The sequence below is a fragment of the Caulobacter sp. GW821-FHT09A05 genome (assembly GCF_059418465.1).
The window spans coordinates 113450-226865 of sequence record NZ_JBWKPX010000006.1; the positions used below are offsets into that span (position 1 = coordinate 113450).

97 protein-coding genes, 1 tRNA gene and 3 pseudogenes (2 of these 101 cut by a window edge) are annotated in these 113416 nt (G+C 69.5%); 46 read left to right on the plus strand and 55 right to left on the minus strand.

Annotated features, from left to right (window positions below):
• The 5 genes from AC07NX_RS07975 to AC07NX_RS07995 form a co-directional block, all read right to left on the minus strand.
• Positions 1 to 361, minus strand: partial view of a heparin lyase I family protein gene (locus AC07NX_RS07975; RefSeq protein ID WP_494640646.1) — the 5' portion only. 1457 nt of this gene lie to the left of the window's left edge; only the first 361 of its 1818 coding nucleotides appear in the window; it begins with the start codon at positions 359 to 361; the stop codon falls past the left edge of the window.
• A gap of 520 nt (positions 362 to 881) precedes the next feature.
• Entirely contained in the window at positions 882 to 2609 is a 1728-nt protein-coding gene (locus AC07NX_RS07980) for a PAS domain S-box protein (RefSeq protein ID WP_494640648.1), read from the minus strand.
• A 111-nt stretch (positions 2610 to 2720) separates the two neighbouring features.
• Positions 2721 to 4484 (minus strand): heparinase II/III family protein, encoded by a 1764-nt coding sequence (locus AC07NX_RS07985; protein ID WP_494640650.1) that lies wholly within the window; start codon positions 4482 to 4484, stop codon positions 2721 to 2723.
• A 9-nt stretch (positions 4485 to 4493) separates the two neighbouring features.
• Positions 4494 to 5153 carry a ribulose-phosphate 3-epimerase gene (rpe, locus tag AC07NX_RS07990; RefSeq protein WP_494640652.1) on the minus strand — a complete coding sequence of 220 codons (660 nt, stop codon included), beginning with the start codon at positions 5151 to 5153 and terminating at the stop codon, positions 4494 to 4496.
• A gap of 100 nt (positions 5154 to 5253) precedes the next feature.
• Complete coding sequence (locus tag AC07NX_RS07995) at positions 5254 to 6534, minus strand: RsmB/NOP family class I SAM-dependent RNA methyltransferase (protein ID WP_494640654.1); 1281 nt, start codon at positions 6532 to 6534, stop codon at positions 5254 to 5256.
• A 69-nt stretch (positions 6535 to 6603) separates the two neighbouring features.
• Between AC07NX_RS07995 and AC07NX_RS08000 the strand changes: the two genes are divergently transcribed.
• The gene (locus AC07NX_RS08000) at positions 6604 to 6804 is read left to right on the plus strand and encodes a DUF1674 domain-containing protein (protein ID WP_035075639.1); all 201 of its coding nucleotides are present in this window, start codon (positions 6604 to 6606) and stop codon (positions 6802 to 6804) included.
• 6 nt (positions 6805 to 6810) lie between these two features.
• Here the strand turns inward: AC07NX_RS08000 and AC07NX_RS08005 are convergent, their stop codons facing one another.
• Together AC07NX_RS08005 and pyrF are read right to left on the minus strand one after the other, a co-directional pair.
• On the minus strand, positions 6811 to 9927 hold the full coding sequence (locus tag AC07NX_RS08005) for a GH12 family glycosyl hydrolase domain-containing protein (RefSeq protein WP_494640656.1): 3117 nt from the start codon (positions 9925 to 9927) through the stop codon (positions 6811 to 6813).
• Between the two features lie 406 nt (positions 9928 to 10333).
• Entirely contained in the window at positions 10334 to 11023 is a 690-nt protein-coding gene (gene pyrF / locus AC07NX_RS08010) for an orotidine-5'-phosphate decarboxylase (RefSeq protein ID WP_494640658.1), read from the minus strand.
• 84 nt (positions 11024 to 11107) lie between these two features.
• Between pyrF and AC07NX_RS08015 the strand changes: the two genes are divergently transcribed.
• Both AC07NX_RS08015 and AC07NX_RS08020 read left to right on the plus strand, forming a co-directional pair.
• Complete coding sequence (locus tag AC07NX_RS08015; RefSeq protein WP_035075648.1) at positions 11108 to 11803, plus strand: MarC family protein; 696 nt, start codon at positions 11108 to 11110, stop codon at positions 11801 to 11803.
• Positions 11804 to 11932, plus strand: a pseudogene (locus AC07NX_RS08020) (hypothetical protein); the annotation flags it as partial.
• Here AC07NX_RS08020 and AC07NX_RS08025 read toward each other — a convergent pair.
• From AC07NX_RS08025 to AC07NX_RS08035, 3 genes are all read right to left on the minus strand, one after another.
• Complete coding sequence (locus AC07NX_RS08025) at positions 11918 to 12718, minus strand: SDR family NAD(P)-dependent oxidoreductase (RefSeq protein ID WP_494640660.1); 801 nt, start codon at positions 12716 to 12718, stop codon at positions 11918 to 11920. The pseudogene AC07NX_RS08020 and the gene AC07NX_RS08025 overlap by 15 nt on opposite strands.
• Positions 12719 to 12922: 204 nt before the next feature.
• Positions 12923 to 13528 carry a flavodoxin family protein gene (locus AC07NX_RS08030; protein WP_494640662.1) on the minus strand — a complete coding sequence of 202 codons (606 nt, stop codon included), beginning with the start codon at positions 13526 to 13528 and terminating at the stop codon, positions 12923 to 12925.
• 140 nt (positions 13529 to 13668) lie between these two features.
• A complete protein-coding gene (locus AC07NX_RS08035) occupies positions 13669 to 14106 on the minus strand; it encodes an Rrf2 family transcriptional regulator (RefSeq protein ID WP_494640664.1) in 438 nt (145 codons plus the stop codon).
• Between the two features lie 171 nt (positions 14107 to 14277).
• Between AC07NX_RS08035 and AC07NX_RS08040 the strand changes: the two genes are divergently transcribed.
• The 4 genes from AC07NX_RS08040 (at position 14278) to AC07NX_RS08055 (ending at position 18509) form a co-directional block, all read left to right on the plus strand.
• Positions 14278 to 16254 carry a potassium transporter Kup gene (locus AC07NX_RS08040; protein WP_494640666.1) on the plus strand — a complete coding sequence of 659 codons (1977 nt, stop codon included), beginning with the start codon at positions 14278 to 14280 and terminating at the stop codon, positions 16252 to 16254.
• A gap of 3 nt (positions 16255 to 16257) precedes the next feature.
• On the plus strand, positions 16258 to 16620 hold the full coding sequence (locus AC07NX_RS08045; protein WP_494640668.1) for a DUF1648 domain-containing protein: 363 nt from the start codon (positions 16258 to 16260) through the stop codon (positions 16618 to 16620).
• A 148-nt stretch (positions 16621 to 16768) separates the two neighbouring features.
• Positions 16769 to 17998, plus strand: coding sequence for an argininosuccinate synthase (locus AC07NX_RS08050; RefSeq protein ID WP_494640670.1), 1230 nt, complete (start codon positions 16769 to 16771; stop codon positions 17996 to 17998).
• Positions 17999 to 18179: 181 nt separating this feature from the next.
• On the plus strand, positions 18180 to 18509 hold the full coding sequence (locus AC07NX_RS08055) for a hypothetical protein (protein ID WP_494640672.1): 330 nt from the start codon (positions 18180 to 18182) through the stop codon (positions 18507 to 18509).
• 83 nt (positions 18510 to 18592) lie between these two features.
• Here the strand turns inward: AC07NX_RS08055 and AC07NX_RS08060 are convergent, their stop codons facing one another.
• Both AC07NX_RS08060 and AC07NX_RS08065 read right to left on the minus strand, forming a co-directional pair.
• Positions 18593 to 20803, minus strand: a complete 2211-nt coding sequence (locus tag AC07NX_RS08060; protein WP_494640674.1) for a penicillin acylase family protein — start codon at positions 20801 to 20803, stop codon at positions 18593 to 18595.
• A 140-nt stretch (positions 20804 to 20943) separates the two neighbouring features.
• Positions 20944 to 21019, minus strand: a tRNA-Ala gene (locus AC07NX_RS08065).
• A gap of 123 nt (positions 21020 to 21142) precedes the next feature.
• Between AC07NX_RS08065 and AC07NX_RS08070 the strand changes: the two genes are divergently transcribed.
• The 3 genes from AC07NX_RS08070 (at position 21143) to AC07NX_RS08080 (ending at position 23702) form a co-directional block, all read left to right on the plus strand.
• Positions 21143 to 21463 carry a YggT family protein gene (locus AC07NX_RS08070; RefSeq protein WP_494640676.1) on the plus strand — a complete coding sequence of 107 codons (321 nt, stop codon included), beginning with the start codon at positions 21143 to 21145 and terminating at the stop codon, positions 21461 to 21463.
• Between the two features lie 4 nt (positions 21464 to 21467).
• Positions 21468 to 21779, plus strand: coding sequence for a DUF167 family protein (locus tag AC07NX_RS08075; RefSeq protein ID WP_494640678.1), 312 nt, complete (start codon positions 21468 to 21470; stop codon positions 21777 to 21779).
• A gap of 276 nt (positions 21780 to 22055) precedes the next feature.
• Positions 22056 to 23702: an ATP-binding protein gene (locus tag AC07NX_RS08080; RefSeq protein ID WP_494640877.1), complete on the plus strand. Its 1647-nt coding sequence runs from the start codon at positions 22056 to 22058 to the stop codon at positions 23700 to 23702.
• An 85-nt stretch (positions 23703 to 23787) separates the two neighbouring features.
• Here the strand turns inward: AC07NX_RS08080 and AC07NX_RS08085 are convergent, their stop codons facing one another.
• The 3 genes from AC07NX_RS08085 to AC07NX_RS08095 form a co-directional block, all read right to left on the minus strand.
• Complete coding sequence (locus tag AC07NX_RS08085; protein ID WP_494640680.1) at positions 23788 to 24246, minus strand: very short patch repair endonuclease; 459 nt, start codon at positions 24244 to 24246, stop codon at positions 23788 to 23790.
• A 47-nt stretch (positions 24247 to 24293) separates the two neighbouring features.
• Positions 24294 to 25280, minus strand: a complete 987-nt coding sequence (cysK, locus tag AC07NX_RS08090) for a cysteine synthase A (RefSeq protein ID WP_494640682.1) — start codon at positions 25278 to 25280, stop codon at positions 24294 to 24296.
• 78 nt (positions 25281 to 25358) lie between these two features.
• Entirely contained in the window at positions 25359 to 26507 is a 1149-nt protein-coding gene (locus tag AC07NX_RS08095) for a DNA cytosine methyltransferase (protein WP_494640684.1), read from the minus strand.
• A gap of 46 nt (positions 26508 to 26553) precedes the next feature.
• On the opposite strand from AC07NX_RS08095, the gene AC07NX_RS08100 reads away from it, so the two are divergent.
• Complete coding sequence (locus AC07NX_RS08100; protein ID WP_494640686.1) at positions 26554 to 26991, plus strand: hypothetical protein; 438 nt, start codon at positions 26554 to 26556, stop codon at positions 26989 to 26991.
• Positions 26992 to 26993: 2 nt separating this feature from the next.
• On the opposite strand, the gene AC07NX_RS08105 is transcribed toward AC07NX_RS08100, so the two are convergent.
• Complete coding sequence (locus tag AC07NX_RS08105; RefSeq protein ID WP_494640688.1) at positions 26994 to 27134, minus strand: hypothetical protein; 141 nt, start codon at positions 27132 to 27134, stop codon at positions 26994 to 26996.
• Between the two features lie 340 nt (positions 27135 to 27474).
• Positions 27475 to 28662: an acetyl-CoA C-acyltransferase gene (locus tag AC07NX_RS08110; protein ID WP_494640690.1), complete on the minus strand. Its 1188-nt coding sequence runs from the start codon at positions 28660 to 28662 to the stop codon at positions 27475 to 27477.
• A 331-nt stretch (positions 28663 to 28993) separates the two neighbouring features.
• On the opposite strand from AC07NX_RS08110, the gene AC07NX_RS08115 reads away from it, so the two are divergent.
• Positions 28994 to 31369 (plus strand): TonB-dependent receptor, encoded by a 2376-nt coding sequence (locus AC07NX_RS08115; RefSeq protein WP_494640692.1) that lies wholly within the window; start codon positions 28994 to 28996, stop codon positions 31367 to 31369.
• A 38-nt stretch (positions 31370 to 31407) separates the two neighbouring features.
• Here AC07NX_RS08115 and AC07NX_RS08120 read toward each other — a convergent pair whose 3' ends face one another.
• The 4 genes from AC07NX_RS08120 to AC07NX_RS08135 all read right to left on the minus strand — a co-directional run bounded on the left by AC07NX_RS08120 (position 31408) and on the right by AC07NX_RS08135 (position 34364).
• Positions 31408 to 31830 carry a YybH family protein gene (locus AC07NX_RS08120; protein ID WP_494640694.1) on the minus strand — a complete coding sequence of 141 codons (423 nt, stop codon included), beginning with the start codon at positions 31828 to 31830 and terminating at the stop codon, positions 31408 to 31410.
• A gap of 252 nt (positions 31831 to 32082) precedes the next feature.
• The gene (locus AC07NX_RS08125; protein WP_494640696.1) at positions 32083 to 32778 is read right to left on the minus strand and encodes a TPM domain-containing protein; all 696 of its coding nucleotides are present in this window, start codon (positions 32776 to 32778) and stop codon (positions 32083 to 32085) included.
• Positions 32778 to 33563, minus strand: a complete 786-nt coding sequence (locus AC07NX_RS08130; protein WP_494640698.1) for a TPM domain-containing protein — start codon at positions 33561 to 33563, stop codon at positions 32778 to 32780. Before AC07NX_RS08130 ends, AC07NX_RS08125 begins: the two co-directional genes overlap by 1 nt.
• A gap of 156 nt (positions 33564 to 33719) precedes the next feature.
• The gene (locus AC07NX_RS08135; protein WP_494640700.1) at positions 33720 to 34364 is read right to left on the minus strand and encodes a LemA family protein; all 645 of its coding nucleotides are present in this window, start codon (positions 34362 to 34364) and stop codon (positions 33720 to 33722) included.
• Positions 34365 to 34623: 259 nt separating this feature from the next.
• On the opposite strand from AC07NX_RS08135, the gene AC07NX_RS08140 reads away from it, so the two are divergent.
• The 14 genes from AC07NX_RS08140 to sugE all read left to right on the plus strand — a co-directional run bounded on the left by AC07NX_RS08140 (position 34624) and on the right by sugE (position 46950).
• On the plus strand, positions 34624 to 35049 hold the full coding sequence (locus AC07NX_RS08140; RefSeq protein WP_494640702.1) for a hypothetical protein: 426 nt from the start codon (positions 34624 to 34626) through the stop codon (positions 35047 to 35049).
• A 115-nt stretch (positions 35050 to 35164) separates the two neighbouring features.
• Entirely contained in the window at positions 35165 to 36385 is a 1221-nt protein-coding gene (locus AC07NX_RS08145) for an FAD-dependent oxidoreductase (protein ID WP_494640704.1), read from the plus strand.
• A gap of 222 nt (positions 36386 to 36607) precedes the next feature.
• A complete protein-coding gene (locus AC07NX_RS08150) occupies positions 36608 to 36943 on the plus strand; it encodes a DUF8200 family protein (RefSeq protein ID WP_494640706.1) in 336 nt (111 codons plus the stop codon).
• 163 nt (positions 36944 to 37106) lie between these two features.
• On the plus strand, positions 37107 to 37343 hold the full coding sequence (locus tag AC07NX_RS08155) for a PaaI family thioesterase (RefSeq protein ID WP_494640708.1): 237 nt from the start codon (positions 37107 to 37109) through the stop codon (positions 37341 to 37343).
• A gap of 210 nt (positions 37344 to 37553) precedes the next feature.
• A complete protein-coding gene (locus AC07NX_RS08160) occupies positions 37554 to 38108 on the plus strand; it encodes a F0F1 ATP synthase subunit delta (RefSeq protein WP_494640710.1) in 555 nt (184 codons plus the stop codon).
• A 47-nt stretch (positions 38109 to 38155) separates the two neighbouring features.
• Positions 38156 to 39688, plus strand: a complete 1533-nt coding sequence (gene atpA / locus AC07NX_RS08165) for a F0F1 ATP synthase subunit alpha (protein ID WP_494640712.1) — start codon at positions 38156 to 38158, stop codon at positions 39686 to 39688.
• A 34-nt stretch (positions 39689 to 39722) separates the two neighbouring features.
• Positions 39723 to 40598 (plus strand): F0F1 ATP synthase subunit gamma, encoded by an 876-nt coding sequence (locus tag AC07NX_RS08170; protein ID WP_035075699.1) that lies wholly within the window; start codon positions 39723 to 39725, stop codon positions 40596 to 40598.
• A gap of 53 nt (positions 40599 to 40651) precedes the next feature.
• Positions 40652 to 42286 (plus strand): F0F1 ATP synthase subunit beta, encoded by a 1635-nt coding sequence (atpD, locus tag AC07NX_RS08175; protein WP_035089940.1) that lies wholly within the window; start codon positions 40652 to 40654, stop codon positions 42284 to 42286.
• The gene (locus AC07NX_RS08180) at positions 42286 to 42534 is read left to right on the plus strand and encodes a hypothetical protein (RefSeq protein WP_028038865.1); all 249 of its coding nucleotides are present in this window, start codon (positions 42286 to 42288) and stop codon (positions 42532 to 42534) included. Before atpD ends, AC07NX_RS08180 begins: the two co-directional genes overlap by 1 nt.
• The gene (locus AC07NX_RS08185) at positions 42534 to 42794 is read left to right on the plus strand and encodes an ATP synthase F1 subunit epsilon (protein WP_028038864.1); all 261 of its coding nucleotides are present in this window, start codon (positions 42534 to 42536) and stop codon (positions 42792 to 42794) included. The genes AC07NX_RS08180 and AC07NX_RS08185 overlap by 1 nt, the downstream gene beginning before the upstream one ends.
• A 147-nt stretch (positions 42795 to 42941) precedes the next feature.
• Positions 42942 to 44963 (plus strand): S9 family peptidase, encoded by a 2022-nt coding sequence (locus tag AC07NX_RS08190; RefSeq protein WP_494640715.1) that lies wholly within the window; start codon positions 42942 to 42944, stop codon positions 44961 to 44963.
• Positions 44964 to 45080: 117 nt separating this feature from the next.
• Positions 45081 to 45608 carry an NMCC_0638 family (lipo)protein gene (locus AC07NX_RS08195; RefSeq protein WP_494640717.1) on the plus strand — a complete coding sequence of 176 codons (528 nt, stop codon included), beginning with the start codon at positions 45081 to 45083 and terminating at the stop codon, positions 45606 to 45608.
• A gap of 158 nt (positions 45609 to 45766) precedes the next feature.
• Complete coding sequence (locus tag AC07NX_RS08200) at positions 45767 to 46492, plus strand: hypothetical protein (protein ID WP_494640719.1); 726 nt, start codon at positions 45767 to 45769, stop codon at positions 46490 to 46492.
• A 134-nt stretch (positions 46493 to 46626) separates the two neighbouring features.
• Positions 46627 to 46950 carry a quaternary ammonium compound efflux SMR transporter SugE gene (sugE, locus tag AC07NX_RS08205; RefSeq protein WP_494640721.1) on the plus strand — a complete coding sequence of 108 codons (324 nt, stop codon included), beginning with the start codon at positions 46627 to 46629 and terminating at the stop codon, positions 46948 to 46950.
• Positions 46951 to 46967: 17 nt separating this feature from the next.
• On the opposite strand, the pseudogene mdoH reads toward sugE, so the two are convergent.
• The 15 genes and pseudogenes from mdoH to AC07NX_RS08280 all read right to left on the minus strand — a co-directional run.
• Positions 46968 to 48812 (minus strand): annotated as a pseudogene (mdoH, locus tag AC07NX_RS08210) (glucans biosynthesis glucosyltransferase MdoH); the annotation flags it as partial.
• A 200-nt stretch (positions 48813 to 49012) separates the two neighbouring features.
• Positions 49013 to 49762 (minus strand): alpha/beta fold hydrolase, encoded by a 750-nt coding sequence (locus tag AC07NX_RS08215; RefSeq protein WP_494640879.1) that lies wholly within the window; start codon positions 49760 to 49762, stop codon positions 49013 to 49015.
• Positions 49763 to 49806: 44 nt separating this feature from the next.
• On the minus strand, positions 49807 to 51447 hold the full coding sequence (locus AC07NX_RS08220; protein WP_494640723.1) for an alpha/beta hydrolase: 1641 nt from the start codon (positions 51445 to 51447) through the stop codon (positions 49807 to 49809).
• 26 nt (positions 51448 to 51473) lie between these two features.
• Positions 51474 to 51971: an RNA pyrophosphohydrolase gene (locus AC07NX_RS08225; RefSeq protein ID WP_494640725.1), complete on the minus strand. Its 498-nt coding sequence runs from the start codon at positions 51969 to 51971 to the stop codon at positions 51474 to 51476.
• Positions 51968 to 53164 (minus strand): divergent polysaccharide deacetylase family protein, encoded by a 1197-nt coding sequence (locus AC07NX_RS08230; RefSeq protein WP_494640727.1) that lies wholly within the window; start codon positions 53162 to 53164, stop codon positions 51968 to 51970. Before AC07NX_RS08230 ends, AC07NX_RS08225 begins: the two co-directional genes overlap by 4 nt.
• Positions 53165 to 53402: 238 nt before the next feature.
• Complete coding sequence (locus AC07NX_RS08235; protein ID WP_494640729.1) at positions 53403 to 54794, minus strand: S41 family peptidase; 1392 nt, start codon at positions 54792 to 54794, stop codon at positions 53403 to 53405.
• 113 nt (positions 54795 to 54907) lie between these two features.
• Positions 54908 to 55957: a murein hydrolase activator EnvC family protein gene (locus AC07NX_RS08240; protein WP_494640731.1), complete on the minus strand. Its 1050-nt coding sequence runs from the start codon at positions 55955 to 55957 to the stop codon at positions 54908 to 54910.
• A gap of 100 nt (positions 55958 to 56057) precedes the next feature.
• Positions 56058 to 56522, minus strand: a complete 465-nt coding sequence (rlmH, locus tag AC07NX_RS08245; protein ID WP_494640733.1) for a 23S rRNA (pseudouridine(1915)-N(3))-methyltransferase RlmH — start codon at positions 56520 to 56522, stop codon at positions 56058 to 56060.
• 150 nt (positions 56523 to 56672) lie between these two features.
• Positions 56673 to 57101, minus strand: coding sequence for a ribosome silencing factor (gene rsfS / locus AC07NX_RS08250; protein ID WP_494640881.1), 429 nt, complete (start codon positions 57099 to 57101; stop codon positions 56673 to 56675).
• Positions 57102 to 57176: 75 nt separating this feature from the next.
• Positions 57177 to 57626: a hypothetical protein gene (locus AC07NX_RS08255; protein ID WP_494640735.1), complete on the minus strand. Its 450-nt coding sequence runs from the start codon at positions 57624 to 57626 to the stop codon at positions 57177 to 57179.
• Complete coding sequence (locus tag AC07NX_RS08260; RefSeq protein WP_494640737.1) at positions 57616 to 58116, minus strand: Panacea domain-containing protein; 501 nt, start codon at positions 58114 to 58116, stop codon at positions 57616 to 57618. The genes AC07NX_RS08255 and AC07NX_RS08260 overlap by 11 nt, the downstream gene beginning before the upstream one ends.
• A gap of 72 nt (positions 58117 to 58188) precedes the next feature.
• Positions 58189 to 58842, minus strand: a complete 654-nt coding sequence (locus AC07NX_RS08265) for a nicotinate-nucleotide adenylyltransferase (protein ID WP_145685488.1) — start codon at positions 58840 to 58842, stop codon at positions 58189 to 58191.
• Positions 58808 to 60082, minus strand: coding sequence for a glutamate-5-semialdehyde dehydrogenase (locus AC07NX_RS08270; protein ID WP_494640883.1), 1275 nt, complete (start codon positions 60080 to 60082; stop codon positions 58808 to 58810). Before AC07NX_RS08270 ends, AC07NX_RS08265 begins: the two co-directional genes overlap by 35 nt.
• Positions 60083 to 60246: 164 nt before the next feature.
• Entirely contained in the window at positions 60247 to 60786 is a 540-nt protein-coding gene (locus tag AC07NX_RS08275; RefSeq protein WP_494640739.1) for a hypothetical protein, read from the minus strand.
• Between the two features lie 432 nt (positions 60787 to 61218).
• Positions 61219 to 61455, minus strand: a pseudogene (locus AC07NX_RS08280) (hypothetical protein); the annotation flags it as partial.
• A gap of 666 nt (positions 61456 to 62121) precedes the next feature.
• On the opposite strand from AC07NX_RS08280, the gene AC07NX_RS08285 reads away from it, so the two are divergent.
• Complete coding sequence (locus tag AC07NX_RS08285) at positions 62122 to 64464, plus strand: GH92 family glycosyl hydrolase (protein ID WP_494640741.1); 2343 nt, start codon at positions 62122 to 62124, stop codon at positions 64462 to 64464.
• A 6-nt stretch (positions 64465 to 64470) separates the two neighbouring features.
• Here AC07NX_RS08285 and AC07NX_RS08290 read toward each other — a convergent pair whose 3' ends face one another.
• The 4 genes from AC07NX_RS08290 to AC07NX_RS08305 all read right to left on the minus strand — a co-directional run bounded on the left by AC07NX_RS08290 (position 64471) and on the right by AC07NX_RS08305 (position 70946).
• Positions 64471 to 65448 carry a DUF6624 domain-containing protein gene (locus AC07NX_RS08290; RefSeq protein WP_494640743.1) on the minus strand — a complete coding sequence of 326 codons (978 nt, stop codon included), beginning with the start codon at positions 65446 to 65448 and terminating at the stop codon, positions 64471 to 64473.
• Positions 65449 to 65541: 93 nt separating this feature from the next.
• On the minus strand, positions 65542 to 66933 hold the full coding sequence (locus tag AC07NX_RS08295) for a tyrosinase family protein (protein WP_494640745.1): 1392 nt from the start codon (positions 66931 to 66933) through the stop codon (positions 65542 to 65544).
• Positions 66934 to 67008: 75 nt separating this feature from the next.
• On the minus strand, positions 67009 to 69492 hold the full coding sequence (locus AC07NX_RS08300) for a glycosyl hydrolase 115 family protein (RefSeq protein WP_494640885.1): 2484 nt from the start codon (positions 69490 to 69492) through the stop codon (positions 67009 to 67011).
• A gap of 779 nt (positions 69493 to 70271) precedes the next feature.
• Positions 70272 to 70946: a YiaD family glycine zipper/OmpA-like lipoprotein gene (locus AC07NX_RS08305; protein ID WP_494640747.1), complete on the minus strand. Its 675-nt coding sequence runs from the start codon at positions 70944 to 70946 to the stop codon at positions 70272 to 70274.
• A gap of 245 nt (positions 70947 to 71191) precedes the next feature.
• Between AC07NX_RS08305 and AC07NX_RS08310 the strand changes: the two genes are divergently transcribed.
• Positions 71192 to 72127: an isopenicillin N synthase family dioxygenase gene (locus tag AC07NX_RS08310; RefSeq protein WP_494640749.1), complete on the plus strand. Its 936-nt coding sequence runs from the start codon at positions 71192 to 71194 to the stop codon at positions 72125 to 72127.
• Positions 72128 to 72403: 276 nt separating this feature from the next.
• Here the strand turns inward: AC07NX_RS08310 and AC07NX_RS08315 are convergent, their stop codons facing one another.
• Together AC07NX_RS08315 and AC07NX_RS08320 are read right to left on the minus strand one after the other, a co-directional pair.
• On the minus strand, positions 72404 to 74074 hold the full coding sequence (locus tag AC07NX_RS08315; protein ID WP_494640751.1) for a TadE/TadG family type IV pilus assembly protein: 1671 nt from the start codon (positions 74072 to 74074) through the stop codon (positions 72404 to 72406).
• A 106-nt stretch (positions 74075 to 74180) separates the two neighbouring features.
• Positions 74181 to 76016 carry a M2 family metallopeptidase gene (locus AC07NX_RS08320; protein ID WP_494640753.1) on the minus strand — a complete coding sequence of 612 codons (1836 nt, stop codon included), beginning with the start codon at positions 76014 to 76016 and terminating at the stop codon, positions 74181 to 74183.
• 173 nt (positions 76017 to 76189) lie between these two features.
• Here AC07NX_RS08320 and rlmN point away from each other — a divergent pair, with 173 nt between their 5' ends.
• The 3 genes from rlmN to AC07NX_RS08335 all read left to right on the plus strand — a co-directional run bounded on the left by rlmN (position 76190) and on the right by AC07NX_RS08335 (position 78772).
• Positions 76190 to 77392 (plus strand): dual-specificity RNA methyltransferase RlmN, encoded by a 1203-nt coding sequence (gene rlmN, locus AC07NX_RS08325; protein ID WP_494640755.1) that lies wholly within the window; start codon positions 76190 to 76192, stop codon positions 77390 to 77392.
• Between the two features lie 89 nt (positions 77393 to 77481).
• Positions 77482 to 77910, plus strand: a complete 429-nt coding sequence (locus AC07NX_RS08330; protein WP_494640757.1) for a DUF350 domain-containing protein — start codon at positions 77482 to 77484, stop codon at positions 77908 to 77910.
• A 22-nt stretch (positions 77911 to 77932) separates the two neighbouring features.
• On the plus strand, positions 77933 to 78772 hold the full coding sequence (locus AC07NX_RS08335; protein ID WP_494640759.1) for a S1 family peptidase: 840 nt from the start codon (positions 77933 to 77935) through the stop codon (positions 78770 to 78772).
• Between the two features lie 22 nt (positions 78773 to 78794).
• On the opposite strand, the gene AC07NX_RS08340 is transcribed toward AC07NX_RS08335, so the two are convergent.
• Together AC07NX_RS08340 and AC07NX_RS08345 are read right to left on the minus strand one after the other, a co-directional pair.
• Positions 78795 to 80504, minus strand: a complete 1710-nt coding sequence (locus tag AC07NX_RS08340; protein WP_494640761.1) for an AmpG family muropeptide MFS transporter — start codon at positions 80502 to 80504, stop codon at positions 78795 to 78797.
• A 37-nt stretch (positions 80505 to 80541) separates the two neighbouring features.
• A complete protein-coding gene (locus AC07NX_RS08345; protein WP_494640763.1) occupies positions 80542 to 82077 on the minus strand; it encodes a response regulator in 1536 nt (511 codons plus the stop codon).
• A gap of 518 nt (positions 82078 to 82595) precedes the next feature.
• Between AC07NX_RS08345 and AC07NX_RS08350 the strand changes: the two genes are divergently transcribed.
• A complete protein-coding gene (locus AC07NX_RS08350; protein ID WP_494640765.1) occupies positions 82596 to 86930 on the plus strand; it encodes a cadherin-like domain-containing protein in 4335 nt (1444 codons plus the stop codon).
• Between the two features lie 36 nt (positions 86931 to 86966).
• Here AC07NX_RS08350 and AC07NX_RS08355 read toward each other — a convergent pair whose 3' ends face one another.
• The 3 genes from AC07NX_RS08355 to kefF form a co-directional block, all read right to left on the minus strand.
• Positions 86967 to 87206: a DUF6894 family protein gene (locus tag AC07NX_RS08355; protein WP_494640767.1), complete on the minus strand. Its 240-nt coding sequence runs from the start codon at positions 87204 to 87206 to the stop codon at positions 86967 to 86969.
• 106 nt (positions 87207 to 87312) lie between these two features.
• Complete coding sequence (locus AC07NX_RS08360; protein WP_494640769.1) at positions 87313 to 89229, minus strand: monovalent cation:proton antiporter-2 (CPA2) family protein; 1917 nt, start codon at positions 89227 to 89229, stop codon at positions 87313 to 87315.
• Between the two features lie 3 nt (positions 89230 to 89232).
• On the minus strand, positions 89233 to 89844 hold the full coding sequence (gene kefF, locus AC07NX_RS08365; protein WP_494640771.1) for a glutathione-regulated potassium-efflux system oxidoreductase KefF: 612 nt from the start codon (positions 89842 to 89844) through the stop codon (positions 89233 to 89235).
• 96 nt (positions 89845 to 89940) lie between these two features.
• Here kefF and AC07NX_RS08370 point away from each other — a divergent pair, with 96 nt between their 5' ends.
• Together AC07NX_RS08370 and AC07NX_RS08375 are read left to right on the plus strand one after the other, a co-directional pair.
• Positions 89941 to 90663 carry a CoA transferase subunit A gene (locus AC07NX_RS08370; protein ID WP_494640773.1) on the plus strand — a complete coding sequence of 241 codons (723 nt, stop codon included), beginning with the start codon at positions 89941 to 89943 and terminating at the stop codon, positions 90661 to 90663.
• Positions 90663 to 91304: a 3-oxoacid CoA-transferase subunit B gene (locus AC07NX_RS08375; RefSeq protein WP_494640775.1), complete on the plus strand. Its 642-nt coding sequence runs from the start codon at positions 90663 to 90665 to the stop codon at positions 91302 to 91304. The genes AC07NX_RS08370 and AC07NX_RS08375 overlap by 1 nt, the downstream gene beginning before the upstream one ends.
• Before the next feature lie 141 nt (positions 91305 to 91445).
• Here AC07NX_RS08375 and AC07NX_RS08380 read toward each other — a convergent pair whose 3' ends face one another.
• Positions 91446 to 93029, minus strand: a complete 1584-nt coding sequence (locus AC07NX_RS08380; RefSeq protein WP_494640777.1) for an ArnT family glycosyltransferase — start codon at positions 93027 to 93029, stop codon at positions 91446 to 91448.
• Positions 93030 to 93225: 196 nt separating this feature from the next.
• Here AC07NX_RS08380 and AC07NX_RS08385 point away from each other — a divergent pair, with 196 nt between their 5' ends.
• The 4 genes from AC07NX_RS08385 (at position 93226) to AC07NX_RS08400 (ending at position 98275) form a co-directional block, all read left to right on the plus strand.
• The gene (locus AC07NX_RS08385; RefSeq protein WP_494640779.1) at positions 93226 to 95640 is read left to right on the plus strand and encodes a TonB-dependent receptor; all 2415 of its coding nucleotides are present in this window, start codon (positions 93226 to 93228) and stop codon (positions 95638 to 95640) included.
• A 207-nt stretch (positions 95641 to 95847) separates the two neighbouring features.
• Entirely contained in the window at positions 95848 to 96852 is a 1005-nt protein-coding gene (locus AC07NX_RS08390; protein ID WP_494640781.1) for an agmatine deiminase family protein, read from the plus strand.
• The gene (aguB, locus tag AC07NX_RS08395; protein WP_494640783.1) at positions 96849 to 97727 is read left to right on the plus strand and encodes an N-carbamoylputrescine amidase; all 879 of its coding nucleotides are present in this window, start codon (positions 96849 to 96851) and stop codon (positions 97725 to 97727) included. Before AC07NX_RS08390 ends, aguB begins: the two co-directional genes overlap by 4 nt.
• Entirely contained in the window at positions 97724 to 98275 is a 552-nt protein-coding gene (locus AC07NX_RS08400) for a GNAT family N-acetyltransferase (RefSeq protein WP_494640785.1), read from the plus strand. Before aguB ends, AC07NX_RS08400 begins: the two co-directional genes overlap by 4 nt.
• Before the next feature lie 105 nt (positions 98276 to 98380).
• Here AC07NX_RS08400 and AC07NX_RS08405 read toward each other — a convergent pair whose 3' ends face one another.
• The gene (locus AC07NX_RS08405; RefSeq protein WP_494640787.1) at positions 98381 to 99193 is read right to left on the minus strand and encodes an acid phosphatase; all 813 of its coding nucleotides are present in this window, start codon (positions 99191 to 99193) and stop codon (positions 98381 to 98383) included.
• A 201-nt stretch (positions 99194 to 99394) separates the two neighbouring features.
• On the opposite strand from AC07NX_RS08405, the gene AC07NX_RS08410 reads away from it, so the two are divergent.
• The gene (locus AC07NX_RS08410; protein WP_494640789.1) at positions 99395 to 100189 is read left to right on the plus strand and encodes a SapC family protein; all 795 of its coding nucleotides are present in this window, start codon (positions 99395 to 99397) and stop codon (positions 100187 to 100189) included.
• 61 nt (positions 100190 to 100250) lie between these two features.
• On the opposite strand, the gene AC07NX_RS08415 is transcribed toward AC07NX_RS08410, so the two are convergent.
• Complete coding sequence (locus tag AC07NX_RS08415) at positions 100251 to 100643, minus strand: acyl dehydratase (protein WP_494640791.1); 393 nt, start codon at positions 100641 to 100643, stop codon at positions 100251 to 100253.
• A gap of 126 nt (positions 100644 to 100769) precedes the next feature.
• Here AC07NX_RS08415 and AC07NX_RS08420 point away from each other — a divergent pair, with 126 nt between their 5' ends.
• The gene (locus AC07NX_RS08420) at positions 100770 to 102947 is read left to right on the plus strand and encodes a protein-disulfide reductase DsbD family protein (RefSeq protein WP_494640793.1); all 2178 of its coding nucleotides are present in this window, start codon (positions 100770 to 100772) and stop codon (positions 102945 to 102947) included.
• 118 nt (positions 102948 to 103065) lie between these two features.
• Here AC07NX_RS08420 and AC07NX_RS08425 read toward each other — a convergent pair whose 3' ends face one another.
• On the minus strand, positions 103066 to 103803 hold the full coding sequence (locus AC07NX_RS08425; RefSeq protein ID WP_494640795.1) for a DUF1353 domain-containing protein: 738 nt from the start codon (positions 103801 to 103803) through the stop codon (positions 103066 to 103068).
• A gap of 168 nt (positions 103804 to 103971) precedes the next feature.
• On the opposite strand from AC07NX_RS08425, the gene AC07NX_RS08430 reads away from it, so the two are divergent.
• Positions 103972 to 104580, plus strand: coding sequence for a thioredoxin family protein (locus AC07NX_RS08430; protein ID WP_494640797.1), 609 nt, complete (start codon positions 103972 to 103974; stop codon positions 104578 to 104580).
• Positions 104581 to 104774: 194 nt separating this feature from the next.
• Here AC07NX_RS08430 and AC07NX_RS08435 read toward each other — a convergent pair whose 3' ends face one another.
• A complete protein-coding gene (locus AC07NX_RS08435; protein ID WP_494640799.1) occupies positions 104775 to 105269 on the minus strand; it encodes a hypothetical protein in 495 nt (164 codons plus the stop codon).
• Positions 105270 to 105380: 111 nt separating this feature from the next.
• Here AC07NX_RS08435 and pgi point away from each other — a divergent pair, with 111 nt between their 5' ends.
• From pgi to AC07NX_RS08450, 3 genes are all read left to right on the plus strand, one after another.
• A complete protein-coding gene (gene pgi, locus AC07NX_RS08440) occupies positions 105381 to 107000 on the plus strand; it encodes a glucose-6-phosphate isomerase (protein ID WP_494640801.1) in 1620 nt (539 codons plus the stop codon).
• Between the two features lie 252 nt (positions 107001 to 107252).
• Positions 107253 to 108812, plus strand: a complete 1560-nt coding sequence (locus tag AC07NX_RS08445; protein WP_494640803.1) for a hypothetical protein — start codon at positions 107253 to 107255, stop codon at positions 108810 to 108812.
• A 59-nt stretch (positions 108813 to 108871) separates the two neighbouring features.
• A complete protein-coding gene (locus AC07NX_RS08450) occupies positions 108872 to 109297 on the plus strand; it encodes a VOC family protein (protein ID WP_494640805.1) in 426 nt (141 codons plus the stop codon).
• A 19-nt stretch (positions 109298 to 109316) separates the two neighbouring features.
• Here the strand turns inward: AC07NX_RS08450 and AC07NX_RS08455 are convergent, their stop codons facing one another.
• The gene (locus AC07NX_RS08455; RefSeq protein WP_494640807.1) at positions 109317 to 111386 is read right to left on the minus strand and encodes a TonB-dependent receptor plug domain-containing protein; all 2070 of its coding nucleotides are present in this window, start codon (positions 111384 to 111386) and stop codon (positions 109317 to 109319) included.
• A gap of 321 nt (positions 111387 to 111707) precedes the next feature.
• On the minus strand, positions 111708 to 111917 hold the full coding sequence (locus AC07NX_RS08460; protein WP_494640809.1) for a hypothetical protein: 210 nt from the start codon (positions 111915 to 111917) through the stop codon (positions 111708 to 111710).
• Between the two features lie 789 nt (positions 111918 to 112706).
• Between AC07NX_RS08460 and AC07NX_RS08465 the strand changes: the two genes are divergently transcribed.
• Positions 112707 to 112799 (plus strand): hypothetical protein, encoded by a 93-nt coding sequence (locus AC07NX_RS08465; RefSeq protein WP_494640887.1) that lies wholly within the window; start codon positions 112707 to 112709, stop codon positions 112797 to 112799.
• 221 nt (positions 112800 to 113020) lie between these two features.
• Here AC07NX_RS08465 and AC07NX_RS08470 read toward each other — a convergent pair whose 3' ends face one another.
• On the minus strand, positions 113021 to 113209 hold the full coding sequence (locus AC07NX_RS08470) for a hypothetical protein (RefSeq protein ID WP_494640811.1): 189 nt from the start codon (positions 113207 to 113209) through the stop codon (positions 113021 to 113023).
• A gap of 119 nt (positions 113210 to 113328) precedes the next feature.
• Here AC07NX_RS08470 and AC07NX_RS08475 point away from each other — a divergent pair, with 119 nt between their 5' ends.
• Positions 113329 to 113416 carry the start of a hypothetical protein gene (locus AC07NX_RS08475; protein ID WP_494640813.1) on the plus strand. Its footprint extends 383 nt past the window's final position, so 88 of the gene's 471 nt are visible here — the first part of the coding sequence; its start codon is at positions 113329 to 113331; its stop codon lies beyond the right edge, outside the window.

The following is a 113416-nucleotide window of genomic DNA, read 5'->3' on the forward strand; positions in this document are numbered from 1 at the left end:
TCGAGATGGCCGCGCTGGAATCGCGGGTCACGACGCGCATCTTCTCGCCGACCATCTCGAGGGCGAACGCCGGGCTGTGGCCGGCTTCGCCCTTGTCGAAGGTCGATTGCAGCTGCACCAGGGTCATCCAGTCGGCGGTGTTCTTCGCGCCTGGTTCGACCATGACGCTGAAGCTGATCTCGTACGTCTGCCCGATCTGCATCTTCGCGGCGCTCGCGATCTCCGACCGCTCCTTGGTCGGGCCATCGCCCGCCAGGTTGTCGCCGGCCCGCACTTCGAATCGCGAGACGCCGTTGGCCACCTGGTAGTTCCAGCCGTTGCCGACATTCTGCACGTAATAGACTTGGTTTTCCGAATTCATGGTCATGCTCCCCGACCCCGGGGAAAATGGCCAAGCGTCCTATATTCGCGTTTAAGAAATTCGGATAAAAGAGTCCTAATAAGATAATGGACGGATGGATTGCGGTCTTGGTTTGGTGATCAAGGTGTTTTGTTAAATTAATTTTCAGTAAATAAAAGCCAATTGGACCTGGATCGACAAGGTATAATTGTTACTGTTCTTGAAATTATGCTTTAACTTGTGAAAATCGCAGAGTATTAAAGGTCGCAGAGTGGCCGTGTTCGGCGTGGTTGAGCGCGTTAACGATCGGCGAGATCTGGAACAAGCTTTTGTCGATGCGTCGTGTCCGCGCGGCTTGGCGTCCCCCGACACTTGCTAAGCTTGGCCATTGCAGGAGCGCCGTTCCAGGGGCCATCGCGCCGGCGTGGCGAAACGACGCGCTGCGCCGCAGCAATAATTTTGCGCGGAGATCGGCGTCTGGCTTGGGCTTCAGGGCGATATGAGCCTTCCGAGGCGCGATCGGCGCCGATCGGGAGGCGCCTCAGGCCAGCTTGACCGGCAGCACGGCGCGCACGCCCTCGGCGGCGAACACCAGCTTGGGCTGGCCGCCGAGATCGGCCGACAGGCCGCGGTCCAGCAGCCGGGTCCCGAAGCCTTTGCGGTCGGGAGGGGTCACCGGCGGGCCGTCGCGCTCGGCCCAGGTCAGGATCGCCCCGTCGTCGCCCGCCTGCTCCCAGGCTATGGCCACCTTGCCGGCCGGTGTCGACAGCGCGCCGTACTTGGCCGCGTTGGTGGCCAGTTCGTGCACGGCCAGGGCCAGGGAGAGGGCCGTGCTGGCGCCCACCCGCAGGCTGGGGCCGCCGATGCTCACCCGCCCTGGGTCGCGGTCGTCGACGAACGGAGCCACCCCCTGGCGGACGATGTCGTCCAGCGCCGCCCCCTCCCAGCTCTCGCGGGTCAGCACGTCGTGGGCGGCCGACATGGCCAGCAGCCGCTCGATCAGCCGCTCGCGCACCCGCACCGGCGTCTCGTCGGCCCGCAGGGTCTGGCGGACGATCGACTGGATCGAGGCCAGGGTGTTCTTGACCCGGTGATTGAGCTCGTTGATCAGCAGGCGCTGGCGGGCCTCGGCCGCCTTGGTCTCGGTCATGTCCATGGCCATGCCGATATAGCCCTGGAACTGGCCCCGGGCGTCGATCTGCGGCCGGGCGTTGGCGACCATCCAGCGATAGCCGCCGTCGCCGCACCGGAACCGGCCCTCGAAGCCCCAGGGGCGGGGGCCTTCGGGCGCGCCCCGGGCCGCCGCGCGTCGGGCTCCGATCGCGGCGATATCCTCCGGATGGATCAGGCCGATCCAGGCGTCGCCCAGCAGGGCCTCGGCCTCCATCCCGGCGAACTCGGCGAAGGCCTCGTTGGCGAAGGTGATCCCGCCCTCGGCCGAGGTCATCCAGACCGGGGCGGGGGCCGAGTCGGCCATGGCCCGGAACCGGGCCTCGCCTTCGCGCAGGCGGTCCTCGGCCCGCTTGCGCTTGGTGATGTCGGTGTGCACGCCGATCCATTCGCGGATCGAGCCGTCGGCCTCCAGGACGGCGACGGCGCGGACCGCGAAGTCGCGCCAGGCGCCGTCGTGGCGACGCACGCGATGCTCGAAAGTATAGGGGCCGCCCTGGGCGACGGCGACCTTCCAGGCCTTGAGGGTCGGCTCGGCGTCGTCGGGGTGGACCGCGGCGGCCCAGCCGAAGCCCTGGTATTCCTCCGGGGTCTGGCCGGTCAGCGCGGACCAGCCGGGCTGGTCGCCGACCATCCGCCCCGAAGCGTCGTTGGTCCATAGGATGCCGTCCACCGCGCCGATGGCGGCGCGGAACCGCGCCTCGCTGGCGGCCAGCTGGTCGTGGACCTCGACGCGGTCGGTGACGTCGCGGATGAAGCCCAGGAACACCGTCGCGCCCGCTTCCCCGAACGCGGCCAGCGACACCTCGACGGGGATTTCGACGCCGTCCTTGCGCACGGCCATCAGCTGGGACTTCTGGCGCTCGACCGGCGGTTCGGGCGAGGCCAGGCGCCGGGCCAGGATCTGGCGGTAGGTCGCCTGGTGGCGCAGCGGCGCCAGCACCTCGATCAGGCCTCGGCCCAGGATCTCGTCGCGCGGCCAGCCGAAGGCGGCTTCGGCGCGGGCGCTCCAGTCGAGGATCACGCCCTTGGGATCCATGACCACCACGGGGTCGATCGCGGTTCGCAGGATGGGTTGCAGCGCGACGAGGTTCGACATCCGCCCTCCCTCCGCCGACGCGATCGAAAACAGCTACAGGACGAGCCCGGGGCTGTGAATTCCGCCGCGGGACGCAGGCGTGGGGCCTAATGTCGCAGGCCCGCGCCGATCCTAGTGGTCGGCTGCTCGGGCCAGCTTCCAGCGGATCTTGGCGCCCTTCTCGGGACGCACCTGGCTCTTGAGCACGATGGCGCCGGCCCGCCGCGGATGGCCGTGGTCGAAATGGGCCGAGGGGGCGATGCTGACGTCGACGGCGTCGTTGCGCAGCCACCAGCCGACATTGGACGGCCCCTTGATCAGCACGCTCTTGCCGTCGCGGGCCAGCGAGGCGCGGGCGTCGGGATGCAGGTGGAAGGTGACCGTGAACGGCAGGTAGCGGCGCGGACCGTCGGGATTGGCCGAGCCGATCGGAACCAGGCTGTCCTCGCCGCGCAGCTCGTCGGCCTTGATGTCGAGATAGAGGCGCCGGGCGTGGGTCAGGCCCAGGCGGCGCCAGCCGTCGTGGACGATGTCCAGCCAGACGCCAGCGTCGGCGTCGTGGCGCTTGATCTCCACGTCGGTGGCCCCGTCGATCAGCCAGGGGCCCAGGGCCTCGGCCCGCCAGCCGGACAGCGGCCGGCCGGCCGAGCCGTCGCCCACCGACACGGTCGAGGCGGCGTCGGAGAGCCGGAAGGCGTTGGCGCCGGTCGCCTCGGGGCTCCAGCCGCAACTGGTGATCAGTCGGTCCTTGCCGAAGACGATTTCGACCGCGGCCGGCTGGGCGCAGGCGGCGACGCTGAGCGCGCCGACGGCCGGCGGGCCGGCGTCGGCCATCACCTGGATGCTGGCGCCCTGCATCTTCTGGTAGCCGACGTGCGGGGCGGTCTGGGGCGGGCGCAGGCCAGGGTCGTCATGGGCCAGGGCGGCCGCGATCCGTCGGGCGTCGACCGCCTCGCCGCCCTGGAAGGCGGCCAGGCAGCCGTCGGCCAGGGTGAAGAACCGCACCGACGCGCTCAGGCGGTCTATGGCCTGGCCCAGGCCCTCGGGCGCGGGACGGCCCCGCTGGCCCAGGGCGTCGTCGAGGGTCAGCAGGTCGAACAGCAGCTCCAGCCCCGCCTGCGGCGAGCGGCTGGCGTGGCCGCCGTCGGGCAGGACCGTGGCGTCCAGCAGGGCGGCCACCCGCTTCAGGCCCTGGACCATCAGCCGGTCGCTGACCTTGCCGGTCAGGGCGCAGCCGGCGATGGCCGCGACGACGGCGCGTTCAAGCTTGCGGTCGGGGGCGTCGGAGGCCTTGAGCAACTGGCGCGCGCCGCGGGCGATGTCCAGCGCCATGGCCGAGATCTCGGCGTCGGAGGCCTCCGGCGACAGGGCGCGGGCCGCGCAGGCCAGGTGGAAGGTGCGCCGCTCCAGGCGCTCGCCGCTCCACGAGAACACGTTCCAGGTCCCGAACACCCGCCGCCAGTCCTGCAGCAGGCGCAGGGCCAGGCGGGCGGAGCCGGGGCCGGCGGCCAGCAGGTGCGGCAGCCAGTCGAAGCCATGCAGGGCGATGGCGAACTGGCGGGTCGGGCTGGGCTGGTCGAAGGGGTCGCCGGTCTCGCCCAGTCGCAGGGCGCCGCCGTCCAGCACCATCAGGCCTTCCAGCAGCTGGCGGCCGCGCTCGGGATCGACGGGGCGCGGGTCGTGCGGGTGGGCGGCCAGGCCAACGGGGCGCGGCCGGCTGATCGCGGCCCGATGCGGCGGCGAGCCGAACCACTCGCGCTCGACATTGCCCTTGATCGCCACGCCCAGCGCCTTCAGGAACACCCCCTTGGTGCGCTTGCCGCGGCCACGGCTTTTAGGCCCGCCGGCCAGGGCGGAGGACTTGCGGGCGGAACCTGTCTCGGGAGCCCCCTCCATGCCGCTGGATCAGCCCCCCTTCAGGGCGCGGATATTGTCGGCATAGGCGGCGGGTCCGCCCTTGAACACCGCCGAGCCGGCGACCAGGGCCGTGGCCCCCGCCGCCGCGCATTGCGGGGCGGTGACCGGGGTGACGCCGCCGTCGACCTCGATGATGATGTCCGCGCCGGCCTTGTCGACCATCCGCCGCAGCGCCTCGACCTTGCGCAGCTGGCCGGGAATGAAGCTCTGGCCGCCGAAGCCGGGGTTCACCGACATCACCAGCAGCAGGTCGACGTCCTCGAGGATCCATTCGACATGGTCGATCGAGGTCGAGGGATTGAACACCACCCCGGCCTTGGCCCCCAGTTCGCGGATGCGTTTGAGCGAGCGGTGGAGGTGCGGGCCGGCTTCCGGATGGATGCTGATCAGGTCGGCCCCGGCGGCGCGGAAGGCTTCCAGGTACGGATCGGCCGGGCTGATCATCAGGTGGACGTCGAACGGGATGCTGGCGTGCGGCCGGATGGCTTTGACGATGTCGGGGCCGAGCGTGATGTTGGGCACGAAATGACCGTCCATCACGTCGACATGCACCCAGTCGGCCCCCGCCGCCTCGATGGCGGCGACCTCTTCGCCCAGCTTGGCGAAGTCGGAGGCGAGGATGGACGGGGCGATCAGCGGCGCGGTCATGCCCATGGCTTAGCGGGCTAAGGCTCGCGCCACAAGCGAGCCCGTCGCCGGTCGGGGGATTGCATCAAAAACTTGCCTCCCGGACCAGCCCGCGGCGTCGTCAGCGCTTCACGAACCGCGCCGCGAAGAAGCCGTCCAGCCCGCCTTCACGGTGGTGGGGCAGGATCCGCAACGTGCCGCGCGGCGTCAGGCTGGCGGCGGGAGCGCCGCCTTCCTCCGGGACGATCGGGTCCAGGGCCATGTCCGGGCGGCGGGCCAGGAAGGCCTCGACCTGGGCCTCGCCCTCTTCCGGCTCGAGGGAGCACACGCAATACACAAGGCGGCCGCCAGGCTTGAGGCGACCGGCGGCGCTGTCCAGCAGGCGGCCCTGGACGGCGGCCAGGCTGGCCACGTCGCCCGGACGGGCCGCCCACAGCACGTCCGGGTGGCGGCGGAAGGTGCCGGTGGCCGAGCACGGGGCGTCCAGCAGTACGGCGTCGAAGGTCCGCGCGTCGTCCCAGGCCCCGGCGTCGGCGGCGACCACCTCGGCGGCCAGGTTCAGGCGGGCCAGGTTCTCGGTGACGCGCTGCAGGCGGGCGGGCGAGCGGTCTACGGCGACGGTGGCCGCGCCCGCGGCGGCCAGCTGCAGGGTCTTGCCGCCGGGCGCCGCGCACAGGTCCAGGGCGGTCTGGCCGGGCCGGACGTCCAGCAGGCGGGCGGGGATGGCCGCGGCCGCGTCCTGCACCCACCAGATCCCGTCGTCGAAGGCGGGCCAGGCCGAGACGTCGCCCCGGCGCGCCGTGCGCAGCGTGCCGCCGGGCAGGATCTCGCCCTCCAGCTCGGCGGCCAGGGCGGCCGCGTCGGCGCCGGGTTTCAGCGACAGATCGGTGGCCGGCTCGAAGCCGATCTGGGCCGCGATCGCGTCGGCGGTGTCCTTGCCCCAGGCGCCGGCCCAGCGGGCGTAGAGCCAGGGCGGCGCCAGCTGTTCCGGCTCGGCCGAGGGGGCGCCATCGCGCAGCAGGCCGCGCAGCACGGCGTTGACCAGGCCCTTGAACGGCCGGCTGGCCTTGTTGGCGCCGGCCAGCTCGACGCTGGTGGCCACCGCCGCGAAGGCCGGGACGTCCAGGAAGAAGGCCTGGGTCGCGCCCAGGCGCAGCAGGTTGCGCACGCGTGGCGGCGGCTCCTTGGCCAGCTTGCCGGCCAGGGCGCGGTCGATGGGGCCCAGATGGCGCAGGGCGGCCATGGCCAGGGCGCGCGCGAAGGCCCGCTCCCGCGGTTCGAGAAAGCGGAAGGCGTTGGCCGAGGCGGCTTCGTCGAGGCCGCCGCGCCGCGACAGGGCCGCGTCGATGAGGGCGAGGGCGCCTTCCCGTGCGGGGAGGCCGTCGTTGAGTTCCTGAGTCACCCGCCCGCCGTGCCCCGAGGCGACGACGAGCGCAAGCTTTTTGGCGTCGACGATGCTAGGAAGGCGGTCATGTCCGAGACCGACCTGCCGCCTGGCGCGGCGCCCGACAAGCCGCTCGCCCCCGCCGCCCGCCGCGCCCTGGAAGAGGCCGCCGCCCGCCGCGCGGCCGAACACGCCGCCGCCCTTCCGACCGAGGAAGGCGGCCGCGACGGCCCTGAGCCGACGCGGTTCGGCGACTGGGAGCGCAAGGGCGTGGCGGTCGATTTCTAGGGCTGGCTACAGAATGAAATCGCCGTGGACCAGCGACGTCGTGTTGGCCAGCAGGATCGAGAAGTCCGCGTAACCATCGCCGTTGACGTCGGCCTGGACCATCAGGCCTCCGGCGGTGGCGCCGTAGCGGACCTCGCCGGCCACATGGTGGAAGGCGCTCTGGCCGATGAAGGCGAACGGGTCGTCGACGCCGCCGGCCACCGCGTCGATGGCCGACAGGTCGATGCGATCGCCCTGGGCGTGCGAGAAGTCGATGATCTTGTCGATGTCGCCCGCATTGAAGGCGCCGAACACGAACAGGTCCCCGCCCGCGCCTCCCTTCAGGACGTCGAAGCCCGCTCCGCCGGCCAGGGTGTCGGCGCCGCTTCCGCCGGTCAGGGTGTTGTTGAACGCCGAACCGTTCAACCGGACCCCGGCCGTGGCGCCGGAGGCGTCGACGTCCTCGAAGCTCGCCACATAGGCCGAGCCGCCGCTGACCTGGTTGGTCGAGAAGTTGCCCAGGTTCACGGTGGCGGCGGTGTTGAGCACCAGGGTGTCGCGACCGGCCCCGCCGTCGACGACGGTGTCGGCGGCGTCATAGACGATGCGGTCGTCGCCCGCCTCGCCGCGCACCTGGTCGACGCCCGCGCCGCCGTCGAGGACGTCGTTGCCAAGCCCGCCCTTGAGGGCGTCGGAGCCGCCGCCGCCCATCAAGGTGTCGGCGCCGCTTCCGCCCGTCAGGCTGTTGTTGGCCAGGGAGCCGGTGACGGTGACCCCGGCCACGGCCCCCGTGGCGTCGACATCCTCGAAACCGGAGACGTAGGCCGAGCCGCCGCTGACCTGGCTGGTCGAGAAGTTACCTAGGTTCACGGTGGCGGCCGTCTTGAGGACCAGGGTGTCGCGACCGGCCCCGCCGTCGATGACGGTGTCGGCGGCGTCGTAGACGACGCGGTCGTCGCCGGCCTCGCCACGTTGCTGGTCGGCGTCCGCGCCGCCGTCGAGAACATCGGCGCCGGCCCCGCCATTGAGCACATCGAAGCCGGCCCCGCCCCTCAGGGTGTCGGCGAAGGCCCCGCCGGCCAGCTTGTTGTTGAACTGCGAGCCGTCCAGGATGACGGCGCCGCCGGCGCCGGAGGCGTCGATGTCCTCGAAGCCGGAGACATAGGCCGAGCCGCCGCTGATCTGGCTGGTCGAGAAGTTACCCAAGTTCACGGTGGCGGCGGTGTTCAGGACCAGGGTGTCGCGACCGGCCCCGCCGTCGATGACGGTGTCGGCGGCGTCGTAGACGATGCGATCGTCGCCCGCCTCGCCGCGAACCTGGTCGACGCCCGCGCCCCCGTCGAGGACGTCGGCGCCAAGCCCGCCCTTGAGGACGTCCGAGCCCGCTCCGCCCATCAGGGTGTCGGCGAAGGCTCCGCCGGTCAGCCTGTTGTCGGCGCCCGACCCGTTCAGGACGACAGCGCCACTGGCGGTCGAGGCGTCGACGTCCTCGAAACCGGTGACCACGGCGCCGCCGCCGGCGACCTGGTTGACCGCGTCGCCCAGATTGACCGTCGCGCCGGCCTTCAGGACCAGGGTGTCGTGGCCAGCTCCGCCCGTGACGGCGACGGCCGTTCTGTCGTAGGTGAAGGTGTCGTCGCCGGACAGGTCGGGCGCGGCCTTCTCCGGTATGGCGACCGAGCCGGTGCTGGCCAGGATCGTCGTGGTGGTCACGCCCGAGCCTTCGACGTGCATGACCTTGGTCGAGCCGTCGGGGTTCCGGGTCCGAACGTCGAGGTCCAGATTGTTAATGGTCAGCGAGCCGGCGCCGGACACGACTTCGGAGCCCAGTTCCACGGAGGCGACGTAGTCGTTCGGGGAGACGAGATTCAGGCCTTTGAGCGTCGTCAGGATCCCGGCGATGTCGATCTGGCCCTTCGGCATGTCCTGGTCGAGGACGACGGCGGTGTAGGTCCAGTCACCGGCCTTGCTGGCGTAGATCTTGCCGGTCACCGAGCCGTTGGAATAGGCGCCGACCACTTCGCCCACGGGATCGAAATCGCCCTTGTGCACCCAGACCATGACTTCGGTGGTGACGGTGTCGGCGCCGCCGTTGGGGGTGTCGGTCAGCCAGATGTCGAACGAGACGTTGAAGCCGCCGGTGTTGCCCTTGTAGCTGACGTCGTAGTCGGCGGTCAGGGCCGTCAGGCTGCTGACCTGGGCGGGCAGGACGGTGGTGATGTCGCTGGCCTTGTGGCCGCCGCTCATCGGAGCCGGACCGAAGATCACCTCGGGATAGGCGCGGATGGTCGGATAGGGTTCGGTGACCACCGGGAACGACCAGTTGAAGGTGGTCTTGGCCGTCATGTCCGAGGCGCTGTAGGCGCTGTCGATCACATAGTCCTGGTTATAGATGAGCGTCCCGGGGTTCCAGACGTTGTTGAGCACGTACCAGCCGTGGGCGGTCCAGGCCTTGCCGGGTCCGACCAGCTGGGAGTAGCCGGCCGGAATGGCGGCGGGGTCGGCCTTCAGGCCGAAGTCGTAGGCGGTCAGGTTGGAGAGCGCGGTGTCGCGGATCACCAGGCTCTCGCCGTTGGCGAAGCCGAGCTTGACGTCGGCGCCGCTCTGGGTGGCCAGGGTCTGGAGCTGGGCGAAGCTGGTGACGCCGTAGCCGTTCAGCTGGATGACGTCGCTGCCGGGCTTGAAGTTCAGGATGGCGTCGGAGCCGTTGCCGGCCGCGACCTTGAACAGGTCGCCCTTCGCGCCGCCGACCAGGACGTCGTCGCCGGCCAGGCCGTTCAGCGTCGCGCCGACGGTTCCCGCCACGATGATGTTGTTCAGGGCGTTGCCGGTCCCGGCGGTTGATCCCGCGGAGTTCAGCAACAGGTTCTCGACATTGGCCGCCAGCGTCACCGCCCCCCAGAACCGGGCGTCGACGGTGTCGATCCCTTCGCCGGCCTTCTCGACCACGACCGAGGTGTTGTCCCACAGATAGTAGGTGTCGTCGCCCTTCCCGCCGACCAGGGTGTCGCCGCCCGAGCCATGGAACACGTCGTTCTTGCTCGACCCGAGCTGGGTTTCCTTGGCCGTGCTGTTGGCCACCCAGTTGCTGGGCGAGCCCGAGAGCAACAGCTCGAGCCCCTTGGCGGTGATATATTTTGGCATCGTACCCCTCCGACAAGGGAGGGTCTAAGCGCTTCACGCTGAACGATAAGTAGAACTTCGTGCTTAATCTGCGGTTATGATAGTATAACAGAGCGTTAAGTCTGCAACCTTGCCGTAAGTTGGGCCAGATTTCGCCCATAGGCAAGGTGTAATTCGAGTATATGCGATGGTTCTTCAGATATACTGAGGAAATTGCAAATACTGGACGGCATAAGCAGTTGCTTCGCCGCGCTCGAGATGGGCGAAGACCAAAAGCACAGCCCAGCGATCAAAGAGGCGCTGCGTTCGGGCGTGATAAGTCGCCGCCGGTCGAGGCCGACGAGCTCTCTGACGACTTGCCCGGGCGACGGCGGCGCGCCGTTATGTCGCGCCGTTCGGGAGGGGCGATCGTGCGGCCAGCGCGGCCTCAGACCCCGGCCATCTCGGCCGCCACCTTCAGCGCCGCCTCGCGCGGGTCGTTCGCCGCCGTGATCGGACGGCCGCAGACCAGGTGGCTGGCGCCGGCCTTCAGGGCGTCGGCGGGGGTGGCGGCGCGGGCCTGGTCGTTCTTGGCCGCCCAGAAGGGGCGCACGCCTGGCGTCACCACCAGGAAGTCGGGCCCGGCGATCTCGCGGGCCAGGGCGGCCTCGTGGGGGGACGAGACGATGCCGTCCACGCCGCAGTCCACCGCCTGGCGGATGCGCCGGGCGACCAGGTCGCGGGCGCTGAACGCATAGCCCATCTCGATCAGGTCGGCGTCGTTCAGGCTGGTCAGCACGGTGACGGCCAGGATCTTCAGGTCCGAGCCGCCCTTGGCCTTGACGGCCGCCTGCATCACCTGCGGCTCGGCGTGGACGGTCAACAGGTCGCAGCCGGCCCCGGCCAGCACCCGGGCCGAGCGTTCGACGGTCGCGCCGATGTCGTGCAGCTTCCAGTCCAGGAAGATCGACTTGCCCTCGCCCTTCAGCTCACGCGCCAGGGCCATGCCGTCGGTGGCTAGCAGCTCCAGCCCGATCTTGTAGAACGACACCGCGTCGCCCAGCGTCTCGACCATGGCGCGGGCCTCGGCGACGCTGGGCAGGTCGAGCGGCAGGATCAGGCGCGGATCGGCGGTCATGGAGACGTCCCCGGGTTGGCGCGCGGGCTCGCATCACCCTAAGAAGGATGCGGATCCGCGCGAATTGAAGGCTAAGCACCCCGAATGAGCCAGGCTGAGCTCGCCGTCAACTTCTTCGTCGCCCTGTTCGCCCTGATCGACCCGATCGGCAACGTGCCGCTGTTCGCCGCCGCCACCCTGGGCGCGGCCGCCGCCGGCCGGCGGATGGTGGCGGTCTATATCGGCCTGTTCGTCGCCGCCTTCCTGATCTTCTTCTACTTCACCGGCGTGTCGCTGCTGGAATTCTTCGGCATCTCGATGCCGGCCTTCCGCATCGCCGGCGGCATCATCCTGTTCATCCTGGGCCTGGACATGGTGCGCGACGACTTCACCACCATGTTCGCCGACGCGGCCGAGGGCGTCGAGGGCCAGTCCGCGCGGGTCTACGCCAAGCAGCGGTTCGAGCGGCTGATCGTGCCGTTCGCCATGCCGCTGCTGATCGGGCCGGGCGCGATCTCGACGGTGATCATCTACGCCAGCGAGGCCAAGGGCTTCGGCCTGGCGGGCATGGCGATCGGCTGCGGGGTGATCGCGGCCGTGGCGGTGGTGCTGGTCGCCACCTTCTGGGCCTCGCCGATCATCAGCCGGGTGCTGGGGCGGATCGGCATGAGCATCGTGGTGCGGGTGCTGGGCCTGATCCTCTGCGCCCTGGCGGTGCAGTTCGTGCTGATCGGGGTGGGCGACGCCACGCGAGGGCTGATCCGGGCCGACGCCAAGGCGCCGTACGCCGAGCATCGTTGACGCCGTGCGTCCTTCGAGGCTCGGCTACGCCTCGCACCTCAGGATGAGGCGTTCGGCGATAACGCTCCTCATCCTGAGGCGCCCGCAGAGCGGGCCTCGAAGGACGCACCGCGATCAAACCTTCCGGAACCGCGAGCCCTGGCTGGCCATCAGGGCCAGGGCCCAGTCGTCGGGGACCAGCTTGGCCAGCACCGCGATGGCCTTGTTCGGCGCGCCCGGCACGCAGATCGCGCGATTGGCCTCGGCCGCCTCGTAGCCGGCCGCTGCCACCTCGTCGGCGCCGAGCCACAGCCAGGCGGGCAGGCTCTGGCTGACCTGTGCGCGGGTGCCGTTGACGTCGTGGAATTCCGAATAGGTGAAGCCCGGGCAGAGGGCCGAAACGTGGACGCCGGCGCCCTGCGTCTCCAGGTGCAGGCTCTGGGAGAACTTCACCAGGAAGCTCTTGGTGGCCGCATAGAGGGTATGGCCCGCCGCGCCGGGGGCCAGGCCGGCCAGCGAGGCGACGTTGACGATCCGGCCGAAGCCCCGCTCGACCATGCCCGGCAGCACCTTGTGCGTCAGGCCGCAGACCGAGACCAGCAGCACCTGCAGGAAGGCGGCCTGGTCGGTCCAGGTGGTCTGGGCGTAGGCGCCGGGCAGGCCGTAGCCGGCGTTGTTGACCAGGACGTCGACCACCCGGCCCTCGGCCTCGACGGCGGCCAGCACCCGGTCGACGGCGTCGGGCTGGACCAGGTCGGCGGCGATCGGATAGGCCTCGACGCCAAACCTCAGGCGGATCTCGGCGGCCAGGGCCTCCAGCCGGTCGAGCCTGCGCGCGGTCAGGGCCACGTCATAGCCGTGGCTGGCGTAGATGCGGGCGAAGGCGGCTCCGATGCCGGCGGAAGCGCCGGTGATCAGGGCGAGGCGGCGGGCCATGCGGCGTGTGTCCGGGGCAACTGTAACGTCACCGAGACGAAGCACGACCGCTGGTTTGGTTCAAGCACATGCGCGGCGACGCCCCGTCACAGGGCCAGAAGAGGGGGAGGGGGCGCTCGGGCTCAAGCGCCCCCTCGGCGGCGCCGGAGCGCCGCGGGGCCCGTCCTTCGGGCTGGGGGGATCAGGAAGGACGGGCGGACCTCGTCAGGCGGCTTCGCTGAGCGCCGGCTGGGCGCCGCGCGTCCAGCGGACCGCGGCCTCGGCGACGCGGACGCCCAGCAGGCGGGCGGTCTCGCGGTCGCCGGCCGGCGGGGTGATCTCGGGCGAGGCGTTGTCCGACTGGGCGGCCAGGCCGATGAACGAGCCGACCCGGTTGATCGTGTCGGGGCCGCGCTCGGCGGCCGTGACTCCGGGAGGGGCCAGGCCCAGGTTCACCCAGTTCATGCCGTGCTGGGCCGCCAGGATGGTCAGGCTTTCCAGGGCGTGGCCCTTGTCGCCCGCGAAGCTGTGCGAATTGGTGAAGCCCGCGGCCAGCTTGTCCTTCCAGGCGCCGGTGAAGAACACCCCGGCGGTGGCGTCGGCGAACACTTTGAACACGCCCGAGACGTCGCCCATGTAGGTGGGGGCGCCGAACACCACCGCGTCGGCCGCGGTGATCTCCTCGATGATCGGCGCGAAGTCCTGGGCGGCGCTGTCGATCTTCAGCAGGAGCGGGGTCTGGCCGGCGTCGCGGACGCCCTCGGCGATCTTGTCGGCCAGGACGGCGGTGTGGCCGTAGCCCGAGTGATAAACGATGGCGACCTTGGTCATTGTCGTGAGCCCTGAAAAGGTTAGCGGCTTCGCAACTGAAACCGTGTCGATTACGTATGATCGACCACGCGGTTTTCCAGGGGATCGGCAACTGTGGTTGATGCAGTTATTCTGCAAGCCGGTTTAGCGGCGATGGGCCCTCAGGCGGCCGCCTCGACCGAGGCGCTGTTCAGCAGGTCGGCCACAGAGATCTGCGACAGGCGGTCGGCGACGGCGGTGTCGGCGGCGATCATCGCCCCGCGCACGGCGTCGGGGATCTTCTCGCCGACCGGGCAGCCCTTGACGCCCTTGGGGGCGACGCCCAGGTGGGCGCAGCCGTTCACGGCCCGCAGGACGACGTCCAGGGTGATCGCCTCGGGCGCCTTCAGCAGCCAGGCGCCGCCGTTGGCGCCGGCGCGGGCGCCGATCAGCCCCGCCTTGCCCAGCATGGCCGTCACGCGGCGCACCACGACCGGGTTGGTCGGGACCGAGGCGGCCAGCTCCGCGCTGGCCACGGCGCGGTCGGCCGAAAAGGCGCTCTTGTGCGCCAGATAGGCCAGGGCGTGCGCGGCGACGGGGAATTTCTGACTGTCGGACATTTTTCTATGGCAGGACCCTAAGGGCGTCGTTCGTGCGTTCAACCAAAAACTATCGCCGCGGTCTGGCGTCAGGTCGCGATTGAACCGGAACGGGATTGGGTGTATCGCGCCCGGCTTGATCGATATGGGGCTCCGCGCCGCGTTTTGCGAGGGCGACCCCGGAGGGATTGAATGGCTTCCGAAGCCTCTGGCGCGCCCGCTCCCAACAGCGCCGCCTCGTGTGACGTCCCAACGCAGGCCGGCCATGACCCCAAGGGGCATGGCTTCCTGGCGCTCGCCATCGGTTCGGTCGGCGTGGTGTTCGGCGATATCGGCACCAGTCCGCTCTACGCCTTCAAGGAAGCGCTGCACACCGCCGCGCGTGACGGGGTGACCCGCGCCGAGATCCTGGGCGTGGTGTCGCTGGCCCTGTGGGCGCTGATCCTGATCGTCACGATCAAGTACGTGCTGTTCATCATGCGCGCCGACAACAAGGGCGAGGGCGGGGTGCTGTCGCTGATGGCCCTGGCCCAGCACGCGATCGGCAAGCGCACCACCCTGGTCTTCGTCCTGGGGGTCGCGGGGGCGGCGCTGTTCTACGGCGACGCGGTGATCACCCCGGCGATCTCGCTGCTTTCGGCGGTGGAAGGCCTGCGGACCATTCCGGCGTTCGAGACCCACGTGAACACCCAGGTCGTTCTGCTGATCGCCACGATCATGCTGCTGGGATTGTTCTTCATCCAGGCCCGGGGCACGGCCACGGTCGGCAGATTGTTCGGTCCGGTCTGCGCGGTCTGGTTCGTGGTGATGTTCGCGCTGGGCGCCTATCACCTGGCCGGCGCGCCCGGCATCCTGGCGGCGATCAACCCCTACTACGCGGCGTCCTTCCTGCTGAACCACGGCATGGCCGGCTTTATCGTCCTGGGCGCGGTGTTCCTGACGGTGACCGGCGCCGAGGCGCTGTCGGCCGACATGGGGCATTTCGGACGCTGGCCGATCCAGGCCGCCTGGCTGTTCTTCGTGCTGCCCTGCCTGGCGGTCAACTATCTGGGCCAGGGCGCCTTCGCCCTGGAGACCCTGGCCGCCGCGGAGGCCGCCGGCCGCCCGATGCCGGAGCTCAACTGGTTCTTCGAGATGGCGCCAGAGTTCCTGCGCTTGCCGCTGGTGTTCCTGGCCGGCGCGGCCACCGTGATCGCCAGCCAGGCGGTGATCACCGGCGCCTTTTCCCTGACCCAGCAGGCCATCCAGCTTGGTCTGATGCCGCGCCAGGACATCAAGCGCACCTCCGAGACCCAGTCGGGTCAGATCTTCGTGCCGCAGCTCAACACCATGCTGCTGGTCGGGGTGCTGGCCATCATGTTCACCTTCCAGACCTCCTCGGCCCTGGCCCACGCCTACGGCCTGGCGGTGACCGGCACCATGGTGGTCACCACCTGCATGGCCTACATCGTCATGCGCAAGCTGTGGAACTGGAAGGCGCCGGCCGCCCTGGCCTTCCTGATCCCGTTCATGGCGCTGGACCTGACCTTCCTGTCGGCCAACGCCCTACGCTTCTTCACCGGCGGTTGGCTGCCGGTCCTGATCGGCGCGGTGCTGTTCACGATCATGGCTACCTGGGTGCGCGGCAGCCAGATCCTGACCGAGAAGACCCGCCGCGACAGCGTGCCCCTGGTCGACCTGATGGAGATCCTGCGGGCCCGCGCCCCGCACCGCGCCCCCGGCACGGCGATCTTCCTGACCTCCGACCCGGACATGACCCCGGTCGCCCTGATGCACAATCTCAAGCACAACAAGGTGCTGCACGAGCGCAACGTGATCCTGACCGTCCGCACGGCCGACACGCCCCGGGTGGCCGAAGAGGACCGCATCCGCGTCGAGGTGATCAACGCCGACTTCAAGAAGGTCGAGATCTTCTACGGCTTCATGGAAAGCCCCAACGTGCCCAAGGCCCTGGCGCTGCTGCGCAAGCAGCAGGGGCTGAAGTTCGACATCATGGCCACCAGCTTCTTCCTGGGCCGCCGCTCGATCGTGCCGTCGGCCAACAGCGGCATGCCGCTGTGGCAGGACCGGATCTTCATCTTCCTGATGAAGAACGCCACCAACCCGACCGACTTCTTCAAGATCCCGCCCGGCCGCGTCGTCGAGCTGGGGGCCCAGGTGACGGTCTAGGCCATGGAAGCGGCGCTTCGCATCCTTGGCGACGGGTTATCGATCGCCGCCCTGGCGATCATCGCCTCCACGGCGCAGTCCGCCTGGAAGCGGATCCCGGACGGAAAGCGGATCCCGATGCAGTGGGGCCTGGATGGCAGGCCGACCTGGCGGGTGTCCAAGGCCGTCGGCCTGCTGGCCGTTCCGGTCCTGGCGACCGTCATCCTGCTGTCGTTCACCCTGACCCAGCTGACCTTCACGGTCGAGGGCGTCGGCGCGGTGGTGGTTCTGTGCGTGCGCGCGATCCTGGCGGCGGCCTTGGCGATGAGCCAGCTGGCGCATCTGCGCAAGGTCATGGAGACCCTGCACGACGACGGCGACTCTTAGGCCGGGATGCGATTTGGGGCGATCCGTCCCAGCTTGGCCAACACCCACGTTTCAATCGTCGCGAAACCGCGCTAAACGCGCCGCGACCTTGTGTTTCTCCGAAGGGGAAACACGCTGCGACTTTGTGTTTCCTCGGAAGGACCCCCTCATGGCCGCCAAGCCCGTGAAGAAGGTCGTGCTCGCCTATTCGGGCGGCCTCGACACCTCGATCATCCTCAAGTGGCTGCAGACCGAATACGGCGCGGAGGTCGTCACCTTCACCGCCGACCTGGGCCAGGGCGAGGAGATCGAGCCGGCCCGCGCCAAGGCCCTGGCCGCCGGCGTCAAGCCGGAGAACATCTTCATCGAGGACGTGCGCGAGGAGTTCGTGCGTGACTTCGTGTTCCCGATGTTCCGGGCCAACACGGTCTATGAAGGCCAGTACCTGCTGGGCACCTCGATCGCCCGCCCGCTGATCGCCAAGAAGCAGATCGAGATCGCCCGCAAGACCGGCGCCGACGCGGTCAGCCACGGCGCGACCGGCAAGGGCAACGACCAGGTCCGCTTCGAGCTGGGCTATTACGGCCTGGAGCCCGACATCCACGTGATCGCCCCGTGGCGCGAATGGGACTTCAAGTCCCGCGAGGCCCTGCTGGACTTCGCCGAGAAGCACCAGATCCAGATCGCCAAGGACAAGCGCGGCGAGGCGCCGTTCAGCGTCGACGCCAATCTGCTGCACAGCTCGTCGGAAGGGAAGGTCCTGGAGGACCCGGCGGTCGAGGCCCCCGAGTTCGTCCACATGCGCACGATCGCGCCGGAGGACGCCCCCGACAAGCCGACGGTCATCACCATCGACTTCGAGAAGGGCGACCCCGTCGCCATCGACGGCGTGGCGATGAGCCCGGCCACCCTGCTGACCAAGCTGAACGAGCTGGGCCGCGACAACGGCATCGGCCGCCTGGACTTGGTCGAGAACCGCTTCGTCGGCATGAAGTCGCGCGGCGTCTACGAGACCCCCGGCGGCACGATCCTGCTGGCCGCCCACCGCGGCATCGAGTCGATCACGCTCGACCGCGGCGCCATGCACCTGAAGGACGAGCTGATGCCGAAATACGCATCGCTGGTCTACAACGGCTTCTGGTTCGCCCCCGAGCGCGAGATGCTGCAGGCCGCCATCGACTACAGCCAGGCCAAGGTCACCGGCCAGGTGCGGGTGAAGCTCTACAAGGGCAATGTCGCCGTCATCGGCCGCACCAGCCCCTACAGCCTCTACGACCAGGACCTGGTCACCTTCGAGGAAGGCAAGGTGGCCTACGACCACCGCGACGCCGGCGGCTTCATCAAGCTCAACGCCCTGCGCCTGCGCGTCCTGGCCAAGCGCGACCGGCGCGACGTCTAGGAGGGTCTCCTGAACGACAAAGCCCCGCCGGCGACGGCGGGGCTTTTTTGTTGGCGCGTGATGTCCGCGCCGCAAGGAGCGGCAAGAAACGCCGACTTTCGGTGCGATGGCGCCGGCGGCGACGGCCGAAGGGCGAGCGCAAGGGCTGGCTTGGATACGCTCGCCGGGCTAACACCCTGACATGGCGCGAACCAAGCAGAGCCCTGAATTCGAGATCGAGGTCGATGGCGAGCCGTACGTCTGGCGGCTCCACCGCCAGCCCGGCTGGTCCAGCGACGCCCCGGTGCTGCATGGCATGGCCATCGCCGTGCGCCACGCGGAGGGTCAGCGCGAAGCGGTGGTGGAGTTTCCGCCCGGCCCGCACCCCCGGTACGGCGCGCCGCTGCTGAAGCCCTCGCAGATCTCGCCCGGGCTGGTGGCCAACGCCATCACCTCGGCCATCGCGGCGGGGTGGGAGCCCCTGTCCCGCGGCAAGACGGTCGCCATCGTCGTGGACGCGACTGGAGCCTGACGTCCGCCGCCGATGGGCGCGACCTGAAACGCCCTCCCCTGAACCGAACATGGGCGGTGACCGCGGCGGGCTCGAGCCGCGGGTCACCTGGCCTCGCCCGGCCGATAGGTCCGCTCGACATGGCCCGCCAGCTGGTCGGGATAGAAATAGACTGGCCGCAGGTCGCCCTTGGCGTAGAGCGGGGCCTGGTCGGCGAAGTGCCTCGACGCCGGATCGCCGCTCTCGCCGCCGGCCGACAGCGCCAGGGCCTTCACCCTCGGCCCAAACTCGACCGCGGCCACGAAGCTGTTGCCGCTGGTCCCGTAGAACTGCTTCGTCCCCGGATAACGCTTGGCCCCGAACGAGGCCAGCGAACCCCACTGACCCGAGGTGAAGGGCACGGGGATCGAGGGTTTCCGGTCGTCGAAGGTCTGGACGATGGCGCCGTCGTTGCGCTGGAAGCGGTTGATCCGGCCCCAGGGCGTGCGCCAGTCGCCGAAGTCGGCGGCGAGCCGGTCCGACGCCTCGGCCAGGGCCGACAGCTTCTGGGCCGGCGTCGTGGTCTCGGCCATGTACTTGTAGACCGATACGCCCTGCTTCTTGGCCTCACCAGCCGATCTGGCCCACAGGGCCTCGCCCCAGAACACCGCCAGCGAGGTCTCGGTCGAGGTCTCCGACCACTTCAGGTCCCAGGCCTTCAGCGCCGCCATCTGGGCGCCCAGCCTCGCCTTGGCCGGGTCGCCGTCGGGCGTGGCGTCATAGGCTTTCGAGAGCGTCGGGATCAGGTCGGCGAACGCGGTCAGGTAGGGATCGTAGGCCGCTTCGATCAGGGTCGGCAGGGTGAAGTCCTTGCGGACGCTCAGCACGCGGGTGGCGTGGACCCCGCGCGGCGTCTCGCCGACGCTGTCCATGTAGCGTGGGAAGTCGGCCTGCCGGGGGCTGTAGGGACCGGCCGCCGAATAGGGCCAGTTGTTGGTGTTCATCAGCCAGCCGTTCGGCGGGTTCTTCAGGTGCGGCGCCTCGGACAGGGCGTGTAGCCCCTTCCAGTCGGTGGCCGGGTCCGAGCCGTCGACCGGCTTGGTGTAGTCGAACCAGTCGTCGCGGCGCGGGATGAACTGCGGATGCAGATAGGCCACCTCGCCCTTGTCGTCGGCGAACAGGGTGTTGTTCGAGGAATTGGCCTTCAGCTCGGCCACCTTCAGGAAGCTGTCGTAGTCGGTCGCCTTGGTGCGCAGGAACGACTGCTCCAGCGCCTCCACCGGCCTGTACATCATCGCGAAGGCGATCCACTTGCCGTCCGCCGCCCGGACGATCGGACCGTGGTGGGTGCGGTAGGTGGTGAAGGTCCTGCGGGCCAGGGAGCCGTCGGCGGCCCTGTAGTGGACCTCGACGATCGACGTCGTCACCGGCCGCGCCTCGGCCCCGTACCGGTAGAACAGCTTGCCGTCCTTGCGGACGATGGTTTCGGCGAACTCATCGACCACGTCCACTGTGCTGGAGGTGTGCATCCAGCCGGCATGGGCGTTGAAGCCCTGGTAGATGAAGAACTGCCCCCAGGTCGCCGCCCCATAGGCGTTCAGCCCCGCGTCGCTGGTCATCTGCAGCTCGGAGCGGAAGAAGAACGAGGTGTGCGGGTTGATCAGCAGCAGGGCGTTGCCGTCCTTGGTGTTGGACGGGGCGATGGCGAAGCCGTTGGAGCCGGTGGGTTCGCGGAACGCCACGGCTTGGGCGAACTCCCGCGCCCGGACCTCGGCGGAGGCCTGCATTTGCGGCTTGCCGTAGAAGGCCTCCAGCTCGCCCAGCGAGATCCGCTCGACGTCGCCGCCGATGCTGCCCTCGGTGAAGCTGAGCGCCATCCACGGCTCGAACCGGGTGATGACCTTCGGCTTCACGCCAGGATGGGTGGCCAGGTAGAAGTTCAGCCCGTCGGCCCAGGCGTCCATCAGGGCCTTCAGCCAGGCGGGGCTCTTGGCGTATCGGGCCTGGAGGTCGGCCGGATCGACGAACAGCCTCATCCGCAGGTCCTGCCAGATGGCCTTCTCGCCCTCGGCTTCCGCCGTGCGCCCCAGGGCCGTCAGGTAGTTGGCCTCCACCCGGTTGAAGTCGTCCTCGGCCTGGGCGTAGACCATGCCGAACACCGCGTCGGCGTCGCTCTTGCCATGGACGTGGGCGATCCCCCAGTCGTCGCGCGTGATCTGGACCCGAGCCGCCGTCGCCCGCTGGCGGGCCAGGTCGGCGGCGGGCGCGGCGGCCAGGGCGGGCGCGCAGAGCGCCGCGCAGGCGGCCGACAGCAAAAGCAGGTTTCCGATCCGCAAGACGCGCCCTCCCGATCCACGACCGGACCGTCGGGCGCCACCCCGGCCTTGTCCAGACCTGCGCAGGCGTCGAACGCCATCGGACGCGCCCCGCGTGAAAACCGGGCGGACGGGCGATCAGCGGCTGTCGGAAAGGTCCTTGGTGGAGCCGAGGGGAATCGAACCCCTGACCTCCTCATTGCGAACGAGGCGCTCTACCATCTGAGCTACGGCCCCAAGGAAGCGGGGGAATACGGCGGGGCGGGCGATGCGTCAAGGCCGCAAACCGCACTATCGGCGGCTTTGCTTGCCAGGGCGGCCAAGGCGCGGCAAGAAGCGGTGGACTCGGACGGGAACCCCATGGCCGCCATCATTCACTTCGTCTTCTTCATCATCTCCGGACTGCTCAGCCTGTTGTGGTGGGCGATCATCATCTCGGCTGTCCTGAGCTGGCTGGTGGCGTTCGACATCATCAACCTGCGCAACCGGGCGGTCTACCAGATCAGCACCTTCCTGGATCGGGTGACCAGCCCGATCCTGCGGCCGTTCCAGCGGATCATCCCGCCGCTCGGCGGCGTCGACATCAGCCCGATCATCGTGCTGCTGATCATCACGGGCGTGCAGAGCTATCTCCTGCCGGCCCTGCGTGACACGCTGATCAACCTGTCCGGGGGCTACTAGGGCCGTGCGCCTGGCGGTTCGCCTCACCCCGCGCGGCGGGCGCGAGGCGATCGACGGCTGGGCGGTCGACGGCGACGGGCGGCCCTATCTGAAGGTGCGGGTCGCCGCCCCGCCGGTCGAGGGCGCGGCCAATGCGGCCCTGATCGCCTTCCTGGCCAAGACCCTGGGCGCGCCCCGGTCGTCGGTGACCCTGGCCTCGGGCGCCGGGGCGCGGCTGAAGCTGATCGACATCGCCGATTGCGACCCGTTGTCGCTGGAACGCGCGCTGGGACGCCCGCCCGAAGGCGCGCGCCTGACACGTCCGGACAAGTCTTGACCGCGAATCCCGGCTTGACCGTCGTTCGCAGCCAGAAAATGCCGCAAAACGCCGATGACGGCGGATTTTGGCCCCCTCCCCGCCAAAAAGCGCCCAGCGAACCGGGGTTTTTCATCCCCTCTTAGCGACGATGTTTCATGCTATGGGCTCTACGACGCGTGGCGGGGGCCGCGCGGCACGGGGGGGCGAGTGGGCGACGAACGGCATCGGTCGGGGGAGGTCAGGGCTGCGCTCGCGCGGCGTGGCAATCTCCATCTGCGCGTCGTCGCCACGGTGATGATCGCCCTGATCCTGCACGTCTTCATGAACGCCAGCTGGACCTGGCTGTGGGCCGGGACCTATGCGGCGGCCCAACTGGTCGAGCTGGACCTGATCCGCCAGATGCTGCGCCAGCCCCATCCCGGCCGCGTGCTGCGGCTGGCCGTGGCGGCCATGCCGGCGATCACCTCGATCATCTTCGGCTTCCTGTCGATGCCGCTGTTCGCCTCGAGCATGCGCTTCGCCCCGACCCTGGGCGGCCTGCTGCTGGCCGGGGCCCTTCTGAACGTCATCGTCGTCAATTCCAGCCTGAGGTCGGCGACGATCTCGGCGGCCGCCCCGCACGTGGCGTATCTGCTGATCGCGCCGTTCGTCGCCCGGTCGGCCAATCCGGGCTCGCCGCTGGCCAGCGCCCTGTGGTTCGGGGTGCTGCTGCTGATCATCTCGGCGTTCGTGGCCGCCCGCACCCTGGAGCGGGCCCTGCACGCCGAGGCCGCGGCCAAGGACGAGGCCGAGCGCCGCCGCCACGAGGCCGAGGAGGCCGTCGCCGCCAAGTCGGCCTTCGTGGCCATGATCAGCCACGAGCTGCGCACGCCGATCAGCGCCATCCTGGCCGGGGCCGCCCGGCTGCACAGCGACGTGCCCGACGCCGCCTCAAAGACCCATGCCCAGCTGATCGGCGACGCCGGGGCGATGATGCGCACCCTGCTCAACGACCTGCTGGACCTGTCGCGCCTGGACGCCGGGCGGATGGCGGTCGAGCAGGCCCCGTTCGACCTGCGCCAGGCCATGGCCGACACCCTGCGCCTGTGGCGTCCCGACGCCCACAAGAAGGGCCTGCGCCTGCGGGTCGAGGGCGCGGCCCATCTGCCGCGCTGGGTGGCGGGCGACTCCCTGCGGCTGCGCCAGGTGCTCAACAACCTGCTGTCCAACGCCATCAAGTTCACCGGCCGGGGCGCGGTCACCATGCGGCTGGCCGTGCGCGAGGCCGGCGACCACCTGGTGTTCGAGGCCGTGGTCGCCGACACCGGCCGGGGCCTGACCGAAGAACAGATGGCGCGGCTGTTCACGCCGTTCGACCAGCTGGCCGCCAATGTGGCGCGCGAGCATGGCGGCTCGGGCCTGGGCCTGGTGATCAGCCGCGAGCTGGCCCGGCTGATGGGCGGCGACCTGACGGTGACCAGCAAGCCCGGCAAGGGCTCGCGCTTCCGGCTCGAGGTCCGGCTCGAGGCCGCCCAGGCGCCGGACGCCCGGGCCGGCGGCGCCGTCATCGAGGGCGCGCGGGTGCTGGTGGTCGACGACCATGTGGTCAACCGCCGGGCCATCGAGCTGGTGCTGCAGTCGTTCGGCATCCAGCCCACCTTGGCCGAGTCCGGCGAGCGGGCCCTGGAGCTGCTGCAGTCCGAGGTGTTCGACGTCATGCTGATGGACGTCTACATGCCCGGCATGGACGGCCGCGACGCCACGCGCCAGCTGCGCGCGGTCGAGGGGCCCAACCGGGGTCTCCCGGTGATCGCCGTCACCGCCTCGGCCACCGTCAAGGACTGGGAGGCCTGTCGCGCGGCCGGCATGAACGCCCACGTCGCCAAGCCGATCGACCCCAGCCAGCTGCACGCGGCGCTGAGCGAGGTCCTGGCCGTCGGCGCGTCGAGGGTTGCGGCTTAGGCGCGGGGACACTTGCCCCCTACGGATCGCTGCGCGATCGTCTTCCCCCGGAGGGGGAAGAACCTCGGGCCTTGCGCTCCGCCCCCTATGGGGGCGGACAGACCGCGGAGCGGTCAGGTGGGGGCAAGCGGGCGGTTTCCCTGAGCAACCCAGCCAGCCGCTCCCGCAACGCCCCTTGGTCCTTCATCTCGCATTCCCACACCGTCTCCACCCGCCAGCCGGCGGCGGTCAGGTCGCTGCGGTTCCGCCCGTCGCGGGCGACGTTGCGCGCCACCTTGGCCAGCCAGTAGTCGCGGTTGGCCTTGGGCACCCGCGCCCCCCGCGCGCAGTCATGGCCGTGCCAGAAGCAGCCGTGGACGAAGATCGCCAGCCGCCGCCCTGGCATCGCCACGTCGGGGGAGCCGGGCAGGTCCTTGCGGTGCAGGCGATAGCGCGCGCCCAGCCCGGTCAGCAGCCGGCGCAGCAGCAGCTCGGGCTTGGTGTCCCGGCTCTTGACCCGGGCCATCACGGCCGAGCGCTTGGCGGGGTCGAAGACGTCGCTCATGACATCCTAACGTCCCCGCCGCCGCGTCGGATCAAGAGTTTTGGAGCTCAGAGCCCTTCGAACAGAGCCGTCGACAGGTAGCGCTCGGCGAAGCTGGGGATGATCGCCACCACCAGCTTGCCGGCGTAGTCGTCGCGCATGGCCAGGTCGAAGGCGGCGGTCAGGGCCGCGCCCGAGCTGATGCCGACCGGCAGGCCCTCGGTCGAGGCCGCCTTGCGGGCCATGGCGAAGCTGTCGTCGTTGCTGACCTGGATGATCTCGTCGATCACCCCGCGGTCGAGGATGCCCGGCACGAAGCCGGCCCCGATGCCCTGGATCTTGTGCGGGCCCGGCGCGCCGCCCGACAGCACGGCCGAGGCCTCGGGCTCGACGGCGATCATCTTCAGCGACGGCTTGCGGGCCTTCAGCACCTGGCCGACGCCCGAGATGGTGCCGCCGGTGCCGACGCCCGAGACCACGGCGTCGACCGCGCCGGCCGTGTCGTTCCAGATCTCCTCCGCCGTCGAGACGCGGTGGATCAGCGGGTTGGCGGTGTTCTCGAACTGCTGGGGCATCACCGCGCCGGGCGTGGCCTCGATGATCTCCTGGGCCCGGGCGACGGCGCCGCGCATGCCCTTCTCGGCCGGGGTCAGTTCCAGCTTGGCGCCCAGCAGGAGCAGCATCTTGCGGCGCTCGATCGACATGCTCTCGGGCATGACCAGGGTCAGCTTGTAGCCCTTGGCGGCGGCCACGAAGGCCAGGGCGATGCCGGTGTTGCCGCTGGTCGGCTCGACGATCACGCCACCCGGCTTCAAGAGCCCTTTGGCCTCCAGATACTCGACCATGGCCACGCCGATGCGGTCCTTGACCGAGGCCAGCGGGTTGAAGAACTCCAGCTTGGCTACGACCGTGCCCTTGGGCTTCAGCTCGGCGGTCAGGTTGGGCAGGCGGACCAGCGGCGTGTCGCCGACCGTGTCGAGGATCGAATCGAAGATCTTGCCGCGCCCGGCGCGCTTGAACCGCGCGGCGTCGTAGATCGAGGAGGCGTCGTCCATGGGAAGTCTCGCTTGGTGTGGCTTTGGCGGCCGGGGGTTCAACCCACCTTAGGCCGTGGGTTTTGACGTGTCAGCGGCTCATTCGGCGGCGAGCGGCGCAGTTTTCCTGAAGGCCAGAGGAGTCAGGAGCCCTTCGGCCAGCCAGCGCACGACCGGCGCGGCCACGCCGTCGCCGATCACGTGCAGGCCGGCGGTGGCGCTGCGGGGCAGGCGGTAGGCGTCGGGCAGGCCCATCAGCCGGGCGCCCTCGCGGGGGGCGAGCAGGCGCGAGCGCACCTGGCCCCGGTCGATCACCAGCAGGGTCTGGCGGGACGAGCCGCCGCGCGGGGTGCGCAGGCAGCCGGCCAGGCCGTCGAACCGCACCTCGGCCCGCTGCTGTCCGCCGCGCATGCGCCGGAAGACCGCGCCGACCGCGCGTTCGCCGGCCTGGACCCGGGCCTCGACGGCGGCGCGGTGGGCGGGGGCCATCAGGTCCAGCAGGGCGGCCGTGTCCGCCTCGGGGCGCCAGGCGACCTGGTCGTCGGGCTCGAGCAGGGCGCTGAGGTCGGTGTTGCGGGCCGGCGGGGCGGCCAGGCCCCACCAGGTCCAGGCGGCCGCCAGGTCGGCGGGCAGGCGGGCGTGGGCTTCGCGCACGGCGCGGGTCTGGAACGGGCTGGGCCCGACCAGCCCCTCGGCCGGCAGGCGGGTGGCGATCACGAACACCCGGGGTCGCGACTGCGGGACGAAGCGGGCGGCGTCGATCTCCAGGGCGCCGAAGCGATAGCCCTGGTCGGCCAGGGCCCGGCACAGGGCCGTGAAATCGGCGCCGCCGTGCGAGGTCAGCAGGCCCACCACGTTCTCGACCACCACCGTGTCGGGCCCGCGGCCCTCGGCGGACAGGGCCTCCATCAGCTTCCAGAAGCCGAAGAAGGCCGAGGATCGTCCGCCCTGCAGCCCCGCCCGGGCGCCGGCCAGACTGAAGTCTTGGCAGGGGCTGGAGGCCCAGGCCAGGTCGGCGCGCCCGGGCAGGTCGGCCGGCGCGATCTTCCAGACGTCGCCCTGGTGGAAATGGCCCTCGCCGTTCGTCGAACCCGCGTCGGCGAAGTTGTCGCGATAGGTCGCGGCCTTGACCGGGTCGAAGTCGTTGGCGAAGGCGCAGGTCCAGGCCTCGCCCAGGCCCAGGCGCGCCATCCCGCCGCCGGCGAAGAATTCGTAGAAGACAGGCCCGGGAGCGGCGTTCCGATTCATCGTCCGGGAGTCTAGCGTGAGCCGCCCATCCGAGGATAGCGCCGCCATGCTTCGTTCCGCCGCCGTCGTTTGTTCGATCCTGCTGCTGTCGGCCTGCGGCGAGTCGCCGATGGGGGCGTCCGAGGGGGCGTCGAGCGCGCCGGCCGACGCGCCGGCCTCGGCCCCGCCGGGACCGGACTTCTCCGGCGACTTCCAGCTGGTCGGAACCGAGCCGTTCTGGGGCGGGCGGATCCAGGGCGACGGCCTGACCCTGTCGCGGGCGGGCCAGCCGGACGTGAGCGCGGCCAATACCGGCGTCCGCGTCGAGGGCGACGTCGGCGTGTGGGGCGTGGGCGGTCTGGTGTTCAAGCTGCGGGCCGAGCCGTGCTCGGACGGCATGTCGGACCGGCGGTACGGCTATCGCGCCGAGGTGACGATCGGCGGCCAGACCCTCACAGGCTGCGCCTCGACGCCGCTGGACCTTCAGGCCCAGCCGAAGCCTTAGTCCTAGTTGCCGACGTCCATCAGCTCGTATTGGCCGCGCGCGTCGAGGTTCTGGTGCACGGCGCCGGGCACGGGCAGCAGCAGGCCGATCGAGACGGCGGCGACGGTGGCGAGGGCGAAGAGGGCCTTGAGAGGGGCGGCCATGGCGATGGGTCCTGGCGGGCGATTTCGGTCGAAACGGCCGATCGGCAACAAAGATGGTTGCGGTTTGCGGGCGTTCAAGAGAGGCCTGGCCTCAAATCCCGAAATTCGTCGATCGCCGTTCTTCGGGCCGTCGCCCGATCCTCATATGGGACCCCGAACGCAAAACGCCACCGGGCGCGAACCCGGTGGCGTCGTTGGCGAGACGGGGACAGGCGCGGGCGCCCGTCCCCAGCGATTGTCGCCTTAAAAGATCTCGAACAGCCCTGCCGCGCCCCACCGAAATCGGCTTGCCGATTTCGGCGTCCTGAGTGATGGGCGCCGTCTTCCGGATTGTTTGAAATCAGAAGATTTCAAACAATCCTGCCGCGCCCATGCCGCCGCCGATGCACATGGTGACGACGCCCAGCTTGGCCTTGCGGCGCTTGCCTTCCAGCAGCAGGTGGCCGGCGCAGCGGGCGCCGGTCATGCCGAACGGGTGGCCGATGGCGATCGAGCCACCGTTGACGTTGTACTTCTCCGGATCGATGCCCAGGCGGTCGCGGCTGTAGAGGCACTGGCTGGCGAAGGCCTCGTTCAGCTCCCACAGGTCGATGTCGTCGACCTTCAGGCCGTGGCGTTCCAGGAGGCGCGGCACGGCGAAGACCGGGCCGATGCCCATCTCGTCGGGCTCGCAGCCGGCGACGGCGAAGCCCTTGAACAGGCCCAGCGGCTCCAGGCCGCGCTTGGCCGCTTCCTTGGCCTCCATCACCACCACGGCGGCCGCGCCGTCCGACAGCTGGCTGGCGTTGCCGGCGGTGACGAAGTTGCCGGGGCCCATGACCGGCTCCAGCTTGGCCAGGCCCTCCAGGGTGGTTTCCGGACGATTGCACTCGTCCCTGGTCACCACGTAGTCGACCAGGCTTTCTTCCTTGGTCTCCTTGTTGACCACCTTCATCTTGGTGGCCATCGGCACGATTTCCTGGTCGAACAAGCCGCTGGCTTGGGCCGCGGCGATCCGCTGCTGGCTGCGCAGCGAGTATTCGTCCTGGTATTCGCGGCTGATGTTGTAGCGCTTGGCCACGATGTCGGCGGTGTCGATCATCGCCATCCACAGGGCCGGCTTCTCGCGCATCAGCTTTTCCTCGGTGATGTGGAAGCGGTTCATGTGGCCGCCGCCCTGGACCAGGGAGATCGATTCCACCCCGCCGCCGATGGCCACCGGCGCGCCGTCGTTGCGGACATAGTTGGCGGCGGTGGCGATGGCCTGCAGACCCGAGGAGCAGAAGCGGTTGACGGTCTGGCCCGAGGTGGTGACCGGCAGGCCGGCCCAGATGGCGGCGTTGCGGGCGACGTTCATGCCGGTGGCGCCCTCGGGGCCGCCGCAGCCCAGGACGACATCTTCCACTTCCGCGCCTTCCAGGCGCGCCCGGCTGACCGCGTGCTGGATGGCGTGGCCGGCCATGGCCGCGCCGTGGGTGTTGTTGAACCCGCCGCGGTTGGACTTGGCCAGGCCGGTCCGGGCGTAAGAGACGATGACCGCTTCGCGCATGGGCGCACTCCCCTTTAAACGTTAGTTTGAATTGGCGGCCACCCTAGACCGGGATTTCCGTCCGCGAAAGGTCACGCGCACGTCAAGCGGGTCGAATCGCGTCGGCGCCAGCGCTGGCCAGGAACAGACCTAGAGCTTGACCATTGCGCGCGGCCGGGGGGAAGAAAACCTGGGTTTTTGTTGCCCGCAATCCACGCGCGCCGGGAAATCTCATCATGCCGACGCCCTGATCTGGTTTGGCGTTGACTTTCACTGATTCCCCCAAGAACGCTCAGGTTGTGGCCGATAATTATAATCCAGGGCCGCCGAAAAACTTGAGCGGGAGGAATTCATGCGACCTGTCACCCAACGCCGGCACGCGCTGCTGGCCGCGACCGCCCTGGCGGCGTCGATCGCCCTGCCGGCGGCGGCTTACGCCCAGCAGGTCGACACCGTCGAGGAGCTGATCGTCACCGCCACCAAGCGCGACGCGACGATCCTGGACGTGCCGTTCTCGATCAACGCCCAGAGCCAGGCCGACATCCAGAAGTCCGGGGCGGTGACCCTGGAGGACCTGTCGCGCAATGTCGCCGGCCTGACGATCCAGAACCTCGGCCCAGGCCAGAGCCAGGTGTCGGTGCGAGGCGTCTCGGCCGGCCAGGTGGTCCGCGACCAGCCGGGCGTCAAGGAGCAGGTCGGGGTCTATCTCGACGAGTCGGTGATCTCGCTGTCGCTGTTCACGCCGGACATCGACCTGTTCGACCTGAACCGGGTCGAGACCCTGCGCGGGCCGCAGGGCACGCTGTTCGGCTCGGGCTCGGTCGGCGGCACCATCCGCTACATCACCAACCAGCCCAGGCTTCAGACCTACGAGGGCACGGTGGAGGCCAATTTCAACACCCTGAAGGGCGGCGACGTCGGCGGCTACGTGAAGGGCGCGGTCAACCTGCCGCTGTCGGACAAGGCCGCCCTGCGGGTGGTGGGCTACGACACCGAATACGGCGGCTTCGTCGACGCCCTGGGCGAGGGCGGCACGAGAAAGAACAACGTCAACGACGGCTATCGCCGCGGCGGCCGGGTGTCGCTGCTGTTCCGGCCGACCGAGGACATCAGCATCACCCCGCGTCTCGTCTACCAGAAGATCCACGCCGGCGGCTTCAATCGCCAGGAATCGTTCAACCTGTTCGCCAACCCGTTCACCACCACCCGCCCGCCGATCACGATGGGCGAGCGCGAGCAGTACCTGCTGCTGGACGAGAGCTTCGGCGACAAGACCTTCCTGGGCGACCTGACCGCGTCGTTCGGGTTCAACGGCCTGAAGCTGACCTCGGTGACCAGCTATATCGACCGCAAGATCGACGTGAACCGCGACGCCAGCGCCCTGACCGGCAGCGTGTCGGTGGACCTGGGCTTCCCGGCGGCGGCGGTGACCCTGCCGTCCAAGCTGGTGGACACCACCGACCTGGAGCAGTTCACCCAGGAGGCGCGCCTCGGCTCCGACGGCGACGGTCCGTTCCAGTGGCTGGTCGGGGCGTTCTATTCGAAGGTCGACCGGGTCTACAACCAGCGCCTGCCGACGCCCGGCTACGACGCCTATACCGACGCCACCCTCGGGGCCGGGACCTCGGCCGCCGTGGCCAACGGCTTCCCGGCCAATTCGCCGTACAACGCCTCCCTGCCCTACAAGATCAAGCAGAAGGCGGTGTTCGGCGAGGCCAGCTACGAGATCCAGAAGCTGACCATCACCGCCGGCGGCCGCTACTACGATTTCAGCGAGAACCGCCGCTTCACCTCCGGCGGCCTGTTCGCCAACGGCGACGACCAGGTCGACAAGACCTCGTCCGACGGCTTCACCCCCCGCCTGCTGGTCAGCTACAAGGCCAATCCCGGCCTGACCTTCAACGCCCAGGCGTCCAAGGGCTTCCGGCTGGGTGGGGTCAACGACCCCCTGAACCTGCCGCTGTGCACCCCGCAGGACGCGGCGATCTTCGGCGGCTTCCAGTCCTATGACGACGAGACGCTGTGGAACTACGAGGGCGGGGTGAAGACCCGGATGGGCGGCGTCACCTTCAACGGCGCTGTCTTCTATACCGACATCAAGAACCTGCAGACCACCCTGGACGCCGGCTCGTGCTCGTCGCGCGTGGTGTTCAACGTGCCCAAGGCCCACACCAAGGGGATCGAGGGCGAGCTGTCGGCCCGCCTGGCGCCAGGCTTCGACCTCAGCGTCTCGGGCAGCCTGCTGGAGGCCGAGTTCGACTCCACGGTCCGCGACGGCACGGGCGCGGTGATCGGCGGCATCCGCGAAGGCAACCGCCTGCCGTCGGTGCCCAAGTTCCAGATCTCGGTCAGCGCCACCTATACGCGGACCCTGACCGCGACGATGGACGGCTATGTCACCGCCTCGTTCCAGCACGTGGGCAACCGCTACACCCAGGCCAGCGACCAGGAGAACAATCCGCGCTCGTTCGTCTCGGGCCTGCCGTTCGGCGGGGCCTCGGGCGCCGACGCCACGGTGCTGGACCTGCAGCTGCCCAGCTACGATCTGATCAACCTCAGCGCCGGGGTGCAGATGGACAACGGCCTGGACATCATCGCCTACGTCAACAACGTGGCCGACGAGAACCCCCTGCTGTCGTTCGACCGCGAGCGCGGCGGCCGGGCCCGGCTGGGCTATTCGATCGGCCAGCCGCGCACGGCGGGCCTGACGATCCGCAAGTCGTTCTAGGCCCCGTCGGGGACACGCCCTCGCGGCGTGTCCCCGTTCTATTGTCCCGGCGGCCTGGCCTCGGTCAGGAAGTCGGCGTGGCGGTGGATCACCTTCCAGGCGCCGTCCTCGCGCCGGAAGATCTCGGTCACCCGCAGGTGCATCTCGACCGGCTCGTCCCGGTCGGCGAAGCGGACAGTGGCGTGCTGCAGGCCCGTCCAGTAGGCCAGGTCGCCGCTGGCCTGGCTGTGCAGGATCTCCAGCGTGGTCTCGCCGCCGTTCGCCATGCTCCGGGCGCCGCGGGCGTTGACGGCGGTGACGTGGCCGGCCCCTTCCTCGCGCCCGCCGCCGGGCGGGAAGAAGGTGGCCGGATTGGCCTGGGCGGCGATCTCGCCCAGCGGCCCGGCGTCGCCGTTGACATAGGCCTGGGCGACGCGCCGGCGCTGGTCGAGGAAGGCGGTGAAGTCGTCCTGGTCGGTCATCGGAGCCTCCTGCGTCACGCCCACAACGCGCGACGGGAGCAAACGCACCCTGCCGGCGGCGCGATCACCCATGACCGAAGACGATTGTCATCCCGGACGAGCGCGTAGCGCGACGATCCGGGACCGGGGCGTGAACTCAGAGCTTGCGGCGGTCCCGGATCGGCGCCCGGCTTCGCCGAGCTTGTCCGGGATGACAGCTTCTTCTCGGTGGATCCTTGTGCGATCGCCGTCGGTTCCCGAAGGCCAGGGTCTCTAGCGCGGCAGCACGGTCAGGCCGTCGGGCAGTTCGTTGCGGTCGTCCGGCCGCGGCGGCGCATGGGCGGCCAGGATCGCGCCGGCCCGGGCGACGGCCGCCACGAAGCCGTCGGCGATCGCGCCGCGCTTGAGGCCGGCGACCAGGTCGGCCACCACCTCGTCCCAGACCCCGCTGGGCGCGGCGGCGTGGACGCCGTCGTCGGCGATCACCTCGACGCGATGCTCGGCCAGGGCGGCGAAGATCAGCACCCCGGTGCGCTCGCGGGTCAGGTGCAGGTCCTTGGCCATGAAATAGTCCAGCGCCGCCTGGCGCACCCGGGCCTTCTTGACAGCGGGCGGGATCAGGGCGCGGCGCACGGCCGGGATCGAGACCAGGGCGGCGACGACGGCGAAGATCGCCGCCTGCAGGCCGATATAGGTCAGCAGCGCCGAGAGAATGGCCACGTCCTGGGCGGCGGCGTGGCCGATGCTCCAGCCGCCGAACAGCCGGCTCAGCATCTCGGGCCGGAAGCCGGCCAGCAGGGCCAGGGCCGGCAGCAACAGGGCCGCGCCGGTCGCCCAGATCAGCGGAACGGCGCGGTCGTCGCCGACCTCGGGGGCCAGCACGCAATAGATCTCGCCGGCGGTGGTCTTCTCGGCCTGGGCCACCGCCTGGGCGATGCGGTCCTGGTCGGCCTGTGAAAGCGTGTGCATCACCAACTCCCCGAAGATCCGCCGCCGCCGAACGAGCCGCCGCCGCCGGAGAACCCGCCGCCGCCACCGCCGCCGCTCCAGCCGCCGCCTCCGCCGCGGCCGCCGCTCAGCATGCCGTTCAGGATGATCCAGGGCAGGGCCGAGCCCAGGCCGCCGCCCCGCCGTCCCCGACGGCCGAACACCTGGCTCAGCACCACGATGACGACGAACAGGACCAGCAGGGCCAGGATCGGCGAGGCGCCGGCGCTCCGCTCGGCCTGCTGCGAGACCTTGAAGGCTTGGGCCGCCTTGGCCCGGGCTTCCTCGTCCGGCAGGGCCAACTGGGCGATGACCGCGTCGGTCCCCGCGACGACCCCGCCCTCCAGGTCGCCGGCCTTGAACTTCGGCAGGATGGCCGTCTGGATGATGACGCTGGACAGGGCGTCGGTCAGGATCGGCTCCAGGCCGTAGCCGACCTCGATGCGCACCTTGCGCTCGGTCGGGGCCACGATCAGCAGGGCGCCGGTGTTGGTTCCCTTCTGGCCGATGCCCCAGGTGCGGCCCAGCTGGTAGCCGTAGTCCTCGATCTCGTAGCCCTGCAGGCTGGGCACGGTGGCCACCACCAGCTGACGCCCGGTGCTCTTCTCCAGGGTCTCCAGCTTGGTGGTCAGCGCGGCCTCGACTCCCGGCGACAGGATGTCGGCGCCGTCGACCACGCGTCCGGTCAGGGTGGGGAAGGTGGGGGCCGCGGCCAGGGCGGGGAGGGCGAAGAAGAAGATGAGGGCCGCGAGCCCCCAGTTCCTCACCCGCGCAGCGGGGGAGGTGGCGCGATGCGGATACGCATCGTGACGGAGGGGGCGCTCGGCGACGGCCGGGACGCCCCCTCCGTCACGCCGCCGATGGCGACGCGCTACCTCCCCCGCTTTGCGGGGGAGGAGAAGGGAAAGAGCGTTCAGGCCCACCTACTGCGCCGGGCCGGGCTGGGTGTTCACGGCCGGGGCCGGCGGCGCGTCGAAGTTGACGTTCGGCGCCGACTGGGCGTTGGCCGTGGCCTGGAACAGCTGGGCGGGCTTCTGCGAGCCGTACAGGGTCTTGGCCCAGATGATGCTGGGGAAGGTGCGCAGGGTGGTGTTGTAGACCTGCGCGGTGTTGTTGTAGTCGCGCCGGGCGATCGAGATGCGGTTCTCGGTGCCCTCCAGCTGGCTCTGCAGGGCCAGGAAGTTCTGGTTCGACTTTAGCTCCGGATAGCTTTCCTGGATCATCATCAGCCGGCCCAGCACGCCCGACAGCTTGTCCTGGGCGGCGGCGTACTGCTGGAACTGGGCCGGGTCGGTGATGGTCGAGGCGTCGACCTTGACCTGGGTGGCGCTGGCCCGGGCCTCGGTGACGGCGGTCAGCACGCCCTTCTCCTGGGCCGCGTAGCCCTTCACCGTCGCCACCAGGTTGGGGATCAGGTCGGCGCGCCGCTGGTACTGGTTCTGGACCTCGGCCCAGGCGGTCTTGGTCGCCTCGTCCTGGGTGGGGATGGTGTTGATCCCGCAACCGGCCAGGAACAGGCTCACGGCGATGACGGGGGCGAGACGGGTGAGGGTTCTGAGCATCCGCATGAAGTCCCTTCGGGCCTGATTGGATCCGGGCGTAGCGCCGTATGTGTTTCGGGCGGTCGACGCACACTAAGGGCCAGCCCCGCGCCGATGCAAACGCGGCGACGACCTGCGCGTGCATTCTCTCGCAATGCGCGCATTTGTCATCCTGGAAACGTCACGGTGGCGACGTCCGAGCGAGATCAATCGTGGCTTGCTTGCGACAATCGGTCGCCGTCGCGTCTTAATCGCAAGCTCACCCGGGCGCGGCAGGATCACCGCCATGATCACGATGGCCGCCTGCGCCGTGCTGGGAGCCGTGCTTGGCCTCTACGCCAAGCCGCGTTGGCTGGGCGTGGCCATCGCCGTGATCCTGGTCGCCGGGATCGAGGGCGGCGCGCGCTTCTTCATCGCCCTGATCGACGAGCAGCCCAACCGCGAACTGCTGATCGGCCGCTTGCGGGCGATCTTCGGCGAGACCTGGCTGGACGCCTTCGGGCCGCTGGCGGCCGCCCTGGCCGGCGCCGTGTTCGCGGCGATCATGGGCAAGGTCCTGGATCGCGAAAGCCGGACCGTGGTGATCAACGCCGACGAGATCCGCCGCAAGGTCGGCAAGGACGGCCGCTACGCCCGGCTGGACGGCATGGTCGAGGACCGGCCCGTCCAGGCCGCGGCCAAGAGCCGTTTCGATTCGATCCTCGGGCTTTAGCTGCCTCTTTTATCCGCCCGCCTCGATGCTGACCGGGCGTTGAGGGATAGAGCCTTGGCGCGTCCGGGAGGCCAAGGCTAGGGTCCGCCCGTGTAAAGCTTCCAGGGGACGGGCCATGAGGATCACGACGAGCAGCCGACGGGCCGTGCTGGCGGGCTTGGGCGGCCTTGGCGCGACCAGCCTGGCTGGCTGCGTGACGCCGGGCGGGGCCTCGGTCCGCCGCGCCCCTGGCCTGATCGCGCCGGCCCGCCCCGCCTTCGTCGTCCCGCCGCTGGCCCCGCTGCGGATGAGCGCCGACCGCATCACCAGGATCACCGTCTGCCTGCGGCCGTTCCGCGCCGCCGGCCCGCGCCTCGACGTCGAGACGGTCGGGGACAAGCGGGTGGTCCACAACTACGGCCACGGCGGCAGCGGTTGGTCGCTGTCGTGGGGCTCCAGCACGATCGCCGCCGGCAAGGCGCTGGAGGGCGGCACGAAGGAAGTGGCGGTGATCGGCTGCGGCGCCTTGGGCCTGACCTCGGCCCTGCTGCTGCAGCGGGCCGGCGCCAAGGTGACGATCTACGCCAAGGAGCGCACGCCCCAGACCCGCTCGTTCCGCGCCACCGGCACCTGGTCGCCGGACTCGCGCGTCGCCGACGCCGACAAGGTCGCGCCCGGCTTCCCGGCCCTGTGGGAAGAGATGGCCCGCACGTCCTACGCGACCTACCAGACCCTGCTGGGCCTGCCCGGCGAGCCGGTGTCGTGGAGCGATCGCTACACCCTGTTCGACGGCGCGACCCAGAGCGGCCCGTCCCCCTCCAGAAATTCGGGCGCGGGGGCCATCCACTTCGCCGAATACGGGGATCGCCTACGCGATATCGTGCCGGGGTTCCACGACCTGCCGGCGGGCGGCCATCCGTTCCCGGTCGGCCGGGTCCGGCACGGGACGTCGATGCAGTTCAACGTCACCGACCTGGCCCACCTGCTGACCAACGACTTCCTGATGGAGGGCGGCAAGATCGTGACCATGACCTTCGACACCCCCGCCGACCTGGCGCGGCTGAGGGAGCCGGTGGTGGTCAACTGCACCGGCTATGGCGCGCGGGCCCTGTGGAAGGACGACACCATCACCCCGGTGCGCGGCCAGATCGCCTGGCTCGCCCCGCAGCCGGAGGTTCGCTACGGACTCTATTACCGCCACGTCTCGGTCCTGCCGCGGCCGGACGGCATCGTCGTCCAGTACACGGGCGACAGCGACATGTGGGGCTATGGCGTCACCGAGGAACGGCCCGACCGGGCGGAGGCGGAGAACGCGGTGGCGACCATCGCCGAGCTCTACGCCAGGGCGTTGCTCTAAGATGAGCAACCTGCGATAGAAACAAACGTTTCATTAAAAAATGCTCATGCGAAATAGATTCCGCTTGCGCAATTTCTGAACACTGATATCTAAGCAGTGCTTAGTTCCGAGCTGGCGCCCCGGTGGGGATACCGGCGCCGACATCCCCGGTTCGGAACGACCAGTACAGCTTATCGCCGATCATTCGATCCAACTCCCCTGTACACGCTGGAGGGCTCTCTGATGAAGCTCCAATCCCTGGCGGCTGTCGCCGCCCTGACGACCTGCCTGTTCGCCGGCTCGGCCTTCGCCGACGGCCGCATCGCCGTCGCCCTGGAAAACCCGCTGGCCGCCAAGACCAAGGTCGTCGCCGGCGGCGCCGTCTTCGTCTGCGAAGGCGCCGAGTGCGTCTCGACCTCTGCCCCGTCGCGGGCCCTGACCGCCGTTTCCTGCAAGGCCCTGGCCAAGGAAGTCGGCCGGGTGGCGGCCTTCGGCGGCGACACCAAGTCGCTGGACGCCGACGACCTGACCCGCTGCAACGCCTCGGCCAAGGCCGGCGTGCAGACGGCCGAGAAGTAGGCGCACTCTATAGTACCCGGACGCCCTGGGGCCCTCCCGCCCTGTCCGGCTGTTTCCTCGAACATTCGCCTGATGGGCGGCGGGCCGGTCTCGCCGCCCTTTTTCTTGGCCCCTCTTCGGGGCCCCCTTATCCACGGGCGAGGATCGGACTAAGGGACCGTGCATGACCGCCTCGACCGCCGCCCTGCTGGAAGACGCCTTGCGCCGGATCGCCGGCCCCGACGCCGTACCGGCCTCGATGACGGTCGACTACGCCGCCGCCGCCCCGGTCTCCACCCACAAGGCCTGGATCGAGCGCGCGACCCGCAGCCTGGTCTTCGCTCAGGCCGAGGCCCGTACCGAGGACGGAAATCTGGTGGCCACCGCCTCGGCGGTGTTCCGCAGGGTCGCGCGCGGTTAGCGGACCGCTTTTCCGAAACGCCGCCGCTCCTTACGCATTGGCCTTGGTTGCGACTGCGAAGGCTGCGTGTTATCAGGCGCGCGGCTTCGGACAGGGCAGCGCGTCAGCGCCGGCCGTCCATGCGCTTTTCTGGAGCGCGCTCAAGCCTTTAAGCCGGGACGAGGGTTAATCTTCTTGTCCGCGGCGATTGCAACGCACCGGGCGGAACAAGTGGCGGACGAAACCAAGGCGACGGATGCGGGTCAGCGCTATGCGCAGTCCCTGTTCGAACTGACGATCGAGAGCAACCAGCTGGCCCAGGTCGAGGCCGACCTGAAGGCGCTGCGGGCGATGGCGGCCGAGAGCGCCGACCTGCGCCGCCTGATCGACAGCCCGGCCTTCTCGGCCGAGGACAAGGCCAAGGGCCTGACCGCCGTGGCCGCCAAGGCCAAGTTCCAGCTGCTGACCGCCAAGTTCCTGGGCCTGGTGGCCAGCAACGGCCGCGCCGGCGACCTGCTGGGCGCGATCAGCGCGTTCGTCGAGCTGTCGGCCCAGCATCGCGGCGTCGTCACCGCCGAGGTGACCACCGCCAAGGCCCTGACCGCCGCCCAGCTGAAGGGCGTGTCGGTCGCGGTCGCCACCGCCGTCGGCAAGACCCCCGAAATCTCGACCCGCGTCGATCCGTCCATCCTGGGCGGCATCAAGGTGCGCGTCGGCTCCCGCCTGTTCGACGCTTCGCTCCGTTCGAAGCTCGATTCCCTGAAATTCGCCCTGAAGCGCGCCTAAGCGTATAAGCGCGCCCAAAAGATAGATCGCAGAGAGCCCAAACAGCCATGGACATCCGCGCCGCCGAGATTTCGGCCATCCTCAAGTCGCAGATCGCCAATTTCGGCGAAGAAGCCGCCGTCTCGGACGTCGGCCAGGTGCTGTCCGTCGGTGACGGCATCGCCCGCATCTACGGTCTGGACAACGTCCAGGCCGGCGAGATGGTCGAGTTCCCCAAGGCCGGCGTGAAGGGCATGGCCCTGAACCTCGAGCGCGACAACGTCGGCGCCGTGATCTTCGGCCAGGACCAGGCCATCAAGGAAGGCGACGAAGTCCGCCGCCTCGGCGAGATCGTCGACGTGCCGGTCGGCCGCGGCCTGCTGGGCCGCGTCGTCAACCCGCTGGGCGAGCCGATCGACGGCAAGGGCCCGATCGAATACACCGAGCGCCGCCGCGTCGACGTCAAGGCCCCGGGCATCATCCCGCGCAAGTCGGTGCACGAGCCCGTGCAGACCGGCCTGAAGTCGATCGACACCCTGATCCCGGTCGGCCGCGGCCAGCGCGAGCTGATCATCGGCGACCGCCAGACCGGCAAGACCGCCGTCGCCATCGACACCATCCTGAACCAGAAGGCCGCCAACGCCGGCACGGACGAGAGCGCCAAGCTCTACTGCGTCTATGTCGCCATCGGCCAGAAGCGCTCGACCGTCGCCCAGATCGTCAAGACCCTGGAAGAGCACGGCGCCCTGGAATACACGACCGTCGTCGTGGCCTCGGCCTCGGAGCCGGCCCCGCTGCAGTACCTGGCCCCGTTCGCCGGCTGCGCCATGGGCGAGTGGTTCCGCGACAACGGCCTGCACGGCCTGATCATCTATGACGACCTCTCCAAGCAGGCCGTCGCCTACCGCCAGATGTCGCTGCTGCTGCGCCGTCCGCCGGGCCGCGAAGCCTATCCGGGCGACGTCTTCTACCTGCACTCGCGCCTGCTGGAACGCGCCGCCAAGCTGAATGAAGACAACGGCTCGGGCTCGCTGACGGCCCTGCCGATCATCGAAACCCAGGCCAACGACGTGTCGGCCTACATCCCGACCAACGTGATCTCGATCACCGACGGCCAGATCTTCCTGGAAACCGACCTGTTCTACCAGGGCATCCGCCCCGCCGTGAACGTCGGCATCTCGGTGTCGCGCGTCGGTTCGTCGGCCCAGATCAAGGCGATGAAGCAGGTCGCCGGCCCGATCAAGGGCGAGCTGGCCCAGTATCGTGAAATGGCAGCCTTCGCGAAGTTCGGCTCGGACCTGGACGCCTCGACCCAGAAGATGCTGGCCCGTGGCGAGCGCCTGACCGAGCTGCTGAAGCAGCCGCAATACGCGCCGCAGGCGGTCGAGGAGCAGGTCTGCGTGATCTACGCCGGCACCCGCGGCTACCTGGACAAGATCCCGACCTCGTCGGTCCGTCGCTTCGAGAGCGAGTTCCTGGCGCGCCTGCACAGCCAGCACAAGGACCTGCTGGACGGCATCCGCACCAAGAAGGCCCTCGACAAGGACCTGGAGAACACGCTGAAGAGCGTGCTCGACAGCTTCTCGGCGACCTTCGCCTAAGCCCCCTCGGAACGCTCGGAGAGAGTAGCGCCGAATGGCCAGCTTGAAGGAAATGCGCAATCGGATCTCGAGCGTCAAGGCGACGCAGAAGATCACGAAGGCGATGCAGATGGTGGCGGCGGCCAAGCTCCGCCGCAGCCAGGATGCGGCCGAGGCCGCGCGCCCCTATGCGCGCCGGCTGTCGAACGTCATCGCCAACCTGGCGGCCGGCGTGTCCGGCGACGGGGCCCCGGCCCTGCTGGCCGGCACGGGTCGCGACGACCGTCACCTGGTGATCGTCGCCGCCGCCGACCGGGGCCTGGCCGGGGGCTTCACCTCGTCGATCGTCCGCGCCGCCCGCGAGCGGATCGACGCCCTGGTCGCCCAGGACAAGGACGTGAAGATCGTCTGCGTCGGCAAGAAGGCGACCGCCCAGCTGCGGCGCCTGTACGGCGAGCGCATCGTCGAGAACTTCGACCTGTCGGCCTATCGTCAGTTCACCCTGTCGGTGGCCCAGCCGATCGCCGATGTCGTCACCCGCCTCTACGAGGCCGGCGACGTCGACGTGGTCACCCTGTTCTACAGCCGCTTCAAGTCGGTGGTGCAGCAGGTCCCGACGGCCCTGCAGCTGATCCCGGCCGTGGTCGAGGGCGCGGAAGCGGCCTCGGGCCCGGCCGCCGTCTACGAGTACGAGCCCTCGGAAGAGGCCATCCTCGAGACCCTGTTGCCGCGCAACCTGACGGTCCAGATCCTGTCGGCCCTGCTCGACAACATGGCCGGCTTCTACGCCAGCCAGATGACGGCGATGGACAACGCCACGCGCAACGCTGGCGACATGATCAAGCGCTACACCCTCGAATACAACCGCTCCCGCCAGGCCCAGATCACCAAGGAGCTGATCGAGATCATCTCCGGCGCCGAAGCCGTCTGATCAAAAGCCTAACGTAAAAACGCACGCAGAGACGCACGAAAGACCCGCACGCCATGGCCAAGACCCCCGCTAAGGCTCCCGCCGCCGCCGCTGAAAAGCCGGTCGCCGTGAAGAAGCCCGCCGCCCCGAAGGCCGCCGCCGCCGCGGCCGCCGCTCCCGCCGTCGCCGCCAAGGCTCCGGCCGCCAAGAAGCCCGCCGCCCCCAAGGCCGCGGCGCCCAAGGCGACCCAGGCCGCCCCGGCCACCATCGGCGCCGCCACCGGCAAGCTGGTGCAGGTCATCGGCGCCGTCGTCGACGTCGAGTTCGAAGGCCCGCTGCCGGCCATCCTGAACGCGCTGGAGACGGTCAACACCGCCTCGGGCCAGCGCCTGGTGTTCGAAGTCGCCCAGCACCTGGGCCAGAACACCGTCCGCGCCATCGCCATGGACGCCACCGAGGGCCTGGTCCGCGGCCAGGCCGTGCGCGACACCGGCGAGTCGATCCGCGTTCCGGTCGGCCCGGGCACCCTGGGCCGCATCATGAACGTCATCGGCGAGCCGATCGACGAGCAGGGCCCGATCCAGTCGGACATCTTCCGCACCATCCACCGCGACGCCCCGTCGTTCGCCGAGCAGACCAACACGGCTGAAGTGCTGGTCACCGGCATCAAGGTCATCGACCTGATGTGCCCCTACACCAAGGGCGGCAAGATCGGCCTGTTCGGCGGCGCCGGCGTCGGCAAGACCGTGACGATGCAGGAGCTGATCAACAACATCGCCAAGGCTTACGGCGGTTACTCGGTCCTGGCCGGCGTGGGCGAACGCACCCGCGAAGGCAACGACCTCTATCACGAGATGATCGAGTCGAACGTCAACGTCGACCCGAAGGCCAACAACGGCTCGACCGAAGGCAGCCGCTGCGCCCTGGTCTACGGCCAGATGAACGAACCCCCGGGCGCCCGCGCCCGCGTGGCCCTGACCGGCCTCTCCATCGCCGAGTACTTCCGCGATGAAGAAGGCAAGGACGTGCTGCTGTTCGTCGACAACATCTTCCGCTTCACGCAAGCCGGCGCCGAAGTGTCGGCTCTGCTGGGCCGCATCCCCTCGGCCGTGGGCTACCAGCCCACCCTGGCCACCGAGATGGGCAACCTGCAGGAGCGCATCACCTCGACCAACAAGGGCTCGATCACCTCGGTCCAGGCCATCTACGTGCCCGCCGACGACCTGACCGACCCGGCGCCCGCCGCCTCGTTCGCCCACCTGGACGCCACCACCGTTCTGTCGCGCGACATCGCCGCCCAGGCCATCTTCCCCGCCGTCGATCCGCTGGACTCGACCTCGCGGATCATGGACCCGCTGGTCATCGGCGAGGAGCACTACAACGTGGCCCGCTCGGTCCAGGAAGTGCTGCAGCAGTACAAGGCCCTGAAGGACATCATCGCCATCCTGGGCATGGACGAGCTGTCGGAAGAGGACAAGCTGACGGTCGCCCGCGCCCGCAAGATCCAGCGCTTCCTCAGCCAGCCGTTCCACGTCGCCGAGCAGTTCACCAACACGCCCGGCGCCTTCGTCCAGCTGAAGGACACCATCCGCTCGTTCAAGGGCATCGTGGACGGCGAGTACGACCACCTGCCGGAAGCCGCCTTCTACATGGTGGGCCCGATCGAGGAAGCGGTGGCCAAGGCTGAAAAGCTGGCCGGCGAAGCCTGATGACCGACGAACACGAGCTGATCAACTTCTGCTGCGAAGAGCTCGAGGATGCGGTGTCTTCGGATCCCGAGGACGCGCTGATCGAGCACGACAGCGGGTTGATCCTGCTCAACCTGGGTCATCGGGAAGAGGATGGTGAAACCGGCGTCGTGCTGGCCACCATCCGCTTCTGCCCGTTCTGCGGGACCGAGATCCAGACCGACGAAGACATCGAAGCGGCCCTGGGCGCCGTGGAGACTCACGACTGATGGCCAAGCTGCACTTCTCCCTCGTCGCGCCCGAGCGCGAACTGTTCTCCGCCGAGGTCGACCAGGTCGACGCGCCCGGCACGGAAGGCGACTTCGGCGTCCTGCCGAACCACGCGCCGTTCATGACCACCCTGCGCGAAGGCCGGGTCACGGTCCGCGACGGCTCGAGCGTGCGCCTGTTCGACATCCAGGGCGGCTTCGCCGACGTCGGCCCGGACGGCTTCACCATCCTGGCCGAGCACGCGGTCGAGGCGGCCTAAACCGCCACGACCCGCCTTCGGGCGCTTAAAGACATGACGGCCCGGGCGCGAAAGCGTCCGGGCCGTTTTGCGTTTGGAACGGGCGGACACTTGCGCCCGCGCTGAAGCTCACCGAAGGTTGTGCCCGACCTTTTGGGGGAGCCATCGATGCGTCCGATCCTGATCAGCCTCGCCTTCGCCGTGGCGGTCACGCCGTTGGCCGCCCAGGCCGCCGAACCTGTCGCCGCGCCGCTGATCGAGCGCGCCAAGCTGTTCGGCAATCCCAGCCGGGCTTCCGGACGGATCAGCCCGGACGGCCAGTGGCTGGCCTGGATCGCGCCGCGCGACGGGGTGATGAACCTCTGGGTGGCCCCGCGCGCCGACCTGTCCAAGGCCAAGCCCCTGACCGAGGAAAAGCTGCGGCCGATCCGCAGCTACTTCTGGTCGCCGGACTCCAAGGCCCTGCTGTTCGTCAACGACAAGGGCGGCGACGAGAACTTCCTGATCTACGGCGTCGATGTCGCCAGCGGCGTCCAGCGCACCCTGACCCCGTTCGAGAAGACCCGCGCCCAGATCCTCGGCGTCAGCCGCCGCGTGAAGGACCGCATCCTGGTGGGGGTCAACAATCGCGATCCCAGGTGGCACGACGTCTACAGCCTGGACCTGAAGACCGGCGCGCTGACGCTGCTGCTGAAGAACGAAGGCTATGCCGGCTTCGAAGCCGACGACGGCCTGAACCTGCGCCTGGCTTCCAAGCAGCGGTCCGACGGCGGCGCCGACTACTACCGGGTGACGGGCGGCAAGGTCGAGGACAAGCCGGTGGTCGCCTTCGGCCTGGACGACTCCATGACCACCGCGCCGCTGAGCTTCACGGCCGATGGCAAGACGCTGTACTGGCTGGACTCCCGAGGGCGCGACACCAGCGTGCTGGTCGCCCAGGACGTGGCCAGCGGCAAGTCCACGGTGATTGGCCAGGACGCCCGGGCCGACATCGGCGGGATCCTCGCCGATCCCAGGACCGGCGTCGTCCAGGCCTATTCGGTCGACTATCTGCGCGACAGCTGGACGACCCTCGACCCGGCGATCAAGACCGACCTGGATTTCCTGGCCGGCAAGCTGAAGGGCGACGTGCACGTCACCTCGCGCACCGACGCGGACGATCTGTGGACCGTGACCTCCGACCCGGTCGTCGCCCCGGCGGCCACCTATCTCTACGACCGCAAGGCCAAGACCGTGACCGAGCTGTTCGTCGGCCGGCCCGAGCTCAAGAGCGCGCCCTTGGTCCCGATGTTCCCCCAGGCGATCAAGGCCCGCGACGGCCTGACCCTGGTCTCCTACCTGACCCTGCCGCCCGGCTCGGACGTCGATGGCGACGGCAAGCCGGAAAAGCCCGTGCCGCTGGTGCTGCTCGTGCACGGCGGTCCGTGGGGCCGCGACTCCTACGGCTACAACGGCGGCCACCAGTGGCTGGCCAACCGCGGCTACGGGGTGCTGTCGGTGAACTACCGGGCCTCGACCGGCTTCGGGAAGGCCTTCATCGCCGCCGGCAACCTCGAATGGGCTGGCAAGATGCACGACGACCTGATTGACGCGGTCGGCTGGGCGGTGTCGAGCGGCGTCACCACGCCCAAGAAGGTGGCGATCATGGGCGGCTCCTACGGCGGCTACGCCACGCTGGTGGGCCTGACCTACACGCCGGAGACCTTCGCCTGCGGGGTCGACATCGTCGGTCCGTCGAACCTGGAAACCTTGCTCAAGACCATCCCGCCCTACTGGGAGGCCGGCAAACAGCAGTTCTACAAGCGGATGGGCGACCCGACCACGCCGGAAGGCCTGGCCCTGCTCAAGGACCGCTCGCCCGTCTACCGCGCCGGCGCGATCACCAAGCCGCTGCTGATCGGCCAGGGCGCCAACGATCCGCGCGTCAACCAGGCGGAGTCCGACCAGATCGTCAAGGCGATGCAGGCCAAGGGCATACCGGTGACCTACGTCCTGTTCCCCGACGAGGGCCATGGCTTCGCGCGGCCGGTCAACAACATCGCCTTCAACGCCGTGACCGAGCAGTTCCTGAAGAGCTGCCTCGGCGGCCGTTCCGAACCGATCGGCGGCGCCCTCAAGGCCTCGACCGCCCAGGTCAAGGCCGGCGCCGAGTTCACGCCGGGCCTCAAGGAGGCGATCGCCGCGCCCTAGAAACCGCTCACACTTTTGCTGCCACACGCTCTAGGGTCACGTTTGCAGAACATTGTTCTGCAATCTTCCGATTGAGCCTAAGCTTCCGCCCGCGCCACTTGGCGCCAGGGGAAAGCGATGCGCGTTCTGGCGACCATCCTCATTTCGGCGGCCCTGCTCACGGGCTCGGCCCAGGCCGCTCCGACCTATCGGCAGGAGGTCGTCGACGTCTTCAAGAGCGTCTGCCTGCCGGCCGGGACCAACGCGGCGGCGGTCGGGGTCGCGGCCGCCAAGCTGGGCTGGAAGCCGGCCCCGGCCTCGATCCAGGCCCTGTGGCAGGGACCGGCGACCAAGGTCTGGGTGTCGCCCGCCACCGCCCGCTTCTACCTGGCCCAGGCCCCGCAGGACGGCTTCTGCCAGGTCGGCTATTACGGCGGCGCCCAGCAGGTCACCAGCGATCCGGCCGCCTTCTCGACCCTGCTGCGCAACATCATGATCCACGCCGGCATCGCCGTCGGCTCGGGCTTCGTGAAGGTCGCCGAGGACAGCCAACTGATCCAGAAGGGGACCTATGTCTCGCCCGGCTATCCGGGCTTGAAGCTGTACGTCGTGGTCGCCAACTTCCCGAACGCGGCGACCTTCGTGCTGAGCACCGGCAAGCCCTGAGGGCGGCGCCTCCGCCCCTGGGGCGTCAGGTCGCACCCGCCCGGTAAGAAAATTACACTTGTGACCCATTCTCCGCCTTAATCGGCCACCATAAGGGTTGCGAGGGAACGCCTGTCGGTTTTAATGCCGACCTCTTGCCTAACGGGGATAACTCGACCATGCGCCTTGCGCTCGCCAGCCTGATTGCTCCCATTGCCCTGGTTGGGGCGGTTTCGACCGCCGTCGCCCAGGAGCAGACCGCGCCGACTGCTCCGACCGCTCCCGCCGCCGCGCCGGCCGCTGCTCCCGCGCCCGCCGCTGATCCGGCGGCCCAGACCCCCGCCGCTCCGGCCGATCCCATGACGGCGACGCCGACCGTGGCCGCGCCGGCCGCCGGCCAGGCCCCGGACTATGTCGCCCCGACCCGCGGCCCGCCCACCACCGACCCCGTTTCGCTGCAGCTGCTGGGCGTGCTCGACAAGGTCTGCAAGCCGGCCGTGGTCGGCGGCGACATGCCGTCCCTGGCCAAGGCCGCCGGCATGAAGAAGAAGAAAGAGCAGTGGGTGATGGATATCGGCAAGCCGTATCTGATCGCCGTCGACAATCCCGGCAGCAACAAGAACGTCTGCACCGTCACCATCCAGTACGCCCAGGGCGACGCCCAGGCCCAGGCCCTGGCCAACGCCCTGCACGATTGGGCGACCTGGGAGAACAAGCCGCAGCTGCGCCTGATCCGCAACGACCTGACGGTCAGCGACGTCAAGCGCCTGACGGTGTCGTGGGACGACGCCTGGGCCGACGGCCATGCCGGCCTGGTCTATATGCGCCTGAAGAAGCTGGACGACAGCTCGATCGGCAAGAACTACGAGCAGGCCCAGATCCTGTACAGCACCACCAGCCGCTAGCGGTTGGCCAGGTCCGGGGCTTGCTCCCCGGTCCGGTGGTCCTATCTAGAAAAGGCGCGGGGACGACCCCGCGCCTTTTTTGCTGTTCCGGGGACGACCCCGCTCACCCCTTCGCGGGTCAATGGGAGCCGGTCATGGCCTGGATCATCCTCTTCGTCGCCGGTCTGTTCGAGATCGGCTGGGCCGTGGGCCTGAAGTTCACCGAGGGCTTCACGCGGCCGGTCCCCACCGTGCTGACCGGGGTCAGCCTGGTCGCCTCGATGGGCCTGCTGGGCTGGGCGGTGAAGTCCCTGCCGCTGGGCACGGCCTATGCGGTCTGGACCGGGGTCGGGGCGGTGGGCACGGCCATCGTCGGCATCCTGCTGTTCAAGGAGCCGGCCACGGCCGGGCGGCTGGTCTGCCTGGCGCTGATCGTCTCGGGCATACTGGGCCTGAAGCTGTTCACCCCGGCGCATTGAGCCGGCGCCGCCGGGCGCTCGCCCGGGGTCAGCAGCAGGCCGGCGTCCCTCAGGCGCACCCCCCGGGCGATGCTGGCCGTCCACCAGACGATGAACGGCGCGGCGACCAGGCTGGCGGCCGCCACCGCCAGCCATGGCGACAGGCCCGCGCCCATCGCGGGGCCGAGCGCGGCCAGGGCCAGGCCAATCAGCATCTCGGGCCAGTGGAAGGCCAGGGCGGCGCGGCCGCTCAGCCGGCCCTCGTCGCGCTGCTGGGCCGACCAGCCGGCGTCGCGGCCCAGGGCCACCGAGAGCAGGGCGCGGGTGTGGGCGGCCATGATGATCGGCGCGGTCAGGGTCGAGGCCAGGGTCTCCAGCCCGACGCTGGCCAGGGCGCGCCAGGCGCCGCCGAACTGCCGGGCCCGGCCTTCCGCCAGCATCATCGCGTAGGACAGCAGCTTGGGCAGCAGCACGAAGCCCAGGCTGACGGCCAGCACCGCCGCCCCCGCCAGCGGATAGCCGCCGGCCCCGCCCGTCCCCGCGTCCGGGGCCGAGAGCAGGGCGCCGGTGACCACCAGGGCGATCCACAGCGGCGCCAGGGCGTAGCTCAGCACGCCGCGCGCCAGGTGCAGCCGGTTGGCGGGATGCAGGCCCCGGGCGGCCAGCACGCCCAGGTGCTGCAGGTTGCCCTGGCACCAGCGCCGGTCGCGGATCAGGTGATCGATCAGGGTCGGCGGGCTCTCCTCGAAGCTGCCGCCCAGGGCGGGGGCCAGCCGCACGCCCCAGCCGGCCCGGCGCAGGAAGGCGGCCTCGACGAAGTCGTGGCTCAGGATATGACCGCCGAACGGCTTCCTGCCCTTGAGGTGCGGCAGGCCGCCGGCCTGGGCGAACGCCTCCACCCGCAGGATGGCGTTGTGGCCCCAGTAGTTGCCGTCGGTCCCGCTCCACCAGGCCATGCCCCATGCCGCCAGCGGACCGTAGAGGGTGTTGGCGAACTGCTCCAGCCGGCCGAACATCGTGCGGCGCCCGACGATGCTGGGCGCGGTCTGGATCAGGCCCAGCGACGGGTCGGCCTCCATGGCCGCCGCCAGCCGCCACAGGGTCAGGGCGTCCATCAGGCTGTCGGCGTCCAGCACCACCATGTGGTCATAGGCCCCGCCGTGGCGGCGCACCCATTCGGCGACGTTGCCGGCCTTGCGGTCGATGTTCTCCGGACGGTGGCGGTAATAGGCCCGGGGGCCGACGCCGCCGCGCCGGAAGGCGGCGAAGCCCCGCTGCTCGTCGGCGACCACCTCGGGCCGGCGGCTGTCGCTGAGCACGACGATGTCGAACATCGGCGTCAGGCCCAGGGCGTGCAGCCCGGCCCGCATGGTGGCCAGCCGGGCGAAGAACGGCCCGACATCCTCGTGATAGATCGGGGCCAGCAGGGCCGTGCGGGTGGTCAGGGCCGGCAGCGGCGCCTGGGCCATCGCCCGCTCCCAGGCGTCGGCCCGGCGCGACAGCCACAGCCCGCCCAGGCTGGCGGCGAACGAGAAGGCCATCCAGCCGAACAGCACCAGGATCAGGCTCACATGCGCGACCTCCAGCGGGTCCAGCCCGTCCTCGGCCATGGCCGCCGTCACCGCGAACACCGCCAGGCCGGTCGCCAGGACGCAGAACGCCGCCAGGGCCGCCCGCCGCCGTCCCAGGCCCGGGATCGGCGCGAAACGACGCGGCTCGGCGGCGCGATGCAGCGGCTGGTCCGGCATGGCCAGGGGCGCCGGCGGCGGCGCGGCGGGATCCCCGCGGGGGTCCGGTCCCGCGAACGAACGGCGCTCCGATTCGCGTTGTTGTAGCGGATGGCTATAGGCGTGCATGAAAACCTCTTCCGCGCGAAAACTCATCCCGCGCGTCAAGGTTCCTGAAGTTTAGGCAATAGATTGCATCAGTGTATCGCCGCTGAATTTCTAGGCAAAGCAGCTCCGAATACTGTCAAACACCGGCCTGATTGCCGCGCAGGAGCCGAAGATCGGCCGCGAAAGCGCCGCAATTGGAGGGCAGCGGAAGTCGACGGGAAACCGCTCACACTTTCGCCCAACGCGCTCTAGGCGGCCGCGCGATCCTCGGCGGCGATGAAGTCCAGGCAGGTCGCGGCGACCTCCTCCCAGCCGGGTTCGCCGGGCAGCCAGTGGCTCATCGACGGGAAGACCTCGCACGATCCGCCCAGCCGCGCGGCGGTCTGGCGTACGGTGGCGGGGGGGTGGATGACGTCGCGGCCGCCGGCGATCGCCAGGGTGGGGACGTTGGTCGGACCGGCGCCGGTGGTCATGAACGGGTCCATGAACCAGTTGAGCGTCTCCCACAGCGCCCGGCCGCTCTCGGCGTGCATCTTGGCGTAGAGACGCTTGCGCTGGTCACGGGGCAGGCGGTCCAGGGTGTAGCTTTCGACGACGCTGTAGTCCGGGGCCACGGCCTGCAGCCAGTAGGGACCCAGGGCGTAGAGGCTGACGGCCGAAGCCGCCTCCTCCAGGGACGAGCCGGTGACGCCCCAGGGCGGGGACGGGGCCAGCAGGATCAGCCGCGAGACGCTCGCGCGGGCGGCGGCCATCTGGGCCACCAGACCGCCCATCGAGTGGCCGATCAGGATGGGCGGCTCGTGGCAGGCCTCGCACAGGGCGGCGATCTGCTTGGCGTAGTCGATCATCGAGCGGCCGGCGACCAGGGCCCCGTCGCCATGGCCCAGCAGGTCCGGGGTCTGGACGACATGGCCGGCGGCCTCGAAGGGGCGGCGGAACGTGTCGAACGTCCAGCCGCCGCAGAAGGCGCCGTGCACCATGATCACCGGAGTCGTCACGCGCGCCTCGCCGCTACGGTCGGCCAGAGCGCCGAGCCTCAAGCCTACACGCTCTTCTTCGGTGATGGCGAAGATTTGGCGGCGGATTTCGTCGCGGGCGCCTTGGTTGCCTTCGGGGCCGTCTTGGGAGGCGTCTTCGGGGCGGCCTTGGTCGCCTTCGGGGTCGACGAGGGCTTCGGCGCGGCGACCTTGGCGGGGGCGGGCTCGGCCTCGCCCTTCGGCTTGGCCGTCGGCTTCGCAGGCGCGACCGCCTTGACCGCCTTGACGGCCTTCGGGGCTGCCTTCGGGGCGACGGCTTTGGGCGTCGGCGCCGCCTTGGCGGCCGCTTTGGCGGCCGGCTTGGGCGCGGCGGTCTTGGCCGGCGCCTTGGCGGCGACGGGCTTGGCTTCGGCCTTGAGCTTGGCCGCCGGCTTGGCGGCGGACGGCGCCTCGGCGGCCTTCGGCGCGGGCGTGGCTTTCGGGGCGCTGGCCTCGGCGGACGCCTTCGCGGCCGGCGCGGCCCTTGTCGTCTTCGGCGCGGCGGCGGCTTTTGGAGCGGCCTTTGCGGTCACCTTGGCGGCCGGAGCGACCTTGGCCGCGGGCTTCTCGACGGCCGGTTTGGGCGCCGTGGTCTTGGCCGGGGCTCTCGCAGCCGCCGGCTTCGGGGCCGGCGCTGTCCTGGTGACCTTGGGGGTCGGCGTCGCCTTGGGAGCGGCCGCCTTGGCCGGAGCGGGCTTGGCCGCGGCCTTCGCCGTGGTTTTGGGGGGCTTTGGCTCGGGGGGGATCGCCGTCGGCGCGGCGGAGGCCTTGGCGACCGGGGTCGGCGCGGGTTCGATCGAAGCCGGGGCGGGCGTCGGTGAGGGCTCCGCGGCCTTCACGGGTTCGGGCGCGGGCGCTGGGGCGGGAGCCGGAGGCGGGGCCGGAGCGGCTTTCGGTTTGCCCGTCAGCCAGGCGATCACGTCGTCGAGAATGCTCATCGTGTTTGGCTCATCTATCAGGTAATGGGCGTTGTTGGGGTAGATCTTGAGGTCGGCGGTCGGATATTTCCGGCCGACGAGCCGCACGTCTTCGAGAGGCGTGGTGCGATCCAGGGCGCCGGCCAGGACCAGCACGGGGACGGTCACTTTTGTGGCGTCGACATGGGCGGCCCGGTTCGGATCCTTGTGCGGCCAGGCGAGGTCGGCCAGCACCTGTCCGCTGTCGTGCACCATGGTCGCGTACAGCGCGTCGTGGCGCGCGGCCGGCACGGCATTCATGACGCCGAACTTGAAGCCCGTCTTCCACATCTTGCCCGCCCGGGTCTCGGGCTTGGACTGCAGGGCCATGTTCAGGAAGGTGAAGACCGGCGAGAGCTTGGGCTTGCCGCGGGCGTCGGCCGGCGAGGCGGGGGCGAACAGCACCAGGCGATCGGCGTGGCCGGCCTCGGCGACCTTCTGGGCGATCAGTCCGCCCATGGAGTGGCCGAAGACGATTGGCTTCCTGCCGTCCTCCTTGGCCAGGGCCTGGGCCAGGGCGCCCATCTCGGCGACATAGTCGGCCAGGGTCAGGCCGGCCAGGCCTGCCCGGGGGCCGTCGACCGTACGCACGGCCGAGCGGATGGTCGGCGACACGACGCGGTAGCCCTCGGCCCGTAGCCGCGCGGCCATGGGATCCCACACGTCTCCAGCGCAACCGTAGCCGTGGATCAGCAGGATCGTGTCCGCCATTCCATGCTCCCCAATGCGGCGAGATTTCAGCCGCCGCGCGCGAACCCACCGAACGCGACGACGACCTGTTCGTACACCGCGCGCTTGAAGGGTACGATCAGTTCGGGCGTTTCGTCGAGAGCGCCCCATTTCCAGGCGTCGAACTCGACATGAGCGTCGGCCTCCAGGTCGATCTCGGACTCGTCGCCCAGGAAGCGGAAGGCGAACCACACCTGCTTCTGGCCCTTGAATCCACGAGCCTTTTTCGACGAGGCGAAGTCGGCGGGGAAGTCGTAGATCAGCCAGCCGTCGGTGCGGCCCAGATAGTCGACCGAGGTGACGCCGGTCTCCTCGGCCAGCTCGCGGCGGGCCGCGGCCAGCAGGTCCTCGCCGTCGTCGACCCCGCCTTGCGGAAACTGCCAGTTATGGGGCGGCGGCTGGTTGTGGCGCTTGCCCAGCCAGACGCGGCCGTCCGGGTGGAACAGCACGACGCCGACATTGGGCCGGTGATCGGGATAGGGGTCGGACGTTTGGCTGGCGCTCATCGCTTGGCCATGGCCGAGGCGGGGGCCAGTTGCAAGCCCCTCCCGGACAGGCCGGCGGCCCACAGCCGCACCTGGTTGATGGTCACCGGATAGGCGAAGCCCGAGCCCAGGGCCTGGCCGCGACCGGCGGCGCCGGCCTCCAGCATCTTCAGCTGGCCGTCGATCGCGCCGGCCGACAGTTCGTCGTCGACGATCCGGTCGGCCGAGGCGCGGGGGATCGGCCCGCCGCGCAGGGACGCCTGGCCGTCGTCGATGAAGGCCAGGCCCCGGGCCTTCAGGGCCAGGGTGAAGGTGGTCATGGCCGTGTCGCTGGTGACGAACCGCGAGCCCAGATAGTTGGTCAGGCCGTAATAGCCCGTCGCCCGCGACATCAGCCACTCCAGCTTGCGCACCGTGTCCTCGGGGCGGTTGGCGGCGATCAGGGTGTAGGGGCCCGGGTCGTTGGCGGGATAGTCGACCGGCTCCATCGGCGCTTCCAGCAGCACCTCGTGGCCATGGCTGCGGGCCAGGTCGATCCAGCCCTGCAGGCCTTCGGCATAGGGGGCGAACGACAGGGTGATCTCGGGCGGCAGGGTCTCGATGGCCGCGCGGGTGGTCTGGGGATTGAGGCCCAGGCCGCCGATCACCAGGGCCACCTTGGGGCGGCCATCGGCGGTGAACGGGCGGGCGTAGGCCTCGGCCGCCGTGCGGCCGTCGGGGGCGATCACCGGCAGAGAGCCGCCGCCGGGGCCCGGCGTGTAGAGGCCGGCGATCGGGGCGGCCGGCAGCGGGCCGGTGGCCGAGGCGACGGGCGGCGGGGCGGCGATCGCCCCGGCCTCGGCGTCGTCGGCCGAGTCGGCGTGGCTCAGGAACGGCAGGTTCGACAGGTCCAGGGCGCCCGGCAGCAGCGGCGCTTCCTGCTCGCCCTCGCCGGCCAGGGCCTCGCGCCAGCCGGGCGGGACGTTCTTGGTCGTGCCGATCTGGTCGAGGGCCACCCGCACCAGGGGCGAGCCCTTGTTGGGGTCGCCGGTGACCAGCACCAGCAGGGCCAGGCTGAGCAGGAACAGGAAGGCCGCGGCGCTGGCGCCGATGAACGGGTTGGCCGCCGCCGCCAGGATCCTGGCGCGCAGATCGCCGTCCTCGCGTCCATCCCCGCGGCTTGGCGCGGGCGCGTCGGCGCCGTAGGCGGGCTTGCGGGAGAAGGTCACGGCCATGGTCCGAGCCTTAAGGGCAAGCGCCGAATATATGGTTAATGGGGGTGCGGCGGAATGGTTCGAATTCCCTCTCCCCTTGCGGGAGAGGGTGTCGTCCGGAGGACGACGGGTGAGGGGTCTGAGAACGAAACCGCCGCGCTCAGCGGTCAGGCTGGACGCGGCGGATCAGTCCGGGAGACCCCTCATCCGACCTGCTCCGCAGGCCACCTTCTCCCGCAAGGGGAGAAGGAAGAGGTTCCTACTTCTTCTCGACCGGCGGGCCCTTGCCGGCCGCGGCGGCGGCCTTGGCGGTGACCTCGGCGATCTTGGCCTGGGGCTTGGGCAGCTTGGGCACGGCCTCGACCGAGCCGGCCTTCAGCACGGCGATGGCGCGCTGCAGCTGGAAGTCGCCCTTCTTGTCGTCGAAGCCGGGCGGCGGAGCCTCGGCGGGCGTGTGGACGCCCTGGCGGCTCTTGCCCTCGTCGGCGTTCAGCGCGTTCTTGAAGCTGGCCTCGCTGAACCACACGCGGTTGGCGATGTCCTGGGCTTGGTCCTTGGTCTGGGCCACTTCCAGGTCGGGTTCGATGCCGGTCTTCTGGATCGAGCGGCCCGACGGGGTGAAGTAGCGGGCCGTGGTCAGCTTCAGGGCCCCGTCGGCCCCGCCGCGCAACGGGATCACCGTCTGCACCGAGCCCTTGCCGAAGCTGGTGATGCCCACCAGCTCCGCCCGGTGACGGTCCTGCAGGGCGCCGGCGACGATTTCAGCCGCTGACGCGGAGCCTTGGTTGATCAGCACCACCACCGGCAGGCCGTTCAGCAGGTCGCCGGGCTTGGCGTTGTAGCGCTGAATGTCGCGCGGGTCGCGGCCGCGCTGGCTGACCACCTCGCCGCCGTCCAGGAACACGTCCGAGACGCCCACGGCCTGGTCGAGCAGACCGCCGGGATTGTTGCGCAGGTCGAAGATCAGCCCCTTCATGTGGGGGTTCTTGGCCTTCAGGTCGTTGATCGACGCGGTCAGGGCGTCGGTGGCCTTCTCGTTGAAGCCGGGCAGGCGGACATAGCCGTAGTCGCCTTCCATGCGGGCGATGGCGGCCTTGGGCTTGATCACCTCGCGCACCAGCTTGACGTCGAACGGGTCGGCCTTCTCGCGGGCGATGGTCAGGGTGACCGCCTCGCCGGCCGCGCCGCGCATCTGCTTGACCGCCTCGTTGACAGTCAGGCCCAGCACCGACTGGCCGTTGACGGCGGTGATGTAGTCGCCGGCCTGGATGCCGGCCCGCGAGGCGGGCGTGCCGTCCATCGGCGAGATCACCTTGACCACGCCGTCCTCGCTGGTCACCTCGATGCCCAGGCCGCCGTACTCGCCGCGGGTGGTGTCCTGCATGTCCTCGAAGCTGTCGGGCGACAGGTAGCCCGAATGCGGATCCAGGCTGGTCAGCATGCCGTCCAGCGCCGCCTCGATCAGCTTCTTGTTGTCGACCTCGGAGACGTACTGGTTGTCGACGGTCTGCAGGACGTCGCCGAACAGTTCCAGCATCTTGTAGGTCTGGCCCTTGCTCGCGCTGGTCGCCTGGGCGATGGGGCTGACATAGGCCATGGTCCCCGCACCGAGGACGAAGGCCGAAACACCGATGAGCAGGTACTTGCGCATGTGGCCGAAGGGGCTCCCTGACGACGCCGTCGCGCCGCGTTAAAAACTCGTCGTTCCGCCTGAGTGCGACGGACCCTTGTTCATTTGACGGCCATCATCGCTGAAAAAGCCGTTTATCGCGATCCCTGTTTCAACCAACGCTCCGGATCGACCGGGGCGCCGTCTTCGCGAACCTCGAAATAGAGTTCTGGCTCCGGGGAACCACGGTCGGCCATCCGGCCAACCGTCGCGCCGGGTGCGACAGATTGTCCGGGCGCCACCGAAACCTGGTCCAGGCCGGCCAGCACCAGATGGTAGGCGCCCTGGGCCCGCAGGATCAAGACCGTCCCCCAGCCGTTCAGCGGTCCGGCGTATTCGACCACGCCGGCGGCGGGACTGGCCACGGCGTGACCCTTTTCCGTGCGGATCGTCAGGCCGGTGGCGCGGCCGCCGGCCGGCATGGCCTGGCCGAACCGCCGGGCCAGCGGTCCGGGGACGGGCGAGCTCAGCTTCAGGGGGCCGGTCGCCGGCCTGGGCGCCAGGCCGTCGGTCAGGGCCCCCAGCGTGCCCTGGTCGTCGCCGGTCAGGGCTTCCTGGGCGTAGGCGCGCTCGATCTGGGTCTTCTCGACGATCATCCGTTCCAGGTCGCCCCGGCGGTCGGCGACCAGGCTCTCGGCGGTGAACAGCTGCTCGGAGGCCGCGGCGGCCTCGCGGCGCAGGGCCGAGACGGCGCGGGCCTGGCGGGCGTAGCCGTCGGCCCGGGCCTGCAGCTCCGGGGTCATGGCGCGGATCAGGATCGCGGCCCGCACCGCGTCGCGGGCGTCGCCGGGGCTGACCAGCAGGGCCGGCGGCGGATCGCGGCGGAAGAGCTGCAGGGCCGACAGCAGCCGGGCCAGCTGCCCGCGATCACGGCCCAGCTCGGCCACCAGGGCCGATTCCCGCTGGTGCAGGGCCTCCAGCCGGGCGCGCTTGGCCGCCACGTCGTCGCCGGCGTCGACCCGTTGGCGGCCCAGGGCGTCCAGCTCGCCGCGCAGGTCGGCGATCTCGCGGCGGGTGTCGGCCGCGGCCTGCTCGTCCCTGGCCCGCTGGCCGCCCGGCTTGCCCTGCTGGGCCGCGACGAGGCCGCCGGCGCCCAGCAGGGCGGCCAGGAGGCTGGCGGTGATCAAGGCGACGCGGCGCGGCATGCGAGGATCAATGCCCGGATTGAGAGGGAGCGACAACCGCTTCCCGCACGCGCTCACATCCGCTCATCCCGGCATTCGCCGGGATGAGCGGATCAAGAAATCAGTCCCTGTGATACGGCGAGCCGGCCAGGATGGTGACCGCGCGATAGACCTGCTCGGCCAGCATGGCGCGGGCCAGGGCGTGCGGCCAGGTCTGGGGCCCGAAGGCCAGGGTCTCGTCGGCCGCGGCCAGGATCGAGGGATCCAGCCCGTCGGCCCCGCCGATCAGGAACACGACCCGGCGCTGGCCGTCGTCGCGCAGCCGGCCGACATGCTCGGCGAAGGCCCGGCTTGGCCGCACCTTGCCGTGCTCGTCGCAGGCGATGACATAGGCGCTGTCGAGATGCGGGCGCAGCACCTCGGCCTCGGCGGCCTTGCCGGGCTTGCGCGCCTCGACCTCGACGATCTCGACCGGCCCCAGGGCCAGGGCGCGGCCGGACGCCGTGGCCCGCGACGCATAGTCCACGGCCAGCTGCGCCTCGACCATGCGGCCGAGCTTCCCGACGGTGAGGATCGTGATCTTCATCAGTGCCCTGCGTTGAAACCCCGTCTCCCGCGGATCGGCTAAACCGATCCGACCCAAGAATGGGCGACAGGCTCAGGATGAGGTTTCAAGGGGAGGCAGACGATAAGTAGCCCTCATCCTGAGCTTGTCGAAGGATGAGGGCGGACCCGCCTAGTTCGACGCCATCCGGTGCGGCGCGTCGACGGCCCAGATCTTCTCGATGTTGTAGAACGAGCGGACTTCGGGGCGGAACAGGTGGACCACCACGTCGCCGGCGTCGATCAGCACCCAGTCGCAGTGCGGCAGGCCTTCGACCCGCGCCTTGCCGAAGCCGCTCTCCTTGAGCGCCCGGATGATGTGGTCGGCCAGGGCGCCGACGTGACGGTGCGAACGGCCGGACGCCACGATCAGGCTGTCGGCGACCGAGCTCTTGTCCGTCAGGTCGATGTGGACGATGTCCTGGGCCTTGTCGTCGTCCAGACGCGACAGGATCAGGGTCTCGAGGGCCTTGATACTCAGGTCCAGCTCGGACTCGTTCTTGGTCGAGGTATCGGGGGAAACCGTTCCCTCGTGCGCACTTGGCGCGGGGTCGCTACGCAGCGGAAATGCTCCTTGATGGGTTCGCGCAAGCCCTCCCATAGCACGGATGAACCGAAAAGATGAGGGGGAACGTGGTCACGGCGGATTCAGCGGTCGGCGCGACGTCGCGCGTGTCGCCTTGGCGGCCCCGAAAAGTCCGCTGACGACAAAGCCGACGAGGCCGATCGCGGAGGCGGCGGTGCTGCCGGCTATGACGCTCAACACGGTGTCGGAGATTTCGAAGCCGCCAATCTTGAAGCCGCTCAGCAGGATGATCACGCCAACGAATCCGCAATAGCCGACCAGGAAGTTGAACACCTTTCCGGCGTACGGCTCCATCATCCTCGTGCGAACGTCGTCGTAGGTCTGCTGGCCTTTGAGGTTTTCAACGTCGGCGCGAAGGCGTTCGTTTTCGGCCGATAGCTCGCCGACCATCTCCAGGTAGCGTTTGCTTTGATCGGCATCCAGATCGACGCGGTCCGGCTCCGTGGGAGCGTTCCGGATAATCGACGGATCGCGTCCAGGCGGTCTGTCGCTAGGCGGCACGATCAGCCAAGGCGTTGTAGTGAGCCCGAATAGCGTCGTCGTCGATCCGTGAGTTGCGTCCGCGTTGGAAGGCCTGGAACCAGGGCGTTCCTGGCTGATGCGTCAACTCGGAAAGCCGAATGGCGTTCAGGCCGCTGTACCGCGCCCAGACCTGTTCGATGACCTGGCGTTCTCGGTCGCTCAGGTCCGCGCGATAGGGAGCCGCATCCCCTGTTTTCCCGAAGAAGCGCGCGACCTGGCTGTCGTCCGGGCTGATGAGGCGCCCGATCGGCTGGCTTCCGAAAAACTTGGTGTGCTCATAGAGGTCGCGAACAACCGGACCAAAACTCCAGGCTTCGATATCATCAGCGACGAGTGGTTCGTTGTTGATCGCCCAATTCCAGCCATGGGCGATATAGGTCAGCTTCTGCAGATGCATCTGGGTCAGGCGGTCCGCCGCCCCAGGCAAGCGCAGAAACTCGTTCGCGATTTCGACGGCCCTGTAGGACATGGACTGTTCCGCTTGTGTTCCGACCATACACCCGCAAACCGCGAAGGAAAACCCGCAACCGCGCCGTCGCGCCTACCCCTTCGTCTGCCGCTTCCGCAGGGCCGTCGACGAGGCGTAGTTCAGCGGGCCGGTCAGGTAGACCCAGGCCGGCGCGGTGGCGTCGGCCAGGATCGCGGCGGCGCTGGCGGGCTTGCGGGCCCAGGCGAAGCGGCGGGCGGCGGGCGAGGTGCGGGCCTTCAGGGCGATCCACGGCCGCGAGATCACCGCCACCGGAACCTCGCGCATGATCTGGGTCCAGCCCCGCCAGCGGTGGAAGCTGGCCAGGCTGTCGGCCCCCATGATCCAGACGAACTTCACGCCCGGGAACCGCGCCCGCAGCACCCGCAGGGTGTCGATGGTGTATTGCGAGCCAAGCCGCGTCTCGGCGTCGGAGACGATCATGCCGGCCCCGCGCGCCCACTGCCGGGCCCCGGCCAGGCGCTCGGCCAGCGGCCGGGTCTCGTGCGAGGACTTCAGCGGGTTCTGCGGCGAGACCAGCCAGATCACCTTGTCCAGCTCCAGGCGTCGCAACGCCGTCTCGGCGACGTGGGCGTGGCCCTCGTGCGCCGGGTTGAAGCTGCCGCCGAACAGGCCCACGCGCATGCCGGGCTCCAGGTGGAACCCCAGCCTCTGCGCCGAAGGCCGGCCGGCTTCAGGGACGAGTCTGGCCGGTCCCGCGAACCACATATTTGAACGTCGTCAGTTGCTCGGCCCCGACCGGACCGCGGGCATGGAGTTTGTCGGTGGCGATGCCGATCTCGGCCCCGAAGCCGAACTCGCCGCCGTCGGCGAACTGGGTCGAGGCGTTGACCAGCACGATGGCGCTGTCGACCAGGGCGATGAACCGCTCGGCCGCCGCCACATCCTCGGTCAGGATCGCGTCGGTGTGGCCCGAGCCGTAGGCGGCGATGTGGGCGGCCGCGCCCTCCACCCCGTCGACCACGGCCACCGAGATCACCGGCGCCAGGTACTCGGTCGACCAGTCGGCCTCGACGGCCGGCTTCATGCCCGGCTCGATGGCCCGCGAGGGACCGTCGCCGCGCAGCTCGCAGCCGGCCTTGATCAGGGCGTCGGCGATCGGCGGCAGCAGGCGCCCGGCCGCGGCGCGGTCGACGAGAAGCGTCTCGGCCGAGCCGCACACCGACACCCGGCGCATCTTGGCGTTCAGCACGATGTCGACGGCCTTCTTCGGATCGGCCGCCGCGTGGACGAAGACGTGGTTCAGGCCCTCCAGGTGGCCCAGCACCGCCACCCGCGCCTCCTTCTGCACCCGCGCCACCAGGCTCTTGCCGCCGCGGGGGATGATCAGGTCGATCGCGCGGTCCAGGCCGCCCAGGATCGCCCCGACGGCGTCGCGGTCGGGGGTGCGGACGATCTGCACCGCGTCGGTCGAGATCCCCGCCGCCTTCAGCCCCTTGGCGGTGGCCGCGTGGAGGGCGAGGTTGGAGTTCAGGCACTCGGACCCGCCGCGCAGGATCACCGCGTTGCCCGAGCGCACGCACAGCGCCGCGGCGTCGGCCGTCACGTTCGGACGGCTCTCGAAGATCATGGCGATCACGCCGATCGGGGTGCGCACCCGGGCGATGTCCAGGCCGTTGGGACGGGTCCAGCGGGCGGTCTCCACGCCCAGGGGGTCGGGGATGGCCGCCACGGCCTCGACGCCGGCCGCCACGCCTTCCAGGCGCTCGGGGTTCAGCATCAGCCGCTCGACCATCGGCGCGGTCAGGCCGCCGGCCCCGGCCTTGTCGAGGTCGCGGGCGTTGGCGGCGAGGATGGCCGGCGCGTCGGCGCGGATGGCGGCGGCCATGGCCTGGAGGGCGGCGGTGCGCTGGGCTGGCGTGGCCACGCGCAGGGCCTGGGCCCCTTGCCGAGCCGCCTGTCCCATCGCCGTCATCGTCGCCTGCAAGCTCATGCCCGCGTCATCCATCGCCATCCTCCGATCCCGGATGCTCCCCCGATATGCTCAGAGTGAGGCTTACCTAGGCGCTTTGGGGCGGCGGGGGAATGGGGAAAGGGTGCGGGCGGTGTTAGCGGGGCTGTTGGGCTGAAAATCGTTACCTGCCTTAACTGATGGCGGTCGTAACCCTGTCCTTAAGCGCGATCATTTTTGAAAAGCCCCCAAACGACCGCCATTGCTGCGGCAGCGGACGCTGCAAGCACGGCATGCATGTCGGGCAGCCGTGCGAACAATTTGGCCACCGTGAATACGGTTCCAGCCATCGCAACGGGAGCTTTAATAGGTTCGTAAATCGCCTTCACCCGCTGCCAAATTGCCAATCTTAGAAATAGGTGGCGCTGCGCCGTTGGCCCTCGCTCGTAGAGCTTCATGCCTTTTGGCTTGAGCGTCCAAACTGCGAGCGGAAGATCTAACTTGCCGGTTCCAGAGCGTTTGTACTGAAGATCGAGAAAATCCAGCTGCACGAAAGCGTTCAACGTTTGTTCAAGATCGCTTGTGAATTCATCTTCTTGATCCAGGTTGCTGGTGTTGAAAGCGACTCCGGCATATTCACTACCTTCTGCCATTAACGCCGCTTTGAACGTGCCCCAGCGAGCCGCTCCGTCGGCCGCCCTGATGACCTCGACGATCATGCGAAACCAAGCCGCATAGCTCTCTGCCGCCTTGATGAACAATGTCGCGCTTTCCCTCAGACGGCTTAGGGTCAAGCTTAGCTCATTTTTCCGGTCCGCGCCCCATCCGCCCTGGATGGGGCCCCGCCTTAAACCCTTGGTGGATCGGAGCTCTGGCGTCTGGCCGTGTCAAGGATCGCCCCGCGGGGGCGACCGCGGCGCGGCCGGCCGGAGGCCGGTCCTTGACACGGCCAGACGCCAGAGCAGGCTCGCCATCAAGGGTCCAAGGCGAGGCCTCGCCGTTGCGGGCGACGGGAGGGGCAAAGACTTTCTTCTTCTAGAACCGTCATTCCCGCCCTTGTGGCGGGAACCCCTGGTTCAGCCGACGGTGAGACGCCTTGGCGCGCTGGCGCGCCACACCCCCGCACGTGCGACGGACAAAGGGGTTCCCGCCACGAGGGCGGGAATGACGGCTGTAGGGGGATGGGGCGGCGTCTATCCCCGTATGTCACCCAAAGAACTCCAACCCTTCCAACGCCCTGCGAAATCATCAGCGTCACCGGTCCTCGGCGCTGAAACTCCCCGTATCCTGGTCTCACCTCGTCGCGGGGAAAGGGCGCATGGCCAGCGACCGATGCGGCGGCGGGGGGCGATCGAGCGGGACTGGGCTGGAGGGGGTTACTCCAGCGTGTCCGGGGCCTTCCATCGTTGGGAAGCCCGCCCGCCGTCGGCGTCGATGGGGACCAAGCGCGTGATTGCCCGGCGGCCCGCGCCCCTGTCGTCCGGTTTCTCCCGAAAGGGATCGAGACCGGGTCCGGCTAAGCCTCAACAGGGCTGCCTACCGGACGCTGGCGAATAACGATGGCGCGGAGCGATCGGGCTTCGTCGAAACGGTATTTATTCAAACACTCCGGACGATGTCCGGCGCTCCGCGACCCTTTCCATCCACTCAGCGGTTTCCGCGTGAGAGCGCGAAGCCATACCACCAAGGTCCTCCGCCTGTGGGGCAGGGGTATCGCATATGCCTCAAAACGGTTGTCATCCCGGACGAGCGCGCAGCGCGAAGATCCGGGACCGGGGCGTGAACTCAGAGCTTGCGGCGGTCCCGGATCGGCGCTCGGCTCTGCCGAGCTTGTCCGGGATGACAGGTTTTTTCAGAGCAAATCCATATGCGACAGCCCTGCCCTGTGGGGGAGGTGTCGGCGCAGCCGACGGAGGGGGAGTGATCGGCCGATGGCTGCAACCCGGATCGACGATCCCAAAACGCCCCCCACCGGCCTTCGGCCGCCCCCACGGGGGGAGGGGCTGGACGAGCCGGGTCCTACCCGACCTCCCAAATCGGATGACGTCCCGCCTTGCCAGCCGCTAGGGTCGCGGCGCCCCTCGTAGGAGAATCCCATGCGTCTTGGATTGGTGCTGACCGCGATTGCCGCGCTCGCCGTATCTCCAGCCTTCGCCCAGGACGCCGCCAAGACCCCCTACCAGGCCGTCGACCCGTTCATCGGCACGGGCGGCGACGGCCACACCTTTCCCGGCGCGGTGGCCCCGTTCGGCATGGTCCAGCTCAGCCCCGACACCGACATCCTGCCGTTCAAGCAGAGCTACGCCCGCGCCGCCGGCTACCGCCATGGCGATCCGACGATCCTGGGCTTTTCGCACACCCACTTCTCCGGCTCGGGCCATTCGGACCTCGGCGACGTGCTGCTGGCCCCGGTCTCGGGCGAGGCCAGGCTGGAGCCCGGCCAGGCCGACAAGCCCGGCTCGGGCTACCGCTCGCGCTTCAGTCACGACGGCGAGGTGGCCCAGCCTGGCTACTACGCCGTGACCCTGACCGACAGCCAGGTGCGGGCCGAGCTGACGGCCGGTCTGCGCACCGGGATGCACCGCTACGCCTACGCCAAGGGGGCGCGGGCCCAGGTGCTGCTGGACCTGCGGTCTTCGATTTACAGTTATCCGGGCAAGGTCAGCTGGTCGCGGATCCGCGTCGCCGAGGACGGCACGGTGACGGGGATGCGCGAGACCCGCGGCTGGGCGCCGGGCCGCCAGCTCTATTTCGCCATCCGCTTCAGCCGGCCGCTGGCCGGCAAGGCGCTCTACAACACGGAAGCCGACGTCCCCTACAAGGGCTTCGCCCAGCCGGGCCGCACGCCGTTCGACCGCGCCCAGATGGAGGGCCGGGCGCTGGTCGGGGTCTTCGACTTCGGCGTGATCGACGGGCCGCTGGTGGCCAAGGTCGCCATCTCGTCGGTCAGCGAGGACAACGCCGTCCTCAACCTTTCCAGCGACGAGAAGGCCTTCGACTTCGACGGCCTGCGGGCCCGCACCCGGGCCGACTGGGAGAAGGCCCTGGGGGCGGTCGAGATCGCCGCCCCGGCCGACACGCGGACCAATGTCTACACCGCCCTCTACCACGCCCTGCTGGCCCCCAGCGTGTTCAGCGACGTCGACGGCCGCTATCGCGGGCCCGACAACGAAGTGCATGTGGCCCGGACCTCGGAAGGGAAGGGCTTCACCTTCCACTCGACCTTCTCGCTGTGGGACACCTTCCGCGCCGAGCACCCGCTGCTGACCCTGGTCCAGCCCGAGCAGCGCACCCGCGACATGGTCAATTCGCTGATCGCCTCGCAACAGGAGAGCCCCTACGGGATCCTGCCGGTCTGGCAGTTCCACGGCCAGGAGACCTGGACGATGATCGGCTACCACGCCGTGCCGGTGATCGCCGACGCGTACCTGAAGGGCATTCGCGGCTTCGACGAAAAGGCCGCCCTGGATGCCATGGTCAGGAGCGCCACCTACGCCCCCTATGGCGGCCTCGGCGATTACATGGCCCTCGGCTACGTGCCGATCGACAAGGAGCCGGAGGCCGCTTCGAAGACCGTCGAATACGCCTATGACGACTGGACCATCGCCCGCATGGCCAAGGCCATGGGCCGCGACGACGTGGCCGCCGCGTTCGAGAAGCGGGCCGGGAACTGGCGCAACAGCTTCGACGTCAAGACCGGCTTCCTGCGGGCCAGGAAGAGCGACGGGACGTTCCGCACGCCGTTCGACCCCACGGCGATCAACTATGGCAGCGACTATACCGAGGGCAACGCCTGGCAATATTCGTGGTTCGCGCCCCAGGACCTGGGCGGGCTGGTCGGGCTGATGGGCGGCGACGCGGCCACCGTCCGGAAGCTGGACGCCATGTTCGACTTCGACAATTCCAAGCTCGACTACTCCCACGCCGAGGACATCGCCGGCCTGATCGGCCAGTACATCCACGGCAACGAGCCCAGCCACCACGTGGCCTACATGTACGACTACGCCGGCGCCCCCTGGCGCACCCAGGCGCGGCTGACCCAGATCGTCAAGAGCCAGTACCGTCCCACGCCGGACGGCCTGTCGGGCAATGACGACCTGGGCCAGATGTCGGCCTGGCTGGTGTTCACCTCGCTGGGCTTCTACCCGGTGGCGCCGGGCTCGAACGAATATGTGATCGGTCGGCCGTTCGTGGAGCGGGCGGTGCTGAACCTGCCGAACGGCAAGCGGTTCACGGTGCGGGCCGTGGGGCTTTCGGACGCCGCGCCCTATGTCGGGGCGGTCACGCTGAACGGCCGGCCGCTGACGCGAAGCTTTCTCCGCGACGCCGAGATCCGGGCCGGCGGCGAGCTGGTCTTCACCATGAGCGCCACGCCGAACAAGGCCTGGGCGACGGCGGCCAAGGATCGGCCGATGTCGATGACGGGCTATGGGAAGTAGGGGGGGTCAGGAAGCCTTGAAGTTGGCGCAGATCGTCTTGAACTGGGCCTTGTATTCGGCGATCGGGCCCAGGTTGAACTCGGCGCGGCGCGCCTCGAGCCCCTCTGGAGCGGCCACCGGATTCGGCTCCCACGCGCCAGGGCCAACGCATCGCCCTTGGGTGCCGAAGGTCTGGGGCTGATGGGCGTTCATGGCCACGCGGTCGGTGAGATAGGCGTAGTTGATCCGTCCCTGCTGGCCGGTCTCCCGGGCCAGGATCGGCAGGACGGCGCGCTGGAAGTCCGGATCGCGGTCGGCGTGTTGCAGCAGCAGCCAGGCCTTGTCGCTGGCGTCCTGGCCGTCGCGCGCGGCCGTGAACCAGCCCGACGCGCGCCATTCGGTCTTCAGCCAGGCGGTGTTGGCCGCGTCGACGCCGCACAGCCTCGCGGTGAAGGGACGCTGAACCATGTCCCGCATCGGGCCCTGCGGCAGGGCCCAGACATCGTGCAGGGTGTGGCGCAGCGCCTGATCCTGAGCGACACGGGCGTAGAGTTCGCGGCGACGCGGATCGGTCTCCGTCCGGGCGGAGACGGCGGCGGCTCGCGCTCCGTCATAGAGGGCCAAGCCGACGTCCTCGCCGTTCAGCACCTTGGCGACGCGGGCGTAGAGCTGGTCGCGCCGGTCGTTGGCCGCCTTCCAGTCGGCGCGCCAGGCGGCGGCGTCGGGAGCCTGGAGGGCGCTGGCCAGGCCCTGGCGCACGAAGGCCTCGGCCTCGGTCTCGCAGGCGCCGGGCGTGGCGGCCAGGCGGGCCGAGACCGTCTCGTCCACCTCCCGGCTCAGGGCCTTCACCGGCTCGTCGCCCAACCGTTCGCGCAGGGCGCCGTAGTCGAAGGCGCGGGCCGCGGCGGGGTCGTCCAGCAGGGGCGCCACCGGCGACGGGGCCGCGGTCGCCGCGACCAGCGCCAGGGCGCCGGTCGCGCCGGCCAGACGGAGAAACGGAGTCATGGTCACGCCTTCGCCCGCAATCAACTCTCGGTGGCAAGCTCCCCCATGGCGCGATCCAGGTCAAGCTTCGGCCGGCGCGGAAGCGGCGAGGCCTCACCGCGCCGGCGTCGCCGCCTGCACGCTGAAGTCGCCGATGGTGATCGCCGGGCCCTTGGGGGCGTTGGCGCCGTCGACGCGGACGAACGACACCACCAGCTGGCGAAGCTGTCCCGGCGAGAGGCCGCGCAGCACGTCGGTGGCCGGCAGGACCAGGCGGGCCTTGCCCTCGGCCCCGCCGCCATGGCCGGCGTGCTCGCCGCCCTCGGCGTGGTGCAGGGCGCCGGCGATCTCGAACGCCCCGACCGTGCCGATCAGGTGCTTCTCCTCGGGCGCGCCGCCGGTGGCGGGCAGGTTGACATAGACCTTGTAGAAATAGCCGCCGTCCTTGCCGACCTCGGTCAGGGCCACCTCGTCGAGCACGACATTGAGCTCGGTCGGGGCGGGGCCGCGCGGCGGGGCGGCGGCCAGGGCGCCGGCCTTGAGCCGGCCCTGCGGCCCCAGGGGCACGCTGACGCTGAACGAGCGGTCGTCCAGGGTCAGGGCGCCCTGGCTGTCGCCCAGCGAGACCACGCCGTCGAGGGCCTTCTCGCCGTTCATCGGCACGGCCCGCAGCATCGGACGGGCCGGGGTCCTGAAGACGGGCGGCCGGGGCAGGCGCTCGTTGTCGTAGACGTAGCCGAGCGTGGAGGTGGTGTCGCGGGTCTGGATCTTGGCCATGCCGGGGCTGGCGCCGTAGACGAAGGCGCCGTTCCAGTAGGGGTCGTTGGTCGCCGGCATGGTCCGCCCGCCGCCGGCGCTGATCCAGGCGCACCACAGCCGGTCGATATTGCCGTGGTGGACCCAGAAGATCGGGTCCTGCGGCGACTGCAGGGTGGGCATGAAGCCGCCGATGATGTTGTGCACCGGGTTGTGGGGCACGCTCTCGATCTGCGGCTCCATCGGCGAGGGCCAGTAGCGCGGGAAGTTGACGTACTGCGGCTGGGTGAAGCCGTAGCCCAGGGCGGCGGCGACGTTGGTGTTCTTGCGCTGGGTCCACAGCGGGTTGCCGCCATCGCCCGGGGTGGTGAACTCCTTGGGCAGGTTGGGATTGGCGAAATAGTCCCAGTACGGAAGGTTGAAGGCCGGGTCGCCCGAGATCGCCCGGACCTGCTGCTCGAACCGGAAGATGTAGCCCCGGTGCCAGGTCAGGAAATAGGGCTGGCCGTGCGGGCAGAAGTTCTGGTGGATGTTGGCCCAGTAGAACCAGCTGTTGGGATCGTTGGCGTTGGTGTTGGCCCGCATCGCCTTCACGGCGGCGACGAACCTGGGGTAGGACGGGCTGTTGACGAACACCGGCCAGGCCACGCGCGTGCGGTACGGCGCGGCCAGCGCCTGGCCCGCGCCCAGGCTCGTGGAAACCCCGGCCGCGGCGAGACCCGCGCCCAGCATCGTGCGTCTGTCGAGCATATCGCCCTCCCCTTGTGGGCGACGATGATAACCCTCTTTGGTTGTGTTTAGAAGGGCGCTCGCCGAAAAGTTCGCTCAACGGCGCCGGAAGGCCAGGGCGTCGACCAGGACGCCGGGCTCCCGCGCGGTCAGGACCACCCGGTGCGAGCCGCCCGCCAGGCTCAGGCCGCTGGTCGTCGCCAGGCGTCCGTCCAGCACGCCCTGGGCCCAGGCCGCGTCGCCGGGCTCGCGCCGGACGGCGATCTCGGCGGGCGGCCCGTCGTCGACGGTCACGGCCAGGCGCAGGGCCCCGCCGGCGACGAGCGGGAAGGTCGGGATCAGGTCCAGGGACAGGGTCCAGTCGCCGGGCGGCAGGGCGACGTCATAGGCCAGGGCTCCGCCCGACGGACCGCTCCGCAGCGCGCCCTCGCCGCGGCCCAGGCCGTCGACGCGGGTCCAGCCGCCGTTCGCCGCGACCGACTCCGCCTGGACCACGATCGGCGTGGCGGGATCGGGCTTGGCCGGGGGCGGCGGAGCGGATGGTCCCGGGTCGGCCTCGACCAGGGACGGGGCCGGCAGGACCGGCGGGGTCAGGCGGAACGACTTCCACTGGCCGTCGGCCGGCTCCACGGCCATCAGGCCGCGCCATTTGCCGCCGGCGATCCCGGTGTTGTAGCGATCGGTCAGGGCCGCCAGCTCTGCGTCGGCCCGGCGGGCCAGGGCCCCGCGCCGTCGCGCCTCCAGCGGGGCGGCGTCGGCCAGGCGGTCATGGGCCTCGGCGTCGAAGAAGCGGTGATTGGCCGCCGCCGCGGCCTTCACCGGATAGGCCACCAGCTCGAAGAAGGCGTCCTGTCGCTCGGGCTCCAGCCGCGCGCCGACGGCGTCGACCCGGACGGCCAGGGCGTCGAACGCCGCCAGCCGGGCGGCCGCGGCCTCCAGCGACAGATCGCTCATCCGCGGCTTCTGGCCGGGCAGCCACCACTGCAGGTGCTCGGGCTTGCGCTCGAAGTTCAGGCCGTGCCAGCGGGCCATGAGGTCGGCGATCTCCGGCCCGGCCTCGGGGCCGAATTCCCGCGCCGCCCAGTCGGTCAGGAAGCCCCGCCAGCCGGCCTTGCGAAAGCCGTCGATATCCCAGGCCATGGCCAGGAACAGTTCGGTGTTGATCTCGGCCGGCTTCAGGTCGCCGACATTGGCCACCCACAGCCGCCGGGCGCCCAGGTCATAGGCCTGGCCCATCTGCTGCTCGATCAGGGCCGGCGGGGTGGTCGACAGCCAGATGTAGGACAGCGGCGCGCCCAGATAGGACAGGTGGTAATAGACCCCAGAGCCGCCGGCCCGCCGGCGCTCGGCCGCGTCGGGGAACTGGCGGATATAGCCGAAATTGTCGTCGGGCCAGACCAGGGTGACGTCGTCGGGGACCGTCAACCCGCCGCGATAGACGTCCAGCACCTCCTTGTAGGGCGTGAACACCTGGGGCGCGTCCTTCAGGCCGCGCTCGGCCAGCAGCCGGCGCTGGTCGGCGAAGATCCTTTCCAGCAGCGCCTTGCGGCCCGCCAGGCTGTCGGCCCCGACCATGCCGCTGTCGTGGATGCCGCGCATGCCCAGGGTGTAGAGGTTCTCGTACCCGCCATTGGCCTGGACCCGCTCGCGCCAGTAGGCCAGCACGCCGCCGGGATTGCGGGCGTAGTCGTAGTCGACGGCCGAGGCCTTCCACTCGCCGACATTGTTGCGCAGCATGGGCTCGGCATGGGACGAGCCCATGACGATGGCGTAGCGGTCGGCCAGACTTGCGTTGGAGAGCCTGGCGTTGGCCGGGTCGCCGTTGAACGGGGCGGTGGTCGGGTGCATGGCCGGCCACAGGGTGTTGGCCTTCAGCCGCAGCAGCAGGTCGAAGACCTTGGCGTAGGTCTTCGGCCCGATATTGCCGGTCTCGGGCTCGAAGGTGCGGGCCGCCCAGGGCTGCAGGCCCCAGTCCTCGTCGTTGAGGAAGACGCCGCGATACTTGACCGACGGCGGGCCGAAGCGGCGGGTCCCGGCGGCGACGTACAGCCGGTCGCGGCGCGGCGGCGGCACGTCGGCCCACCAGCGCCAGGGCGAGACGCCGATGGCCCGCGACAGCTCGTAGGTCCCATAGGCGGTCCCGCGCCGGTCGCCGCCGACGACGACCAGGGCGCGCGGCACGCCGGGAGCCGGGCGCTCGACCACGGCGATCATGAAGCTTTCCCAGGCGCCCTTCAGGTCGCGGACGTCGAGGCGGTGGGTCGCGACCAGCCGGTCGATGGCGGGGTGCCGGCCCAGGGTCCCGATCCAGACCTGGGGCCGGCCGGTCGCGGCCTCGCCCAGGCGGCGAACGGCGGGCGCCCGGCCGGTGACGGCCTCCAGGTCGCCGGCCAGGCCTTGGGCGGCCAGGCCGACGACCGGCGCGTCGTCTGGAGCCAGCACCAGGTCGGTGACGCCGTCGGGGGAGGCCAGGGCGAAGGCCTTGGGCGCCGGGCGGTCCAGGACCCAGTCGGGCGTCGCGGCCAGGGCGAGGGAGCCCCACAGGAGGACGGCGAGCAGGGTCGCGATCCGGGCGATCACCGCCAGCAAGGTCAGCCTCCCTTTGGTTTAAGTGAGTTATTCCAAAAAATGGGATGAAATTTCATATGATGCAATAACTCTCCCTCTCCCGGAGGGGAGAGGGTGAAGAAGAGCGTCGATGCTCGGCGGATAGAGAGCAAAGCCTAGTGATTCCAAGGCTCTAATTTTTCTCGACCCGACTTGGTCCTCCCCCTTCGAACCACCCTTATCCTGATCTCACCTGAAGGCACGGGGAGGGCGCACGTACGGCGACCGATGCGGCCTTCGGGGGTGGACGAGCGGGAAGGCTTGTCCGCCGCGCTTCCTCGGAAGCATCCCGGGTTGGTCCGCGGCAGGTTCGCCTCAGTCGCGACGAAGCTTCAGCGCCCGGGACAGGCGGATATGGCCGGCAGGCCCGGGCTGAAATCGCCCGGGCGGTCCAGGGTGAGCCAACACCCTGCCCGTCGGGGGCCTCCATCGGGGCGGGTTAAGAATCCGCGACCCGAAGGCTTCCGGATAACGGCTCCACGCGAAGCGTTCGGACTTCGTCGAAACGGTATTCAAAACTGCAAATCATCCGGGCGAGGCCCGGGCGCTTCGCACCCTTCCCATCAGCTCAGCGGGTTTCCGCGTGAGGGCGAGAGATCGCGCCCGTGAACACTTCCCCCACCTGACCGCTTCGCGGTCTGTCCGCCCCCATAGGGGGCGGAGCCGCACGGCTCTTCCCCCTCCGGGGGAAGACGATCGCGAAGCGATCCGTAGGGGGCAAGCGGCCCTGGCCGCCCGCCCCGTCGGGCGCTCTACCGCGTCAGCGGCCGCAGGATGATCTCGACCCGGCGGTTCTGGGCGCGGCCTTCGGCGGTGTCGTTGGAGGCGATCGGCTGGCGCTCGCCCTGGCCGGCCACGAAGACGCGGTCGGGCAGCACCCGGCCGGGGCCGGTCAGGTAGCCGGCCACCGAGCTGGCGCGGCGCTCCGACAGGGTCTGGTTGTAGTCGTCCGGACCGCTGCTGTCGGCGTGGCCGACCACGTCGATCGTGGTCTGGGGATAGGCGTTCAGCGTGCGGGCCACGTCGTCGAGCACGCGGGTGAACTGGGGCTGGACCTCGGACTTGTCGACCGCGAAGGTGACGTCGCTGGGCATGACCAGCACGATCTGGTCGCCGTTGCGGCGGACCATCACGCCCGAGCCTTCCAGGCTGCGGCGGAAGTCGGCCTGCTGGCGGTCCATGTAGTTGCCGACGGCGCCGCCGGCCAGGGCGCCGATGCCCGCGCCGATCAGGGCGTTCTTGCGGCCCTGCTCGCCCTTGTTGGTGTTGGTCAGATAGCCCAGGGCCGCGCCGATGCCGGCCCCGGTCAGGACCCCGGTCCTGGTGTTGTTGCGCACCGGCATGCCGGTATAGGGGTCGGTGGTGGTGCAGGCGGCCAGGGCGAGAACGCCGGTCAGGGCCAGGCCGATGGCGGTTTTCTGGATCATGGTCGGTTTTCCCTCTTCGGGCCGTTCCGCGAGCTTGATCTGTCGCGGCGGCGTGTGATGCTCGTGGGGCAGAACGCCCCGTCCATGGTCAAGTTCCTACACGACGCATGACCCGGGGATGAACAGCGACTTCGCCCCGCCCGTTTCCAGCGGCCCGGGGACTCGCCCCAGGGCCAGGCGCAGTTGGCGCTTTGGGCCTGGGCGGTGTAGTAAGTCTCGTCTTACTAACTTCGAGGCCCACGCCCGTGTCCGCATCCGCCATCGAACCCGTCTCGTTCACCCTGTATTCGAAGGACTTCGACAGGTTCGCCCAGGCGCTGGGCGCGTCGTTCCAGCGCTACGGCTTCGCGGTGATCTCGGACCACGACCTGCCCCAGGCGCGCATCGACGCGGCCATCGCCGACGCCAAGGCCTTCTTCGCCCTGCCCGAGGCGACCAAGCGCCAGTACGCCGGCGTCAAGGGCGGCTCGCGCGGCTACATCCCGTTCGGCATCGAGACCGCCAAGGGCGCCGACCACTACGACCTGAAGGAATTCTGGCATGTCGGCCGCGACCTGCCGCCGGGCCACCCGTTCCGCGCCACCATGGCCGACAACATCTGGCCGGCCGAGATCCCCAGCTTCCACCACAATGTCGGCTGGCTGTACGGCGCGCTCGACAGCCTGGGCGTGCGGGTGCTGAAGGCGATCGCCACCTATCTGGAGCTGGGCCGCGACTTCTTCGACCCGACGGTCAAGGACGGCAACAGCGTGCTGCGCCTGCTGCACTATCCGCCGATCCCCAAGGACGCCACCGGCGTGCGGGCCGGGGCCCATGGCGACATCAACACCATCACCCTGCTGCTCGGCGCGGAAGAGGGCGGCCTCGAACTGCTCGACAGGAACGGCGACTGGCTGCCGATCAACCCGCCGCCCGGCTGCGTGGTCTGCAACATCGGCGACATGCTGGAGCGCCTGACCAACCACGTCCTGCCCTCGACGATCCACCGGGTGGTGAACCCGCCGCCGGAACGCCGCGGCGTGCCGCGCTATTCGACGCCGTTCTTCCTGCACTTCGCGTCGGACTACCTGATCAAGACCCTGCCCAACTGCGTCACGGACGAGAACCCGGACCGCTATCCCGAGCCGATCACCGCCGACGCCTTCCTCCAGCAGCGCCTGCGCGAGATCAAGCTGGCCTAGGGGCCTGGCCATGATCAGTGGCCCCTCGAGCGGGGCGGCGCCTTCAAGGATTTGATTTCGTTGTCATCCCGGAAGCCTCGCAGAGGCTGTCCGGGACCCAGGGCCGGCGTACTGCGGTGGCCCCCGGGTCCCGGGTCTACGGCCCGCTCCGCGGCCCTCCGCCCGGGATGACAACGGCAAGGACCGGTTTCAAGGGAGTCCGGAGCCGCGGCCAGCGGCTAGCCGGAGGGCGCCGCCAAAACAAAAAGCCCCGGAGGATCGCTCCGGGGCTTTTTCCTATTTGGTGATCCGCAGGTTCTGGATCGAGCCGGCGATGGTGTTGAACACCGAGGTCAGCTCGGCGGCGTCGGTGACGTCGTAGTACATGTCCAGCTTGGTGGCGCAGTTCTGCAGGATGGTCTTGGAGTGGCTGGAGACCCCCACGCCGATCGCGTAGATTTGCACCCCCTCGGCCTTGGCGTTTTCGCAGACCAGTTTCTCGCGGCTGTCGATCGCGTCGCGGCGGTTGGTCGCCGTGGAACTGGTGGTCAGGGCCGTGCCGCTGGCGTTCTTCAGGCGGCCCTGGGCGATGTAGCCGTAGCCCGTATAGACCGAGTTGTTGGGGTTGTTATAGGTGTCGTTGGTGTTGTCGCCGTCGGTCAGCAGCACGATCACCTTGGTGGTCTTCTGGCCGTCGGTGGTGGTGGGATTGACGCCGTCGGCGAAGGGCGCGTTGTTCGACAGGGTGTGCCAGCCCCAGACCAGGCCCATGGCGACGTTGGTGTTGCCGTTGGCGACCATCTGGCCGAGCTTGGTCTTGACCTTGTCCCGGTCGGTGGTCGTCCGGACGTTGGTCAGGCGCATCAGGCTGGTCAGGCCGCAGCCGGCGTTGGGGCCGTAGCTGGTGCCGGTCTTGGCTTGGCTGAGCACGTTGTTCTTGTTGTTCGTGCCGTATTTGGCGACCGGCGTCGACCGGCTGCTCCAGGCGGTCGCCGAGGTGCCGCTGGGCGAGACCCCGTCCGGCAGCCAGTTGTTCATGATCGGATAGGACGTGCCGGTGGTCCGGGCGTCGCGATAGCGCGTCGAGCTGGACTGGTTGACGCCGACCGTATTGTCGTCCGGTTCGTCGGGCGCGAAGAACGGCACGAACAGCGAGGCGGGCGTCGTGCTGGTCGGCGCGTCGTCGGTGACGTCGTAGGGCGCGGGACGGCTTTCGACGCAGCCGCCCCAGGTCAGGCCCAGGTTCGACAGCAGGGTGAAGCGGTTCTGGTTGGTCGCGAACACGTCGGTCCCGTAGCCGGTCGTCGGCATCTTTCCGGCCATCCAGCTCTCGTTCTGGTAAATCGAGCCGACATTGACGGTCATCGAGAACGGCACGACGCTGATCTTGACCGCGTCGGTCTCGCTGGCCCGGGCCGCGGCGGCGGCCAGGACGTCGACCAGCGACTTGGAGGCGTTGATCAGGGCGTCGATCTTCCTGGTCCCGGAGCCCAGGGGGCTGGCCATGGAGCCGGTGTTGTCGAGCACCAGGGCCACTTCCAGCTTGTTGACCGAGCGCATCACGGTGGCGCCGGCCGAGACGTTCGCGTCGCCGCTGCTCCAGAGATTGGAAATGATCGGCTTGATCGTCACGTTCTGGACCGTGCCGACCACGGTGTTGTTGTCGCCCAGGGCGAAGGTCGAGTTGGCGGCCGTCAGGGGCACGCCCAGGCCGGCCATCTCGGTGGCCAGGGCCGCGTCGCCGATCGTGTCCAGATCGGCGTTGGTGGTCGCGGTGGAACGGGCGGCCATCAGGGTGGCCGCGTCGAGGGCGTCCTGCAGCTGTCGCTTCTGGACGCTGGCGCGGCTGAGGTCGATCAGGCCGAAGGCGAGGATGGCGATGGGGATCAGAAGCAGCGCGAACTGCACGGCGATAGCCCCGCGCTCGTCGTCGCGAAGGCGCGCCGCAAGGCGTTTCCACATGGTCATGACAAGGCCCGACTCCCCAGAGATCGGACATTATCGCCAAGGACGGTGAACGGGCCGCAAACGACGATGGTGAATCACCGCCGTCGTTCGGCCCGCCCCGGGACGTCTACCAGCCGCAGGACTGGCCCTTGTTCTGCTTGATCAGCCAGGCGTTCAGCGGCGCGAAATAGTCGGCGATCGCGCTGGCGTCCAAGTCCTTCTCCCCGGTGAAGGCCTCCAGGGCTTCGGGCCAGGGCCTGGACTGGCCCATGGCCAGCATCTTCTCGAACTTCTCGCCCACCGCCTTGTCGCCATAGACCGAGCAGCGGTTCAGCGGACCCCTCCAGCCGGCCTGGCGGCAGGCGGCCCGGTAGAACTGGAACTGATAGACCTGGGCCAGGAAGTAGCGGGTATAGGGCGTGCTGTCGGCGACGTGGAACTTGGCGCCGGGGTCGAAGGCGTCGGCCGGGCGCGGTCCGGGCGGGGCGACGCCCTGGTACTGGGTCCGCAGCTTCCACCAGGCGTCGTTGTAGTGGGCGGGATCGACCTGGCCGGAGAACACCTGCCAGCGCCACTTGTCGACCAGCAGGCCGAACGGCAGGAAGGCGATCTTGTCCATCGCCATCTTCAGCAGGTACGGGATGTCGGCGTCCGCGCCGGGCGCGGCGTCGATCACCCCGATCTGCTTGAGATAGGTCGGGGTCAGGGCCGACAGGCCGACGAAGTCGCCGATCGCCTCATGGAACCCGTCGTTGGCCCCGCCCCGGAACAGATAGGGCTGGCCGGCATAGGCCCGCTGGTAGAAGTTGTGCCCCAGCTCGTGGTGCACCGTATAGAAGTCGTCGGCATTGACGCGGGTGCACATCTTCACCCGGATGTCCTGGTCGTTGTCGACGTCCCAGGCCGAGGCGTGGCAGACCACTTCGCGATCGCGAGGCCGGGTGATCATCGACCGCTTCCAGAAGGTGTCCGGCAGCGGCGCCATGCCCATCGAGGTGTAGAAGCCCTCGCCGGTCTTCATCATCTTCGTCGCGTCATAGCCCTTGGCCTCCAGCGACTGGGTCAGGTCGTAGCCGGGGCCGGCGACGCCCTGCGGCGCGGCGATGTCATAGATATTGCCCCAGGCCTGGGCCCACATGTTGCCGGTCAGGTCGGCGCGGATCGGGCCGGTCCTGGGCTGAACGGCGTCGCCGTACCGGGCGTTCAGCCGGCCGCGCACATAGCAGTGAAGGTTGCTGTAGAACGGCGCGACCTGGGCCCACAGGGCGTCGGTCTTGGCCGCGAAGGCGTCGGGCTCCATGTCATACCACGAGCGCCACAGGGCCCCGGTGTCCTTGTAGCCCAGCTCGACCGAACCCTCGTTGGCCAGCCTGACCAGCTGGGGATAGTCGGCGGCCATCGGCCTGGCCACCGCGTGCCAGGCCTCCCACATGGCCTTGATCTTGGCCGGGTCGCGTTCGGTGCGCAGGCGGTCGTCCAGGTCGTCCAGCGTCAGGGTCTCGCCGTCGATCGTCACCTTGCCGGTCGAATAGAGCGCCCGCATCCGGGCCTGGACGTCGGCCAGTTCCTTGGCCGCGCCGGGCCGGTCGGAAGCGGGCAGGACCAGGCCGGCCTTCAGCAGCTTCAGCTTGCGGCGCGTGACGGGATCGACCTGCGTCCCGTCGAAGCGGGCGGCCTGCTTGGCGTACTTCACCGCCAGGGCGTTGGCTTCGGCGTCGACCTTGGCGTTCAGCCAGTTGGTGTCGTCGGTGATGTAGGTGGCCTGCACCCAGGCCATGCGGGCGGCGTATTCGCCCATGGCCATCAGGTCCTTTTCGGCCAAATCGACGAAGGCCCTGGCCTCGTCGGCCGACGGCGCGGAGGCGACGGGCGTGGCTGGGGCCTGGGCCTGGACGGCGGGCGCGGCCAGGACCGTGGCGCTCAGGGCCAGGACCGCACAGGCGGCCAGCAGGCGGGACTTCATCGGAGCCTCCCAGACTTCGGCGATCCCTGAAGGATCCGGACGCCGCATGGGAGGCGGCGCGGGCTCATGCGTCAAGGCCACGGGGGCGCGACGCCCCGTCCTTTTGGAAAAAGCCGCGAGAGCTGCTATATCCCCGCCTCGATCCCTGAAATGTCTTGCCTCCGGACCGCCCCTTGAGCGTCACCCTCGACCTGTCGCGCATGGCCCCCCGAGCCGATGCTCCGAAGCCCCTGATCAACCTGTCGGGCCTGACCCGCCCGCAGATGATCGCCGCCCTGGCCGAGAGCGGCGTCGTCGAGCACGGCAAGGCCAAGATGCGCGCCACCCAGATTTTCCGCTGGGTGCATCATCGCGGCGTCACCGACTTCGGCCAGATGAGCGACGTGGCCAAGGAGACCCGGGCGCGCCTGGCCGACCACTTCACGATCGCTCGTCCCGAGGTCGTCGAGCGCCAGGTCAGCAAGGACGGCACCCGCAAGTGGCTGATCCGCATGGCCCCGGGCGTCGAGGTCGAGACCGTCTACATTCCGTCGGTTGGGCGGGTGGGCGCGCTCTGCGTCTCCAGCCAGGTCGGCTGCACCCTGAACTGCAGCTTCTGCCACACCGGCACCCAGGCCCTGGTCCGCAACCTGACCGCCGCCGAGATCGTCGCCCAGGTGCAGATCGCCAAGGACGACCTGGGCGAATGGCCTTCCGACAAGGAAGACCGCCTGCTCAGCAACATCGTGTTCATGGGCATGGGCGAGCCGCTCTACAACCTGGGCCAGGTGGCCGACGCCATCGAGATCATCAGCGACCACGAGGGCATCACGATCTCGCGCCGCCGGATCACGGTCTCGACCTCGGGCGTGGTCCCGCAGCTGGAAGCCCTGGGCGAGAAGACCCAGGCCATGCTGGCCATCAGCCTGCACGCCACCAACGACGCCCTGCGCGACGTGCTGGTGCCGCTGAACAAGAAGTACCCGCTCGAACAGCTGATGGCCGGCATCCGCGCCTATCCGGGCCTCAGCAACGCCCGCCGCGTGACGTTCGAATACGTGATGCTGAAGGGCGTCAACGACAGCCCCGACGAGGCCCGCGCCCTGGTCAAGCTGATCAAGGGCATTCCGGCCAAGGTCAACCTGATCCCGTTCAACCCGTGGCCGGGCACGGACTATCAGTGCTCCGACTGGGCGGCGATCGAGGCCTTCGCCGCGATCCTCAACAAGGCCGGCTACTCCTCGCCGATCCGCACGCCGCGCGGCCGCGACATCCTCGCCGCCTGCGGCCAGCTGAAGAGCGAGAGCGAGAAGGTCCGCGCCTCGGCGATGCGCAAGCTGTCGATGGCCGCCATGGCCGGCGTGTTGGACGACGACGAGGACGAGGCGGCCGCATAGGGCTGGATTCCAAGCCGGACGAGCCCCCTACGCACGGCCGCTGGTCCCGTGCTAGCAATGCGTCCCTCAAGTTCGGGATCATCGTCTTCATGCCGCCTCAGCTCCAGTCGCCCGAGATCCAGGCCTTCGCCAGCGGCCTGCCGCTGACGCTGATGCATGCGGCCATCACCCTGGTGATGCTGGTCATCGGCACGGCGCTCTACGCCCTGCTGACCCCGCACAGGGAGATCAAGCTGATCCGCGAAGGCAACGCCGCCGCCGCCCTGTCGCTGGGCGGGGTGATGGTCGGCCTGGCCATCCCGCTGGCCACCTCCCTGAAGGCCTCGGTCTCGCCGCTGGAGATCGTGCTGTGGGGCGTCTCGACGATCGCCGTCCAGCTGCTGGTGTTCCGGGTCACCGACATGCTGCTCAAGGGCCTGCCCGAGCGGATCAACGAGGGCGAGGTCGCCGCCGCCGCCCTGCTGGTCGGGGCCAAGATCGCCACCGCCCTGATCCTGGCCGCCGCGGTCGCCGGCTGACGGCGGACGAGCGGGGCGCGCCGTGCATTTCCCAAGGCTCCCGGACTGGCTGATCTACGGGGCGGTGGTGGCCGCCCTGCTGGTCGTGGCCGTCGGCCGGCAGGAGCGTTCCGACGCCCCGCCGCCGCCGCCGCCGGTGCCGGGCGGCGAGGGCCTGCCGCTGGGGCCCGCCTCGCCATTCGACCCGTCCGTCGTCGTCCAGGTGCCCGAGAAGGGCCAGCCCGGCAGCGGCACGGCCTTTTCGGTCGACGACGGCGGCTCGTGGCTGACCGCCCGGCACGTGGTCGACGGCTGCCGCGAGGCGGCGATCGTCGTGGCCGACGGCCGGGGCGTGGCGGCCCGCATCACGCTGGACCCGTCCGGCGACGCCGCCATCCTGACCACCGAAGGCGGCGCGCCCGCCGTGCCCCTCCGCGGCCTGGCCGAGCCGCCCCGGCGAGGCGAGCGGGCCTATCATCCGGGCTTCCCGCAAGGCCATCCCGGCGAGGTCACCTCGCGCCTGCTGGGCCGTGAGAACCTGGTCATCCGGGGGCGCGGCGCCCGGGTCGAGCCGGTGCTGGTCTGGGCCGAGGTCGGCCGCACCGACAACCTGAAGGGCACGCTGTCGGGCCTGTCGGGCGCTCCCGCCCTGGACAGCGCAGGCCGGGTGATCGGCGTGACGGTGGCGGAATCGCCGCGCCGGGGCCGGATCTACACGACCGCCCAGGAGACGATCGACGACCTCCTCAAGCAGAGCCGCCGCCGGCCAGCCGGCTTCGCCCTCGGCGAGGCGATCACCACCGAAAACTACGGCCGCGTCGCCGACGGCCTGCGCCGCGACCTGCGCGTGGCCCAGGTGGTGTGCCTGAAGAGCGAGACCTGAAACACGCCGAGCGGTCGCGGGTTCAGGTCGCAGCCTCGGTTTCCGCGGCCGCCTTGGCGGCCATGTGCGCCGGCTGGCGGACGGCGACCAGGAATGACAGGCCGATGGCCACCACGCCGATCAGGGCCGTGTAGATGAAGAACGCCGTATAGCCTGCCGCCATGGCCGGGGCGCCCACCCCCAGCTTGGCGCCAGCGGCGGTGAAGCTCTCGGGCGGCAGGCGCGTGAACAGGCCCTTCAGCACGCCGATCGGGCCGCCGTGCTCGGCCGCGATCGCCGAGGCCTCGACGATCCGTCCCGACTGGGAGGCGATCAGCTTGCCGGGCAGGGCGTAGAGCGAGGAGAACAGCGCGTATTGCGTGGCCGTGAAGCCCGCCGTGGTCAGGCTGGACATGTAGGCGATCAGGGCCGTGCCGGCGACGCCGCCGGCGATGTTGTCGATGCAGATCGAGGTGAACAGCATCGGCACGCTGTGACCGCTCATCGCCAGCAGGGCGAACATCAGGTTGCTGATCGGCTGGGCGAAGGCCCCGACGATCAGGGCTCGCATCAGCCCGAAGCGCGCCACGACAACTCCGCCCAGGAATACACCGGCCATCGAGGCGATGATGCCGAACACCTTCCGGATCTCGGCGATCTCGGTCAGGGAGAAGCCCATGTCGCGGTAGAACGGGTTCATGATGTTGAGCACGAAGTCCGAGACCCGGTAGACGCAGATCGCCGCCAGGATCAGGCCGGCCACGCCCGAGAACCGGGTCAGGAAGTCCTTGAGCGGCGAATAGAGCGCCGTCGACAGGTAGACGCCGGGCTTGGTCTTGACCCTGGGGATCGGCCAGGCGGCGATCACGATCACGGCGAGGCCGGCCAGTACGCCGGCCAGCTGCAGCCAGACGCCGTTAGGCTTGGCCTTCCAGGCCTCGGCCAGGACGTCGCCGCCCACCAGCTTGGACAGCAGGCTGGCGTCACCCGACAGGCCGGATCCGACCAGCAGGGCGCCGATGACCAGGATGGCCAGCCGCGCCAGCCATTCGATGATCTCCAAGGCCTTGGGCTGGTTGACGCCGTCGGTATGGATCGGCCGGATGGCGTGGGCCTCTTCGCGCGGCGCCGCCAAGGTCGAGGCCACGCCGATCAGCATGATCCCGGCCATGACCAGGTAGGAGATGTTCCAGCCGAACCGCTCGGCCAGGATCAGCGGCACGGCCCCGGCCATGATCATCGCCCCGCGATAGCCCCACTGCACGGCGACGGCCATCTGGCCCTGGCGCTCGACGTCGACCACCTCGATCCGCCAGGCGTCGATGACGATGTCCTGGGTGGCGGTGGCGAAGCCGACGATCACGGCGATGGCGGCCATCAGCGGCAGGTTCGCGGCCGGATTGACGCCGGAAATGGCCAGCAGGCCCAGGATGATCACCGCCTGGCAGACCAGCATCCAGGCCCGCCGGTGGCCGACCAGCCCATGCAGCACCGGCACCTTGGTGCGGTCGATCAGCGGGGCCCACAGGAACTTGAACGAGAACGACAGGGTCGCCAGGCTGAAGAAGCCGATCACCGCCAGGGACAGGCCCGCGTCGCGCAGCCACAGCGACAGGGTGTCGAAGATCAGCATGAAGGGCAGGCCCGAGGCGAATCCCAGGCCCAGCATCACCAGGCTGCGGCGCTCACCGAAGAAGGCCAGGGTCTGCAGAAGGGTCTTCTTCTGCGGCGCGGGTTTGGCGTCGTCGGTCATGCGTGGCGGTTCCCGGTGCGGGGGAAGCCGCCCCGCCTTAGCCGGCGACCTTGGCGCGCGTCGCCGCTTTCGTCCAGCCGAGGCCCGTCCAGTTCGTCAGCACGCCGCGCAGGGCCGGCGGGGTGAGCGGCTTGGCCAGGAAGTCGTTCATGCCGGCCGCCAGGCAGGCGCGGCGGTCCTCGTCGAAGGCGTCGGCGGTCAGGGCGACGATGGGCGTGGTCACGCCGCGCTCGCGCAGGGCCTTGGTGGCCTCGATGCCGTTCAGGCCCGGCATGCGCAGGTCCATCAGGATCAGGTCGTAGAAGCCGCGCGACAGGGCCGAGACGGCCTCGTCGCCGCTGGCGATGCGGTCGACCCTGCAGCCCTCGCGCTCCAGCAGGGCGCGGGCTAGCAGGGCGTTGATCGGGTTGTCCTCGGCCAGCAGCACGCGGACGCCGGGGGCGGCGGCGGGGGCGATGCGGTCGTCCTCGTGGGCCGACGCCGGAGCGGCCTCGATCGTCGGGGTTCGGGTCGCTGGACGAGCGGCCAGCACCTGGGCGATCAGCGAGGCGCGGCGCAGCGGCTTGATCAGGTAACCCAGGCCGGCGGCCTTCAGCTTGGGGATGCGGTCGCGCTGGTCGGGGGTCAGCAGGACGACGCAGGCGCGGCCGGCCGGCGGCTTCAGCGCCCCGCGCGGCCCAGCCAGGGCCGCGTCGAGCAGCAGCACGACGTCGGCCGGGGCGCCCTTCAGGGCTTCGGCGACGGTCTCGCCGGCCAGGGCCTGGCCGCCGCTGGCTCGGACCTGGCGGAGGGCGGCCTCGCGGATCATGGCGTTGGGCGAGGCGATGGCGACGGCGCGGCCGGACAGCGGCAGCTCCGGGGGCGGCGTCGGGGCGACCTCGAACGGGGCCTCGAACCAGAACTCGGCGCCCTGGCCCAGCTCGCCGCCGACCCCGGCCTCGCCGTCCATGGCCCCGGCCAGGCGGGCGACGATCGCCAGGCCCAGTCCCGCTCCGCCCAGCTGGGCCTGGTGCGAGGGATCGGTCTGGACGAAGGCCTCGAAGATGGCGGCGCGGGCTTCCGGAGCGACGCCGGGACCCGTGTCGCGGACGGAGAAGCGAGCGCGACCGTTCGGCGCCAGCTCGGCGCTCAGCAGCACCCCGCCGACTTCGGTGAACTTGATGGCGTTGCCGGCGTAGTTCAGCAGCACCTGCCGCAGACGACCCTCGTCGGCCAGGATCGTCGGCAGGCCGGGCGCGGCGGCCCAGGCGATCTCGATGGCCTTTTCATGGGCGCGCGGGCTGAGCAGCTCGGCCACCTGGCGCAGCAGGTTCTCGACGTCGACCGGGGCGGTGTGCAGCTCGATGGCGGTGGCGCCGAGACGGGCGAAGTCGAGCACGTCGTTGACCAGCGACAGCAGGTGGTCGCCGCTTTCGCGCAGGGCGCCGACATAGGCGCGCTGCTCGGCGGTCAGCCGGGTGCCCTCCAGCAGCCGCGCCATGCCCAGCACGCCGTTCAGCGGGGTGCGGAACTCGTGGCTGAGGGTGGCCAGCTGTTCGGGAGTGATCCCGGCGGAGGAAGGACGGTTGCTCATGGCGGGAGAGCTTAGCGGTCACGGCTTAACGACGGGTGTTCGGCGCCAGGGATTCAGGGCGTCCGCCGGTCGCCGTTCCGATCAGGTAAGTAAGAATTTGTTTCCCATTTGAGATTGAGCGCCGCCGATTGCAATTTTCGCGCCCGGCCCCAGGCATTTCGCGTCCGGCCGCCAGTCGTCGCCAGGCTTGCCGTATCGCGGATATTCGAGCTCTCGGCCGTCCGGTTGGGATCTTGCTTAACGCAACAAAGCGAAGATTTCAGACGCATCGTTTACGGACGGAATGAATAATATCATGACGTGAAACTTCTCTCTTAATCTTCAGGTCGGACTTGCCCCGACTAGGTCGCAAGCTCTTGATTGCGAAGTGCTGAAAATTTCGACATCGTCCTGTCATCGAGTGCTTCTAGGCTGGATCAAGATCGCGGTCTTGCTGAAAGCTCCTAGAATAACCGGCTCACCCAGGTTCAGGCTCCAGCAGCGACCGTCCAGAACAAGACCCCCTTCGGAGGAAACACATGACCACCCTGACCGTGGGCGATCTCGCCCTGATCGGCTACAGCGCCGACACCGCCGGCAAGTCGTTCTCGTTCGTGCTGCTGACGGCGGTCGAGGCCGGTACGGTCATCACCTTCACCGACAACGGTTGGCTGGCGGCGGGCGGCTTCCGGACGGGCGAGGGCGTCTACACCTATACGGCCGGGGCCGGCGGCGCGGCGGCGGGCACGGTGATCACGGTCACGGGCCTGACCGGTTCGCTGAACCCCTCGACCTCGGGCGACCAGATCATCGCTTATCAGGGCTCGGGCGCGTCGGCGACGCCGCTGTTCGCCCTGGACTTCGCGGACGGCAACACGACCTATGCTGGCGACGCGACCAATTCCAACACCTCGGCCATTCCGACGGGCCTGGCGACGGGGAGCACGGCGCTGGCCTTCGGGACCGACAACGGCGCCTATGTGGGCGCGACCACGGGGGCCAAGGCCGAGATCCTGTCGGCGATCGCCAATTCGGCCAACTGGTCGCTCGATGACGGCGTGCCCGTTCCCTACAAGACCGGCTTCACGGTCACCGACGGCGGCGCGCCCAGCGCCAATGTCTCGATCAGCGACGTCACCCTGAGCGAGGGCGATTCCGGCGACCAGGTGATGACCTTCACGGTCACGCGCACCAACACCACCGGCGCCTTCACCGTCGACTTCGCCACGACCGACGGCTCGGCCCAGGCCGGGAGCGACTATGCCGAGACCCACGGGTCCCTGACCTTCACGGCCGGCGGCCCGGCCAGCCAGACCGTGTCGGTGACGATCCACGGCGACGCGACGCCCGAGCCGAACGAGGCCTTCACGGTCAATCTCTCCAACCTGGTGGTGACCAGCGGCGCGGCGGCCCTGATCGACGCGGTCGGCCAGGCGACCATCGTCAATGACGACTTCGCCCCCGTGGCGATCTACGACATCCAGGGCGCCGGCCACCTCTCGGCCTATGACGGCCAGACGGTCTCGACCCAGGGCGTGGTGACGGCGATCGACACCACCGGTTCGCGCGGCTTCTGGATCCAGGACGCTGTGGGTGACGGCGACGACGCCACCTCGGACGCCATCTTCGTGTTCACCAACGCCATCCCGACCGTCCATGTCGGCGACCTGGTGCAGGTGAGCGGCACGGTCGACGAGTACAACGGCGGGGTCGCCACCAACCTGACGATCACCGAGATCACCGCGCCGACGATCAGCGTGATCGGCACGGGGACCGTGGCCTCGACCTTGCTCGGGGCGGGCGGCCGGGCCGTTCCGAACACCGTCATCGACGACGACGGCCTGACCAGCTTCGATCCGGCGACCGACGGGATCGACTTCTACGAGTCGATCGAGGGCATGGTGGTGACGATCCACGACGCCCAGGCGACCGACGCCACCGACGCGGGCCAGACCTGGGTGGTGGCCGACGGCGGCGCCGACGCCAGCGGCCTCAACGGCCGGGGCGGCGTCACCCTGACCGAGGGCGACGACAATCCCGAACGGATCCTGGTCTATGCCGACAGCGGCGTGAACCCCGGCTTCTCGGCCGGCTACGTGCTGCGCGACCAGCTGGGCGACGTCACCGGCGTGGTCAGCTATTTCGGCGGCAAGTACGAGGTGATCGCCACCGCGGTCGAGAACACCGTCAGCGGCGGGACCCTGCCGCTGGAGACCACCAGCCTGGCCGGCGACGCCAGCCACCTGACGATCGGCGCCTATAATCTGGAGAACCTTTCGGCCGTCGATTCGGACGCCAAGTTCGCCGCCCTGGCGGCCGACATCGCCAACAACCTCGGAGCGCCCGACATCCTCGGCGTCGAGGAGATCCAGGACGCCGACGGCGCCGGAAACGGTACGAACTACAGCGGCGCGGCGACGCTGGACAAGCTGGTGGCGGCCATCGAGGCGGCCGGCGGCCCGCGCTACAGCTGGATCGAGATCGCGCCGACCGCCAACAACACCACCGGCGGCGAGGGCAACGGCAACATCCGCAACGCCTTCCTCTATCGCGCCGACCGCGTGGACTATGTCGAGGGCTCGGCCCGGCTGGTCGTTGACACCACCGGCCCGGCCAACGCCTTCAACAACAGCCGCTCGCCCCTGGCCGCCGACTTCGTGTTCCGGGGTGAGACGATCACCGCCATCGACGTGCACAACTATTCGCGCGGCGGCAGCGACCCGCTGTTCGGCGCCAACCAGCCGCCGACCAACAACGGCGACGACCGGCGCCTGGACCAGAGCACGGCCGTCCGCGACTATGTCCAGGGCCTGCTGGCCGCCGACCCGGACGCCCATGTCGCGGTGATGGGAGACTTCAACGCCTTCTATCACGAGCCGAGCCTGACTGTGCTGGAGGCGAACGGCGCGCTCTACAACCTGGCCCGGACCCTGCCTCCGGAAGAGCGCTATTCCTACATCTTCGAGGGCAACGCCCAGCAGATCGACCACCTGCTGGTCTCGCAGGGCCTGGCGAACGGCGCGGTGTTCGACAACGTCCACCTCAACACCGGCCAGGCGTCGATCGACCAGCCCACCGACCACGACGCGATCCTGGCCCGCCTGTCGATCAACACCGCCCCGGTGGCGACGCTGGACGGGACGTTCACGGTGGCCGAGGACACGATCCTGACCGTCGATGCGGCCCACGGCGTGCTGGCCAACGACAGCGACGCCAACAGCGACGCGCTGACGGCCGTGCTGGATCACGGCCCGACCTACGGCACGCTGGTGCTCAACGCCGACGGCTCGTTCGTCTACACCGCCAACGCCAATCATAGCGGCGGCGACAGCTTCACCTACACCGCCCGCGACGCGTTCGGCGGCGTTTCGGGGGTGGTGACGGTCCTGCTGGGCGTCGAGGCGGTCAACGACGCGCCGGACGGCGCGGCCGATGTGGCCAGCGTCGCCGAGGACGCCTCGATCCTGGTCGACGTGCTGGCCAACGACCACGACGTCGACCTGGACGGCCTGGTCATCGCGGCCCTGTCAGGGACCAAGTCGGCCCTGGGCGCCTCGATCAGCCTCGATAACGGCCAGGTCCGCTACGTGGCCGATGCGGACAGCTTCGACCAGCTGGCCGCTGGCCAGTCGGTGGTCGACAGCTTCACCTACACCGCCTCGGACGGCCACGGCGGCTTCACCGCCCCGATCACGGTCAGCGTCACGGTGGGCGAAGCCGGCGACAACCGTAGCCTGTCGGGCGGGCTGTGGCAGGCCAACAGCTTCACAGACGCACCCGGCAAGGACACCACCTATACCGGCGGCCTGCTCAAGGACGTGATCGACGGCGGCGACGGCGCCGACACCTTGAGGGGCCTGGCGGGCTACGACACGCTGACCGGCGGCGCCGGGGCCGACTTCCTCGACGGCGGCCTGGACGGCGACTACCAGCGCGGCGGGGCCGGCGCCGACCGGATCGTCTACGACGCGGCCGACTATGTGATCGACGGCGGCGCGGACCGGGACACCCTGATCCTGAACGTCGGCGCGACCGTGAACCTAGCCAACATGTCGACCAGCCAGGTCGCGGGCGGGGCCTATGTGGCGGGCTTCGAGGACGTCGACGCCTCGGGCGCGAGCGCCGGCGTCATCCTGACCGGTTCGGCCTACAACAACAGTCTGACCGGCGGGGCGGGCGCTGACACCCTGGTCGGCGGCGCGGGCTTCGACACCCTGGCCGGCGGGGCGGGCAACGACGTCCTCGATGGCGGCGCCGACGGCGACCACCAGCGGGGCGGCGACGGCGACGACCGGATCGTCTATGACGCGGCCGACTACGTGATCGACGGCGGCGCGGGCCGCGACACCCTGGTCCTGAAGGTCGCGGCCGTCGTCAACCTGGCCAACCTGTCCAGCAGCCAGATCACCGGCGCGACCTATGTCTCCAGCTTCGAGAACGTCGACGCCTCGGGCGCCGCGGCCGGCGTGACCCTGACCGGCTCGCAGTACAACAACAGCCTGGTCGGCGGGGCCGGGGCCGACGTGATCTCCGGCGGCGGCGGCGCGGACCTGCTGGCGGGCGGCTTCGGCGCCGACACCTTCGTGTTCGCCGCGACCTCGGACTCCGCGCCGACCGCGCGGGACGTCATCCTCGACTTCGGGGCGGGCGATCGGATCGACCTGTCGGGGATCGACGCCAACACCGGCCTGGCCGGCGACCAGGGCTTCACCCTGAACAACCAGACGGGCCATGCCGGCGACATGGCCTTCTTCTACGACGCCCAGGGCGACCGCACGGTCGTGCTGCTCTACACCGACAACAGCGGGCAGGCCGCCTCGATCTTCGAGCTGGCCGGAAACCACGGCCTGACGACGTCGGACTTCATCCTCTGATCGGGCGCTGATCGGGCCAAGGCGCGGGACGGGGCCTCAGTGCACCGTCCCGGTCGGGGCGTTGGCCTCGACGGCGACCGTCGCCAGCACGGCGCGGCGGTCGTCCAGCACCTCGACCAGCAGGGTCCCCTCCTGGGCGAATTCGTCGGCGTTGTCGCGCAGCCACTCGCCGGCGATCCGCGCCGCCTCGACCTTGGCGGCGTCGAGGTCGTCGAACACCTCGCCCTCGTCGTCGGTCAGGACGTGGCCGTCGCTGAGCTGGAAGAAATAACGCATCGACCTGGTCTCACGCCTCGCCACGGTCCTTCGGGATGTCGGCCATGAGGCCCTCCTTTCCATAGGAATCCCGTTCGCGGGCCGGCGGTTCCGAGATCGCGTCCCGCTACTTCGCGCCCTCGCGCCGGGCGTTCTCGCGTTCGGCCCGCTCCTTCAGCTCCTCGTCGAGGCTGGCGGTGTCCCAGGCGCCGGCCCCGTCGCCGGGACGCAGGCGGGCCAGGTCGGCGGTCAGCAGCCTGTCCATGGTCTGGGCCGCGTCGCGCGAGGCCAGGATATAGGCCTCCTCCTGGCCCCAGACGGGACGCAGGTCCTCGAACGACTTGCGGTCGTGGCGGCGGAAGATCCCGGCCGCGCGGTGGGCCCGGTGGGCGCGGTAGCCCAGCTTCTGCAGGGCGGTGGTCCCCAGGGCCAGGGCGGCCTCGAAGGTCTCGCGCTCGACCGCGTCGGCGCCGTTGGCCAGCAGGTCGTAGGCGTGGCGGCGGTCCCAGGCCCGGGCCAGGATCACCAGGTCGGGGAAGGCCTTGCGGGCGGTCTCGACCAGTTCGACGGTCTTTTCGCGGTCGTCCAGGGCGACGATCAGCATCCGGGCCCGCTCGATGCCGGCGGCCCGCAGCAGGTCCATGCGGGTCGCGTCGCCATAGTGCACCCGGCGGCCGAAGCGGCGCAGCAGGTCGATCTGCTCGATGTCGCTGTCCAGCACGGTCGAGCGGAAGCCGTTGGCGGTCAGCAGGCGGCCGGTGATCTGGCCGAAGCGGCCGAAGCCGGCGATGATGATGTCCGGCTCGCCGTCGTCGAAGGCGCCGGTGTCGGGCGTGACCTTGGGTATGGCCGCGTCGACCATCTGGGCGATGCGCTCGTAGAGGATCATCGCCACCGGGGTCAGGGCCATGGAGACGGCGACGGCGGCGGTCAGCAGGGCCGCCAGGGTCGCGCCGATCACCCCGGCCCCGACCGTGAAGCTGAGCAGCACGAAGGCGAACTCCCCGCCCTGGGCTAGGGCGGTGGCGACGGCCGCCGCCCCGCGGGCCGGGGCGCCGAACAGCCGCGCCAGTCCGAACATGACCACGAACTTCAGCACCATCAGCCCCAGCACCAGGCCGATCAGCACCAGGGGCTGGCTGGCCACCAGCTTCAGGTCGATGCCCGCTCCGACGGTGATGAAGAACAGGCCCAGCAGCAGGCCGCGGAACGGCTCAATGTCGGTTTCCAGCTCGCGGCGGAACTCGCTCTCGGCCAGCACCACCCCGGCCAGGAAGGCGCCCAGCGCGGGCGACAGCCCGACGGTCTGCATGATGCTGGCCACGCCCACCACGATCAGCAGGGCCGCGGCGGTGAAGATCTCGCGCAGGCGGGCCTCGGCGATGAAGCGGAAGATCGGCCGCACCAGGTAGCGGCCGCCGCCGACCACCGCGCCGACGGCGACGAACACCGCCAGGCCCTGGGCCCAGGGCGGCAGGTGGGCCACCAGGCTTGGCCCGCCATGGCCGGCGGCCTCGGCGTGGACCGGCGGGGCGATGGTCGCCAGGGTCGGCAGCAGGGCGAACATCGGGATCACCGCCAGGTCCTGCAGGAGCAGCACCCCGAAGGCCGCGCGTCCGACCGGCCCCTGCCTCAGGCCCTTCTCGTCCAGGGTCTGCAGGACGATGGCGGTCGAGGACATGGCCAGGACCAGGCCCACGGCCAGGGCCGTCTGCCAGGGCAGGCCCAGCGCCATCGACACGCCGGCCACGGCCAGGGCCGTGCCGACCACCTGGGCCCCGCCCAGGCCGAAGATCGCCTTGCGCATGTCCCACAGGGTGGAGGGCTGGACCTCCAGCCCGATCAGGAACAGCAGGATGACCACGCCGAACTCGGCGAACTTCATCACGTCGGTCTGTTCGCCGACCAGCGACAGGGCGAACGGGCCGATCACCACCCCGGCGATCAGGTAGCCCAGCACCGATCCCAGGCCCAGGCGCTTGGCGATCGGCACGGAGATGACGGCGGCGCCGAGATAGACCAGGGCTTGCAGCAGGAACGGCATGGATCAGGCCCCCAGTTCGGCGTCGGCGGGCGCGGCCAGCAGCGAGCCGATGCGGGCCCGGTAGCGCTGGGCCTCGGCCTTCAGCTCTTCGTCATCCTTGGTCGCCGCCCCGTGCACCACGAAGGGCGTCTCCCAGACCATGCCGCACAGATAGGCGGTCTGCTCCAGCGGGCGCAGGAACTCGTCCATCGAGAAGCGGTTGTAGCCGTGGGCGTGGTAGGCCTTGGCCGCCCCGCCGGTGGTGCAGGCGGCGAACAATCGCTTGCCGGCCAGGGCGTTGCCCTCCAGGCCGTAGGCGAAGCCGTGCAGCCAGACCAGGTCGAACCACTCCTTCAGCAGGGCCGGGGTCGAGTACCAGTAGAGCGGGAACTGCACGGCGATCACGTCGTGCGCCAGCAGCTTCTCCTGCTCGGCCTCGATGTCGATCGCGAAGTCCGGATAGGTCTCGTAGAGGTCATGGAAGGTGACGCCGCCCAGGCCCTTGGCCGCCTTGGCCAGGGCGCGATTGGCGCGAGAGCGTTCAAGCGCGGGATGGGCCAGGGTCAGCAGCACGCCCGAGGTGGCGGGCGTCGCGAGGCCGGTGCTAGCTTCCCCAGCGTCAGTCTGATCGGTCACGCCGCTACTCCACGCATCGAAATTTTATTCATCAAGGGTTGAATTTCTCCGTCCGGCGGCTCAGAGCAGTCGGCGAACGTCGCTCCGGGAGGAACCATGGTCGACAAGGTCAAGTCCACAGCCGCCGAGGCGCTGGCGGGTCTTTTATTCGATGGCATGACGATCATGGCCGGGGGCTTCGGCCTCTGCGGCATTCCCGAAAACCTGATCGCGGCGATCCGCGAAACGGGCGTCAAGGACCTCACGGTGGTCTCCAACAATTGCGGCGTCGACGGCTTCGGCCTGGGGATCCTGCTGGAGAACCGCCAGATCAAGAAGATGGTCTCGTCCTATGTGGGCGAGAACAAGCTGTTCGAACAGCTCTACCTCAGCGGCGAGCTGGAGCTGGAGTTCAATCCGCAGGGCACCCTGGCCGAGCGCATCCGGGCCGGCGGGGCGGGCATTCCCGCCTTCTTTACCCGCACGGGCTACGGCACCCTGGTGGCCGAGGGCAAGGAAACCCGCGAGTTCGACGGCGAGATGTACGTGATGGAGCGCGGCCTGACCGCCGACCTGTCGATCGTCAAGGCCTGGAAGGCCGACGCCGAGGGCAACCTCGTCTACCGCAAGACCGCCCGCAACTTCAATCCGATGATGGCCACGGCCGGCAAGGCCACGGTCGTCGAGGTCGAGGAGATCGTCGAGATCGGCGCGCTGGACAAGGACGCCATCCACACCCCCGGCATCTATGTCGACCGCCTGATCAAGGGCGCGAGGTTCGAGAAGCGGATCGAACGCGTCACCACCCGTCCCCGCGAAACCGCTCAGGAGCAAGCGTGATGGCCTGGACGCGCGACCAGATGGCCGAACGGGCCGCCAAGGAGCTGCGGGACGGCTTCTACGTGAACCTGGGCATCGGCATCCCGACCCTGGTGGCTAACTATATTCCCGACGGCATGAGCGTGACGCTGCAGAGCGAGAACGGCATGCTGGGCATGGGCCCCTTCCCCTACGAGGGCGAGGAGGACGCCGACCTGATCAACGCCGGCAAGCAGACGATCACCGAGCTGGACTCCAGCTCCTACTTTTCGTCCGCCGACAGCTTCGCGATGATCCGCGGCGGCCACATCGCCCTGTCGATCCTGGGCGGCATGCAGGTGGCCGAAAACGGCGACCTGGCCAACTGGATGGTGCCCGGCAAGATGGTCAAGGGCATGGGCGGGGCCATGGACCTGGTGGCCGGCGTCAAGCGGGTGGTGGTGGTCATGGACCATTGCGAGAAATCCGGCGCGCCCAAGCTGCTGAAGCGGTGCTCCCTGCCGCTGACCGGGGCGGGGGTCGTCGACCTGCTGATCACCGAACTGGGCGTGTTCGAGATCAACCGCGGCAAGACACCGGTGAAGCTGATCGAGCTGGCGCCCGACGTGACCGTGGACGACGTGAAGGCCAAGACCGAGGCGGATTTCGAGGTCGCTCTCTAAGATCCTCCCCCTGTGGGGGAGGTGTCGGCGCAGCCGACGGAGGGGGGAGTGGCAGGTCCGCGGTCATGATCCGGATCGACAGCCCCATAACTCCCCCCACCGGCCTTCGGCCGCCTCCCCCACAGGGGGAGGATCTAATCCCTACGGCGTCGGCTTCGGATCCGGCGGTAGCCCGGTCACCGGATCCCGCGGTACGGGCTGGAAGCCCTCGGCGATGAACAGGTCGGTCCGTCGCGAGCGCTTCTTGTCCAGCCGCACACGGACGATCTGCAGGTCCGAGGTCTTGGCGAAGTCCTGCCTGATCTTGGCGCGGTAGGTTCCCTCCAGGCTGGCGATCAGGGCCCGGCGACCCAGGGCGGCGTCCAGCGGCGCCTCGGCCTCGGCCTGGTTGCGGGCGGCGATTTCGTGCACCCACATCCGCAGCGGCGGGGCCTGCGGCGTGCCGAAATAGGCGCGGCCGTAATAGGCGGCCACGTTGTAGAGGAAGCGGTCGTCGACGGCGACGGCGGTCAGGCCGCCGTGCAGGGCCTGCTCCTCGCGCGAGCGCTCGATGATCGCCTGCACCGTCTGGTCCCAGCCGCGGGCCCGCTTGAAGGCGTTGGCCATGCCCATGGCCTCGGCCGTGCGCGGCGCGATCACCCAGGCCAGGAACACCGCCGCCAGCACCGCCTGCAGGGCCAGTCCGCCGACCAGCCAGCGGCGGGCGTCCCAGCGCAGCAGCCAGGCGGCGACCAGAACCGAGCCGGCGACATAGGCCGCCCCGGCCCAGTTGGCGTTGGCCCGCGACACGAAGGCCTGGGCCGCCACCGTGACCAGGGGCGGCAGGGCGAAGCACAGCAGCATGACGTCGGCCGGGGCCGGCCGCCTGCGCACGGCCAGCAGCACGGCGCCGCCGCCCAGGACGCCGAACGGCACGGGCCCGAACACTCCGAACTGCGAGCCGACGAACTGGACCAGCTCCAGCGGATTGAACAGCTTGCCGGCCTTCCAGTTGGCGTTGGCCGCCGTGTGCTCCAGCGTCGAGAAGTGGTGCTGGTAGTTCCAGATCATGTTCGGGGCGAAGACCGCCAGCAGGGTGGCGAAGAAGGCGATCGCCATGGCCGGGGTCCAGGCCCGTCGGGCGTCGCGCGACAGGACCAGGTGCGCGCCCAGGCTGGCCAGGGCGTAGATCGCCGCGTACTTGGACAGGAACGCCAGGCCCAGGGCCGCGCCCATGCCGGCGGCCAGCCAGGTCCGCGCCCTGGGCGAGGCGTGGGGCAGGGCGACGCAGGCCCAGATCATCAAGGCCAGGAAGAACAGCAGCGGGGTGTCGGTGGTGATCAGCACCGACGACAGCTGGACGCCGGGCATCAGGATGAAGATCGCCGCGGCCGCCGCCCCGACCCAGCTCCCGCCCCGCTCGGCGCCGTAGAGCCGCGTGGCGATGCGCGAGATCACCAGGGCCGTGCCAGCGTTGATCAGCGGCGAACCGATGCGCAGCCAGGCCTCGGCGTCGCCGCCGATCCGCGTGGTCGCCCAGATCAGCCAGGCGATCACCGGGGGCTTGGAAAAGTAGCCGAAATCCAGGTGACGCGACCACAGCCAGTACTGGGCTTCGTCCGGGTACAGCTCCAGGGGGGTGGCGAACAGCGCCACGACCCGCAGAACCGTCAGAACCCCGACCAAGATCAGCGTCAGCCGCCAGATTCGCGCCTGAGCCGGCCGCGCCGTTTCATCAAGGGCCACGCTGATTTCTCCCGCATAAGTAAGAGGACGCTGACTAAATCTTCCGCAAGCGGGCCCCTGAAGCGGGTTTATCCGCGATCGTGGCCTTTCCGTCACCAAACCTTCTAAATAGGTCGCTAAAGAGCCTCTCAATGATATGGCGCGGCGGGCCTCATGCACCCCGTCGTGGCCTGAACGAGGGGACTAGATCAAGATGATGACGAAAAAGCTCGCCTGTCTGGCGTCGACCGCCCTGGTCGGCTGCCTGCTCAGCGCCACCGCCGCCATGGCCCAGTCGACCGGTACGGACGCCGTCGAACAGGTCGTGGTCACCGCCGCCGGCCAGCGGAACCAGAACGGCGCGATCGTTCAGCAGATCGTGCCGAAGTCGCGTTCGACCATCACCCAGGAGTTCATCGCCCGCCAGGTGCCCGGCCAGACGATCCTGGATTCGCTGAACCTGCTGCCCGGCGTCAACTTCACCAACAACGACGCCTACGGCTCGGCCGGCGGCGACATCACCATTCGCGGCTTCGACTCCCAGCGCATCGCCCTGCTGCAGGACGGCGTTCCACTGAACGACAGCGGCAACTACGCCATCTATCCGAACCAGCAGATGGACTCGGAACTGATCGCCAAGGTCGACGTCAACACCGGCACCACCGACGTTGACAGCCCGACGGCCGCGGCCGCTGGCGGCACCATCAACTACGTGACCCGCAAGCCCGCCGACGAGTTCGGCGGCGTGATCGAAGCCCAGGCCGGCGACGGCAACTTCCGTCGCTTCTTCGCCGTGATCGACACCGGCAAGGTCGGTCCCCTCGGCACCAGCGCCTGGATCAGCTACGCCGACGCCATCAACGACGTGTTCAACGGCCCGGGCAAGATCCACAAGAAGCAGTTCAACGCGCGGATCTATCAGCCGATCGGCGACAACGGCGACTTCATCAGCCTGATCGCCAACTACAACGAAAACCGCAACAACTTCATCAACCGCATGTCGCTGGCCCAGTTCCAGGCCGGCACCGGCGTCGGCTACAGCCGCGCCACCTGCGCCCGTCCGACCCCGGTGGCCGGCACGGCCCAGATCGATGTCAACGCGGGCACCTGCTACAAGTACAACATCAACCCGTCGAACACGGGCAACATCCGCGGCCAGTCGCTGTTCCACATCGGCGACAACTTCATCCTGACCGTGGATCCCTCGTTCCAGTACGTGCTGGCCAACGGCGGCGGTCGCGGCCTGTTCAACGAAAGCGGCGCGACCACGGGCAGCGGCCTGATCCGCGGCAGCGCCCTGACCGGCCGCCAGGACCTGAACGGCGACGGCGACACGCTGGACACCGTCCTGCTGTACGCGCCGAACATCACCAACACCCGGCGCTACGGCGTGACCTCGTCGCTGATCTGGAAGTTCGCCGACAGCCAGAGCTTCCGCGTCGCCTACACCTTCGACGAAGCCCATCACCGCCAGACCGGCGAGTATACGACGTTCAGCGGCGACACGACGCCGAACGACGTGTTCGGCGGCAAGGACGGTTACGGCAAGCCGATCAAGCTGTCGGACGGCAGCATCCTGCGCCGGCGCGACCGCGTCTCGGTCGCCACCCTGAACCAGATCTCCGCCGAGTATCGCGGCAAGTTCATGGACGACAAGGTCCTGCTGAACGTCGGCCTGCGCGCGCCGTTCCTCAAGCGCGAGCTGCATAACTTCTGCTATCAGGCCGACACCTTCACCGCCTACTGCACCAACCAGGCCCCGACGGCCGTGGCGGGCAGCAACGACGGCGCTGGCCAGACCCTGGTCACCCTGCCGGGCCAAGGCGCGACCCAGTACGGTCGTCCGCGCGAGTTCACCCGCAAGTACGACAAGGTCCTGCCGAACGTCGCGGCCAGCTACAACCTGACCGACCATCAGTCGGTCTACGCCAGCTACGCCGAGACCCTGTCGGCGCCGCGCACCGACGACCTGTACGACAAGAAGCTGACCAGCCCGAAGGCGGAAACCACCCAGGCTTTCGACGTGGGCTACCGCTTCCAGTCGCCGACCGTCATGCTGGCCGCCTCGGTCTACTACACCAGCTTCCAGAACCGCATCGAGCGCGCCTTCAACGAGCAGGACAACATCGCCTTCTCGGTCAACGTCGGCGACGTCAAGCTGAAGGGCTTCGACGCCCAGTTCGGCGTCAAGCCGGAAGACTACATCAGCTTCTACGCCTCGTTCTCGTACGCGGACTCGGAAATGCAGGAGAACATCCCCGGCACCGCGCTGGGCACGATCCTGCTGACCAAGGGCAAGGAACTCTACGAAGCGCCGAAGTACCAGGGCGCCGTTCGCGTCGACTGGGACATCACCGAGGCGCTCAGCCTCGGCGTCCAAGCCAAGTACATCGGCGAGCGCTGGACCAACCTGGTCAACACCGAAAAGGTGCCGCACTACGCCCTGCTGGACATGGACGCCCGCTACAAGCTGGACGGCTTCGGCCTGAAGGACACCTACGTCCAGATCAACGTGAAGAACCTGGCCGACGAGAAGTACCTCGGCGACCTGGCCGTGAACCCGTCGGGCACGGGCCTGGGCCAGCCGGGCTATCCGCGCACGGCCAGCATCACCCTGCACGCCGCGTTCTAAGCGCAGCGTACAGCGGACTTGAGAACGAGGGCGGTCCGGAAACGGGCCGCCCTTTTTCTTTTGTCGCCCCCGTTTGCTTCCCGGCCTTGACGCATTTCCTTCACGCGAACCGGAATCCACTTCGCTTGAAAATGCTCTAGAAGGGCGGCTTGACCCCGGGGCTGTCCCGGCCCATTTGCGCCTCCCGTTTCGATCCAGGTTTCCGCCATGACCCCGACCGTCCCCGCCGAGTGGGCTCCGCACCGCGCCATGTGGGTGGGTTTCCCCAGCCACGCCGAGCTCTGGCAGGAAGACCTCGACCAGGCCCAGGACGAGGTCGCCGCCCTGGCGCGCGCCCTGGCCGGCCCTGGCGGCGAGCGGGTGCGCCTGATGGTGGTCGGCGACGAGGCCGAGGCCGCCGCCCGCGCCCGGCTGTCCGACACCGCGGTCGAGATCGTCCGCGGCCAGTTCGGCGACATCTGGCTGCGCGACACCGGCCCGATCTTCACCGAGACCGCCGGCGGCGCGGTGGCGGCCGGCTTCCGGTTCAACGGCTGGGGCGGCAAGTACCAGCTGGAAGGCGACGACATCGTCGCCGAGCAGATCGCCGCCGCCAGCGGCGCGCCCCTGACCCGCAACCCCTTCGTCCTGGAGGGCGGGGCCCTGGACCATGACGGCCAGGGCACGATCCTGACCACCCGCCAGTGCCTGCTGAACGAGAACCGCAACGGCGACTGGGACGAGGCCAAGGCCGCCGCCGCCCTGGCCGCGGCCCTGGGGGCCCGGAAGGTGCTGTGGCTGGGCGACGGCCTGCTGAACGACCACACCGACGGCCATGTCGACAACCTGGCCCGCTTCGTCGCGCCGGGCGTGGTGGCCTGCCCGATGGCCTTCGGGACCGACGACCCCAACGCAGAGGTCTATGCCGAGACCGCCCGCGCCCTGGGCGCGATGACCGACAGCCGCGGCTCGCCCCTGCAGGTGGTCCGCATCCCCTCGCCGGGCCGGATCCTGGACGAGGACGGCGAGGTCATCCCGGCCTCGCACATGAACTTCCTGATCGCCAACGAGGCGGTGATCGTGCCGATCTACGCCGAGGAGTCCGGCGCCTTCGCCGTCGAGGTGATCCGCGGCCTGTTCCCCGAGCGCGAGGTGATCGGCCTGCCCTCCACCGCCATCCTGACCGGCGGCGGCTCGTTCCACTGCATCAGCCAACAGGAGCCCGGCGAATGACCCGCACCCTCAGCGTCGCCGCGATCCAGACCGCGTACGGGATGGACCTGCAGGCCAACATCAAGAAGACCGAGCACTTCATCCGCGAGGCCGCCGCCAAGGGCGCCCAGGTGATCCTGCCGTCCGAGCTGTTCCAGGGGCCGTACTTCTGCGTCGCCCAGGAGGAGCGCTGGTTCGCGGAAGCCCATCCGTGGCGCGAGCACCCGGTGGTCAAGGCCATCGCCCCCCTGGCCGGCGAGCTGGGCGTGGTCATCCCGATCTCGATCTTCGAGAAGGAAGGCCCGCACTATTTCAACAGCCTGGTGATGGCCGACGCCGACGGGTCGCTGCTGGGTCTCTACCGCAAGAGCCACATCCCCGACGGCCCCGGCTACATGGAGAAGTACTATTTCCGGCCGGGCGACACGGGCTTCAAGGTCTGGGACACGCGCTTTGGCCGCCTGGGCGTCGGCATCTGCTGGGACCAGTGGTACCCCGAGGCCGCCCGGGCCATGGCGCTGATGGGCGCCGAGTGCCTGTTCTACCCGACCGCCATCGGCAGCGAGCCGCACGACCCGAGCCTCGATACCGCCCTGCCGTGGCGGCGGGCCATGCAGGGCCACGCCGTCAGCAACGTGATCCCGGTGGTCGGCGCCAACCGCATCGGCTTCGAGCCCTGGGACGGCTATCCGAACGGCGGCCAGACCTTCTACGGCTCGTCCTTCGTCGCCGACCATCGCGGCGATCTGGTCAGCGAGCTGGGCCGGGCCGACGAGGGGATCGTCGCCGCGACCTTCGACCTGGACTTCCTGCAGACCCACCGCGCGGCCTGGGGCTTCTTCCGCGACCGGCGGCCGGACCTCTATACGAGCCTGGCCAACGGCCGGCCGGCGTGATCCACACCGACCGGCTCGTCCTGCGCGCGCCGATCGACGCCGACCGCGACGCCATCGCCGCCCTCAACGCCGATCCCAGGGTCGGCGCCTGGCTGGGCGGAGCGCGCGACCGGGCCGAGAGCGACGCCTTCGTCGACCGCGTCCTGGCCCACATCGCCGATCACGGCTTCGGCTTCTGGGCGGTGGAGCGCAAGGCCGACGGGCGGGTGATCGGCCTGACCGGGATCTGGCACGTGCCCGAACCCAACCCGCTGGCCGGCCAGGTCGAGATCGGCTGGCGGTTCGCCCCCGACGCCTGGGGCCAGGGCTACGCCACCGAGGCGGCCCGGGCGGCCCTGGACTACGGCTTCGACCTGAGCATCGACGAGATCGTCGCCTTCACGGCCAGGACCAACCTGGCGTCGCAGGCGGTGATGCGGCGCCTGGGGATGGTCCACGATCCGGCGCGGGATTTCGAGCATCCGGGCTTGGCCGAGAGCGATCCGCTGAAGCCGCATGTGGTGTTCGTGGGGTGGCCGAGGATGGCCCACCGACTTGCCCCCACCTGACCGCTTCGCGGTCTGTTCGCCCGCATAGGGGGCGAAGCCTGCGCACCGGAGCGCTCTTCCCCCTCCGGGGGAAGACGGTCGCGAAGCGACCCGTAGGGGCAAGTGTCAGCCGGCGGCGCACCCCGTCGGCGCCCCTCGGGCCTTCGACGCCGCCACCTCCGCCCGCGCCGTCGCCAGATCCGCCATGAACGCCGGATCCTGGTGCAGCCGCGAGACCATGGCCGAGCCCAGGTAGCGGCCGGCTTCGAGGTCGCTGGGATAGTGCACGCCGCAGACCACGCGGCTGTCGCCGAATTCGCGGCCGCGGGCCAGGACGGCGCTGGCGTGCTCGGGGGCGACCTCGGAGATCACCAGGGCCCAGGACCAGCCGACCAGGCCGTGGCCTGACGGATAGGAGCCGTCGGTCTCGATCCATTTTTCGCGCGGCACGCAGATCGGGCGGGTGTTGCCGACCGGCGGGCGCGGACGCTGAAAGGCGGCCTTGGCCGGCTGGTAGAGGGTGGCGGCGTCGTCGGTCATCCGCAGCAACAGCCTGGCCAGGGTCGGGGTGGCCTCCGGGCCGATCGTTACGCCGGCCACGCAGGAGAAGCTCTTGAAACCGTGCGCCCCCGACAGGTCGGCGTCGGCGATGGCCCGGTCCCAGGCCGGCGTGCCCGCCAGCTTGCGGGTGGCCTCGAAGGTCGCCCGGTCGGCCTTGCCGCGCGGCGAGTCCGGGGCCGGCGGCGGGCCGACGATCAGGGCCCCATCCAGGTTCATGCCGGTCCTCAGATAGCCGGCCGGCGGCTTGGTCCAGCTGGCCGTGCTGGGGCTGACGGCGTAGGGCGGCGCCTTGGGAGGCGAGAACAGACCCTGGGTCGGGGAGCAACCTATCAGCAGGACGCCCGCAACGGCGGCGGGCAACAGCGCGGTTCGGGTCATGGGCGGCCTCCGATCGATCCTCTCGCCACAGAGCGGGGACGAGGGGCCTCGTCAAGCTTGGTGCGACGACGAGAACGGCGCCAGACCGCGCGGCGGAGGGGTCGATTGCGGGCCCCCTCGGGATCGGCTAGAAGCGCCAGACCTTTAAAGGCCGCCTGAGCGCAATGGGCGTCCGTTCACTAGCCTTTTGTCGAGCTGTTCATGGAAACGACCCAACCCGCCGGCGGCATCTCCGGCAACGTCCTGTTTTATTCCTCGCCGGAGCCGCTGAACCGCGAGCAGCACGCCAAGCTGGCCCTGGTCCACAAGGACAAGCCGTACAGCTTCGCCCTGAGCGGCACCGCCGTGCCGCTGGCCGTGACCGAATTCGCCCCGGCCGCCCTGACCTATCCGGTGATCTTCGCCGGCGAGGACCGCGTGCCGCTGGCCGTGATGGGCCTGAACACCGGCGAGAATCTGTTCATCCAGGCCGACGGCGCCTTCGAGGCCGGCGCCTACATCCCGGCCTATATCCGCCGCTATCCGTTCGTCCTGGCCAATGACGAGAGCCAGGACCGCCTGATCGTCTGCATCGACCGCGGCTCGGACCTGCTGGCCGAAGGCGGCCAGACCCCGCTGTTCGACGAGAAGGGCGAGCCCACCGAATACACCCAGAACTGCATCAAGTTCTGCGACGACTTCGAGGTCGAGCGCCGCCGCACCGACTCGTTCGTGCAGCTGCTGAAGGACAACGACCTCTTCGAACTGAAGAAGGCCGTCTTCACCCCGATGGACGCCAACGGCCAGCCGGGCGAGCCGCAGACCGTGGCCGAGTACTTCGGCGTCTCGGAAGAGAAGCTGAACGCCCTGCCGGCCGAGAAGATCAAGGAGCTGCAAGCCAGCGGCGCCCTGGCCCAGATCTATGCGCACCTGGTGTCGCTGATCGGCTGGGACCGCCTGATCGCCCTGGCCACCATCCGCCAGCAGCAACAGGTCGCCAACGGCGCGCTGAACTAGGCTCGACGCTTCACGGTGTCGAAGAGGCGGCGGATCCATGCGGTCCGCCGCCTTTTTCGTTTCACCGCGCGAAGATGCTCCGCGTCAGGCATGAAAAGACCAGCCGGCCCGCCTCGTCGAGCAGATCGTGCTGGGCGATGACGATCCCCTTGCCCTCGCCGACCGGGTCCTTGCCCATCACCGTCATGCGGCCGCGCAGCAGCTCGCCGGCCGGCGGGTTGCGCAGCCAGCGCAGGGCGTCGACGCCGACCCGCTTGGTCTGGGGCCAGGCGGCGCTGGCCTCGGCGTCCAGCTTCGACCAGATGGCGAAGACCATGGTGTCGGGCGCGCCGCTGGCCGCCGGCCAGCCCGGCTGGAAGGCCGCGCAGAAGGCGTCCAGCGCCTTGCCGTCGACGACCGTGGTTCCCAGGGCGACCACCTGGCCGATCTCGATGTCGTCGAAGGAAGCGGGCATGGACGGGCGACTCTGTTGCGAACGCGGGTCACCGACCTGATCACGGCGGCTTGGCCATTGTCGAGAGCGCTTGGAGAGGTCATGTGTCTTGCCCATCTTGTCTTGGGCCGAGCCTGGAACCCGTTCATGTCGCTTCGAAAGCTGTTCGCCGTCCTGCCGGCGCTGGTGATCGCCCTGCTGCTGGGCGCGCCCGCCCTGACGGGGACGGCGAAGGCCGACCCGGTCCAGACCGGCCACATCGAGGTCGAGCTGGTCTCGCAGGAAGCCGGGGCCGCGCCGGGCTCGACGGTCTATGTGGCCCTGCGCCAGAAGATCCAGCCCGGCTGGCACACCTATTGGCGCAATCCGGGCGACGCCGGCGACGCCACCCGCATCGTCTGGACCCTGCCGGCCGGCTGGACCGCCGGCGACATCGTCTGGCCGACCCCGGAGAAGAGCCGTGTCGGGCCGCTGCTGGACTTCGCCTATACCGGCGAGGTGCTGCTGCCCGTGCCGATCAGCGTGCCGGCCAGCGCCCGGGTCGGCTCGGTGGTCACCCTGAAGGCGGCCGCCGCCTTCCTGGTCTGCGAGCAGGTCTGCGTGCCCGAGGACGCCGTCGTCACCCTGACCCTGCCGGTGGTGGCGGGAACGCCTCAGGCCGATCCGAAGTGGGGCGCCAAGGTCGCCGAGACCCTGGCCAGGGCGCCCAAGCCGGCCGGGCTGAAGGCGGTCTTCCAGCTTGAGGGCTCGGTGCTGAAACTGGCCGTGACCGGCGCGCCGCTGAAGGGCGCCGACGTCTCGGGCGCGTTCTTCTATCCCTATTCCGGCAAGGTCATCGAGCATCCGCCCGAGCAGGCGATCGAGCGCGGTCCCGAGGGCCTGACCCTGTCGCTGACCCCCGGCTATGATTTCACCCAGGCCGAGCAGAAGCCGACGGAACTGGCCGGCGTCCTGGCCCTGAACGGCGCGGCCTATGAGATCACCGCCACGCCGGGGGCGATCCCGGCCGAGGCCGGCGGCCTGGGCGCGCCGCCCGCGGCCCCGACCAAGGCCCACGGAACCGCCCAGGGCGCCGCCCTGGGGCTGCCTCTGGCCGTGGTCTTCGCCTTCCTCGGCGGCCTGATCCTCAACCTGATGCCCTGCGTCTTCCCGATCCTGTCGATGAAGGCCGCCAGCCTGACCGCCCACGCCCATGACGCCGGCCGGACCCGCGTCCAGGGCCTGGCCTTCCTGGCCGGGGTGGTCGTCACCTTCCTGGTCCTGGCCGGCCTGCTGATCGCCGTGCGGGCCGGCGGGGCGGCGGTGGGCTGGGGCTTCCAGCTGCAGTCGCCGGCGGTGGTCGCCGGCCTGGCCCTGCTGATGCTGTTGGTGGCCCTGAACATGTCGGGCGTGTTCGAGGTCGGCGCCTCGGTGCAGGGCGTGGCGTCCGGCGCGAGCGGTTCGGGGCTTGGCGGCTCGTTCCTGACCGGCGCCCTGGCGGTAGTCGTCGCCGCGCCCTGCACCGCGCCGTTCATGGCCGGCGCCCTGGGCTTCGCCCTGACCCAGCCGCCGCTGGCCGCCCTGCTGGTGTTTTTGGGCCTGGCCTTGGGCTTTGCCGCGCCTTTCGTGCTGCTGGCCTTCATCCCCGGCCTGCTGGCCCGGCTGCCGCGCCCCGGTCCGTGGATGGACGTGCTGAAGAAGGGCCTGGCCTTCCCGATGTACGCCACCGCCGCCTGGCTGGCCTGGGTCTACAGCCAGCAGACCGGGGCGATCCCCCTGGCCGCCCTGCTGGCCGCCAGCGTTCTGATCGCCTTCGCCGCCTGGCTCTACGGCCTAGGGCAGGGCCGGCGCATCGAGGGCAAGGGCGCGGCGGTTCCGTTCGTGCTGGCGGCCCTGTCCCTGGTCGCCGCCGTGGCCCTGGCGGCGGCCGGCGTCCGCGCCGCGCCCGCCGCCGCTTCCCCCGCGCCGAGCGCCGCGCTCCCGTCCGGTCCCGGCCTGGCCGCCGAGGCCTGGAGCCCCGAAAAGGTCAAGGCGCTGCAGGCGCAGGGCAAGGTGGTGATGGTCGACTTCACCGCCGACTGGTGCGTGACCTGCAAGGTCAATGAGGGAACCGCCCTGAAGGGCCAGCGCCTGGTCGACGCGTTCAAGGCCTCGGACGCCGTGCTGCTGCGCGCCGACTGGACCAAGCGCGACGCCGTCATCGCCGCCGCCCTGGCCGAGCACGGCCGGGCCGGCGTGCCGCTGTACCTAGTCTATCCCAAGGGCGGCGGTGAGCCCGCGGTCCTGCCGCAGCTGCTGACCGAGGGGCTGGTGATCGAGGCGGTGGAGAAGGCGGCCAAGGGGTAGGGCGGCCAAGGCCCCCTCCGGCCCTTCGGGCCACCTCCCCCAGAGGGGGAGGATCTAATACAGCGGGATGCTCCCCCTCTGGGGGAGCTGTCGCGAAGCGACTGAGGGGGCTCTCCCCTTACTTCTTCTTCTCGCCCTTGCCCCCAAACGGCAGCCGGTCCTTGACCTGGTCCAGCGGGGTCCGCGTCACCACCACCGGCGGCGGGGCGACCACGGCCGGGGCCTTGATCGGATAGGCCCGCCAGCCCGACTGGATCAGGGCGCCGAAGCCCTGGCAGCGCGGCAGGATCCGCACCGCTCCGGTCCTGGGCTTGGGAAACGGCGGGGGCTGGAACAGGTCCTGGCGCTTGGGGTCGGTGAACCGCCAGTCGGTGGGCAGGCCGTAGCCCTTCTCGCCGCCGATCCGCACGGCCTTGTAGGCGATATTGGCCTGGAACGGCGGCACGCCGTACTTCAGCATCGCCCGCAGGAAGATGGCGTCGGCCTCCTCGCGCTTGCCCGGCTCGCCGATCGTGTAGAGCCAGTCGTGGACGATGGCCGCCCGCGCCGTCGGCCCCTGCGGGTCGACGAAGCCCTGGCCGTACCAGGGTACGCTGGCGAAGTCGGTGACGTACCACCGGGGCACGACGATCAGCTTGCCGGTCTCGACGTCGCAATAGGGGAACTCGGCGTCCAGGGTGAACAGCTTGCGGCCGTCCTTGGTCTGGTTGAACAGCATCACCGGCTGGGGCGTCAGCGAGCTGGGCGGGGTCGGGGCGACCACCGGCACGAAGACCGTGGTCTTGGTCTCGGTGGCGCAACTGGCCAGGACGAGGCCGAGGGCGAGGGCGGCGGCGGATCTGAACTTCGGCGGCATGGTCGGCGGACGGGTCTCGGGAGGAGGCGATCTTCTGGACGGCAAGCCGCGCCCTATCAAGCGTCAATGGCGAAGGTGCGGCGATGGCGGCCTTCTGTTGCGAGTCTTTCGCGAAACGCGGTTTTGTGGAATCCTCCGCGCGGGGGCCTTCCTGTCTCGGAGAACGCCATGCCGATCACTCGCCGCCTCGTCGCCGCCGGCCTGCCTGGGCTGATGCTGGCGATCCCGTCCCTGGCCCAGGCCCGGCCCGCGCCGGCCTTCACCGCCGTCGATGTTGACGGCAAGACCCGCTCCCTGGCCGAGTTCAAGGGCAAGGTCGTGGTGCTGGAATGGGTCAACGAGGGCTGCCCCTACGTCCGCAAGCACTATTCGGGCAACATGCAGGGGCTGCAGCAGGCGGCGCGGGCCGACGGCGTGGTCTGGCTGTCGGTGGCCTCGTCGGCCCCGGGCAAGCAGGGCTACTTCCCCGACGGCGCGGCCGCCAAGACCTGGTTGGACGCCAAGGGCGCCAAGCCCACCACGATGCTGCTGGACCCGCAGGGGGTGGTGGCCACGGCCTACAAGGCCAAGACCACGCCGCACATGTTCGTCATCGATCGCGAGGGGCAGGTGGTCTACGAGGGCGCCATCGATGACACGCCCAGCGCCAGGGTCGAGGACCTGAAGACGGCCAAGAACTACGTCGCCGCCGCCCTCAACGACGTCAAGGCCGGTCGCAAGGTGGCCGTGGCCTACAGCCAGCCGTACGGGTGCTCGGTGAAGTACAAGGATGCTTGAGGCATGCCCCCAAAGCGAGGGTGCGCGTCGTTTGAGAACTCAGGGTCCACGCAAGGCCCCCTGGTTGTCCTCCCGGAAAGCGCGCAGCGCTTGTCCGGGACCAGGTGAACCGCAAGGCCTTTACCCAGTCCCCTGGGTCCCGGACAGCCTCCGCGAGGCTTCCGGGATGACAAGCCTGTTGGACGCTGGACCGGCTAAGCCGCCGGCTGCGGCGGGGCGGTGATCACCTCGACATTGTCGTTGAGCAGATAGACCATGTCGCGCAGGGCCAGGTCCTGGTCCTTGACGGTCCTGGCCTCGCCCACGGCCTTCAGCTTTTCCGGCAGATCCTGGCTGATGCCGCGCAGGATGCACTTGAGATCGTCGACCGCCCCGCGCGCCTTCAGGGTCACGTGGCCCTTCATGTCCAGGGCCGACAGCTCGGCGATCCTGCCCTGGAAGACGTCGAAGCCTTTCAGGGCCGCGGCGACGGCGGCCGGATCCTTGGGCAGGCCGGCGCGATAGGCTTCGGTCTGGGCCTTCAGTCCCTTGGCCCGGCCGACGATGTCGATGAACAGCGGCTCGCCGGCCACCGAGGCCGGGGCTTGCCCTTGCTGGACCACGGCCGGGGCCGGATCGACGGCCTGGAGTCCCGGGCTGCTCGAGGCGAACCAGAGCATGGCGGAAAAGGCGACGGCGTCACAGGACATGGAGCTCTCCCCGCGAAAAACGTCATTGGTCTTCATGACGCGGCGGCAGGGGTTTGGTAAGCCCGCCCGGGTAAACGCCGATTTACCAACCGCACCGAAAGGAACGCCCGCATGGCCGATCTCGACGCCGCCTGGAACCGCCTGGAAGCCGCCGCCAAGGCCGCCGGCGAAAAGCGCATCGTCGAGTTCTTCGACGCCGAGCCGCGGCGGCTGGAGGCCCTGACCCTGGACGTCGCCGGTCTGCACATCGACCTCAGCAAGCAGGCCTGGGACGAGGCCGGCCTCGAGGCGGCCCTGGACCTGGCCCATGCGGCCGATGTCGAGGGCGCCCGGGCCCGGATGTTCGGCGGCGAGGCGATCAATTCGTCCGAGGGCCGCGCCGTCCTGCACACCGCCCTGCGCGCCAGGGCCGACGCTGACGTCAGGGCCGGCGGCGTCCCGGTCATGGCCGAGGTCGAGGCCGTCCGCGCCCGGATGAAGGCCTTCGCCGAGGCCGTCCGGTCCGGAGCGATCAAGGGCGCGACCGGCAAGCCGTTCAAGGCCATCCTGCACATCGGCATCGGCGGCAGCGACCTGGGCCCCCGCCTGCTGTGGGACGCCCTGCGCCCGGTCAAGCCCGAGATCGACCTGCGCTTCGTGGCCAATGTCGACGGCGCCGAGTTCGCCCTGACCACGGCCGACATGGATCCGGAACAGACCCTGGTCATCGTCGTCTCCAAGACCTTCACCACCCAGGAGACCCTGGCCAACGCCGGCGCGGCCCGCGCCTGGCTGGCCGCCGCCCTGGGCGAGACCGGCGCCAACCAGCACCTGGCCGCCATCTCCACCGCCCTGGACAAGACCGCCGCCTTCGGCGTGGCCGACGACCGGGTGTTCGGCTTCTGGGACTGGGTCGGCGGCCGCTATTCCCTGTGGTCGTCGGTCAGCCTGTCGGTGGCCGTGGCCTGCGGCTGGGACGTGTTCCAGGGCTTCCTGGACGGGGCGGCCGAGATGGACCAGCACTTCCGCACGGCCTCGCTGGAGGCCAACGCCCCGGTGCTGATCGCCTTGGCCCAGATCTTCAACCGCAACGGCCTGGACCGCCGCGCCCGCTCGGTCGTGCCCTATTCGCACCGCCTGCGCCGCCTGGCCTCGTTCCTCCAGCAGCTGGAGATGGAGAGCAACGGCAAGTCGGTCGGGTCGGACGGCAAGCCCGTCAAGCGCGGCACGGCCACGGTGGTGTTCGGCGACGAGGGCACCAACGTCCAGCACGCCTATTTCCAGTGCATGCACCAGGGAACCGACATCACCCCGATGGAGCTGATCGGCGTGGCCAGGTCCGACGAGGGCCCGGCCGGCATGCACGAGAAGCTGCTGTCCAACCTGCTGGCCCAGGCCGAGGCCTTCATGGTGGGACGCTCCACCCAGGACGTGGTCGCCGAGCTCCAGGCCAAGGGCGTCCCCGAGGCCGAGATCGCGACGCTCGCGCCCCAGCGCACCTTCGCCGGCAACCGCCCCTCGACCCTGGTGCTGATGGACCGCCTGACGCCCCGGACGTTCGGCGCCCTGATCGCCCTCTATGAGCACAAGACCTTCGTCGAGGGCGTGATCTGGGGCGTCAACAGCTTCGACCAGTGGGGCGTGGAGCTGGGCAAGGTGATGGCCGGCCGCATCCTGCCGGAGCTGGAGAGCGGGGCCGTGGGCGAGCATGATCCGTCGACCACGGCCCTGATCGGGCGGTTGAAGGTTTAAACGCCTCTCCACCCTGCGCGCGGGGGCCGCCCAGGCCTCAGCTTCCTTGGTTCGTCGACCACGACGGCCACGCCAATGCGTGGCCGGTCCGTCGGCGTGCGCCAGCTCGCGCGAGAAGGGTGCTTGACCTCCCCTTAAGTTGAGCGTCTTATTTAATTGCCCGACAAAGTTGCGTCCTGAGTTCGTGCCCATGTCGGCAAACTCACGCTTTCCTTCGTGCAATAAAACACTTCATCCAAAGGAGGATACGCCATGCGCGTGATCACTCGGCTTGAGCAAAGCGCCAAGACCGGACTTGGATATGGCGCCGATGCAGCGGTCCGGAGCAAGGGCTATTCCGACGCCTTCTTCGATGGTCGAAGCACTCCCCGCGAGATTCTTGCCCGCAACTGGCTGCCGGAAGGCGCGGTTCACCAGGAGCGGATTCTGTCCAACCAGGTCAACAGCGACCGCTATCTGCTGGGACCGCAGGTCAGTATCACCCGCGACGACATGCGCCGCGTCACCTGGGCGGCCGGCGTCGAGGCGGGCAGTCTGGTGCTCAGCCAATATGCGGGGCCCCACGTCGAGCGGAACGCCGGCCTGCGCATCGAAAAGCGCGTTCTGGCGCGCGATGGCGTGTGGCGCTATTCGCTCGCCCTGGACAAGTTCTCGGGCCAGCCCAGCGTCGCCTGGATCTCCGGCGAGCCGGGCGCGCGGACGCTGTGGCTGGATGGCGTCGCGGTCAAGACCAAGGCGACCGACGTCGACTTCCCCTTCCTCGCCTTCAGCCAGGCGCCCGTTGGCCACGTCCAGACCAAGGCCGCGCCGTTCGGCGTTCTTGGCTACAAGGACCGCAAGTCCGGCCAACTGTTCCTGCGGCGGATCGAGAAGGGCAAGCTGGGCGACGAGATCGCGGTTACGGCCGACACGTTGGGCGGCGTCTCGTTCGCCATATCGGGCGACGAGGTCCTGGCCCGTGTGGACCTGCTGTCGAAGGGCAAGCCCGTGCCGGCCCTGTTCCGTTCGACGGACGGTGGGCGCGCCTATTCCAAGCCCCAGCCCATCGACATCTCGGGTCTGCAGGACGGCTTCGAAACCGTACCCGGCTACGCCAAGCCGATCGTTGACAAGGGGGGCGGCTTCCACGTGCCCCTGTCCCTGAGCAGCCACAAGGAAGCCCTGGCGGTGAACTACGTGGTTCGCGAAAATGCTCTGGTCGAGGCGATCCGGGTCGCGGGCGTCACCAAGAAGGTGACGGTCGAGGTGTTCCCCAGCACGGTGGGCAGCCAGAAGAGCTTCGGCAACGGCGTCTCCGACGGGCACGGCCTGATCATGGTGCTCAGCACCGAGGACGGCCAGCTGTTCTCCAGCAACTCGTCGGCCGGCGGGATCTATTTCCCCCAATCGGCCCTGCTGAACTACGAGATGCCGTTGGTGGCGGGCTTCACCGCGTCCGAGTGCTACAGTAGCGGCCAGAAGCCCAACATGGTCAGCATGGACTACCTGTTCCTGGAGGCCAACGACCTGGGCGATCCCATCACCTCGCGTCTGCATTTCGAGACCTGGGACATGCCCTTGCCTCTGCCGAAGGCCACGGCAAGGGCTCGGGGATCCAAGGTCGAGCTGAATATCGAGGCGGACTGCGATCTTGAGCCGGGCAAGGTCCGGGTCTCGTTCGACGATCCGGCCGTGGTCGTCACCAACGTGACGATCAAGGGGCTGCGGTCGGCTGTGATCGAGACCGACGCCAAGGACGTCAAGGGCAAGGTTCTGGCCTATGACGTCCTCACCCTGTTCCATCGACATCACGGCGAGGTCGTGGTCCATTAGGGCGGGTCGGGCTTGGAGGGCGGCGTCGGTTGTCGCCCTCACGGTCTCCGGGAGATCGCATGCCGCAGGCGCGGTTCAGCCACTTGGCGCTCAACGTCTCGTCCCTGGCGCGATCGGAAGCCTTCTATCTGGCGGCGTTGGGGCCCTTGGGGTTCGTCGCCGCGGACGGCGAGGCCAACCGCTACCGGCGGCTGACCAATGGCGCTGATCTGGTTATCGTCCTGGCCCAGGTCGAGCACCGCTTCCTGACTCGGCCCCATCACCGCAAGGCGCCGGGCTTGCACCACTTCGCCCTGTCGGTGCCTGACAAGGCCGACCTGGACGCCATGGAGCGCCATCTCACCGGACTGGGCGTTCCGCTGCTGGGGGCCGGCCGTTACGAGACCGGCTATCGCGACGGCTATTGCGGCCTGATGTTCGAGGACCCTGACCGGATCACCATCGAGATCGCCCATCACCATCCTCGGGGCTACTACGCCGCCTGAGGGTTGAACGGGCCATGCCCTAGAACGTCTTGCGCAGCCGCAGCGTCCAGAAGGTCCGCGGATTGATGTCGCGTTCCTCCGTGAAGGCCACCGCCCGGGTGTCGCGGTCGGCATAGACCGTGCGGCGGATGACGAAGTCGTCCCACATGTTCAGCTGGGCCCGCAGCGACAGGGTCGGGGTCGGCTTGTACTCGACGAAGGTCTCGAAATAGGCCGCGCCGCGCCAGCCGCCGGTCTGGTCGGGATCGAAGGTGTCCAGGCCCAGCTTCGGCAGCCAGTTGATCCCCCACTGGGTCTTCCAGGTGGCGATGTCCTGCTGGAAGCCGATATTGGCCTGGGTGGGGCGGACGTCCGAGATCGGCCGGTCGCGGTGGGTGGTCGGGTCGGTGACGTGGGTCTCGTTCCAGTCGTTCTTGAAGGTGACGCGGCCGCCCTTGATCCCCCACCTGTCGGTGGGGACCACGATGTTGACCGACAGCCGGTCCAGCGTGCCGTTGCCGATGTTGCCCACCGCCGACAGCCCGCCGTCCAGGGGCAGGCGGTCGATCACGTCGATGATCTCGTCGTGGCGATAGCCGACCGAGACGATGCCCTCGCCCCAGAACCGCCGCTCGAAGGTCACTTCCGAGATCCACCGCTGCTCGGGCCGCAGGTCGACATTGCCGCCATAGACATTGCCGTCGTCCAGGTCGGACGAGGCGGCGAAGTCCTCGAAGTCCAGCTGGCCCAGCTCGCGCTCGAAGCGGAACCGCACCTGGTGGTTGGCCTTGGGCGTCCAGGTCGCCTGGAAGCGCGGCTTGGCGTAGAAGAAGCTCTCCTTGTTCGAGGCGTCGCCCGACTGCTTGATCGTCGAGGTCTCCAGCCGCAGCCCGCCCTCCAGGGTCAGCTTGGGGTTCACTCGCCAGGTGGCCTTGGTGAAGGCCTCGCCACGCAGTTCCTCCACCTTGACCGAGGCGCTGGGCAGGTCGATCGCCTGGCCGTTCTCGGCATAGGTCTGGTGGGTGTCGAGCATGTTGTAGGCCAGCTCGCCGCCGGCCTCGATGGTCAGGCCGGCGCCGCGCTCGTGGCGGACCAGGGCCCGGACGATCGATTCCGAGGAGTCGCCCTTGGCCGTGAAGCGCTGGTCCAGCCCCGCCTGGCTGTCGGCGCCGGTGGCCACGTCGTCGAAGCTCTCGAACTGGTGGATGACCCGGGTCTCCAGCGTCCATTTCGGCTTCAGCGGGCGGATATAGGTCACGCCCAGCTCGCCCGACTTGGTGTCCTCGGCGTAGTCGCTGGTGCGCAGCACGCCCGGCGAACTGATCCTCTGCCACTCCCGCCAGTCGTGGACCCCGTATTCGGCCGTGGCCTCGACCTTGCCGCCGGCCAGCGGGCCCGAATAGTTGACCCGCGCCGAGTCGCCGCCGCCCCAGCCGTCGTTGATGAAGGCCTCGTCGCGCAGCACCGCCCCTGTCGCGTCGCGGCGGATGTTGCGGCCCACGCCGTTGGAGTCGCTGGTCGAGGTGCCGTCGCTGAGCAGCACGCTCCAGCTGCGCTCGCCGCTCTTGGCGGTGAACTGGTAGCTGCCGCCCCAGACGTCGTGGCCGCCGTCGAACAGGCCGGCGTTCCAGGTGACGATCGACTGGCGGCTGGCGGCCGTCTTCAGGATCACGTTCACCACCACCGAATAGCCCTGCATGTCGATGCCCGGCGCCCCGCCGCGGATCAGCTCGATGCGGTCGACCTGGCTGGCCGGGGTGCGCTCCAGCACGTCCGAGCCGGCGTCGTTCTTCGAGGCCGGGCGGTTGTTGTTGATCAGGATGTTGCCGACCGCCCCCTCGAAGCCGCGCGTCCCCGCGCCGTCGTCGACCGTGAAGCCGGGCACCCGGTCGACCATGTCCAGGGCGGTGTTGGGCCGCTGGGCGGCGAAGAAGTCGGGGGTGAAGACCAGCACGCCCTTCTGGGTCGCGTCGTCCAGCGGGGCCTTGTCGGTCGGGCCGGTCGGGACCGGGACCTGGGCGGCCTGCGGCGCGGCGTCGGCGGCGCGGGCGGCGGTGGCGCCGGTCAGGATCAGGGCGGCGGCGCTCGCCAGCAGCAGGCTCTTGGTCATCGATGTCATCCCCTCAGATGTGAGGCGATAACTGCCGGCCGCGGACCTTCATCTCAAGTTACAAGCCGGAAAGGTGGATTACTTCGGCGTCACATTACATGACGTTCATGTTGGTGGATTGGGCGTGGCTGTGGATAACACTGAGGACGGCGCCGTTAAGACTTGGAAAGATCTGTTCGTTTCCGTTGTCATCCCGGAAAGCGCGCAGCGCTTGTCCGGGACCCAGGTGAACCGCAAGGCCTTCGCCCAGCCCCCTGGATCCGGACAGCCTCCGCGAGGCTTCCGGGATGACAACGAAAAGGGCACGGGGCGCGCCGACGGTCAGGGAGGGTCCTTGCGCGCCGCCGCCTCCAGGCGGGCCAGGGACTGCGCGCCCAGTCGCAGGCTCTCCAGCTTGAGCGCCCGGCTCAGCGCGGCGTCCTGGATCTTGAGCCGGGCCTCGATCTCCGCGTCGGTCAGGCGGTCGAGGTCGTCGCCCGTCTTGCCGAAGGCGGCCAGGTGATCGTTGGCGGGGGGCTTGGGTCTGCTCATCGAAATCTCCATGAAGGCTGGGGTGGCTCCGCCCCTCCCATGGGGCGGACACGGTTTCTCGATCTCACGCGGTTGACCCGCTGAGGGCTGGGGAGGCGGCGGAGCGTCCGGGCCATGCCCGGTGTAGAGTTGTGGAGTGTACCGTTTCGGCCTGGGCCGGAGCGCTCCGCGCGGCCGGTGGACGAGAGCCTTCGGGTCGCGGATTCTTAACCCGCTCCGATGGAGGCCCCCGGCGGGCGGAGGGGCGACGTACCCCGTCCGGACCGCGCGGGCGATTTCAGCCCGCGCCTGCCGCGTGTCGCCGTTCGGCCCCGAGGGTTTGATCCCGCCGTCCGGTCCGGCCCGCCCGAGGCCCCATCCAGGACCTCCACGTTCCGCCGACCGGTCCACCGGGACCCGCGACGCCGGCCGGCGGACGCTTCCCGCTCGACCGCCCCCGCCACCCGCCAGGTCGCCAGCTGGACGGCCTCCCCGGTGGTGGGGCGACTATCAGTATGGCTGGACCTCGAGCCCGGTGGCGCTCGTGACGCTGATTTTCTTGCAGGGCCTTGAACGGGCTGGCCTTTTTCGCGTCGGCGACGGGGATTGAGCGGGGTTTATCCCCGCCAGGGGCCTTCCGCCGGTCCCCTGAACTGTCATCCCGGACAAGCTCGGCGAAGCCGGGCGCCGATCCGGGACCGCCGCAAGCGCCGGCGTTCACACCCCGGTCCCGGATCGTCGCGCTGCGCGCTCGTCCGGGATGACAGCCGTCTTGCGCCCCCTTCGCCCACGAAGGGGAGCCATCCTTACATCTCACGGCGAGACGATCGCCGGGCTGGGCAGGTCACTCAAGGACGACGCTCCGCGTCGCCGCGGAGCGGCCGGCCGCAGGCCGGTCCTTGACTGACCTGCCCAGCCCGGCACGCTGCTGCCTACGAGAGATGTAAGGCTGGGTCCCGACCAGGGCGGTCGGGGGGGGGGCGAGCTGGCGAGAGGAGTTCGGCGGCTTCGGCGATGCCGGCCGCCGGGCCGGAACAGCCTCCCCGGCGGTGGGGAGAGAGATACTTATTTCGAGTCGCGGTGATGAAGAAGGGGTGGCGCGCTTCACCCCCTCCCCAGCAAGACTAGGGACGGCCGGCACCGTTCTTGGTCGGATCGACCAGATGGAAGCCTTGGCCCGGCTTCATCGTCGGCGGCAGGGGTTCGCCGCGGACGACGGTCCGCTCCTTGCCCGTACCGCCGCCACGCGGGCCGACGATTTCGTACTGTCCCGAACGGGGCGCGCTCTGGCCCGGTTTGTAGGTCTTGGTCATTTCTAGCTCCATTTCGCGAATCCGGACTGCCCGGTTCAACGGCATGATCATCCGGCGCTTGACTTCAGGAGTAAATAGGAAAAAATAGGACCTAGAAAATATCATCATCGGAGGTCGCTATGGCGAGTCCCCAGTCCTCTGTTGCGTCCGTTCACCATCTTCATCCGGTCGGAGAGGTCTGCCCGACTTGCGATCAGCCCATTCCCC

Excerpts from the sequence above, each read along its gene's own strand:
- AC07NX_RS08455 (WP_494640807.1), bottom strand. The coding sequence starts at position 111,386 with ATGACCAAGAGCCTGCTGCTGGCGAGCGCCGCCGCCCTGATCCTGACC.
- AC07NX_RS08000 (WP_035075639.1), top strand. The coding sequence starts at position 6,604 with ATGTCCGAGACCGACCTGCCGCCTGGCGCGGCGCCCGACAAGCCGCTC.
- AC07NX_RS08155 (WP_494640708.1), top strand. The coding sequence starts at position 37,107 with ATGACCGCCTCGACCGCCGCCCTGCTGGAAGACGCCTTGCGCCGGATC.
- AC07NX_RS08240 (WP_494640731.1), bottom strand. The coding sequence starts at position 55,957 with ATGCCGCGCCGCGTCGCCTTGATCACCGCCAGCCTCCTGGCCGCCCTG.
- AC07NX_RS08005 (WP_494640656.1), bottom strand. The coding sequence starts at position 9,927 with ATGCCAAAATATATCACCGCCAAGGGGCTCGAGCTGTTGCTCTCGGGC.
- rlmH (WP_494640733.1), bottom strand. The coding sequence starts at position 56,522 with ATGAAGATCACGATCCTCACCGTCGGGAAGCTCGGCCGCATGGTCGAG.
- AC07NX_RS08040 (WP_494640666.1), top strand. The coding sequence starts at position 14,278 with ATGGCTTCCGAAGCCTCTGGCGCGCCCGCTCCCAACAGCGCCGCCTCG.
- AC07NX_RS08080 (WP_494640877.1), top strand. The coding sequence starts at position 22,056 with ATGATCGCCCTGATCCTGCACGTCTTCATGAACGCCAGCTGGACCTGG.
- AC07NX_RS08015 (WP_035075648.1), top strand. The coding sequence starts at position 11,108 with ATGAGCCAGGCTGAGCTCGCCGTCAACTTCTTCGTCGCCCTGTTCGCC.
- AC07NX_RS08375 (WP_494640775.1), top strand. The coding sequence starts at position 90,663 with ATGGCCTGGACGCGCGACCAGATGGCCGAACGGGCCGCCAAGGAGCTG.
- AC07NX_RS08025 (WP_494640660.1), bottom strand. The coding sequence starts at position 12,718 with ATGGCCCGCCGCCTCGCCCTGATCACCGGCGCTTCCGCCGGCATCGGA.
- AC07NX_RS08350 (WP_494640765.1), top strand. The coding sequence starts at position 82,596 with ATGACCACCCTGACCGTGGGCGATCTCGCCCTGATCGGCTACAGCGCC.
- AC07NX_RS08430 (WP_494640797.1), top strand. The coding sequence starts at position 103,972 with ATGCCGATCACTCGCCGCCTCGTCGCCGCCGGCCTGCCTGGGCTGATG.
- AC07NX_RS08180 (WP_028038865.1), top strand. The coding sequence starts at position 42,286 with ATGACCGACGAACACGAGCTGATCAACTTCTGCTGCGAAGAGCTCGAG.
- AC07NX_RS08355 (WP_494640767.1), bottom strand. The coding sequence starts at position 87,206 with ATGCGTTATTTCTTCCAGCTCAGCGACGGCCACGTCCTGACCGACGAC.
- AC07NX_RS08415 (WP_494640791.1), bottom strand. The coding sequence starts at position 100,643 with ATGCCCGCTTCCTTCGACGACATCGAGATCGGCCAGGTGGTCGCCCTG.
- AC07NX_RS08320 (WP_494640753.1), bottom strand. The coding sequence starts at position 76,016 with ATGAAGTCCCGCCTGCTGGCCGCCTGTGCGGTCCTGGCCCTGAGCGCC.
- AC07NX_RS08035 (WP_494640664.1), bottom strand. The coding sequence starts at position 14,106 with ATGTCCGACAGTCAGAAATTCCCCGTCGCCGCGCACGCCCTGGCCTAT.
- rpe (WP_494640652.1), bottom strand. The coding sequence starts at position 5,153 with ATGACCGCGCCGCTGATCGCCCCGTCCATCCTCGCCTCCGACTTCGCC.
- AC07NX_RS08105 (WP_494640688.1), bottom strand. The coding sequence starts at position 27,134 with ATGGCCGCCCCTCTCAAGGCCCTCTTCGCCCTCGCCACCGTCGCCGCC.
- AC07NX_RS08290 (WP_494640743.1), bottom strand. The coding sequence starts at position 65,448 with ATGACTCCGTTTCTCCGTCTGGCCGGCGCGACCGGCGCCCTGGCGCTG.
- AC07NX_RS08070 (WP_494640676.1), top strand. The coding sequence starts at position 21,143 with ATGGCCGCCATCATTCACTTCGTCTTCTTCATCATCTCCGGACTGCTC.
- AC07NX_RS08170 (WP_035075699.1), top strand. The coding sequence starts at position 39,723 with ATGGCCAGCTTGAAGGAAATGCGCAATCGGATCTCGAGCGTCAAGGCG.
- AC07NX_RS08270 (WP_494640883.1), bottom strand. The coding sequence starts at position 60,082 with ATGGATGACGCGGGCATGAGCTTGCAGGCGACGATGACGGCGATGGGA.
- pgi (WP_494640801.1), top strand. The coding sequence starts at position 105,381 with ATGGCCGATCTCGACGCCGCCTGGAACCGCCTGGAAGCCGCCGCCAAG.
- AC07NX_RS08125 (WP_494640696.1), bottom strand. The coding sequence starts at position 32,778 with ATGCACACGCTTTCACAGGCCGACCAGGACCGCATCGCCCAGGCGGTG.
- AC07NX_RS08190 (WP_494640715.1), top strand. The coding sequence starts at position 42,942 with ATGCGTCCGATCCTGATCAGCCTCGCCTTCGCCGTGGCGGTCACGCCG.
- AC07NX_RS08405 (WP_494640787.1), bottom strand. The coding sequence starts at position 99,193 with ATGACCCGAACCGCGCTGTTGCCCGCCGCCGTTGCGGGCGTCCTGCTG.
- AC07NX_RS08230 (WP_494640727.1), bottom strand. The coding sequence starts at position 53,164 with ATGGCCGTGACCTTCTCCCGCAAGCCCGCCTACGGCGCCGACGCGCCC.
- AC07NX_RS08235 (WP_494640729.1), bottom strand. The coding sequence starts at position 54,794 with ATGCGCAAGTACCTGCTCATCGGTGTTTCGGCCTTCGTCCTCGGTGCG.
- pyrF (WP_494640658.1), bottom strand. The coding sequence starts at position 11,023 with ATGACCGCCGATCCGCGCCTGATCCTGCCGCTCGACCTGCCCAGCGTC.
- AC07NX_RS08425 (WP_494640795.1), bottom strand. The coding sequence starts at position 103,803 with ATGCCGCCGAAGTTCAGATCCGCCGCCGCCCTCGCCCTCGGCCTCGTC.
- atpD (WP_035089940.1), top strand. The coding sequence starts at position 40,652 with ATGGCCAAGACCCCCGCTAAGGCTCCCGCCGCCGCCGCTGAAAAGCCG.
- AC07NX_RS08330 (WP_494640757.1), top strand. The coding sequence starts at position 77,482 with ATGCCGCCTCAGCTCCAGTCGCCCGAGATCCAGGCCTTCGCCAGCGGC.
- AC07NX_RS08260 (WP_494640737.1), bottom strand. The coding sequence starts at position 58,116 with ATGTCCTACAGGGCCGTCGAAATCGCGAACGAGTTTCTGCGCTTGCCT.
- AC07NX_RS08085 (WP_494640680.1), bottom strand. The coding sequence starts at position 24,246 with ATGAGCGACGTCTTCGACCCCGCCAAGCGCTCGGCCGTGATGGCCCGG.
- AC07NX_RS08445 (WP_494640803.1), top strand. The coding sequence starts at position 107,253 with ATGCGCGTGATCACTCGGCTTGAGCAAAGCGCCAAGACCGGACTTGGA.
- AC07NX_RS08460 (WP_494640809.1), bottom strand. The coding sequence starts at position 111,917 with ATGAGCAGACCCAAGCCCCCCGCCAACGATCACCTGGCCGCCTTCGGC.
- AC07NX_RS08370 (WP_494640773.1), top strand. The coding sequence starts at position 89,941 with ATGGTCGACAAGGTCAAGTCCACAGCCGCCGAGGCGCTGGCGGGTCTT.
- AC07NX_RS08450 (WP_494640805.1), top strand. The coding sequence starts at position 108,872 with ATGCCGCAGGCGCGGTTCAGCCACTTGGCGCTCAACGTCTCGTCCCTG.
- AC07NX_RS08285 (WP_494640741.1), top strand. The coding sequence starts at position 62,122 with ATGCGTCTTGGATTGGTGCTGACCGCGATTGCCGCGCTCGCCGTATCT.
- AC07NX_RS08200 (WP_494640719.1), top strand. The coding sequence starts at position 45,767 with ATGCGCCTTGCGCTCGCCAGCCTGATTGCTCCCATTGCCCTGGTTGGG.
- AC07NX_RS08120 (WP_494640694.1), bottom strand. The coding sequence starts at position 31,830 with ATGACCGACCAGGACGACTTCACCGCCTTCCTCGACCAGCGCCGGCGC.
- AC07NX_RS08225 (WP_494640725.1), bottom strand. The coding sequence starts at position 51,971 with ATGAGCGCCAGCCAAACGTCCGACCCCTATCCCGATCACCGGCCCAAT.
- AC07NX_RS08435 (WP_494640799.1), bottom strand. The coding sequence starts at position 105,269 with ATGTCCTGTGACGCCGTCGCCTTTTCCGCCATGCTCTGGTTCGCCTCG.
- AC07NX_RS08220 (WP_494640723.1), bottom strand. The coding sequence starts at position 51,447 with ATGGCGGACACGATCCTGCTGATCCACGGCTACGGTTGCGCTGGAGAC.
- AC07NX_RS08295 (WP_494640745.1), bottom strand. The coding sequence starts at position 66,933 with ATGCTCGACAGACGCACGATGCTGGGCGCGGGTCTCGCCGCGGCCGGG.
- AC07NX_RS08305 (WP_494640747.1), bottom strand. The coding sequence starts at position 70,946 with ATGATCCAGAAAACCGCCATCGGCCTGGCCCTGACCGGCGTTCTCGCC.
- atpA (WP_494640712.1), top strand. The coding sequence starts at position 38,156 with ATGGACATCCGCGCCGCCGAGATTTCGGCCATCCTCAAGTCGCAGATC.
- AC07NX_RS08265 (WP_145685488.1), bottom strand. The coding sequence starts at position 58,842 with ATGTGGTTCGCGGGACCGGCCAGACTCGTCCCTGAAGCCGGCCGGCCT.
- AC07NX_RS08195 (WP_494640717.1), top strand. The coding sequence starts at position 45,081 with ATGCGCGTTCTGGCGACCATCCTCATTTCGGCGGCCCTGCTCACGGGC.
- AC07NX_RS08115 (WP_494640692.1), top strand. The coding sequence starts at position 28,994 with ATGCGACCTGTCACCCAACGCCGGCACGCGCTGCTGGCCGCGACCGCC.
- AC07NX_RS08390 (WP_494640781.1), top strand. The coding sequence starts at position 95,848 with ATGACCCCGACCGTCCCCGCCGAGTGGGCTCCGCACCGCGCCATGTGG.
- AC07NX_RS08470 (WP_494640811.1), bottom strand. The coding sequence starts at position 113,209 with ATGACCAAGACCTACAAACCGGGCCAGAGCGCGCCCCGTTCGGGACAG.
- AC07NX_RS08420 (WP_494640793.1), top strand. The coding sequence starts at position 100,770 with ATGTCGCTTCGAAAGCTGTTCGCCGTCCTGCCGGCGCTGGTGATCGCC.
- AC07NX_RS08050 (WP_494640670.1), top strand. The coding sequence starts at position 16,769 with ATGGCCGCCAAGCCCGTGAAGAAGGTCGTGCTCGCCTATTCGGGCGGC.
- AC07NX_RS08135 (WP_494640700.1), bottom strand. The coding sequence starts at position 34,364 with ATGCGGATGCTCAGAACCCTCACCCGTCTCGCCCCCGTCATCGCCGTG.
- AC07NX_RS07985 (WP_494640650.1), bottom strand. The coding sequence starts at position 4,484 with ATGGAGGGGGCTCCCGAGACAGGTTCCGCCCGCAAGTCCTCCGCCCTG.
- AC07NX_RS08045 (WP_494640668.1), top strand. The coding sequence starts at position 16,258 with ATGGAAGCGGCGCTTCGCATCCTTGGCGACGGGTTATCGATCGCCGCC.
- AC07NX_RS08100 (WP_494640686.1), top strand. The coding sequence starts at position 26,554 with ATGCTTCGTTCCGCCGCCGTCGTTTGTTCGATCCTGCTGCTGTCGGCC.
- AC07NX_RS08030 (WP_494640662.1), bottom strand. The coding sequence starts at position 13,528 with ATGACCAAGGTCGCCATCGTTTATCACTCGGGCTACGGCCACACCGCC.
- AC07NX_RS08145 (WP_494640704.1), top strand. The coding sequence starts at position 35,165 with ATGAGGATCACGACGAGCAGCCGACGGGCCGTGCTGGCGGGCTTGGGC.
- AC07NX_RS08410 (WP_494640789.1), top strand. The coding sequence starts at position 99,395 with ATGGAAACGACCCAACCCGCCGGCGGCATCTCCGGCAACGTCCTGTTT.
- AC07NX_RS08150 (WP_494640706.1), top strand. The coding sequence starts at position 36,608 with ATGAAGCTCCAATCCCTGGCGGCTGTCGCCGCCCTGACGACCTGCCTG.
- AC07NX_RS08385 (WP_494640779.1), top strand. The coding sequence starts at position 93,226 with ATGACGAAAAAGCTCGCCTGTCTGGCGTCGACCGCCCTGGTCGGCTGC.
- AC07NX_RS07980 (WP_494640648.1), bottom strand. The coding sequence starts at position 2,609 with ATGTCGAACCTCGTCGCGCTGCAACCCATCCTGCGAACCGCGATCGAC.
- AC07NX_RS08095 (WP_494640684.1), bottom strand. The coding sequence starts at position 26,507 with ATGAATCGGAACGCCGCTCCCGGGCCTGTCTTCTACGAATTCTTCGCC.
- AC07NX_RS08340 (WP_494640761.1), bottom strand. The coding sequence starts at position 80,504 with ATGACCGACGACGCCAAACCCGCGCCGCAGAAGAAGACCCTTCTGCAG.
- cysK (WP_494640682.1), bottom strand. The coding sequence starts at position 25,280 with ATGGACGACGCCTCCTCGATCTACGACGCCGCGCGGTTCAAGCGCGCC.
- AC07NX_RS08345 (WP_494640763.1), bottom strand. The coding sequence starts at position 82,077 with ATGAGCAACCGTCCTTCCTCCGCCGGGATCACTCCCGAACAGCTGGCC.
- AC07NX_RS08055 (WP_494640672.1), top strand. The coding sequence starts at position 18,180 with ATGGCGCGAACCAAGCAGAGCCCTGAATTCGAGATCGAGGTCGATGGC.
- AC07NX_RS08185 (WP_028038864.1), top strand. The coding sequence starts at position 42,534 with ATGGCCAAGCTGCACTTCTCCCTCGTCGCGCCCGAGCGCGAACTGTTC.
- AC07NX_RS08360 (WP_494640769.1), bottom strand. The coding sequence starts at position 89,229 with ATGCCGTTCCTGCTGCAAGCCCTGGTCTATCTCGGCGCCGCCGTCATC.
- AC07NX_RS08110 (WP_494640690.1), bottom strand. The coding sequence starts at position 28,662 with ATGCGCGAAGCGGTCATCGTCTCTTACGCCCGGACCGGCCTGGCCAAG.
- AC07NX_RS08140 (WP_494640702.1), top strand. The coding sequence starts at position 34,624 with ATGATCACGATGGCCGCCTGCGCCGTGCTGGGAGCCGTGCTTGGCCTC.
- AC07NX_RS08315 (WP_494640751.1), bottom strand. The coding sequence starts at position 74,074 with ATGACCATGTGGAAACGCCTTGCGGCGCGCCTTCGCGACGACGAGCGC.
- aguB (WP_494640783.1), top strand. The coding sequence starts at position 96,849 with ATGACCCGCACCCTCAGCGTCGCCGCGATCCAGACCGCGTACGGGATG.
- sugE (WP_494640721.1), top strand. The coding sequence starts at position 46,627 with ATGGCCTGGATCATCCTCTTCGTCGCCGGTCTGTTCGAGATCGGCTGG.